Here is a 113,132-nt window from a genome sequence, read left to right on the forward strand (position 1 = left end):
TGGCCCCACCACCGCATTCGCGGGTACACCCGTTCCCACAGAGCCTCCTCAAACCTGGCGATGTGAGCATCAAGCGCTCTGGCGCGCGTGTTCCGCAAGCCGGTCGATGGCCCGGTCCAGTTCGTCCAGCGCCACTTGCGCCTGGGGGCTGTCCTGCTTGAGCAGGGTCTCGCTGCGCTGGCAGGCTGCGCGCAACTGCGGCACGCCGCAATAGCGCGAGGCGCCATTGAGGCGGTGCACGCGTTCGATCATCGCGGTGCGGTCGGCTGCCTCGCGGGCCGCGCGGATGGCGTCGCGGTCCGACTCCAGCGACGCCAGCAGCATGGTCAGCATGTCCGCCGCCAGGTCCGGCTTGCCGGCGGCCAGGCGCAGGCCTTCCTCCGGGTCGAGCACTTTCAGTTCCGTGCTGTCGGCCGGGCGTTCGCTGGTACGCTCCGGTGGCGGCGCGCCCAGGCTCAGGCCGGTCCACTTCATGACCACCTGGGCCAGCTGCCGCTCGCTGATCGGCTTGGTCAGGTAGTCGTCCATGCCGCTGTGCAGCAGGGCGCGCTTTTCATTGGCCATGGCGTGGGCGGTGAGGGCGACAATCGGCAGCGGCTGGCCACGCTGGCTGCTTTCCCATTGGCGGATCTGTTCGGTGCAGGCACGGCCATCCATGCCGGGCATCTGCACGTCCATCAGCACCAGGTCGAAGGGCTCGTCCTGCACCGCCTGCACTGCCGCATAGCCGTTGTCCACCGCCAGCACTTCGGCGCCCATGCCTTCGAGCAAGGTCTGCACCAGCAGCAGGTTGGCGGGGTTATCGTCGACGCAGAGGATCTTTGGTACGCGCTGGCCGTTGCTGGGGCGTTGCTCGCCGGCGGGGCGACGTGGTTGGATCAGCTCGACCAGCAGCCGGCGCAGCTTGCGGGTGCAGGTCGGTTTGGCCAGCAACTGGCCGTGGGCGTTGGGCAGGTAGGGGTGGTAGAGCGGCTGTTCGGTGGTGGGGCAGAGCACCACGCATTGGCAACCCAGGCGCTCGAGCTGCTGGTGATACTGGCCGAGCTGTTCTGGCGCCAGGCTGCCCAGGTTGGCGCCGAGCACGGCGAACTCGAACGGCTGCCCGGCCTGTGCGGCGGCTTGCACGCCCTGCAGCATCTGGTCGTATGAGGCGAACAGGCTGACCGTCAGGCCGCAATCTTCGAGTTGGTGCTCCAGGGCCTGGCGGGCCAGGTCGTGGCCATCGACGATGGCCACACGGCGCCCCACCAGCACTTGCACAGGCTGCTCTTCGGCGTCGTCATGCGCCCGGGGCAGGTTGAGGCTGATCCAGAATTGCGAGCCCTCGCCGGGAGTGCTGTCGACCCCGATCTCGCCGCCCATCTGCTCGATCAGGCGCTTGGAGATCACCAGCCCCAGGCCAGTGCCGCCCGGCTGGCGCGACAGCGAGTTGTCGGCCTGGCTGAAGGCCTGGAACAGGGTGCGCACATCCTGGGGCGAGAGGCCGATGCCGGTGTCCTGCACGCTGATGCGCAGTTGCACGGTGTCTTCCTGGTCGTCCTCGAGCATGGCGCGCACGACGATGGTGCCTTCGCGGGTGAACTTGATGGCGTTGCTCACCAGGTTGGTGAGGATCTGCTTGAGCCGCAGCGGGTCGCCGACCAGCGACAGCGGGGTGTCGCGGTACACCAGGCTGAGCAGTTCCAGCTGTTTGGCGTGGGCGGCCGGGGCGAGGATGGTCAGGGTGTCCTGGATCAGGTCGCGCAGGTTGAACGGGATGCTGTCGAGCACCAGCTTGCCGGCCTCGATCTTGGAGAAGTCGAGGATTTCGTTGATGATCCCCAGCAGGTTGTCGGCGGACTTCTCGATGGTGCCGAGGTAGTCGAGCTGGCGAGGTGTGAGCTCGCTCTTCTGCAGCAGGTGGGTGAACCCAAGGATGCCGTTCAACGGCGTGCGGATCTCATGGCTCATGTTGGCCAGGAACTCGGACTTGATCCGGCTGGCCTCCAGGGCTTCCTTGCGCGCCATGTCCAGCTCGATGTTCTGGATTTCGATGGTCTCCAGGTTCTGGCGCACGTCCTCGGTGGCCTGGTCGATGCTGTGCTGCAGCTCTTCGTGGGCGCTGTGCAGGGTTTCGGCCATGCGGTTGATGCCGGCGGCCAGTTCGTCGAGCTCGTGGCTGCCCATGGCGGGCAGGCGTTCTTCCAGGTGGCCGTCCTTGAGCTGGTTGACCGTGTGCTTGATGCGGTTGATCGGGCCGTTGATGGTGCGGCTCATGCGCACGGCGAGCAGCGCCGTCAGGCTCAGGCAGACGATGATCAGCAGCAGGCTGGTGAACAGGTTGCGGTAGCCGCGCAGCAAGGTGCCGTCGTGGGACAGTTCGATCTCGACCCAGCCCAGCAGGCGTTCGGCTTCTGCCGGGACGGCGTCGGTGGCCAGGTCGCGGTGGTGGCCGAATACTGGCATCAGGTAGCGGGTGGCATCGTTGCCAGTGCGTTGCAGCAGTTGCGTGCCGGTGCCGCCGCTGGGCGGCTGGTTGAGCATGCTCGGGCCGGCGTGGGCCAGGCGTGCGCGGTCGGCGGCGAGGAAGGCCACGGCGCGCACATCGGTCTGCTCCAGCGCCTGGGCGGCGATGCGCTCCAGTTGCGCGGGCGCCTGGCGGGCCAGGGCCGGGGCGGCCAGTGGCGCCAGCTGTTCGGCGATCATCTTGCCGCGTTGCAGCAGTTGCGTGCGCAGTTCGTTCTGCTGCAGCCAGGTGAAATAGCTGCCGAGCACCAAGGCCATCAAGCTGGCGGGCAGCAGGGCGAGCAACAGCACGCGGCTGCGGATTCCCAAACGGTCGAGCACACCTATCTCCTGTCATGTGCTTAATGCGCTGTTGCGCTTCAGCGGGGAACGTTACTCCGCGCTTGATGGCAATGCACTTATTTGTATCTGTTTTTGTTTTCGGCGGCACTCGCCGTTTCCGTAGGCGCCAGCTTGCTGGCGAACCAATGCCCTGCATATTCAAGGAGGATGCCTTGCATCGTCAGCAAGCATGCGCCTGAAGGAGAAGTTGAATGCACTGGTCGTGGCCCGGTTGCCTTGGCCGGGTGGCATGCTCAATAATCGCGCAACTGAGAATAAATGACAGTTGCCAATGAATCCCGTAGCTATTCATGCCGCCAGTATCCTCGCCATAGAAGACGACCCTGTGCTCGGTGCCTACCTGCACGAGGAGCTGCAACGGGGCGGTTTCCAGGTGACCTGGTGCCGTAATGGTCTCGAAGGGCTGGAGGCAGCAGGGCGACAAGTGTTCGACCTGGTGCTGATGGATATTCTGCTGCCGGGGCTCAACGGTCTCGATGCGCTGGCCCGCCTGCGTCGGTACAGTGCCACGCCGGTCATCCTGATGTCGGCGCTGGGCGCGGAGGCGGACCGGATCTCCGGTTTCCAGCGTGGCGCCGATGATTACCTGCCCAAGCCTTTCAGCTTTACCGAGCTACGTGTGCGTATCGAGGCGATCCTGCGGCGGGTGGCCATCGAGCGCCGTCATCACGCGCCGCGCGAGTGCAACAGCGACACGCTGCATTTCGATGAGCAGCTCACCGACGTCAGCCTGGCCGGCGCCACGGCGGGGTTGACGCCCAGTGAGTTCCGCCTGCTCGAGCTGTTCCACCGCAGCCAGGACGAAGTGCTGAGCAAGCCCTTCCTCTATCAACAGGTACTGCAGCGCGGCTACTCGCGCCATGACCGCAGCCTGGACATGCATGTCAGCCAGATCCGTCGCAAGCTCAAGGCCATCGGCTACCATGAGCGGCAGATCCGCACGGTGTGGGGCAAAGGCTATGTGTTCGGCGCGGGCGAGGTGGACTGACGCGTGCTCGACCGCCATTCGCTGTTCTGGAAGCTGGCCATCCTGCTGGTGGGTTTCTGCCTGTTGATGATCGGCCTGAGCTACACCTGGGGGCGGCACATGGAAACCCAGAACGCCTTTCTCTCCGAACCCGCCCGGCACGTGTTGCGTGGCTATGCCGCCGAGGCCGAGCAGGCCTGGCGCACAGGTGGTCGCGAGGGCGTGGACCGCTGGCTGGCGGGCATGCGTCAGCGCGAGACCACCTGGCTGGGCGTGCTCGACGGCGATCTCCAGCCGTTGGGCAGTGCGGCACTGATGGGCGGCGAAGTGCAGCACCTGACCCGCCTGCGAGGGGTCGACTGGCCCATGAGCCGACGCACCATCGGCCAGCCTTGGCTGCGCTTGCCGTTCCCCCAGGCGCCGGAGCAAGGGATGCTGGTGATCGAGCTGCCCGAGCGCTTCAGCCCGGGGCAGTACCGTCTGTTCTGGCGGGTAATCACCAATGGCATCATTCCCGGGCTGTTCACCTTGCTGCTGTGTGTGGGCCTCTACCGCATGCTGATCGTGCCGCTCAACCAACTGCGCGAGCAGGCCAACGCCTGGCGCGCCGACCAGCTTTCGGCACGCCTCGACCCCCGTACCACCCAGCGCCAGGACGAGCTTGGCGAGCTGGCGCGGGCCTTCGACCAGATGGCTGAACGCCTGCAGGGGACCGTGGCGCTGCAACAGCAACTGCTGCGCGACATCTCCCACGAAATGCGCACTCCGCTCAGCCGGCTGCGCGTGGCCTGTGACGGCGAGACCGACCTGCAACGCCTGCGCGAGCGCTTGCACCGCGAGGTGGATGGCATGCAGCAACTGGTCGAGGACACCCTGCAACTGGCCTGGCAGGATGCCGAGCGGGCGCCGATGAACCTGGAGCCGATCCAGCTCCAGGCGTTGTGGGAGATGCTCAGCGAGAACGCCTGTTACGAAAGCGGCTGGGCGCGGGAGCGGTTGCGCTGTGAGTTGCCGGACGATTGCTGGGTGCAGGGCAACCTCAATCACCTGGCCCAGGCGTTGGAGAACATGTTGCGCAATGCCATCCGTCATTCGCCAGCCGGTGGCGAGGTGCGCTTGAGTGGGCGGCGTGAAGGCAGCTACTGGCGGCTCGACCTGGAAGATGAAGGTGGTGGCGTGGCCGAAGACGATCTGGAACGCATCTTCGCGCCGTTTTCACGGCTGGAGGGTTCCAGGCCCGGCGATGGTGGCTTCGGCCTGGGGTTGAGCATCGCCCGCAGCGCCATCCAGCGCCAGGGCGGCAGGGTGTGGGCGGTCAATGGCGAGCGCGGGTTGCGGGTGTGCATGCGCCTGGCGGCCGTGATGTAACGCGCAGACTGTAGGAGCGGCTTCAGCCGCGATGCAGGCAACGCGGTGCCAGGCACCCGCTTTGCGGGTGATCGCGGCTGAAGCCGCTCCTACAGGTGCCTCGGCGATATTGCTTATAGCCTCTCGCTATATCCTCCAACAATTGCGTGATATGGCCACGCAGGGTTTGCCGGTATGATAGTCACCCCTGCCGTCCGGATTGCGAAAACGCCCATGACCCTGCAGTACCCAACCATCGCCGACTGCGTCGGCCACACGCCTCTGGTTCGCCTGCAGCGCATGGCCGGGGCCACCAGCAACACCTTGCTGCTCAAGCTCGAAGGCAACAACCCGGCCGGCTCCGTCAAGGACCGCCCGGCGCTGTCGATGATCACCCGCGCCGAACTGCGCGGGCAGATCAAGCCTGGCGACACACTGATCGAAGCCACCTCCGGCAACACTGGCATTGCCCTGGCGATGGCGGCGGCGATCAAGGGCTACCAGATGATCCTGATCATGCCCGACAACTCCACCGCCGAACGCAAGGCGGCCATGACCGCCTACGGTGCCGAGCTGATCCTGGTCACGAAGGAAGAGGGCATGGAGGGCGCACGCGACCTGGCTGAAAAAATGCAGGCCGAAGGCCGCGGCCTGGTGCTCGATCAGTTCGCCAACGGCGACAACCCGATCGCCCACTACAACAGCACCGGCCCGGAAATCTGGCAGCAGACCCAGGGCACCATCACCCACTTCGTCAGCTCCATGGGCACCACCGGTACCATCATGGGGTGCTCGCAGTACTTGAAAGAGCAGAATCCGGCGGTGCAGATCGTCGGCCTGCAACCCATGGAAGGCTCGGCGATCCCGGGTATCCGCCGCTGGCCCCATGAATACCTGCCGAAGATCTTCGACGCGGCGCGTGTCGACCGCGTGATGGACATGTCCCAGCAGGAAGCCGAGGAAACCACTCGCCGCCTGGCCCGTGAAGAGGGCATCTTCTGCGGCGTGTCGTCCGGCGGTGCGGTGGCGGCGATGCTGCGCCTGTCCCGTGAAGTCGAGAACGCGGTGATGGTCGCCATCATCTGCGACCGCGGCGATCGCTACCTGTCCACCGGCCTGTTCGACCCGACCTGATGTCCAGAAAGAAAAGCAACGGCGGCCTGCGTTTCCAGCCGGCCGGTGGTAACCGCGCCACACAAATTCCGGTAGGCAAGAAGCAGCGCCTGCTGATCGAGCGCGTGGCCGGTGATGGTCGCGGCATCGCCTTCATCGAGGGGCGCACCTGGTTCGTCAGCGGCGCGCTGGGCGGCGAAGAGGTCGAGGCGCGGGTGCTGGGTGCCCGTGGCAAGGTGGTCGAAGCGCGCCTGGAGCGGGTGTTCCAGGCCAGCCCCGAGCGGCGCGAAGCGCCGTGCCGGCACTACGCGCGCTGCGGTGGCTGCAACCTCCAGCACCTGCCCCATGACGGCCAACTGGCGCTCAAGCAGCGTCTGCTCGCCGAACAGCTGCAGCGCGTTGCCGGCGTGCAGCCGGACGAATGGGCCGCGCCGCTGTGTGGGCCGGAGTTCGGTTACCGGCGGCGGGCGCGGGTGGCGGTGCGCTGGGATGTGAAACAACGTCGGCTTGACGTGGGTTTTCGTGCCGAAGCCAGCCAGGACATCGTCGCCATAGACGACTGCCCGGTACTGGTACAACCCTTGCAGGCAATCATGCGCCACCTGCCGACCGTGCTGCGCAGCTTGAGCAAGCCGCAGGCACTGGGGCATGTGGAGTTGTTCAGCGGCACTGCTGAAGCGGTACTGGTCCGGCACGTGGCAGCATTACCTGCTGAAGACCTGGCTCGCCTCGAGGCATTCTGTCGGGAAGCTGGTGCCCAGTTGTGGTTGCAGGGTGAAGGCGAGCCGGCGCCGGTGGATGCCGCGCAGACACTGGGTTTTGCCCTGGAGCCCTGGGGGATGGAGCTGGCCTGGCGGCCGGGCGACTTCGTCCAGGTCAATGCCCAGGTCAACACCTTGATGATCCAGCAAGCCCTGGCCTGGCTGGCGCCACAGGCCCACGAGCGGGTTCTGGACCTGTTCTGCGGTCTGGGCAACTTCGCCCTGCCGCTGGCCCGGCAGGCACGCGAAGTGGTGGCGGTGGAAGGCGTGCAGGCGATGGTCGAGCGTGCCGAAGCCAATGCCCACGGCAACAATGTGCATAACGCACGTTTTTTTCAGGCCGATTTATCGCAGCCTTTGGCGGGTGCCGGATGGGTCGCCGAAGGCTTTTCTGCGGTACTCTTGGATCCACCGCGCGACGGGGCCTACGAGGTGGTGCAAGGCATCGCCCGGCTCGGCGCGAAGCGGCTGGTCTATGTATCGTGCAACCCGGCCACGCTGGCGCGAGACACGCAGGTGCTGGTCGGGCAGGGGTACCGGTTAAAAAGGGCCGGGATTCTCGACATGTTTCCTCAGACGGCGCATGTCGAGGCCATGGCGTTATTCGAGGCGGGCTAGCCAGGCTGGCCCTCTTGGTGCCGCGTCCAGGGAGTGGAGGCGGCACAGGTGAAAGCCAGCGCACCTGCGTGGTGCGCTGTATGGGAAGGTAAAGCAAAGATGGTACAGGTGAGAGTGCACCAGCCGGTCAACAACGACGGCAGTATCAATCTCGAAGCATGGCTCGATCATGTGGTGAGCGTCGATTCGCAGCTCGATCGCGCGGCACTGAAGGGCGCCTGCGAATTCGCCCATGAGGTCGAGAAAAAGGGCAACCCGGCCAAGCATTCCTGGGCGGACGGGACGTCCAGTTTCCAGGCGGGCCTGGAGATCGCCGAGATCCTCGCGGACCTCAAGCTCGACCAGGACTCGCTGGTGGCCGCGGTCATCTACCGCTCGGTGCGCGAAGGCAAGGTGACCCTCGCCGAAGTCGGCCAGCGTTTCGGGCCAGTTGTCTCCAAGCTGATCGACGGCGTGCTGCGCATGGCCGCCATCAGTGCCAGCCTCAGCCCGCGCCAGTCACTGGTGCTGGGCTCCCAGGCGCAGGTCGAGAACCTGCGCAAGATGCTGGTGGCGATGGTGGACGACGTGCGCGTTGCGCTGATCAAGCTCGCCGAACGCACCTGCGCCATTCGTGCGGTGAAGGCCGCCGATGACGAGAAGCGCCTGCGCGTGGCTCGCGAAGTCTTCGATATCTATGCGCCGCTGGCACACCGATTGGGTATCGGCCATATCAAGTGGGAACTCGAGGACCTGTCGTTCCGCTACCTCGAGCCCGACCAGTACAAGCAGATCGCCAAGCTGCTGCACGAACGGCGGCTGGACCGCGAGCGCTTCATCAGCGATGTGATGAACCAATTGCAGAACGAGCTGCTGGCCACCGGCGTCAATGCCGACATCAGCGGCCGGGCGAAACACATCTATTCGATCTGGCGCAAGATGCAGCGCAAGGGCCTGGAATTCAGCCAGATCTACGACGTGCGCGCGGTGCGCGTGCTGGTACCGGAGGTGCGCGACTGTTACACCGCGCTGGGCATCGTGCACACCCTCTGGCGGCACATCCCCAAGGAATTCGACGACTACATCGCCAACCCCAAGGAGAACGGCTACCGCTCGCTGCACACCGCAGTGATCGGCCCCGAGGGCAAGGTGCTGGAGGTGCAGATTCGCACCCACTCGATGCACGAGGAAGCCGAGCTGGGCGTCTGCGCCCACTGGCGTTACAAGGGCACCGACGTCAAGCCCAGCTCCAACCACTACGAGGAGAAAATCTCCTGGTTGCGCCAGGTGCTCGAGTGGCATGAAGAGTTGGGCGATATTGGCGGCTTGGCTGAACAATTGCGGGTCGATATCGAACCGGACCGGGTCTATGTGTTCACCCCGGACGGCCATGCCATCGACCTGCCCAAAGGCGCCACGCCGCTGGACTTCGCCTACCGCGTGCACACCGAGATCGGCCACAACTGCCGTGGCGCCAAGATCAACGGGCGCATCGTGCCGCTCAACTACAGCCTGCAAACTGGCGAGCAGGTGGAGATCATCACCAGCAAGCACGGCAGCCCGAGCCGCGACTGGCTGAACTCCAACCTCGGTTATGTCACCACCTCGCGGGCGCGAGCCAAGATCGTTCACTGGTTCAAGTTGCAGGCCCGCGACCAGAACGTCGCCGCCGGCAAGACCCTGATCGAGCGCGAGCTGAGCCGCCTGGGCCTGCCCCAGGTGGACTTCGAGCGCCTGGCGGAGAAGGCCAACGTCAAGACCGCCGAGGACATGTTCGCCGCCCTGGGCGCGGGCGACCTGCGTCTGGCGCACATGGTCAATGCCGCCCAGCAGTTGCTCGAGCCCGAGCGCATCGAGCCGGTCGAGCTGATTCCGCGCCAGGCCCGGGGCATCCGCGCCGGCAAGCGCAGTGATATCCAGATCCAGGGTGTCGGCAATCTTCTCACGCAGATGGCCGGCTGCTGCCAGCCGCTGCCGGGCGACGCCATCGTCGGTTATATCACCCAAGGCCGTGGCGTGAGCATTCACCGCCAGGACTGCGCCTCGGTGCTGCAACTGGCGGGCAAGGAGCCGGAGCGGATGATCCAGGTCAGCTGGGGACCGATCCCGGTGCAAACGTATCCGGTGGATATCGTCATCCGTGCCTACGATCGCCCGGGGCTGCTGCGCGACGTGTCGCAGGTGCTGCTCAACGAGAAGATCAACGTGCTGGCGGTCAACACCCGCTCGAACAAGGAAGACAACACTGCGCTGATGTCCCTGACCATCGAGATCCCCGGTCTGGATGCCCTTGGGCGTTTGCTGGGGCGGATCTCGCAGTTGCCGAACATCATCGAGACACGGCGTAACCGCACCCCTTGATACCGAGGTGGCCTCTTCGCGGGTAAACCCGCTCCTACAGGATTGCGCGGTATTTGTAGGAGCGGGTTTACCCGCGAAGAGGCCTCTGCCGAAGGACCTGCCCAACAATGACCTACACCCTTGAAGACCTGCTGCACCTCATGGCCCGCCTGCGCGACCCGCAGCACGGCTGCCCATGGGACTTGAAGCAGGACTACGCCAGCATCGTCCAGCACACTATCGAAGAAGCCTACGAAGTTGCCGACACCATCGAACGCGGCGATTTCGAGCATTTGCAGGGTGAGCTGGGCGACTTGCTGTTTCAGGTGGTCTACTACAGCCAGCTGGCCCGGGAAGAGGGGCGTTTCGAGTTCACCGGCGTGGTCGATGCGATCACCCGCAAGCTGATCCGCCGCCACCCCCATGTCTTCCCCACGGGCGATCTCTACGCGCCCCTGGACACCCCCGCGCTGAGCGAGGCCCAGGTCAAGTCGCGCTGGGAAGAAATCAAGGCCGAGGAGCGCGCCGAGAAGAGCGAACCCGAGCAGTTGTCGCTGCTCGATGATGTTCCCGCCGCGCTGCCGGCCCTGTCTCGCGCCGCCAAGTTGCAGAAGCGCGCGGCCACGGTCGGTTTCGACTGGCCCGAGGCGCTGCCGGTGCTGGACAAGGTGCGTGAAGAACTTGATGAAGTCTTGCAAGCCATGGCCGATGGCGACAGCGACGCGCTGGAGGACGAGCTGGGCGACCTGCTGTTCGCCACCGTCAACCTCGCCCGGCACCTCAAGCACGACCCGGAAAACGCCCTGCGTCGAGCCAATCGCAAGTTCGAGCGGCGTTTGCGTTTTATCGAACAGGCATTGCGCGAGCAGGGCCTGTCCATCCAAGATCGTACCCTCGACGAGCTGGACGCCCTCTGGGGCGAGGCCAAGCGTCAGGAAAAGAACCTGCCCAGCTGCGGCTGAGCTGATGCATAAGTGAGTGAACACCGATGAGCCTTTCCCTTCGCGACCAATTGCTCAAAGCCGGTCTGGTCAACCAGAAACAGGTTTCTCAGACCAACAAGGCTGAGAAGAAACAGAAACGCCTGGAGCACAAAGGCCAGGTCGAGGTGGACGACAGCCAGCAGCGCTTGGCCAAGGAAGCCATGGCCGAGAAAGCTAAAAAGGATCAGGAATTGAACCGCCAGGTCCAGGAAAAGGCCGAGCAGAAGGCCCGTGCCGCGCAGATCAAGCAATTGATCGAAGCGACCCGCCTGCCCAAGCTGACCACCGAGGACTACTACAACTTCGTCGATGACAAGAAGGTCAAGCGCATCGCCGTCAACGCCCTGATGCGCAGCAAGCTGAGCAATGGCGCGCTGGCGATCGTCGCCCATGGCGGCGGCTACGAGGTGATTCCGCGCGAGGCGGCGGTGAAGATCCAGGAGCGCGACCCTAACCGCATCCTGCTGCTCAACACCCACGTTGAGGAAGCGGACGAAGATGATCCGTACGCCGCCTACAAGATCCCTGACGATCTGATGTGGTAAGCACGAAAAACCCCGCCTTGGCGGGGTTTTTCATTTCAAGACGGGATCATGGCGAAGGGCGTTGGTTCTCGAGGTGCTCGAGCTCCATACGGTACTGGTGAGCCTGTTGTTCGTTGTGGAACATCCCGACCAGTTGGCCTTGCTGATGCACGTCCCAGATCCGCAGGCCAGCGGCCTGGCCTTCGTGGGACATTTTCGATTCGTCGCGTTCGGTTACTTGGACTGTCATCGTCAAACTCCACTGCTTGGTTGGCTGCGGCACTCTGTCGCAGGCCTTCTTTATAGAATTTGTTAGCAGGCTAAGTAAATAAAACGGCGATGAAACAAGTTTCATGTAGGAGCGGCTTCAGCCGCGATGCAGGCGCTGCGGTGGGTGGCACCCGCTTTGCGGGTGATCGCGGCTGAAGCCGCTCCTACAGGCGGTGGCGTTGGCCTGAAAAAAGAAACCCCGCACAAGGCGGGGCTTCGGGTATTGCCGGCGGCGGTATCAGTTGCCCTTGACCGCCTTGCCATCGACCGTGCCATCCTGCAGCACGATCACGTACTCCTTGCCATCGGTCTCGACCTGGCGCAGTTGCACCAGCAGGTAGTCCCAGTCCTTGGCGAACCACAGCTCGGTGATGCGCTTGCTCTGGCTCGGGTCGCGCACGCGCTCGACCTTGATCGCCTCGACCTGGCCAGCCTTGGTGGCGACTTTTTCGCTGCCCAGGACGCGGAAGTCATAGGTGTCGATCTCGTCACCGTCGACCACCTGATAGGTCATGCTCTTCTTGCCCGCTGCTACATCGTGCTGCAGGGCCAGTTGATACGACGACTTGTCCAGCACGCCACGGTTGAGCGGCAGGCTGATGGCATCGCCGCGGTCGCTGCCGGTGACTTTCTTGCCGGTCCAGTCAAAGCTCAGGTCGACTTTCTTCGCCTTGCCCAGGCCACCGCGCTCGAAGTGATACTTCTGCGGCAGCAGGGTGTCGTTGTCGAGCTTCAGCGTGCTTTGCTCGGTCAGGCTGGCAATCATCATGGAGGCCTTGAAGTTCAGGTCCCATGTACCGTTGGCGTTCTTGACCAGGCTGCGTTCGGCGGTACCGCTCATGGGCAGTTGCTTCCAGTCGGCGGTGTAGCTGGCCGCGAACGGCTTCAGGTCAGCTGCCTGGAGCGGCAGGGCAAGCACGGCGAGAGCCAAGAGCAGGGCGCGACGCATAAGTTCTCCTAATTTCGAATCAAGTGACCGCTGGCCGCCAGCGGCTGGCCATCCAGTAATGCACCCTGTTCGCCCAGACGCAAGCGTCCTTCGGCGAACCAGCGCACCGCCAGCGGGTAGATCAGGTGTTCCTGCACATGTACCCGCTGGGCCAGCGTCTGCGGCGTGTCGCCCGCAACCACCGGAACCACAGCCTGTACGACCAGAGGCCCGCCATCGAGTTCCTCGGTGACGAAGTGCACGCTGCAGCCGTGTTCCCGGTCGCCAGCCTCCAGCGCGCGCTGGTGGGTGTGCAGGCCTTTGTACAACGGCAGCAATGACGGATGTATGTTGAGCAGGCGGCCGTGATAGTGACGCACGAAACCGCCGCTGAGAATGCGCATGAAGCCGGCCAGCACCACCAGGTCGGGGGCGAAGCCGTCGATCAGCGCCATCAGCGCCGTGTCGAAGGCCTCGCGGCCGTCGAAGCCGGTGTGTTCGAGCACGGCCGTGTCGATGCCGGCAGCCTTCGAGCGCTCGAGGCCGTAGGCATCGGCGCGGTTGGAGATCACCGCGCGGATGCACGCCGGGCTGTCACTGGCGCTGGTACTGTCGATCAGCGCCTGCAGGTTGCTGCCGGAACCCGACAGCAACACCACCACGTTACAGGTCTTGCCCGGCATCAGTGTGCCTTGAGGTTGTGCAGCTCGACCTGGGCGGCGCCTTCGGCGGCCACGTCGATACGGCCGATCACCCAAGGCTGCTCGCCTTCGGCGCGCAGCACGTTCAGGGCGTTTTCGACCTGGTCCTGGGCCACGCAGATGACCATGCCCACGCCGCAGTTCAGCACGCGGTGCATTTCATGCTCGTCGACGTTGCCTTTTTCCTGCAGGAAGTCGAACACCACCGGGCGCTGCCAGCTGGCCACGTCGACCACGGCCTGGGCGTTTTTCGGGAGCACGCGCGGGATGTTGTCCAGCAGGCCGCCACCGGTGATGTGGGCCATGGCCTTCACCGCGCCGGTCTGCTTGATCAGTTGCAGCAGCGGCTTGACGTAGATGCGGGTCGGGGCCATCAGCAGGTCGGCCAGCGGCTTGCCATTGAGCTGGGTGTTGTCGATGTCGGTGCCGGAGACTTCGAGGATCTTGCGGATCAACGAGTAGCCGTTGGAGTGCGGGCCGGAGGATGGCAGGGCGATCAGGGCGTCGCCGGTGACCACTTTCGAGCCGTCGATGATGTCGGCCTTTTCCACCACGCCGACGCAGAAGCCGGCCAGGTCGTAATCCTCGCCTTCGTACATGCCTGGCATTTCAGCGGTTTCACCACCGACCAGCGAGCAGCCGGCCAGTTCGCAACCGGCGCCGATACCGGTGACCACGGTGGCGGCCACGTCGACGTTGAGCTTGCCGGTGGCGTAGTAGTCGAGGAAGAACAGCGGCTCTGCGCCGCACACCACCAGGTCGTTGACGCACATGGCGACCAGGTCCTGGCCGATGCTGTCGTGCTTGTTCAGGTTTAATGCCAGGCGCAGTTTGGTGCCGACGCCGTCGGTGCCGGAGACCAGCACCGGCTGTTTGTAGCCGGCCGGGATCTCGCAGAGGGCGCCGAAGCCGCCCAGGCCACCCATGACTTCAGGGCGTGCGGTGCGCTTGGCGACGCCCTTGATGCGTTCGACCAGTGCTTCGCCGGCGTCGATGTCTACACCGGCGTCCTTGTAGCTCAGGGAGGGTTGCTTGCTCATTGATCCAGGCCTTTAAGAGGGAGGGATTCGTGGAAAACGACCGGGACGGCCAAGGCCGGCTGCAAGGTGCGGCGGCTGCCTGTTCGTCACTGGTCTGCGAAGGCGCGCGATTTTATCAGGGTTGCCCCTCAGCGGCCATCCTCAGGCCGACGGACTGGCCGGAAAATGTCGGCGGAATCAGTGTTTCAAAGTGTGCGACTGGTTGCCGCGCCTATGCCTGTATAAGGTATACCCATGGCGACGGGCGCCAATGGCCGGGTTCGTGAAGCATTTTCCGGCCCGACGCGGTCACAGTCGTGCGACTGGCGCGTGTCGCCCCATGGTTATCTGGACAGGAATCCTCAATGCGTCTTCTCAACTACTTCGCTGCGGGTTGCCTGGCTTTCGTCGCTGCCGCGGCGCAAGCCGATACCGTTTCCGGCCTTTACCAGGTGCGTGAACCGCTCGAAGGGCAGGGCGGCGAGGCGCGCGCCCAGGCCACCAGCAAAGCCCTGGACACGCTGGTGCTGCGCCTGACCGGCGACCCCAAGGCACCGCAGAATCCTGCACTGGCTGCCTTGCGCAAGGATCCGCAGCAGATCATCAACCAGGTCGGCACCGAGGCCGGGCCGCCCGAGTCGGTGCTGGTCGAGTTCGATCCGGGCAGTACCGAGCGCGCCTTGCGCCAGGCGGGCCTGGCCTTGTGGGGCAACAACCGGCCATCGATTCTGGTCTGGTGGCTGAACGACAACGTCGAGGGCAGCAACCTTATCGGTGATGGCCAGAGCAGCGCCGAGCCCCTGCGCCGCGCCGCGCAGCACCGTGGCCTGCCACTGCGCCTGCCGTTGGCCGATCTGCAGGAGCAGTTGGTTGCCAACGCCAAGCAGCTTGAGGGCAGCGACCCGGCGCCCTTGCGCGAAGCATCCGAGCGCTATGGCGCCAATGCCCTGCTGGCGGTGCATGCCCACGAGGCCGAAGGCAAGTGGCAGGGTAAATGGCAACTGTGGCTGGGCGACCAGCGCGAGCAGGGCAGCGCTGAAGGCGCCGACCAGGCAGCCCTGGCGGACGCATTGATGCTGGCGGTGAGCAATCGACTGGCGCCGCGTTACGTCACCCGCCCGGGTGCCAGCAGTGACCTGCAGATCCAGGTGCAAGGCATGAACCTGCAACGCTACGCCGAGCTTGCCCGTGTGCTCGAGCCCTATGGTCCGCGGCTGCAGATGATCGAGGGCGCGACCTTGACCTACGCCGTCACCGGCAATCGTGATCAATTGCGCGCTCAGTTGAGCCTGGCCAGGTTGCAGGAACTGCCTGCCGATCAGGTGCCTGCAACGCCGCCGGCGGCGTCTCAGGCTGAGCCTGGCGTGGCGTTGCCCACGCCACCCAGGCCGTTCGACGGCCTGCGTTTTCGCTGGTAAGGAGTAACCTGCATGATCGAACTGCGTCGCTGGATCTGGCTGGGCGCTGCCCTGCTGGTCGCCGTGTTGCTGTATTTGCTGCACAACATTCTTTCACCGTTCCTGGTGGGCATTCTTCTCGCCTACCTGGCAGATCCACTGGTCGACCGCCTGGAGCGGGCAGGGCTGTCGCGAACCTGGGGCGTGGTGGTGGTGTTCAGCCTGTTCACCCTGATCTTCCTGGCCCTGCTGCTGGTGCTGATCCCCATGCTGGCCAAGCAGCTGCTGCGCCTGTACGAACTGGCGCCACAGATGCTCGACTGGCTGCAGCACGTGGCCTTGCCCTGGGTGCAGAGCCGGCTGGGCCTGGCCGACGGCTTCTGGAAATTCGACAAGATCAAGGCCGCCATCGGCGAACACATGGGCCAGACCACCGATATCGTCGGTGTGCTGCTGTCCCAGGCCACCGCCTCCAGCCTGGCGCTGATCGGTTGGCTGGCCAACCTGGTGCTGATCCCGGTGGTGGGCTTCTACCTGTTGCGTGACTGGGACCTGATGATGGCCAAGCTGCGCAGCCTGTTGCCGCGCCAGCGCGAGTCGCAGGTGGTGGGGCTGGCAGGGGAGTGCCATGAGGTGCTCGGGGCGTTCGTGCGTGGCCAACTGCTGGTGATGCTCGCCCTGGGCGTCATCTATTCCACCGGCCTGATGCTGGTGGGCCTGGAACTTGGCCTGCTGATCGGCATGCTGGCAGGGCTGGCGGCGATCGTGCCTTACATGGGTTTCATCATCGGCATCGGCGCGGCGCTGGTGGCCGGATTGTTCCAGTTCGGTGGCGAGCTGTACCCGATGCTGGGTATCGTCGCGGTGTTCATGGTCGGGCAGGCGCTCGAGGGGATGGTGCTGACGCCGCTGCTGGTGGGGGACCGCATCGGCCTGCACCCGGTGGCGGTGATCTTCGCCATCCTGGCCGGTGGCGAGCTGTTCGGCTTCACTGGCGTGTTGCTGGCCTTGCCGGTGGCGGCGGTGATCATGGTGCTGCTGCGGCATGTGCACGACCTGTACAAAGAGTCGGACATGTATGCCGGGGAGATTGACCCGGACCTATAGCGATTGTTCGCCGGCAAGCCGGCCCCTGCCTGGATCTCCTGTAGGGGCCGGCTTGCCGGCGATGGGCTGCTGGGCAGCCTCGATATGGTGAAAAGCCATGCAACTTATTGATTTTACATATGCTATTCCCCTCTCCGATTGTGCCGCCCGCGTTGCGGGTATAGACTTTGCACACTGTTCACCAAAGGCCCCCTGCGGTCCCCGCGACCGCCCGCGAGCATGAAACCGATCCAGTTGCCCCTGGGTGTGCGTCTGCGCGATGACGCCACCTTCATCAACTACTACCCGGGCGCCAATGCCGCGGCATTGGGCTACGTCGAGCGGTTGTGCGAAGCCGACGCCGGCTGGACCGAGAGCCTCATCTATCTATGGGGCAAGCAGGGCGTTGGTCGCACCCACCTGCTGCAGGCCGCCACCCACCGTTTCCAGCAGTTGGGCGAGCCCGCTGTCTATCTGCCGCTCGCGCAATTGCTCGACCGTGGCGTCGAGTTGCTCGACCATCTCGAGCAGTACGAACTGGTGTGCATTGACGACCTGCATGTGATCGCAGGCAAGGCGGACTGGGAAGAGGCCATGTTCCACCTGTTCAACCGCCTGCGTGACAGCGGTCGACGCCTGCTGCTGGCCGCGTCCAGCTCGCCCCGCGAACTGCCGATCAAGCTGGCGGACCTCAAGTCCCGGCTTACCCTCGCGTTGATTTTCCAGATGCGCGGCATGTCAGACGAAGACAAGCTGCGCGCCTTGCAGTTGCGCGCTTCGCGCCGCGGCCTGCACCTGACCGATGAGGTCGGCCACTTCATCCTGACCCGCGGCACGCGCAGCATGAGCGCCCTGTTCGACTTGCTCGAGCGCCTCGACCAGGCTTCGCTGCAGGCCCAGCGCAAGCTGACCATCCCGTTCCTCAAGGAAACCCTGGGCTGGTAAGCCCTTCAAGCCGGGGCTTGCAGCCTCGAAACAGAAAAGTCACATGTTTTTCGATAAAATTTGCAAATGGTCCCGATAGAAGGCATAGTTTCCCCCTTCTAAAGGATTACAGACACGGTCGTGCCCATGCTGAAGCGCTTCGCACCCCTCGTGCCACTTGCACTTGTGACCCTGTTGTTCGGTTGCGCCTCCCAAGGCCCGGTCTCGCAGCAGCAGGATCAACACCACATCGCCGCCCAGTCGATCAATTCGAAGGCCTCCGCTTCTTCCGTATTCGGTGAGGAAGAACTGGCCACCGAAGAAGACATGGACGCATTCTCCAGCAATGGCAAGCCCTACCAGCTGCCTGTGCTGGCCGACAGCATTCTCGAGCGCGGCATGTCGTTGATCGGCACCCGCTACCGCTTTGGCGGCACCTCGGAGCAGTCGGGCTTCGATTGCAGCGGTTTCATCGGCTATCTCTTCCGCGAGGAAGCGGGCATGAACCTGCCGCGCTCGACCCGCGAGATGATCAACGTCGACGCCCCCAAGGTTGCACGCAACAAGCTCAAGCCTGGCGACCTGCTGTTCTTCAGCACCAACGGCCGTGGCCGCGTGAGCCACGCCGGCATCTACCTGGGTGACAACCAGTTCATCCACTCCAGCAGCCGCCGCAGCGGTGGCGTGCGTATCGACAGCCTGGGCGATCGCTACTGGAGCAAAACCTTCATCGAGGCCAAACGCGCGCTCGCCATGGCGCCGACCACGATCTCGCGCAATTGATTTGATATCAAAATGCTGTACTCTCGCACGGCGGCGTAGCTGAAAAAGCTCGCCGCCGTGCGCATTTACAGAAAGCGTCTAATCTAATTTCTCAACTCTTTTGGCTTCGGCTGCGGCCGGACGGTCTTCGACAGGACGTTACCATCATGGCGATGTTGGCGCGCTTCGCACTCCTTTCCCTCGCGGCACTGCTCGCCGCCTGTTCGAGCCGCGCCCCGGCGCCTGCGCCGACGTCCAAGCCCCAGGTATCGTTCAGTCAGCAGCCGGCCTCCTCGCCAGCCGCGGACGATGTGCTGTTCCGCGCCATCGGCTTGGTGGGCACGCCCTACCGTTGGGGTGGCAACACGCCGGACTCCGGCTTCGATTGCAGCGGCCTGATCGGCTACGTCTACCGTGATGCCGCCGGCATCAGCCTACCGCGCACCACCCGCGACATGATCGTGATGCGTGCGCCGAACGTGGATATCAACGCCCTGCAGTCAGGCGACCTGGTGTTCTTCGCCACCGGTGGTGGTTCGCAGGTCAGCCATGCCGGAATCTACGTGGGCGAGGGCCGCTTCGTGCATGCGCCGTCCACCGGCGGCACCGTGCGCCTGGACTACCTGTCCAGCAATTACTGGTCCCGCGCCTACCTGCAGGCCAAGCGCGTGCTGCCGCCTGGCCACTTGGCGCAGAACCCTTGACCAGGTGGGCGTGCCCTTGATCGGGACCGCCCCGCACTATTCTTCTACCGCTACTCCCTGCGCTTTGCCGATCAGGATGTCTGTCCCATAACGACATCCCTGGAGCGGTTCATGAGCACCATCAAGGAACGGGTCGAGCGCAGCCTCGCCGCACTGGACGCCGGGCGGCCGCTGGCGGCCCTGGTGGAGGAGATCATCCGCGAGTACCCCGACCCCTACCTATTGGCGTACCGGGAGGCGGCTCGCCTTCTGGTCAAGCACACCGGCAAGGCGATGGACCCGCGCTTTGTCTGGTGGCATCAATTCGACAGGGGGAGCAGCAGCACGCTTACCTTCAATGGCTGGAAGCATTCCGGGGCACCGGCCAAGTCGATGCGGCTGGTCGAGTTGGTGATCCAGCGCTTCGATGTGCAGTTTCAGGATGCACCTGACCAACTGGATCAGATCGGAGGCTTCTACCGGCAGGGCGCTCGGGTTGGCCAGTTCGATGAGCGCAATGAAGTGCGCTTGTTGGGCCGCGAGGTTCAAAAGGACCTGTGGGCGCTGGATTTCGCTGAGGTCTACCGGGCTGCGATCGAGCGTTTCTGGTCGGAGTATGGTCTGCATTTCCGGGTTGTCGCCAAGGTCAGCCTGCTTGGGCAAGCCGCCAAGGCCCTGGACAGCGGTCTGATCAGCCAGCTCGACTGGCTGCGCCTGCGAGCGGTGGCGGCGGATGGCCTGACGACGGGGGTACTGCCGACCCTGGCGTTGTTGCAGCAGGACGCGACCCGCTCGCCGTTGACCGTCAGCCGCTATGTCTTTGGCGAAGCCGACCGTGGCAGCTTGTACCGGCTGACGGCTGCAGATGGTCGCGTCGTATTGTATATGCCGTGGTCGGATGAGGCTGTGCGTGGGTTCGATTCCGAACTGAGCATGGCGCGCTGGCTGCGTCAGCACCTGCAATCGGCCCAGGCGCTGCAGGCATTTGTCGAAGGGGCGCACGCCAATCCGCGAGATGACACCGGCAGGCGACTGATCAAGGTACACCTGCAAGGCGTTGCCGACAGTCGTTCCGACGAGATGGCCGTGGTGGCGCTTTCGCTGTTCAAGCGTGAGCCGGGCAAGACGTTGTTCGAGGTGCTGGTCGATCAGGTTTCGATCGAGATGCAGCAGACTGCCGAGGTCATTCAGAGCAATGCCGACCTGCGCAAGGCGATGTGGCGGGGTTACCTGTCGGCATTCCTCAAGGTGTTCGGTGGTTTCGCTCCCTTAGGCTGGCCCATGAGCCTGACACTGTTGGGGGCCGGCGTTGGCAAGGTGGGACTGGATGTGGACGCCGCAGCCGATGCCGTGGACGCGCAGGCTCGTCACAGTGCGCTACGGGACGCCATGCTCGACAGCCTGTATACGGCCTTGAACATGGTCGATATCAGTTTCACCTCAAGCTTCGCCTTGCTGGCTTACGAAGCACCGCCCCACGAGTTCAGGGCGTCACTGGGGCTGTGGCATGAGGTGCGCAGTGCCACTTTGCCGGTCGAAGGTCTGGAGGCCAACACGCTGGTGGCCAGCGAGCTGGTGCAAAGTGGTCGTTTGCGTGGCGTGCGCGTAGGGAATGATGGCAGTTGCTGGATCACCCTGAACGGCTTGATCTATCGGGTGCGCTATAGCCATGAGTTGTCTGTCTGGCTGATAGTGCCGCCGGATAGCCCCTTCGCCTTTACGGCGCTGCACCCCGTGCGCCTGAGTGACGAGGGCCAATGGGAACTGCTGGAGCCACCGCGGCTGCTGGCTGGTGCCCCTCCGGCACCAGCGGAGCTGCCCAGCCTGCGCGCGGAGCTTTGGGATACCTATTGCCGGATAGACCAGCAGGAGAGCGCCAGGCTGTCGACCAAGGCTATCGTGCGGCAGAAGGATGTGCTGATCAGTGCGGGCGTTGTCGAGATTCCGCCCGGCCAGGTGTATGACCTGGATAGCCTTGGCCTGCCGTGTGTGCTGGTCGCAGGCAAGCCTGTGTACTCCTATCGCGAGGGGCGGCAGTTTTCCAATGCGTTGATCGAGGATTACACCCACCATGCCTCCAAGGTCAACGATGTGTTTCGCTATGGCACCTATGCGCATCCGGACATGGATGACTATATCAGCCGTCTTGCCGACACCTTGGAGGCGTTGCCCAAGAACAATGCCGTCACGCTGTATCGTGGTGGTAACGCCGAGCGGGGCACGGGGGGCGCGGGTTACCGCAGTGGCCGCTTGCAAGTGGGCGATATCCTGGTCAATACCGACCTGAGTTCCTTCACCGAGAACCCCTACAAGGCCAGCGAGTTCGCGTCGACCGGCAGTGGCGAAGAGGAAGGTGGCGCGATGCGCACATTCGATGATAGTTCGGTGATCTTCGAGTTGCCCGCGCAGCGTTATCAAGGCGGTACACCGATCAGCCCATTCTCGGTTTACCCGATGGAAGCTGAAACCCTGTTCTTGCCGGGGCATTACTTCCGGATAGAGGGGCTGCAGCAGGTATACGGGGAGGGCTATCGCTTCATTCATGTACAGCTGGTTCGGGTGGCCGAGCCCGGCACGGCGATCGTGCATGACCTGCGGACCGGCCAGCCGTTCAACCTGGAAGCCTACCGCGGGCGCTTCAGGAACCAGGCGGTGGTGGATCGGTTTTTCCCGCCGGCATTGGCCGATGCTGAGGCGTAGCCACTCGTGGCGGTGTGTCCTCAGGCCTGTTTGAGCAGTAGTGCCACACCGGGGAAATACTGCCCCAATTCGTTATGCAGCTTGCGGTAGGCGTAGGGGAAGTACCAGGCCAGCGCGCAGGCCGTGTGCTTCTGCAGGTCGTCGACCAGGTCCTGCAGTTCCTCGGGGCTGGCGTGCTGGCCTGCCTTCCACGGCGTGACGAACAAGGCGCCAGCCTTGAGCTGGCTGGCGTAGGCAATCGGCTTGGCCTGTGTGGCGGTCTCCTGCAAGGCCGCCGCCAGATCCAGGCGGGCGATGCGCGGCCAGCGTTGGCTGGCATGCAGGTGTACGGTCGCCTCGGCGCTGCTGATCGACAGGTCGCAGCGCCCCTCGCGTTCACCCTCGTCGCGCTGTTTCTTGCTCGTGTATTGTTCCAGTGCTACCAGCTCACCTTGCCAGGCGGCCGCCGCAAGCACGCCGACGTTGGCGGCCGCGCCATGCCAGTAGGGCGCTTCGTTGTCGCCCTGGATCTGGTTGAAGCGGTCGATGCAGTCGACCCAGCGTTCGAGGGCCGGGCGCAGGAACTCCAGGCTCGGGTTGTTGATGATCAGGCCTTGCATGCTGCGCTCTCCTTGTCATTGTGATCGAGGTCAGCCGAAATGATGGCTATGTGATATCACTGTCTTGAGTGTGGCACAAGCTGGCGGATCGGCCATTGATCCAGGCCAGATCGGCCCTCGTTCGATTGACGCTCCCAGTACAACCCTCTAACCTTCGCCGCGTGTTTCAGGTGCCCTGCGAACTCAGGTTTGGCAGGGTGAAACTGGGAAGCCGGTGGGCGCCAGCAAGGCGCGATTCCGGCGCTGCCCCCGCAACGGTAGATGAGTGGACGGCTGCGCAAGGCCACTGGATTTCGTGATCCGGGAAGGCGTGCGGCCCGGGCATGGCCCCGCTCATGAGCCCGGAGACCGGCCTGTCACTGCCAACGGCATCACGGAGGGTGATGCGCGGAGCGATGTGGCCTGCGCCACGGTCCCTGCGCGTTCTCCGTCTGCCCGCCTATTACCTGTCACCCGCCAGTGGCAGCCTGCGGAGAACCCTGATGAGCGAATCCACCGAACGCGACGAACGCCACCTGGCGCGCATGCAGCGCAAGAAGGCGATCATCGACGAGCGCATCGCCAATTCCCCCAACGAGTGCGGCCTTTTGCTGGTGCTGACCGGCAACGGCAAGGGCAAGAGCAGCTCGGCCTTCGGCATGCTCGCCCGCGCCCTGGGCCATGGGATGCAGTGCGGCGTGGTGCAGTTCATCAAGGGGCGCAACAGTACCGGTGAGGAACTGTTCTTCCGCCGTTTCCCGGAGCAAGTGCGCTACCACGTGATGGGCGAGGGCTTCACCTGGGAGACCCAGGACCGCCAGCGCGACATCGCTGCCGCCGAGGCCGCCTGGGCTGTCTCGCGCCAGTTGCTGCAGGATCCTTCCATCCAGTTCGTCGTGCTCGACGAGCTGAATATCGCGCTCAAGCACGGTTACCTCGACCTCGACCAGGTACTTTCGGACATCCAGGCCCGTCCGCCGATGCAGCACGTGATCGTCACTGGCCGCGCGGCCAAGCCCGAGATGATCGAGCTGGCTGACACCGTAACCGAGATGGGCATGCTCAAGCATGCGTTCCAGGCCGGTATCCGCGCGCAGAAGGGCGTCGAACTGTGAGTGACGCTCGCCACTGCCCGGCGGTACTGATTGCCGCACCGGCCTCCGGCCAGGGCAAGACCACGGTCACCGCCGCCCTGGCCCGCCTGCACCGCAACCTTGGGCGCAAGGTGCGGGTGTTCAAGTGCGGGCCGGACTTCCTCGACCCGATGATCCTCGAACGCGCCAGCGGCGCGCCGGTCTACCAGCTGGATCTGTGGATGATCGGCGCCGATGAGAGTCGCCGCTTGCTGTGGGAGGCGGCCGGCGAGGCCGACCTTATCCTGATCGAAGGCGTGATGGGGCTGTTCGACGGCACCCCGTCGAGCGCCGACCTGGCGCGCCACTTCGGTGTGCCGGTGTTGGCGGTGATCGACGGTACGGCGATGGCCCAGACCTTCGGTGCCCTGGCCCTGGGGCTGGCGCGCTATCAGTCTGACCTGCCGTTCGCTGGCGTGCTGGCCAACCGGGTTGGCAGCCTGCGTCATGCGCAACTGCTGGAAGGCAGCCTGACCGAGGGGCTGCGCTGGTACGGCGGGCTGTCCCGCGAGCGCGGCATCGAATTACCCAGCCGTCATCTCGGGTTGGTGCAGGCCAACGAGCTGAATGACCTGGATGCCCGCCTGGATGCCGCCGCCGAGGCACTGGGTGCCAGTTGCGATGCGGCTTTGCCGCCACCGGTGGCGTTTGCCGCGCCGGAGCAGGCAGGTACCGAGGCTTCACTGGCCGGGGTGCGCGTTGGCGTGGCCCGCGACGAAGCCTTCGCTTTCACCTATGGCGCCAACCTTGAATTGCTGCGCGATCTCGGCGCACAAATCGAATTCTTCTCGCCGCTGCATGACCGTGAGCTGCCAGTGGTCGACAGCCTGTACCTGCCAGGCGGCTACCCGGAGCTGCATCATCATGCGCTGGCGGCCAATGCGCCCATGCTTGAGGCGATCCGCAGCCACCATACCCAAGGCAAGCCCTTGCTGGCCGAATGCGGTGGCATGCTTTACCTGCTCGACGCGCTGACCGATGTGGCTGGCGAGCGCGCCACGCTGCTCGGCCTGCTGCCGGGTGAGGCGACCATGCAGAAGCGCCTGGCGGCGCTGGCATTGCAGGCGGTCGAGCTGCCGGAAGGCACCCTGCGCGGTCACACCTACCACCACTCGTTGACCGAGACGGCGCTCGAGCCTATTGCCCGTGGTCTGAGCCCCAATGGTGGGCGTGGCAACGAAGCCGTCTACCGCCTGGGCCGCCTGACCGCGTCCTATGTGCATTTCTACTTCCCTTCCAACCCCGATGCGGCGGCGGCGTTGCTGCGACCATGAACGAACTTGCCTACAGCGAGGCCGAGCGCGCGGCCATCTACCGAGCCATTGGCGAACGTCGCGACATGCGCCATTTCGCCGGTGGCGAAGTCGCGCCGGAACTGCTCGGCCGGTTGCTGGCCGCCGCGCATCAGGCCCCCAGCGTGGGGTTGATGCAACCGTGGCGCTTCATCCGCATCAGCCAGCGTGAGCTGCGTGCGCGCATCCAGGCGCTGGTGGAGGATGAGCGGGTACGTACCGCCGAGGCGCTGGGTGAACGTTCCGATGCATTCATGAAGCTCAAGGTCGAAGGCATCGATGGCTGCGCCGAGGTGCTGGTCGCCGCGCTGATGGACAACCGTGAACCGCATATTTTCGGGCGTCGTACATTGCCCGAGATGGACCTGGCCTCGCTGGCCTGCGCCATCCAGAACCTGTGGCTGGCGGCCCGCGCCGAAGGGCTGGGCATGGGCTGGGTGTCGTTGTTCGATCCACAGGCCCTGGGCGCGCTGCTGGGCATGCCGGCAGGCGCAAAGCCGGTGGCGGTGCTGTGCCTGGGGCCTGTGACCGAATTTTATCCCGCACCAATGCTGGTGCTGGAAGACTGGGCCGAGCAACGGCCGTTGCATGAAATGCTCTACGAGAACCAATGGGGAGAGCGGCCATGAGTGTGGCCCTGCTGACTGTCGCGGGGGTGGCCCTGGACGCCTTGCTTGGCGAGCCGAAACGGCGGCATCCGCTGGTGGGCTTCGGCAACCTGGCCAAGAGCCTGGAGCGGCGTTTCAATGCCGGCGGTCGCGGCTGGCGCAGCCACGGTGTCAGTGCCTGGTTCCTGGCCGTGGTGCCACTGACCCTGGTGGCGTTGATCCTGTCCTGGCTGCCCTATATCGGCTGGATCGTCGATGTGCTGGCGCTGTACTGCGCCCTTGGCCTGCGCAGCCTGGGCGAGCATGTGCTGCCGGTGGCCCAGGCATTGCGCCAGGGCGACCTGGAAGAGGCGCGGCGGCGGGTCGGATACCTGGTCAGCCGGGAAACCCGCGAGCTGGACGAGCCCGCCGTGGCCCGGGCGGCTACCGAATCGGTGCTGGAGAACGGCAGCGATGCCGTGTTCGCCGCGTTGTTCTGGTTTGTCGTTGCCGGGGCACCTGGGGTGGTGCTCTATCGCCTGAGCAACACCCTGGATGCCATGTGGGGCTATCGCAATGAGCGCTTCGAGCGCTTCGGTTGGTGTGCGGCGCGTATCGACGATGGGCTCAACTACATACCTGCCCGGTTGGTGGCGCTGACCTACGCGCTGCTGGGCAAGACTCGACTGGCCATGAACTGCTGGCGCCGGCAGGGGCCGCAATGGGATAGTCCCAATGCCGGCCCGGTCATGGCTGCCGGCGCGGGGGCGCTGGGCGTGGAGCTAGGTGGCTCGGCGATTTATCACGGCCAGTTGCATGAGCGTCCACGCCTGGGTGACGGGCCGATGGCCGACGCCGACGCCATCGAGCGTGGCTGGAGCCTGGTGCAGCGCGGTGTGTGGCTGTGGCTGCTGGTGATCGGCGTGGGAGGCTACTTGAATGCTTGAGCACGGTGGGCGCCTGCTGCGCGCAGTAAAACACTACGGGATAGCCCGTGAACACTGGCTCGACCTGTCCAGCGGCATCGCGCCTTGGAGCTACCGGATTCCCACGATCCCACAGGATGCCTGGGCGCGCCTGCCGGAAACCGAGGACGGCCTGGAAGAGGCGGCGCGGCAGTACTATGGCGTGCACCAGTTGCTGGCGGTAGCCGGCTCCCAGGCGGCGCTCCAGGCGTTGCCGCATTTACGTGCGCCAGGCCGGGTCGGTGTGTTGTCGCCGTGTTATGCCGAGCATCCGTATGCCTGGCAGCGCGCCGGGCATACGCTCGTCGAGCTGGACGAATACCAGGTGGAGGGCGCGCTCGACAGCCTCGATGTGCTGCTGCTGGTCAACCCCAACAACCCCACCGGGCGTCGTTTCAGCCGCGATCAATTGCTGGCCTGGCACGCGCGACTGGCCACGCGGGGCGGCTGGCTGCTGGTCGATGAAGCGTTCATGGACAACACGCCTGAACACAGCATCGTCGACTGCGCCGAGTGCCCTGGGCTGATCGTGCTGCGCTCGTTCGGCAAGTTTTTCGGGCTCGCTGGCGTGAGGCTTGGCTTCGTGGCCGCCGAAACGGCACTGTTGCAACAGCTGGCCGACCTGCTGGGGCCCTGGACGGTCAGCGGCCCGACACGGATGATCGGCCAGGCCTGCTTCGCCGACATCGTCGCGCATCAAGGGCAGATCGAACGTTGTGCGCGGGCCAGCCAGCGCCTGGCCGCCATGCTGCAAAGCGCCGGCCTGGCGCCGAGCGGTGGCTGCGACCTGTTCCAATACGTGCGCAGCGAACGCGCCGCGCATCTGCATGATTTTCTCGCCCGGCGTGGCATCCTCGTCCGCTTGTTCGAGCAACCGCTCGCCGTGCGCCTGGGCCTGCCTCCCAGCGCGGCGGACGAACAACGCCTGGCCCAGGCCCTGGCGGACTACCAGAAGGATTCGGCATGACCACCCTCATGGTGCAGGGCACCACCTCCGATGCCGGCAAGAGCACGCTGGTCACCGCCCTGTGCCGCTGGCTGTTGCGCCAGGGTGTCGCCGTGGTGCCGTTCAAGCCGCAGAACATGGCGCTCAACAGCGCGGTAACCGCCGATGGCGGCGAGATCGGCCGGGCCCAGGCGGTGCAGGCCCAGGCCTGCCGGCTGGCGCCGCACACCGACATGAACCCGGTGCTGCTCAAGCCCAACAGCGACACCGGCGCCCAGGTGATCGTGCACGGGCGCGCGGTTACCAGCATGAACGCCGTGGCCTATCACGACTACAAGGCCATCGCCATGCAGGCGGTGCTGGCTTCCCATGAACGCCTGCGCCAGGCCTATCCGGTGGTGATGGTGGAGGGGGCCGGCTCGCCCGCCGAAATCAACCTGCGCGCCGGCGATATCGCCAACATGGGTTTCGCCGAGGCTGTCGACTGCCCGGTGATCCTGGTCGCCGACATCAACCGGGGGGGCGTGTTCGCCCACCTGGTCGGCACCCTGGAGCTGCTGTCGCCGAGCGAGCAGGCACGGGTCAAGGGCTTTGTCATCAATCGTTTCCGGGGCGACATCGCCTTGCTGCAACCGGGCCTGGACTGGCTGGAGCAGCGCACCGGCAAGCCGGTGCTGGGCGTGCTGCCCTATGTCACCGACCTGCACCTGGAGGCCGAGGATGCCATCGACGTGCGCCAGGCGGTCAAGGGCGAGCGCGTGCTCAAGGTGATCGTCCCGGTGTTGCCGCGCATCAGCAACCACACCGACTTCGATCCCTTGCGCCTGCACCCGCAGGTGGACCTGCAGTTCATCGGCCCGGGCCAGCCGATCCCGCCCGCCGACCTGATCATCCTGCCTGGCTCCAAGAGCGTGCGCGCCGATCTTTTGCAGTTGCGCGAGCGGGGTTGGGAGCGAGCCATTGCCCGGCACCTGCGCTATGGCGGCAAGGTGATCGGTATCTGCGGCGGCTTGCAGATGCTCGGCCATGAAGTACACGACCCGCTGGGCCTGGAAGGGGCGGCGGGTTCCAGTGCCGGCCTCGGGTTGCTGGACTACAGCACCGTGCTGGAAGCGCAAAAGCAGCTGCGCAATGTTGCCGGTACCCTCGAACTGGAGCAGGCAGCGGTGTCCGGCTATGAGATCCATGCCGGTGTGACCCATGGCCCGGGCCTGGAGCATCCGGCCGTCCAGCTGGACGATGGCCGCAACGATGGCGCCATCAGCGCCGACGGCCAGATCCTCGCCACCTACTTGCACGGGCTGTTCGAAGGCAGCCAGTCGTGCGCCGCGCTGCTGCGCTGGGCCGGGCTCGCGGACGCCCAGGCCATCGACTACGAGGCCCTGCGCGAGCGCGATATCGAGCGCCTCGCCGACCTGGTGGAGCAGCACCTGGATACCGAACGCCTGCGCCAACTGTGCGGTGTGGCCGCCGATGCGTAGCCTGATCCTCGGCGGCGCCCGCTCCGGCAAGAGCCGTCTGGCCGAACAGTTGGCCACGGACAGCCGCTTGCCGGTGACCTATATCGCCACCAGTGAACCCCAGGACGGCGAGATGAGCGAGCGTGTGCGCCTGCACCGCGAACGCCGCCCGACCGACTGGGGGCTGATCGAGGAGCCCCTGGCCCTGGCCACCGTGCTGCGCGCCGAGGCCGCTGAAGGGCGCTGCCTGCTGGTGGATTGCCTCACCTTGTGGCTGACCAACCTGTTGATGCTCGAAGATGACCAGCGCCTGGCCCGGGAGCGCGATGCGCTGCTCGACTGCCTGGAGCAACTGCCTGGCACGATCATCCTGGTCAGCAATGAAACCGGCCTGGGCGTGGTGCCCATGGGCGAACTGACCCGGCGCTACGTCGACCTTTCCGGCCTGCTGCACCAGGCCGTGGCCGCACGCTGCCAGCGTGTGGTGCTCACCGTGGCCGGCCTCCCTCTCATGCTCAAAGGACCTGCTCTATGACCCAGACGTGGTGGCGCGACGCCTGCCAACCCCTCGATACCGCCGCCATGGACCAGGCCCGTGCCCGTCAGCAGCAACTGACCAAACCCACTGGTTCCCTCGGCCAGCTCGAAGGCCTGGCGATTCGCCTGGCCGGGTTGCAAGGGCGGGAGCGCCCCACCTTGGAACAGGTGGCAATCACGATATTCGCCGGTGACCATGGTGTGGTGGAGGAGGGCATTTCTGCCTATCCGCAGGCCGTAACCGGGCAGATGCTGCGCAACTTCGTCTCGGGCGGTGCGGCGATCAGCGTGTTGGCGCGACAGCTGGAGGCGAGCCTGGAAGTGGTCGACCTCGGCACGGTCGACCCGTCGCTGGACCTGCCCGGCGTGCGCCATCTGCGCCTGGGCGCGGGTACTGGCAACTTTGCCCGCCAGGCGGCGATGACCGACATCCAGCTGGCGGCTGCGTTGCAGGCCGGCCGCGACAGCGCCCTGCGCGCGCTCGAACAGGGTGCCCAGCTGTTCATCGGCGGCGAAATGGGCATCGGTAACACCACGGCCGCCGCCGCCCTGGCCTGCACGCTGATGGGCTGTCCGGCGCGTGAGCTGAGCGGGCCAGGTACCGGCCTGGACAGCGCCGGTGTGCGGCACAAGGCCGAGGTCATCGAGCGTGCCCTGGTGCTGCATGGGCTGCGTGCCGACGAGCCGCTACGTGCTTTGGGTCATGTCGGCGGTTTCGAGATCGCCGCACTGGTGGGGGCCTACCTGGCCTGTGCCCAGCACGGGCTGCCGGTGCTGGTCGATGGATTCATCTGCAGCGTCGCCGCCCTGGTGGCGGTGCGCCTCAATCCGCAGTGCCAGCCGTGGCTGCTGTTCGCCCATCAGGGCGCGGAACCTGGGCACAAGGCCTTGCTTGCCGCCCTGCAAGCCGAGCCGCTGCTGGCCCTGGGGTTGCGCCTCGGCGAGGGCAGTGGCGCGGCCCTGGCCGTGCCGCTGATTCGCCTGGCTTGCGCCCTGCACGGGCAGATGGCGACCTTCGCCGAAGCGGCGGTGGCGGATCGCCCGGCATGATCCTCGACCTGCTGCGCCACGGCGAGACCGTGCTCGGTGGTGGCCTGCGTGGCAGCCTGGACGATGCCCTGACACCGCTTGGCTGGACGCAGATGCGCCAGGCGGTGGCCGGGGCCGGCCCTTGGGATGTGCTGGTCAGCTCGCCGCTGCAACGCTGCGGGCTGTTCGCTGATGAGCTGGGCGCACGCCTGGGGCTGGCGGTGCAGCGTGAGGCGGATGTGCGCGAACTGCATTTCGGTGACTGGGAAGGGCGCAGTGCGGCGCAGATCATGCAGACCGAAGCCGATGCCCTTGGGCTGTTCTGGAATGACCCCTACGCGTTCACGCCACCCGGCGGCGAAGCGGTGCTGGCATTTGCCGAGCGTGTACAAGCGGCAGTCACCAGGCTGGCGTGCCAGTACGCGGGCAAGCGTGTGTTGCTGGTCACCCATGGCGGTGTGATGCGCCTTCTGCTGGCGCAGGCCCGTGGTTTGCCACGAGAGCAACTGCTGCAAGTCGAAGTCGGGCATGGCGCATTGAAGCGGCTGGTCTGCGAAGGCGACCTGCTGCACGAGGTGGATTGAGATGCTGCCGTTCTGGATCGCCTTGCAGTTTCTCGGCAGCTTGCCGGTACGCCTGCCGGGCATGCCGACACCGAACGAGATGGGCCGCTCGCTGCTGTTCTATCCCCTGGTCGGGCTGCTATTCGGCCTGCTGCTGTGGCTGGCCAGCCATCTGCTTCAGGGGGCGCCGGCGCCATTGCATGCGGCATTGCTGCTGGCGCTGTGGGTGCTGCTCAGTGGCGCCTTGCACCTGGATGGCTTGGCCGACAGCGCCGATGCCTGGCTGGGTGGATTCGGTGATCGTGAGCGCACCTTGCAGATCATGAAGGACCCGCGCAGCGGGCCGATTGCCGTGGTCGTCCTGGTGCTGGTGCTGTTGCTGAAGTTCTGTGCGCTGTGGGTGCTGGTCGAGCGTGGCGTGGGGGGCTGGCTGGTGCTGGCGCCTGTGGTCGGGCGGGCGGCGATGTTGTGTTTGTTCATGGGCACGCCCTATGTGCGCCAGGGTGGATTGGGGGCGGCCTTGGCCGAGCACCTGCCGCGCCGGGCGGCTGGGTGGGTGCTGCTGGGCAGCGTGCTGGTTTGCGTTGTGCTGGCGGGCTTGCCCGGGCTTTGGATGCTGCTGCTGTCGCTTGGGGTGTTCTTGTGGCTGCGGCGGCTGATGTGCAAGCGGTTGGGCGGTACCACCGGTGACACGGCCGGGGCGATGCTGGAGTTGCTGGAGCTGGCGGTGGTGGTGGGCTTGGCGTTGATGGTTTGAGCTTGGTGGGGCATTACCGGCGCAAGCCGGCTCCTACAGGTAATGTGCACTTGCCTGCGAATGGGGCGCTGCCTACTGATGCTTCGGAGGTTTCCGTGGGTAACCTGGCTTATCCTCGGGCATCTCTTCTCATTGCCTGGAGCACTCCATGCGCCACTGGATCTTCGCTTGCCTGCTGGCCTTCGGGGCGTCCCCGCTGAATGCCGCAGACCTCATCGACTTCTGGAGCACGCCACGCCACGGCGGTAACAGCTTCAATCGCCTGCCGCCCGAACAAGCCTATTTCGATGCGCTCAAAGGTTATGGCGCCAGTTGGGTGCGGCTCTCCTACGACAAGTGGCGCCCGGCACGGCGTGATTTTCTGCTGGGCGATGCCGACGATTACCAGGGGCTGGTCGAGGCCGACCTGAAGCAACTGGTTGCCGTGCTCGACCGCGCCCATGCCGCCGGCCTCAAGGTCGTGATCACACCGCTGTCGCTGCCCGGCATGCGCTGGGCGCAGAACAACCACGGCCAGTTCGACGATCGCCTGTGGCAGGACAAGCGTTTCTGGGCTCAGTCCGCGCGCTTCTGGCATGACCTGGCCCAGGCATTGAAAGACCATCCAGCCATCGCTGGCTACAACCTGGTCAACGAGCCGGCACCGGAAAAGCAGGGTGGCCTGGCCGAGCATGCCGAGCCCGGCCAGATGAAGCAGTGGTATGCCCGCCAGCAGGGTGGCGCACGTGACCTGCCGGCCTTGTACAGGCAACTGCTGGCGGCGGTGCGTGAAGCCGACAGCGAGACCCCGGTGATGCTCGATGCGGGCTGGTACGCCGCCGCCGATGCTCTCGGTTACTGGCCTGAAGCCCTGGACGATCCTCGTGTGCTGTACAGCGTGCACATGTACGAGCCCTATGCCGCGACCAGTGCGCCGAACCTGGCCCGTGAACACCCCTATGCGTATCCCGGGGCGGTACCCTTTGCCGGACAGACGCAGCAATGGGGGGCGAAACGGGTCGCGGACTATCTGCGCCAACCCCTGGCCTGGGCGGACGAGGTCAAGCTGCCGCGCTCACGGTTGGTGGTCGGCGAGTTCGGTTGCATGAGGCGGCTCCCCGGTTGCAGGCAGTACCTGGAGGATGTGCTCACGGTGCTTGACCGTGAACAGTTGCACTGGGCGTTCTACAGCTTCCGTGAGGACAGCTGGGATGGCATGGACTATGAATTGGGCACGGCCAAGGTACCGTGGCGCTATTGGCAGGCCGTTGACCAGGGCACTCCAGACCCCGTTGAGCGAACGGCCACAACGGCATTCGAGCCAATTGCTCGACGCTTGCGGCCTTGAATGTCACCTTGAAACTTCTTGCAACATCCATATCGCGGGTATATACACGTATCTATGTTGACCAGTGAATGCATCTGTACCCACCTGCGTCGTGCCGCCCGTGGGGTGAGCCGCCACTATGACGAAGCCCTTGCCGACTTCGGTATCAACGTTGCCCAGTTTTCGCTGCTGCGACACCTGCAGCGGCTCGATCGTCCCAGTATCACCAGCCTGGCCGAGGCCATGGGCCTGGAGCGCAGTACGCTCGGGCGCAACGTGCGGGTGCTCCAGGCCGATGGCCTGGTACAACTGGCAGACGGTGACGACCAGCGCAACCGTGTGGTCCTGCTCAGCGAAGCGGGCAGGGCGCGGTTGGAGGCAGCGCACCCGGCGTGGATGAAGGCCCAGGCACAGCTTGTCGAGCAACTGGGCGAAGGGCAGCGTGACGCGTTGGTGCGGATGCTGGAGCACCTGGCGTGATTCGGTATGACTAAAAGCGGGTATATACCCGTATAAACCTTGCGATGTGCTGGAGAGGACGACAATGACTTCCGTGTGGCGGACCAGCGGGTGGGTGTTACTGGGGGCGGCGCTGATCCTGGCGTTGTCATTGGGTGTGCGGCATGGATTTGGCTTGTTTCTCGCGCCGATGAGCGCCGACTTCGGCTGGGGGCGCGGGGTATTCGCTTTCGCCATCGCCCTGCAGAACTTGATCTGGGGTCTTGCACAGCCGTTCTCCGGTGCCCTTGCCGACCGCCTTGGCGCGGCGAGGGTGGTGATCATCGGTGGCATTCTCTACGCCGCTGGGCTGCTACTGATGGCCGTGTCCGACTCGCCCTGGTCGCTGTCTTTGAGTGCGGGCCTGTTGATCGGTATTGGCCTGTCCGGCACTTCGTTCTCGGTGATTCTCGGTGTGGTGGGGCGCGCGGTGGCACCGGAAAAGCGCAGCATGGCCATGGGGATCGCCAGCGCGGCGGGGTCGTTCGGCCAGTTCGCCATGTTGCCGGGCACCCAGGGGTTGATTCAGTGGTTGGGCTGGTCGGCGGCCCTGCTGGTGCTGGGCTTGCTGGTGGCATTGATCGTGCCGTTCGTCAGCCTGCTGCGTGATCGTCCGCTGCCCAGCCATGGCGCCGAGCAGACCCTTGCCCAGGCGCTGCGCGAGGCTTGCACGCACTCCGGTTTCTGGTTGCTAGCCCTGGGTTTCTTTGTCTGTGGTTTCCAGGTGGTGTTCATCGGGGTGCACCTGCCGGCCTACCTGGTCGACCAGCACCTGGCGGCGACCACTGGTACCACGGTGCTGGCGCTGGTGGGGTTGTTCAATATCGTCGGTACCTACACGGCGGGCTGGCTCGGCGGGCGCATGTCCAAGCCGCGCCTGCTGACAGGGCTCTATTTGCTGCGTGCGGTGGTGATCGTGCTGTTCCTCTGGGCACCGGTCACACAGTTCAGCGCCTACCTGTTCGGTATCGCCATGGGCCTGCTGTGGTTGTCCACGGTGCCGTTGACCAATGGCACCGTGGCCACGCTTTTTGGCGTGCGCAACCTGTCCATGCTGGGTGGCATCGTGTTCCTGTTTCACCAGTTGGGCGCGTTCCTGGGCGGTTGGTTGGGGGGTGTGGTGTATGACCGGACCGGCAACTATGACCTGGTCTGGCAGATCTCGATCTTGCTCAGTTTGCTGGCGGCCGCGCTCAACTGGCCGGTGCGCGAGCGTCCGGTGGCGCGTTTGCAGGCCCAGGCGATATGAATCGCGTGGTGGGGCGGGCGCTGTTGGCTATTGCCGGGCTATTGGTGCTGGCACTGGCGTGGTGGGGCTGGCAGAAGGGCGGACTGGCGTTGATGCAGTTGGGCATGAGCCTGTGTTAGGCGCTACCCTGCACCTTCAGGGAATGTCTTGCAGGAGAACTTCATGATGCGTGCAAGCTGGCTGACGATACCCGTGTTGACTCTGCTGGCCGCCACCTCGAGTTGGGCGGCGGATTGCCCGGCACTGCTGCAGGGCAGCCTGCCGGAGTTGCGCGGCAAGGGGCAGATCGACCTGTGCGAGCGCTTTGCCGGCAAGCCGCTGGTGGTGATCAACACCGCCAGCTACTGCGGCTTTGCCCCGCAGTTCGAGGGGCTCGAGGCGACGTACAAGGATTACCACGGCAAAGGGCTGGAAATGCTCGGGGTGCCGTCCAACGATTTCAAGCAGGAAGATGCCGATAGCGACAAGACGGCCAAGGTTTGTTACGCCAATTACGGTGTGACCTTCACCATGACCAAGGCGCAGCCGGTGCGGGGCAAGGATGCGATTCCGTTGTTCGTCGAGCTGGCTCGCCAGAGCAGTGCGCCGAAGTGGAATTTCTACAAGTATGTGGTGGATCGGCGGGGGAAGGTGATTGGGAGTTTTTCCAGTTTGACCAAGCCTGATGATCCGGCGTTCAGGGCGGCCATCGACAAGGCGATCGCTTCGCCGCTTTGATTGTTTGGTTGTTTGGGTTTTGGGCTTTTTGAGCATATCCATTGGCGATGGAGACGCTGATTCACCTTTCCGCCCTTACGGCGGGTTACTTTTGGTCTTGGCCAAAAGTAACCAAAAGCCGCTCGCTCCATCATACGGCCCTACGCTGCGCTCCGGGTCCCTTCGCTCCGGCGCCTTCCGGGCCCGCGCGGCCTACGACTTGCTGCGCAAGTCTACATCTCGCGCCTTCGGCTAACGCCGAAGGGTGCTGCGCACCTGGCCCTCCAGACGCCTGCGCTCAGCCTCCTGAAGTCGCGAAGTTACGGGCGGCGCCTAGGCAGGCGCAGCTGTCGCTCGTTGTTTTTTCTTGGCCTCTAGTGCGCATTCGCCGGCAAAGCCGGCTCCTACCGAATGGTGTACGCCGCTCCATTGTAGAAGCCGGCTTTGCCGGCGAACCGATCGCACAAGCGACACGTCCATCACGAGATTACATAACTATAAAACTTTCCGCTCTTTGCTCTTTGCTCTTTGCTCTTTGCTCTTTGCTCTTTGCTCTTTGCTCTTTGCTTCCGCGAGCGCGCAGCGCTTCGCCCGGCTTTTGATCTTGATGCGCGATAGTCCAGGCGCCGCCAAATGCGACTTCAGGAGGCCGAGCGGAGTTCTTACGTAGTGGGGCGACGGCCATGGATGGCCGTCGAGCGCTGCGCCCCAGGATGGGGCGTTCAGCGCGGTACCCACGGGAGCAACAAAGGCATGAGGGGATCCCGCTGTGAGCGGGACGGATGATGGAGCGAACGGCTTTGGTTACTTTGGCCAAGACCAAAGTAACCCGCCGTAAGGGCGGAAAGGTGAATCAGGGGACTGTCAGATTTTTTGTGTGCGGGCCGGTAACGGCCTGCCGTCAGGCAGGCCCTGATTCTCACCAGGTCGGCCTGATGAACCGATCTCCGTACAGAATCGCAAATTGATTCATCGCGCTTTTCCAATCATGGGCCGGTTTTCCCCAATTGGCTGTTATGTTGCGCAATCCCAGCCAAATCAGTTTGGTCGCTGCGTCATCATTCGGGAAATGCCCGCGAGTCTTGATGACCTTGCGTAGCTGGGCGTTGATGCTCTCGATGGCGTTGGTGGTGTAAATCACCTTTCTGATGGCCGGTGGGAAGACGAAAAATGGAATCACTCGATCCCAGGCGCGTCTCCAGGCAGCCACCACCGTTGGATATTTCTCGCCCCACGGCCCGTTCTCAAACTCATCGAGTGCTTGCTCAGCCGCTTCAGCATTAATGGCTTGGTAAATCGGCTTCAGCTCCTTGGCCAGAGCCCGCCGCTTGTCCCAGGCCGCGAAGTCGAGGCTGTTGCGGATCAGGTGCACGATGCACGTTTGCAACGTCGTCTCTGGAAACACGGCACTGAGAGCCTCTGGCATACCTTTGAGGCCATCGGTCACGGCAATCAGCACATCTTCGACACCGCGCGTCTTGAGATCGTTAAAGACCTTCATCCAAAACTTCGCGCCCTCGGTGTTCTCGATCCAGATGCCCAGGATATCCCGCGTCCCGTCGGGGAGGACGCCCAGGGCCAGGTAAATGGCCTTGTTGCGCACCAGGCCCTCTTCGCGGATCTTCACCCGCAGTGCATCGAAGAAAATGACCGGGTACATCGGCTCCAGTGGCCGCTGTTGCCACGCGCCAATCTCGTCCATGACCTCGTCTGTCACAGAGCTGATGAAGTCGGGTGAGACCTCTGTTCCATACTGCTCGGACAAAAAGGCTCGGATCTCTCTGACCGTCATTCCACGGGCGTACATGGCGATGATCTTGTCATCGAAACCGGTGTACCGCCGCTCGTGCTTGGGGATCAGAATGGGCGAAAAACTGCCGTCTCGATCGCGAGGAATTTCCAGCCGCAGTGGGCCATCCCCCGTTAAAACCGTCTTGCCACTCTTGCCGTTACGCTGGTTGGTTTCATCCTCTGGGCGCTGCGCGCCCGGCGGATAGCCCAGGTGGTGGCCAAGCTCGGCATGCAGAGCGCGTTCGATCAGGGCCTTCTTGAACGCCGCAGAGGCATCCTCGATAGCTTCTGCGGTCATCAGGCCCTCACCGAACTGCTCCAGCAGCTCTTTGGGGATTTTGGGCAGGTCACGCAAGGGTTTCTTTTTGGTTGGCATACATGCACCTCTTACTCATGTTATGCCCGAACACAAAATTTCTGACACCCTCTGAATCAGCGTCCCCATCGCCCATGGATATGCTCAAAACATCCAAAACCCACACTCTGAAAGCCGATCCCACTCAGCGCAAATCCACCGTCAACGCCACCAACCGAACCACCACCGGCCGCACCACCAGCACACAGACAAACGCCACCGGCATCGCCAACTGATAAGCCTTGAGCACACTCCCCAGATAATCGCCACCGACCCCGCCGTTGGCCGCCGTGATCACAAAGCACATCAGCATCGCCATGATCGCCGACATGTAGAAGGCGAAGACATAGGGCATGGCCCCCGGCCGCAGTTTGCGCCGGCTACGTGGTGCAGACAGTTCGTTCATGGAATCCCCCGTTCGAATGAGTGGAGGCGCAGGTTAGCAATGGCCGCCCGGCCTGCTGTAGACCTCGTTCGATGAGTTCTTTATAAAGAAAATCTTATGAATACGCAGGGAACATCGATGGACCTGCTCAACGCTATCCGCAGCTACATCAAGGTGGTCGAGGCCGGCAGCATCGCAGGCGGTGCCCGTGCGCTCGGGATCAGCCCGGCGGCAGTCAGCCAGACCCTGGCCCGGCTCGAGGCGCACCTGCAGGTCCGTCTGCTGTCGCGCACCACCCGCAGCATGGCCTTGACCGCCGCTGGCAGTCTCTACTACGAGCGCGTCCGTGAGATCGATCGCGACCTCGCAAGGGCCGAACAGGCATTGAGCACGCCCGATAGCGAACCCCAGGGGCGCCTGTGCATCGCCTCGACCTCGGCTTTCGGTCGGCACATACTGGCGCCAATGATTCCGGCCTTTGCCGCGCGCTATCCGCAGCTTTCAATAGAGTTGGTAACGACTGATCGCAAGGTCAACCACGCCCGCGAGGATATCGATGTCAGCCTGCGCATCACGCCGCAGCTAGAGGATAACCTGCTGGCCCGGCACATCGCGCGCATCCCCTTCATCTGCTGCGCATCGCCCGGCTACCTGGCCAGCGCCGGTTGGCCGGACAGCCCCGAGGCCCTGCGCGATCATCGGTGCCTGGTGTTCCGCTACCCGGTGGACGGGCGGTTCCTGCCCTGGGGCTTCGTACGCGATGGGCTGCGCTTCGAAGCCCCCTTCGGCCCGGTGCTGATCAGCGATGACATCGATGCCTTGACCCAGATGGCCTTGAACGATGGCGGTATCACCCGCCTGGCCGAGTTCATCGTTCGCCCGCACCTGGATGCCGGTCGCCTGGTGCCATTGTTCGAATTCAGTGCTCACGGCCAGCAGGCCTATGCCCAGACCGAACCCATGGATGTGTACCTGTGCCTGGTCGATCGCTTCGCGATGACGACCAAGGTCCGGGCGTTCATGACGTATCTGGAAGAACAGCTCGGCGACACCTGGCGCGTGCAGGCATGAAAAAACCGCCCGAAGGCGGTTTTTTCATGCAGCGCGAGCGAATCAGAAGCGGTAGGTGAGGGAAGCACCGAGGCCGTGAGCGCTGTTTTCGTACTTGGCCTGGTAAGTACCCTTGGTCGGGCTTGCCAGGTTGACCTTGGTGTCTTCTTCCCACAGGTAGGAGTATGCCACGTCGATGGTCATATCGTCGTTCGGGCTCCAGCCGGCACCCAGGCTGAAGATCTTGCGATCGCCAGTAGGGATGCGTGGTGAACGGTCGTGGTTGTTGGTCGGCGACTGGTCGACAGAGAAACCAGTGCGCAGGGTCCACTCCTTGTTCACCTTGTACGAGGCGCCGATGGCGCCGGCCCAGGTGTCGTGCCAGTTCTGCTCTTCGGTGATGGTGCCGAACTGCGCGCGCAACGCTGCCGGAACATCGTTGTTCACCGTGATGTCCTTCAGGCGGCTCCAGCGCGTCCAGGTGGTGCCTGCGTACAGGGTCCACTGGTCGTCGAGCTCGTGGGTGACCGAGAAGTCCACCGACTCAGGGGTCTTGATCTTCAGGTCGGCATCGAACTTGCTGCCGCTGTAGGGACCGATGAGTGCGTTGTTGATCTTGGTCTTGCCTTCGAGCTTGTAGTCCACCATCGAGTGGTAGGTCAGGCCGAGGCGGGTGTGATCGGTGGCCTGGACCAGGATGCCGATGTTGTAGCCGACCGCAGTGTCGTCACCCTTGATCTTCACTTCACCATCGTTGCGACCCGGGGTGCGCGGGTTGATGGTGTTCGAGCCCAGCTCGCCCTTGATGCGGTTGATGGTCGGACCGAAGCCGATCGAAACCTTGTCGTTGAAGGCGTAGCTGACGGTGGGCTGGAAGGTTACCACTTCGACGTGGCTCTTCTTGCCCCAGTAGCGTGCGGCGTCTCCACTGCCGTAATCGGTCACCAGGCCGAATGGAACGTACACACCGAAGCCAACGCTCCAGTTGTTGTCCAGCGGCTTGACGTAGTAGCCCATTGGCACACCGACGAACGGCACCATGTCACCATCGGTTTCCCCCCCGAGGTTGCTTCCACGGCCCGAAATATCGGATTTGGCAATGACGGCTGCGCCACCCACGGTAATTTGCTCGCGCTTCAGGCGCGACATGCCCGCCGGGTTTCCAAAGACCGTGCTGGCATCTTCGGCAGATGAAGAACGACCCGCGAAACCTGTCCCCATGCCGCTGACACTTTGTTCGTTCAGCGCGAAACCGCTGGCGAGCAAGTGGCTGGAAGCGAGGGCAACGGCAATACCGAGGGAGGTTTTGAGCATTGCTTTTTTCATTATTAGAAACTCCTTGGGATCTCCGGGGCGAAAAGCTACCAACAAATCTCGCTCCACGCTATAGCCTGTATCGCAGGAGATAGAGCTGTTTTGTAGGACAATCCTACCAAAATTCCTTTTTTTCCGGTCTTCCAGGGAGATGGCGCTCAGGAAGTCTGGGCCAGCATCGGGGTGATGCAGTGGTGCCAGGCGAGGGTGAAATCGCGTAGCCGCCCTTGAGGGTTGAAGGTCTGTCGCCAGATTCTCGCCAACCCCAACAAGTCGTCGGCGGGCGGCAAGGGGGAGGCCTGTTCTTCGATCAGCATCCAGGCGATAGCCGTGGCGTAGCGCAGATTGACGGTCAGTTCCAGGTGCGGGCCGCCGAGGAAGGCGTGCTGGCTTGCCAGGCCTCGGACCAGGCTGGCGAGTTCGGGGTCGCGGGCGAGAAAATCGTCCCACACCGATTGATGGCGTTGTTCACCGATGCGGTACAGGCCATGGCCGCGGCGATCATGCAGTGCCGAGCCCAGCGCCGACTGGCTTGCGGCAACGCCCAGTAACAAAGCTTCGGCGCTTTCAGAGTGGCGGTTCAGGTAGATCAGGGTTGGCCGGATCACATATCGGCTCAACTCGGTCGCAGCGATGCCCATGATGCCCTCGCCCAGGATGCCCTTGTTATGGAAAGGGCCGACGGGCGCTGGAGCTTGGCAGCTGGTGAGTGGTCAGGCCCGCCGGAAGCGACCGCAGCCGCTCGAGTTGAAGTGTAGTGTGATAATCGTGGTGTAAAGGGCTGTTTTTAAATCGATTGCTGCCTGAGGGTGCGGGGTATATGCCCGCAGGCAATTAAGCCGGGTCCCTTCAGGCTGCTTGATGGGGCATGCATTCATGGTGTGAATCTGCCGCCATTCGTTCATGCGGTCAGCGATTGGCGGGTGCGATCGATCACGGCCTGGAGCGGTTCAGCACGGGTGTACTGGTCCGGGTAGAGGCGCTCGGAGTGGCAGGCGATGCCATGTTCGTCGACCAGGGTGAAGCTGAAACTGCCCTTGCGTGGGGCAACGATAAGGCACTTCAGCGGAGCGAAGGCTTTGGAAAGGGTGCCGAAGGCAACCTGGATCTGTTGATGGTTACTCATAGTGTTGGATGTTCCTGCGTAAGACACGGCTTTTGATCCGTGCACAATAGAAACGTTCCAGTGACATCTTTATTAAGGAGATGCAGAACCTGACTGGAACAGGGCAGCCAGAGGGGCGCATGCAATAGGTGGCGCTGGGCTGACTGGTAGGTACGACAGAAGGCAGGCAGCACACCGGGGCCAGGGTTCGAGGCGCCGGGGAAGATCCTGATCAATCTGAAACGTGATTCGTGCTTGAGCAGCGTGAGCCGCCGAGTGAATCATCGAATGGGCCGGTCCTGATGGGGCAGCGCTGGGCTGCAAGGACTGAGTGGCCAGAATTGACTTTCAGCTGGGTACTAACAGGGCGCAACCCTACACGAATGATTCGGGGGTTGCAAGTTTTTGATGTTTGTTGCGCGAAGCCGACCATTATGTCGCTTCCAGAGGCTGCTGTGAAGAGGGGCGAATACCCCGGTAATCCCTCGAATGTACCGATTTCGTGCATGGACGTGCCGTTTGATGGTGCACTTGTACACATTCGGGCGACGACTTGTAACCCCCTTGCAACAGGTTGTGGATGACTCGCCAATGCCTTGACTGGGGGCTTAAGTCAATGAAAAAAAACACTAATTTTTGCTGGTGAAAAAATCGACAGTTTGACTGAAAGCCCCATTTCACAGGGGTTTGCGGGCTGTGTAGAGTGGTTGTCCACCGAGTTATCCACAGCTTCTGTGGATTGTCCCGTGCGCTTGCTCTAGGACGGGCGTGCCAGCAGTTTCATGAACTGTCCGACAATCGGGTTCCAGGCTGGAAGTCACACGTGGGCAGCTGTGAAACGTCAAGAAAAAAACATTGAAGATTTTTTTGCGTGGCCAAAAGTCGAGCACGTCACGAACACGAAAAAGGAGTAGAGTTGCGCGCCTCTCGAGTCACCATCGCTGTCGGTCATGAAGCTTCGCGGTAAACACCTCGCCAGTCCTGTTGCATCCTCTGTGCTGTCATCCCCAAGACGTTTTTCCCTGAAAGTGGCCCTGTGGCTGCTCGACAACCCGCGCCTAGGTGACAAGCCCAGCGTCAAGCACCTGGCCGGGCGCCTGCTCAAGCAGCCGGCGCGCCAGGGCGTGGTGGTGGCCCAGAGCCGTCTGGGCCAGATGCTTTGCCATGACTGCGGCAACGCTCGGGACCGGCGTATCGGCCATGAACTGTTGCGCCAGGCCGCACGTGCCGGTGACCGCCGTGCGCAACTGGAATACGGCCGGTTGTGCCAGGCGCAGGAGCCGGAGCAGGCCCGTTACTGGCTGGAACTGGCGGCGGGGCAGGGATCGCAGGAGGCCCGGCGGTTGTTGCTGTAGGAGCGGATTCATCCGCGATGCGCCGCTTGGGCGGCGCTCGATTGCACACGCTCAACACCTCTGCCGGCGAGCACCTTACGGCCCTGACAGTTCGCAATCTTGGGTGGTAGTCCTAGGCGCCCGCCGAGGGTGTGATGGGACCATCGGGACCGAGCGCCGCCACGCGGCGCATCGCGGATGAATCCGCTCCTACACACAGCCATGCCTGGTAACAGGCAGCTTCGCAGCCAGGCTGATAAGCTGCGCAGCAATCGTCAACGTTAGATCGGGGTAAGCATGACAGTGGATCTGACCAGCATTCTGCTGGGCTTGGTGGCCGGCGCGGTGCCCTGCCTGGGTTGGGTCATGCAGGTGCAGCGTGGTCAGGGCGCGCGCAGGGCCGAGCAGGCGCTGCTCGAGGAGCGCCTGAACGCCGCGCAGATGGCCCAGGCCGGGTTGCAGGCGCAACTGGAGGCCGGGCGCGACGAGATCAGCGACCTCAGTGAGGCCAACACCGTCAAGCAGACCCAGCTCGCCGCCCAGGGCCGTGAGCTCGAATTGCTGCAGATCGACCGTGACAACGCTCGCGACGCCGCCCACGCCTGGAGCCTGGAGCGCGCCAACCGTGAAGCCGAGCTGCGTCGCCTGGAGGCGCAAGCCGCGCGTCTTGAAGCCGAATTGCGCGAGCAGCAGGAGAGTCACCAGCAACGCCTTGAAGACCTGCAGCAGGCGCGTGACACCCTGCGTGCCCAGTTCGCCGAGATGGCGACGAAGATCTTCGACGAGCGCGAGCAGCGATTCGCCCAGACCAGCCAGCAGCACCTGGGGCAATTGCTCGATCCGCTAAAGGAGCGTATCCAGGCGTTCGAAAAGCGCGTCGAGGAAAGCTACCAGCAGGAGGCCCGCGAGCGCTTTTCCCTGGGCAAGGAGCTCGAACGCCTGCAGCAACTCAACCTGCGCCTCTGCGACGAAGCCACCAACCTCACCCAGGCGCTCAAGGGCCAGAAGACCCAGGGCAACTGGGGCGAGCTGATCCTCGAGCGGGTGCTGGAGCATGCTGGCCTGGAAAAGGGCCGCGAGTACCAGACACAAGTCAGCCTCAAGAGCGCCGATGGCGAGCGCTTCCAGCCCGATGTGTTGATCATGCTGCCCGGTGACAAGCAGGTGGTGGTCGACGCCAAGGTGAGCCTCACCGCCTACCAGCAGTTCGTCGGTAGCAACGACGAGACTGCGCTCAAGCAGCACGTGCAGTCCCTGCGCAACCATGTCAAAGGCTTGTCGAGCAAGGACTACAACCGCCTGGACGGGTTGCACAGCCTGGACTTCGTCTTGCTCTTCGTGCCGATCGAGGCAGCCTTCTCGGCGGCCCTGCAGGCCGAGCCCAACCTGTTCCAGGAAGCCTTCGACCGGCAGATCGTGATCGTCAGCCCGACCACCCTGCTGGCCACCCTGCGGGTCATCGACAGCCTGTGGAAGCAGGAACGCCAGAGCCAGAACGCCCGCGAGATCGCCGAGCGTGCCGGCTGGCTGTATGACAAGTTCGTGCTGTTCATCCAGGACCTGGACGAACTGGGTGCGCGCCTCACCCAGGTGGACAAGGCCTACGCCGCGGCGCGCAACAAACTCTGCGAAGGGCGCGGCAACCTGGTCAGCCGCAGCGAACAGCTCAAGCTGCTCGGTGCCCGCGCCAGCAAGAGCCTGCCCAGCGAGCTGATCGAACGGGCGCTGGCGGACGAAGCGGTTACTGAACCAGGCTCAGATGCCGATTGAGCAGGGCGCGCAAGGCGGCCGGCTTGACCGGTTTGGCGAGGTAGTCGAGGCCGGCGGCGTGGACCATGGCGATGGTTTCGTTGCGCCCGTCGGCACTGATCACCACGCCCGGCACAGGCTCACCCAGGCGCGCGCGTAGCCAACCCATCAAGCCAGTCCCGGTCTCGCCGTCGTCCAGGTGGTAGTCCACCAAAGCCAGGTGCGGGCGCAGGCCGTCGGCCAACAGCGCCTCGCATTCAGCCTGGTTGCGCGCGGTCCACACTTTGCAGCCCCAGCGACCGAGCAGGCTGTTCATGCCGATCAGGATGCTGTCTTCGTTGTCGACACACAGCACCTGCAACCCGGCCAGGGGCTGGCCGGCCTGCTCCACGGGGGGCACGGCGGCGGGCGCCGGGCTGCGGGCGATCGGCACGCTGACGCGGAACACGCTGCCTTTGCCTGGCCATGAGCGCACTTCCAGCTGATGCCCCAGTACCCGGCACAGGCCATCGGCAATCGCCAGGCCCAGGCCCAGGCCTTTTTCGGCGCGGGTCTGGTGGCTGTCCAGGCGCTTGAACTCCTGGAAGATCACCTGCAGCTTGTCGTCGGCGATGCCCGGGCCGCGGTCCCACACCTCCAGCCACAGGTGCTCGCCCTGGCGCCGCACGCCAAGCAGCAGCGGGCTCTTGCCGTAGCGCAGGGCGTTTGTGAGGAAGTTCTGCAGGATCCGGCGCAGCAGTTTCATGTCGCTGTCGACCCGCAGCCGACTGCCGCGCAGGCGGAACTCCAGGCCTTTCTCGGCGGCCAGCACCTTGAACTCGGCGCCCAGGGTGTCGAACAGCTCGTTGAGGGCGAAGGGCTTGACGTCCGGGGTGACCTTGCCGTTTTCCAGGCGCGAGATGTCCAGCAGGTCGCTGATCAGCTCTTCGGCCGAGCGCAGCGAGCTGTCCATGTGCTGCACCAGTTGCTGGGCTTCATCGTTCATGCCTTCGGCCTGCTGCGACAGGGCCGCGGAGAACAGCCGCGCGGCATTGAGCGGTTGCATCAGGTCATGGCTGACGGCGGCGAGGAAGCGGGTCTTCGACTGGCTGACCGCCTCGGCGCGGCTCTTGGCTTCGGACAGCGCCTGGTTGAGCTGCGACAGTTCGTGGGTACGCTCGGCGACCCGCTGTTCCAGGCTTTCGTTGGAGTCGCGCAGCGCTTGTTCGGCTTCGCGGAACGGGGTGATGTCGGTGAAGCTCATGACGAAGCCGCCACCGGGCATCGGGTTGCCGATCAGTTCGATCACCCGGCCATTGGGGAACAGCCGTTCGGAGGAGTGGGCGCGGCCTTGGCGCATCCAGTGCAGGCGCCGGGCCACATGGACCTGGGCCTCGCCCGGGCCGCACAGGCCGCGCTCGGCGTTGTAGCGGATGATGTCGGCGATCGGCCGGCCGACGCTGATCAGGCCGTCGGGGTAGTTGAACAGCTCCAGGTAGCGGCGGTTCCAGGCCACCAGGCGCAGGTTCTGATCCACCACGCTGATGCCCTGGTTGATGTTCTCGATGGCGCCTTGCAGCAGGGCGCGGTTGAACTGCAGCACCTCGCTGGCCTCGTCGGCGATGCGCACCACGTCCTCGAGCTGCATCTCGCGGCCTTCGATGGCCGCCTTGACCACTGCGCGGGTGGAGGAGGTGCCGAGCACCCCGGCGAGCAGGCGCTCGGTGTGTTCGATCCAGTCGCCGTCGGCGTTCTGGTTGGGGTTGAAGCCCTTGCCCTGGCGGTAGGCGAAGCGGATGAAACTCTGCCGTGCGCGCTCTTCGCCGACGAAGCGCGCGGCGAGCTTGAGCAGGTCGTCGATCTGTACCGCCAGCAGCGGTTTGCTGGAGGGGCGGGCGCTGGTCTGCTGGCCGATGAAGCGGCCGGCCTGCCAGTGCTCGGAGACCCGCGTGCGCGACAGGATCGACACCCAGGCGAACAGCGTGAAGTTGCCCGCCAGCGACAGCACCACGCCTTGGGTGAGCGGTGTGATCGGTAGGTTCAGCGGGTTGCCGTGCAGCCAGGCCAGGCCTGGGAACAGCGACAGCGACCAGCCCAGGCTGTGGGCGGTGATGGGCAGGACCAGGGTGTAGAACCACAGGAAGATGCCGGTGGCGAGGCCGGCGAACACGCCGCGGCGGTTGGCCTGTTTCCAGTACAGCGCGCCGAGCATCGCGGGGGTCAGCTGGGTGACCGCGGCGAAGGCGATCTGGCCGATGGTCGCCAGGCTTGCGGTGGAGCCCAGCAGGCGGTAGCTGACGTAGGCCAGCAACAGGATCACCACGATGGTCACCCGGCGCACCGAGAGCATCCAGTGGCGGAACGCCTCGAACGGCCGCTCGGCGTTGTTGCGCCGCAACAGCCAGGGCAGCAGCATGTCGTTGGAGACCATGGTCGACAGCGCCACCGCCTCGACGATGACCATGCCGGTGGCCGCCGAGGCGCCGCCGATGAAGGCCAGCAGCGCCAGGCTCGGATGCGCTTCGGCCAGCGGCAGGCTGATCACGAACGAGTCGGAGATCACCGTGCCCGGCAGCAGCATCTGCCCGGCCAGGGCAATGGGCACCACGAACAGCGCGGCCAGCGCCAGGTACAGCGGGAACACCCAGCGCGCCAGACGCATGTCCTGGGGCTCGATGTTCTCCACCACGGTGACGTGGAACTGCCGTGGCAGGCAGATGATCGCCATCATCGCCACGGCGGTCTGCACCACCATCGACGGCCAGTTGATGGTCTCCTGCCAGTAGCTTTCCAGGTGCACCGACTGGCGCGCCTGGGTGAACAGGTCGTCGAAGCCGTCATACAGGTTGAACACCACGAAGGCGCCCACGGCGAGAAACGCCAGCAGCTTGACCAGCGACTCGAAGGCGATGGCCAGGACCATGCCGCGGTGGTGCTCGGTAACGTCCAGGCTGCGGGTACCGAAGACGATGGCGAACAGCGCCAGCACCAGCGAGATCACCAACGCGGTGTCCTGCACCCGGCTGCCGGTGGCGTCGGCATTGGCGCCGATCAGCAGGTTCACCCCCAGCACGATGCCCTTGAGCTGCAGGGCGATGTAGGGCAGCACGCCGACCAGGCAGATCAGCGCCACCACCACAGCCAGCGTCTGCGACTTGCCATAGCGCGCGGCGATGAAGTCGGCGATGGAGGTGATGTTCTGCTGCTTGCTGATCAGCACCATCTTCTGCACCACCCAGGGTGCGAAGATCAGCAACAGCATCGGCCCGAGATAGATGGGCAGGAACGCCCACAACTGCTCGGCGGCCTGGCCGACCGCGCCGAAGAAGGTCCAGCTGGTGCAGTACACCGCCAGCGACAGGCTGTACACCCAGGCGCGCAGGCGCGGCGGCAGCGGGGTGCTGCGGCGGTCGCCGTAGAAGGCGATGGCGAACATGATGGCCATATAGGCCAGGGCGACCACGGCGATCAGCCCGCTGGACAACGACATGCAAACTCCGGAGCAAAAAATAGAACGCGGTCCCGATCAATCAGTCTGGCACGCGAGGACAGGTTCGTCAGCGCAGACCATGGTCGCAGTGGCAGGACGTCGCAGGGGAGGGCATGGCACACCCTGTAGGAGCGGGTTTACCCGCGATCACCGGCGGAGCCGGTGCCATGCCCTGTGCTGGCTGCATCGCGGGCAAACCCGCTCCTACAATCGTTACCGCCTATTGCACCACGCTTCGCGTACCCAACCAATAGAACACCGCCGCCAGGATCACCGACCCGATCAACAGGTAGAACACCGCCCCTGGTACCAGGTACCCCAGCGCCGCGCCCACCAGCACCGGCCCCAGCGCCGCGCCAAGGTTGCCCAGGTTCTGCGCCCCGTAATAGACACCCCGCAGGTGCTCCGGCGCAATCAGGTCGATGAACATGTATTCGGCCGGGATGACGATGATCTCGCCCAGGGTGAACACCAGCATGGCGATGCACCAAGCCAGTACCGAACCGGCCAGGGAGAAGCCCAGCAAGCCCGCGACGAACATCGCCATGCCGGCCATCAGCCAGGGCATCAGGCGGCGCCGATTGATGCGCCGGCCGATCAGGTACTGCAGGGCGATCACCGTCACGGCGTTGGTGGTCACCAGGTACCCGACCAGCCGCGCCGCCTCCTCGGGGCTGCTGGTGACTACTAGGTATTGCGACAGGTAGGCGGTGAACTGGCCGAACACCACCGCGCTGAGCACACCACCCAAGGTGAAGCACACCAGGCGTCGGTCGCGGGCCAGGCCCAAAGCCACCTGGGCGAAGCCGGCGCTGGGTTGTGTTTCGGCGCGGGCCTCCAGGCCACGGGCGCCCAGGCGTTGGTACGCCAGGCACATGCCCAGGCCGATCAGCGCGGACGCCACGAACGGCAGGTGGCCGTCCACTTCGATCATGGCCACCCCAAGCATCGGGCCGACGGCATAGCCAATATTGCTCAGGGTGTACTTGATCGCGAACACCTCCGCGCGCGCGTCCACCGGCAGCAGGGCGCAGAAGCCCGCCTTGGCGGCGATGTCGACCATGGCCAGGGTCAGGTTGATCAGCACCAGGCAGAGGAAGAACAGCGCCGCCGATGGGCTGGCGATGGCGCCGGCGAAGGCCAGCGCGAAGATCAACAGGCTGGCGATGACCAGCGTATGGTTGCGCACGGTATCGACCAGGTGCCCGCCGTACAGGCTCAGTAGCGAAGCGACGATCAGCGCGCCGCCGATCAGCAGGCCGATGCGGCCGACCGTGAGCTGGAAATTGTCGGCCAGGTAGACCACCAGGTAGGGCAGGGTGATGGCTCGGGCGACGGTCAGGGTGAAGGTGGTGAGCAACAGCAGGCGTACCGGCTTCGGGTAACCTCTGAGAGCAGCAAGCATTGCGACGTCCTGGTCTGGGTGGGGCAGTCGCCAAGCATATTCCAAGGGCCACAGAGTGCGCTATATCTGCAAAATAGATAACAGATAGAGAAATTACCCGTTATATGGATATTCTTTGCGAGCATAAGATAATTCCACCTTACACAAGGCCAGGAGACATCCCATGCCATGCACCCAGACTCGCGCACCGTCGTGGCGCCCCTTCAGCCAGTTGGCCCATCCCCGCGAAGTGATCCGCCAGTTCACCCCCAACTGGTTCGCCGCGACCATGGGGACTGGCGTGCTGGCGCTGGCCCTGCATCAAGTCCAGGTGCCACTGCTCGATGCCGTGGCCGAGGGCCTGTGGTGGTCGACCATCGGCCTGTTCGTCCTGTTCTGTGTTCTGTATGGCGCACGCTGGCTGCTGTTCTTCGACGAGGCACGACGGATCTTCGCCCACTCCACCGTGTCGATGTTCTTCGGCACCATCCCCATGGGCCTCGCCACCCTCCTCAACGGTGCGCTGGTGTTTGGTCTGGCACGCTGGGGCGAGGCCGTGGTGCCGTGGGTCGAAATGCTCTGGTGGCTGGACGTGGGCCTGGCGCTGCTGTGCGGCGTGGCCATTCCGTACCTGATGTTCACCCGCCAGGAACACAGCATCGACCAGATGACGGCGGTGTGGCTGTTGCCGGTGGTGGCGGCCGAAGTGGCCGCGGCCAGTGGCGGGTTGCTGGCACCGCACCTGCTGGACGCGCACCGGCAGTTCCTGGTGGTGATCACCAGCTACGTGATGTGGGCGGTATCGTTGCCGGTGGCCTTCAGCATCCTCACCATTCTCATGCTGCGCATGGCCTTGCACAAACTGCCACCGGCCAACATGGCGGCCTCCAGCTGGCTGGCGCTGGGGCCGATCGGCACTGGCGCGCTGGGCATGCTGGTGCTGGGGGGCGATGCGCCGGCGGTGTTCGCCGCCAATGGCCTGGGCAGCCTGGGAGAAGTGGCTCGGGGCCTTGGCCTGGTGGCCGGCATCGTGCTCTGGGGGGCCGGTTTGTGGTGGCTGCTGACGGCGGTGTTGATCACCCTGCGCTACATGCGCCAGGGCATGCCGTTCAACCTGGGCTGGTGGGGGTTCACCTTCCCGCTGGGCGTGTACTGCCTGGCCACCCTGAAGCTGGCGGCCTGGCTGGGGCTTGGGTTCTTCACTGTGTTCGGCCAGGTGCTGGTGGTGGCGTTGGCGCTGCTGTGGCTGCTGGTGGCCAGCCGGACTGTGCGTGGGGCTTGGCGCGGCGAGCTGTTTGTGTCGCCGTGCATCGCGCAGTCGTGATGGTGTTTCGGTAGTAGATCGCTCAGGAAGCAGAGTCGCCAGCACAACCTGCGTGGGATCAACGGTCTAGCAGTTTACGTTTGCCTTTGTGGGAGCGGCCTTGTGTCGCGAAAGGGCCGCAAAGCGGCCCCAACGATCATTGCATCGACAATGAGATACCGGGGCCGCTACGCAGCCCATTCGCGACACAAGGCCGCTCCCACAAGGATCGCGCAAGGCTTGAGGTGGGCAAGCCCGCTCCCAAAGTGCCTTGTGCCAGCGGGCATTCCCGTGCAGATTTGTGGCTTCGCGCGCCCGGCGTGCCTCCAATGACAAAGCCCAACCAGGTACAAGGACGATGAGTCACCCCTCGCAATTCACCCTGCTCGGCAAGCGGCGCTTCCTGCCGTTCTTCATCACCCAGTCGCTGGGCGCCTTCAACGACAACCTGTTCAAGCAGTCGCTGATCCTGGCCATCCTCTACAAGCTGAGCCTGGAAGGCGACCGCTCGATCTGGGTCAACCTCTGCGCGCTGCTGTTCATCCTGCCGTTCTTCCTGTTCTCGGCGCTGGCCGGGCAGTTTGGCGAGAAATTCGCCAAGGACCGCTTGATCCGCGCGATCAAGCTGGCCGAGATCGTCATCATGGCCATCGGTGCGACCGGTTTCGTCACCCACCATCTGGAACTGATGCTGGTGGCCCTGTTCGCCATGGGCACCCACTCGGCGCTGTTCGGCCCGGTCAAGTATTCGATCCTGCCCCAGGCCCTGCGTGAAGAGGAGCTGGTGGGGGGCAACGGCCTGGTGGAGATGGGCACCTTCCTGGCGATCCTGGCCGGTACCATCGGCGCCGGGGTCTTGATGTCCTCCAGTCAGTACGCAGTATTAGCCGCCGCCGGGGTGGTGGGCACCGCGGTGCTCGGTTACCTGGCCAGCCGCTGGATCCCCCGCGCCGCTGCCGCCGCGCCGCAGATGAAGCTGGACTGGAACATCTTCCGCCAGTCGTGGGCCACCCTGCGCATGGGCCTGGGGCAGACCCCGGCGGTGTCGCGCTCGATCGTCGGCAACTCGTGGTTCTGGTTCGTCGGCGCCATCTACCTCACGCAGATCCCGGCCTATGCCAAGGACTGGCTGCACGGTGACGAAACCGTCGTCACCCTGGTGCTGACCTTGTTTTCGGTAGGCATCGCCATCGGCTCGCTGCTGTGCGAGCGCTTGAGTGGCCGCAAGGTGGAGATCGGCCTGGTGCCCTTCGGCTCCTTCGGCCTGACCCTGTTCGGTTTGCTCTGGTGGTGGCATTCGGGCGATGTACCGGCCGGCGCCGTGCCCCATGACTGGCTGGCGTTGCTGGGCATGAGCCAGGCCTGGTGGATCATGCTGTCCATCGTCGGGCTGGGCATCTTCGGGGGCTTCTACATCGTGCCGCTGTACGCGCTGATCCAGGCGCGTACCCCGGAAGACCAGCGGGCCCGGGTGATCGCCGCCAACAACATCCTCAACGCCTTGTTCATGGTGGTTTCGGCGATCGTCACCATCGTCTTGCTGAGCGTTGCAAAGCTGAGCATCCCGCAGTTGTTCCTGGTGGTGTCGCTGCTCAACATCGCGGTGAACGCCTATATCTTCAGGATCGTGCCCGAGTTCACCATGCGCTTCCTGATCTGGCTGCTCAGCCATTCGATGTATCGGGTCGAGCACCGCGAGCTCGAGCGCATCCCCGACGAGGGCGCGGCCTTGCTGGTGTGCAACCACGTGTCGTTCGTCGATGCGCTGCTGATCGGCGGCGCCATTCGCCGGCCGGTGCGCTTCGTCATGTACTACAAGATCTACAACCTGCCAGTGCTCAACTTCGTGTTCCGCACCGCTGGCGCGATCCCCATCGCCGGGCGCGGTGAAGACCAGGCCACCTACGAGCGTGCCTTCGCCCGAATTGCCCGGTACCTGGCCGATGGCGAGCTGGTGTGCATCTTCCCCGAAGGCAAGCTCAGTGCCGACGGTGAGATCGATGTGTTCAAGGGTGGAGTGAATCGCATCCTGCAGGAGACGCCGGTGCCGGTGATTCCGCTGGCGTTGCAGGGGTTGTGGGGCAGTTTCTTCAGTCGCGACCCGAACAAGGGCTTCTTCAAGCGCCTGTGGTCGCGGGTAACCATCGTGGCCGGCGCCGCCATCCCGGTGGAGGCGGCGCAGCCCGAGGCGCTGCGCGAGCAGGTCAGCCTGCTGCGTGGCGATATGCGTTGAAGGGGAGGGAAGTGGAGGTCAGCTGGCGCTGACCTTCAGGCCGACCAGGCCGGTGATGATCAGTGCAACGCTGGCCAGGCGCACCAGGGCCATCGATTCGCCGAACAGGATGATCCCGGCGATCACTGTGCCGACCGCGCCGACGCCGGTCCAGATGGCATAGGCGGTACCCAGCGGCAGCTCTTTCATGGCCAGGCCCAGCAGGCCGAGGCTGATGACCATGGCGCCGACGGTGAGAATGGTGGGGAGTGGGCGAGTGAAGCCGTCGGTGTACTTGAGGCCGACAGCCCAGCCGACTTCGAACAGGCCGGCGAAGAACAGGATGATCCAGGACATGGTGAGTCTCCATCATTATCAAAGATGGGGCCGTCCCCGGAGCGATCACGCACTGCGTCGTGAGGTCGTCCTCACAGTGCGCACTATAGTGCACATTTTTCGGTGGTGCGGCAAGCCTGAGGGATCAGCGGTGCCTTTGCCGACCTCTTCGCGGGTAAACCCGCTCCCACAGGTCATTGGCCATCAGTGGGAGCGGGTTTACCCGCGAATGGGCCGGTGCAGGCACCTTCAAAGGTCAGGCCGGCACCGGTTTGTCATGCGCCTCAGACCCCCTGCGGAATCTCCTCGCCCCCCAGCGCCTCGAACAGCGCCGGCAGGAACTCGGTGAAGGTCATCATCATCAGGGTGAAGCTGGCGTCGAATTGTTGCTGGGCTTCATCGCCGCCGTCCTGCTCGGCTTGCTCCTGCAGCAGTTCCTCGAACTTCAGGCGCTTGATCACGGTCTTGTCGTCGAGCACGAACGACAGCTTGTCCTGCCAGGCCAGGGCCAGCTGCGTGACCACCTTGCCGGTGCTCAGGTGCAGCTGGATCTCTTCACCGGTCAGGTCCTGGCGCTTGCAGCGCACGATGCCGCCGTCTTCGCCGGTGTCGCGCAGTTCGCACTCGTCCAGCACATAGAAGCCTTCGGCGGCTTGCTGCGACTTGACCCAGTCGGTCATGGTCGCGGCCGGGGCGATCTTCACGGTCACCGGACGCACCGGCAGCGAACCCATGACTTCGCGCAGGGTCGACAGCAGGTCCTCGGCGCGCTTGGCGCTGGCCGAGTTGACCAGGATCAGGCCCAGGCGCGGGGCGATGGCGGCGAAGATCATCGAGCGGCGGATGAACGCGCGCGGCAGGAAGGCCTGGATGATCTCGTCCTTGATCTGGTCGCGTTCCTTCTTGTAGACCTTGCGCATCTGCTCGGTCTCGATTTCCTCGACCTTCTCCTTGACCGCGTCGTTGACCACGCTGCTGGGCAGGATGCGTTCTTCTTTACGCGCGGCGATCAGCAGGAATTCACCGCTGACGTGCACCAGGGGAGCGTCGGCGCCCTTGCCGAACGGGGCGACGAAACCGTAGGTGGTCAGCTCCTGGCTGGCGCAGGGGCGGGCCGGCTTGCTGGCCAGGGCGGCTTCCAGCGCTTCAGGCTCGAACGGGACATCCTGGGTCAGGCGGTAGGTCAGCAGGTTCTTGAACCACATGAGGGGGAATCTCTCCTTAATGCATAAGGCGGGCATTATTCTCCGAGCGGTGGTTCGAGGCCAGCCCTGTCAGAGGGCCAGCAGGCATATATAAGGAGGGAAATGCCCGGCGCAGCTAGGTCTTTGAAAGGCCTGGCATTTTTTTTTGAAATTTTTGAAAAAAGTGCTTGCCAGGGTACTGGGTCCTCCGTAGAATGCGCGCCACACCGAGACGAAGGGTGATTAGCTCAGCCGGGAGAGCATCTGCCTTACAAGCAGAGGGTCGGCGGTTCGATCCCGTCATCACCCACCACTCGATGTATAGCGCGGCGGTAGTTCAGTCGGTTAGAATACCGGCCTGTCACGCCGGGGGTCGCGGGTTCGAGTCCCGTCCGCCGCGCCATATTCAGCTTCAAGGGCCCACTGAACACCCTGAAGCTACAGAAAAAGCGACCTTAGGGTCGCTTTTTTTGTTTCTGGCATTGCGCCAGAATGCCCCCTGTCCGCCGCATGTGGCCAGCAGGCCCTGCGCCGGTTCTTATCGCAAGCAAGAGACCGACCATGCAGGATGCCAGCCTCTCTCCTTCCTCCACGCAATCCGCCCCGCTGCTGGGCATCGACCTGGGTACCACCAACAGCCTGATCGCAGTCTGGCAGGATGGCGAAGCGCGTCTGATCGCCAATGCCCTGGGCGAAGTGCTGACCCCTTCGGTGGTCAGTGTCGATGACGACGGCAGTATCCTGGTCGGGCAGGCCGCCCGAGCTCGGTTGACCACCCACCCGCAACACACGGCGGGCGCGTTCAAGCGGTTCATGGGCAGTGACAAGCAGTACCTGTTGGGGGAGCACCGATTCACCCCCGAAGAGCTGTCGGCCTTGGTGCTGGGCGCGTTGAAGCAGGACGCCGAGGCCCACCTGGGTTGCCCGGTGAGCGAGGCGGTGATTTCGGTGCCCGCCTATTTCAGTGACGAGCAGCGCAAGCGCACGGTGTTCGCCGCCGAGCTGGCCGGGCTGAAGGTGCAGCGGCTGATCAACGAGCCCACCGCGGCGGCCATGGCCTATGGTCTGCACGAACAGAAGTTCGAGCGCACCCTGGTCTTCGACCTGGGCGGCGGCACCTTCGACGTCACGGTGCTCGAATACGCCCTGCCGCTGATCGAGGTGCATGCCTCCACCGGTGACAACTACCTGGGCGGCGAAGACTTCACCGACGCATTGCTGCAAGCCTGCCTGCACGACTGGCGCCTCAAGGTCGAAGACCTCGAGCCCCAGGCCCTGGCCAGCCTTCACGATGCCGTCGAGCAGCTCAAGCGCGAGGCCGGCGAGGGTAGTCGCACGTTGAACTGGAATGGCGATGGCCAGGCCCGTGAGTGGGTGCTGGACGACCTGAAGCTGCAAGCGATCTGGGCGCCGTTGCTGGCACGGGTGCGCACACCCATCGAACAGGCCCTGCGCGATGCCCGGCTCAGCCCGCGCGAGCTGGACAGCCTGGTGCTGGTCGGCGGCGCCACGCGCATGCCGCAGGTGCAGCACCTGGTGGCCAAACTGTTCGGCCGCTTGCCGTACCGGCACCTGGACCCGGACACCATCGTCGCCCTGGGCGCCGCCAGCCAGGCAGCCTGCAAGGCGCGCGACGCGGCCATCGACGAGCTGATCCTGACCGATGTCTGCCCCTACACCCTGGGTATTGCCTGCTCGCGCGGCGAAGAGGTCACCGGGGCCTTCTCGCCGATCATCGAGCGCAACACGGTGATCCCCACCTCGAAGGTCCAGCGCTTCCACAGCACCCATCCCGAACAGCAGTTCGTGCGCATTGCCGTGTACCAGGGCGAACGCCCCTGGGTGCGTGACAATATCCTGATCGACAGTTTCGAGATTCCCTTGCAGCAGACCGGCGAGGTGCAGTCGCTGGACGTGCGCTTCAGCTACGACATCAACGGCCTGTTGGAAGTGGATGTGACCTTCCTCGAAAGCGGCCAGAAACACAGCCACAGCATTGACCGCAGCCCCACCGGGCTGGATGCCGAGGCGCGCCGGGCCAGCCAGGAGCGCCTGGCGCGGCTGAAGATCCATCCACGCGACACCCTGCCCAATCGCACCCTGCTGGCCCGCCTGGAGCGGGCCTGGATGCAGAGCCTGGGCGATGAGCGCGAGCAGATCGGCAGTTGGCTGGATGCATTCAACGCGGTGTTGGCCAGGCAGCAGGCCGCTGAGATCAGCCGCGAGCGCCTGGCGTTGAGCCAGGCGCTCGACGAACTGCGCTACTGACCGTTCAAACGCCGCAAGGTGGCCTGCAGGCCGCCTTCCATCGGCATGGCCTTGCCTGGCGGCGGCCCGTACTGGTTTGGCAGCTTGTTGCCGGGCATGCCCAGCAGCACCAGGGTTGTGAATGGCAGCACACGGCTGACCAGCATTAGCAGCAGCAGGGTCGGCACGCCACGGCCGAGGTCGCGCAAGCGGCGCAGGCTGGCGCTGATCATCAGCACCGCGACCACCGCGATCAGTGCCGGGAACTTCAGGGCCATGGCGCTGCATGGCACGGCGGCCACCAGATGCAGGGCGAAGCCGGTGCGGTTCAGACGACTGTTGAGCTTCCAGAATGCCCAGAAGGGGGCGGGCGGCTGGTTCAGGTCGTTGCCCAGCATGCGCTCTGCCCAGGACAGCACGGCCATGCTTGCGCAGCGCAGGCCGGGGTGCTGCCGGGTATCGTCCTTGATTTTCTGCAGGGCGCACAGCGCCCGGGGCTTGGGTGGCGTGCAGTCGTTGAGCAGGCTGTTCAGCGCGTCCAGCACATCCTTGAACGCGTGGCTGTCGATGCCCTGGCTACGCAGAACTTCGGCCGGCGGCCGTCCGGCCTTGCCGTTCACCAGCCCGCGACGCAGCGGCTCGAACCAGGCGCCGTGCAGCGCCATGGTTTCAAGACGGTTGCGCAGGCGCGTGCGCTGTTCCTCGCCCAGTGAGCGGTCGTGGTACAGCACCGCGCAGAACAGCAGGTAGCTCAGCGGGCTCTCGTCGAGCAGGCGGTCATCCTCTTTGTCCAGGCAGGCCGCCAGCTGCGCGGCGCTGGGCAGGCGCGCGCTGTCGAGGGCCTGCTGCAGGGTCTGCGGGGGCGCGGAGAAGGTGAGCGCTGGCAGGCTGTTGCCGCCTTCGGGGGCATCGAGCGCCTGCAGGAGCTGCGCGTGCTGCTCGGCGAAGGGGTGGTCGGCGGGGTACTGCATCTGCCCGGGCAATGCCGGGTCGATCAGCGCCAACCAACGTGACTGCTGCTCCATCAGGGCGAGCATGAACAGCTGCTGGCGATGCCAGCCCCACAAGGCCTCGCCGTCAGGCATCGCTGGCAGCAGCACGCCGTCCTCGGCCAGGCGGCCCTGTAATGGCAGGGCGAATGGCGTGGTGAACAGGCGGTTCATCTCGAACTGGTTGTTGAGTGCGATCAGGGCCTGGGCTGAATAGACGCGCATGCGCCGCAGCCATTCGCGACATACCGGGCGAATGGCATCCTCGGTCAGTGCATCGGGCAGCTCGAGCGCAGGGTCTTCGCTGGCGCAGAATTGCACCAGGGCCTGCACCACAGGCGATTGCTCGAGCCAGCGCAGGTGTTGCGCGGCCTGACGTTGGAAGCCTTCCAGGATCAGTGCGTCGAGCGGGTCCTCGCCGGGCTGGCGTGACAGGATCTGGCGTAACAGGCCTGCTTCGCCGCGTTGCAGGGCCCAGGCTTGCCAGTACAGGTGATGCAGTGCGCGGTCGGGCTGCTCGTGCAGCAACCAGGCCAGCAGTGGCAGCTCGTCGTCACCGTCCAGGCGCCAATCGACAAAGGTGCCAGCCATCCCGCCAAGCCCCAGGCGCGCGGCTTCGGCCCAGCGTGCCAAGGTCTGTGGCGTCTGCGCCGGGCTGCCCCAGGCCTGGGCCGGATCGGCCAGGTCGGTGGGCCAGGAGGCGGGCATGTGCAACTGGTCGAAGGCCTGGATCAACAACGGCAGGCGCTGCGGTTGATGGCGTGCGCACAGGTCGATCAGCCAACGCTCGGCCTGGGGGTGCTGGTGTTCGCGGTACAGTCGCAGCCAGCAGTCCAGGGCTTGCTGTTCGGCGTCCAGGGCATGGGCCTGGCGCGCCATCAGGTAGAGCAGGTCGACGTCGTTGGGCGCCTGCTGCAGGCGCTCCTGCAGTTGGCCGTGGAAGGCGCGGCTGCCGATGCCCGCCTGGCTGAACTGCACCAGCAGGCGCTGCATCAGGGCGGGGTCGTCGGGGATGGCCAGGCAGGTGTGCACGTTGACGAACTGCTTGTATTCGAACAGCGGGTGCTGCTGGTAGCAGTATTCCAGGCTGCGGAAATACCACAGGCTTTCCAGCTGGGCGCTGGGCGGCCAATCGCGCATCAGTGCGGTGTCGTAGGGGTCGGGCTCTGCCAGGCGGTCGAGGAAGGCTTCCACCTCATGAGGGTTTTCCAGGCGCAGCAACTGTTGCGCCCAACCCAGGCGCTGGGCCAGCAGGCTGGCGCAGCGATGCGAAAGCGGGCCGGCGTCGCGAAGGGTGGCGAGCAGGTGCCAGCTCAGGTCCTCCAGTTCGTCCAGTGGCAGTGTGTCCAGGTCGTCGATGTAGCGCTGCCAGGCGGGCGGATCGAAACGGGTAGCCGGCGCTTCGAGCAGGCTGTGGAAGGCTTGCAGCGCAGGATGCACGGTGGTGTGCTCGGCCGCGGGTTCCAGGTCGTCGGGCGCTGGCGCGGCGCGTTCGCGGGCCAGGCGCTGGGCTTGCTCGTAGGCTTCGCGCAGAGCCTTGAAACCTTCCGGGTCGGTCTCGGGGTGGTGCGAGGGCAGCCGGCTGCGATAAGCCAGGCGGATGGCATCGAGGTCCTGGGTCGGTTCGATCCCCAGACGAATCCAGCAACTCATGACCAGCAGTCCTCTTCCAGCGTTGTGGGGCGTTGTGGCTCGGGCAGGGGCAGGTCCCAGGGCAGCTCGGCGAACAAGTCGTGGGCACCATGACGCAGGTTGAGCACGATGCAGCGGTTCCAGTGCTCGCTGCCCTGGCGCTCGAGGTTGGCGGCCAGGGTGTCGTCGCTGCTGCCGCTGGCGTTCCACAGTGCCTTGCCGAACAGGTAGCCGGCCAGGTAGCTGTCCCAGCGGTTGTAGTAGTGGCGGGCGCGCAAGGCCAGACGGTAGTGCAGATAGAGGCTTTCCTCGCGGCTGACCAAGCCTTTCTTGACCCCGGCACGGAGCAGGTAGCTCATGCGGCCCAGGTCCCAGGCGCGGGTGCCGCCGGGGCCGCAGTCGGGGAAGGTGCGCGCGGCGTACTGATGGCGGATGCGTTCACGTGGGGACAGGGTGTCGAGCAGGGCCTGCCATTGGCTGGGCAGGCAGCGCTGGTACTGCCAGTAGGCTTCGCTCAGTTCGGTGGCGTGGCCGTTGTCGGCCATGCTCAGCATGTCGAGCAACTGGGCGCGGGTGCTGATGCCCCACCAGCGTTCCAGGTCGGCCTGGTCTTCGCCTTCGAAGTAGTCGGGGGCGGTGTAGCTGGCGCCGTTCAGGGCGGCCATGGGGGCGGAGAGGGCATGCAGCCAGTGCTGGGCGGGTTCGTCCATGAGGGGTCCTGAGGGGGCTTTGGGCTGGCGCGGATTGTAATGCAATAGTCTTGCTGCGCGCTTGAGATCGAGCGCCGCCCGCGCGACGCATCGCGGATGAATCCGCTCCTACGTTTGTTTCGGGTAGGAGCGGATTCATCCGCGATGCGCCGAACCGGCGGCGCTTGATCTCCCTGGCGCCACATCTCTCATAGCGACCCCTGAAAGGGCTGGTAAAGGTGTTCGAATGCCAATCCGTCAGCGCCGAACCTCCTCCCCCCGAAGCGTCAGCACCTCGTACCCACGCTCGGTCACCGCCACGGTATGCTCCCACTGCGCCGACAACGTGTGATCCCGCGTGATCACCGTCCAACCATCGCGCAGCCCGCGGGTCCCGCGGCCGCCCTGGTTGATCATCGGCTCGATGGTGAACACCATCCCCGGCTGCAGTTTCATGCCCATCCCACGCTGGCCGTAATGCAGCACCTCGGGCGCCTCGTGCATCTGCGTGCCGATACCATGCCCGCAGTACTCGCGCACCACGCTGTAGCCGGCGGCTTCAGCGTGCACCTGGATGGCGTGGCCGATATCGCCGAGGGTGGCGCCGGGTCGTACCTGCTCGATGCCCTTCCACAACGCGTCGTAGGTGGTGTCCACCAGTCGCCGGGCCTCTGCGCTGATCTGCCCGATGCAGTACATCTTCGACGAGTCGGCGAGATAACCACCCTGCTCCAGTGTGATGTCGACGTTGACGATCGAGCCTTCGTTCAGCACTTCACCCACCTTGGGCATGCCATGGCACACCACATGGTCCACAGAAGTGTTCAGCGAGTAGGGGAAGCCGTACTGGCCCTTGCTCGCCGGGCGCGACTTGAGCGTCTCGACGATGAAGGCTTCGGCGCGGTCGTTGATCTGCATCGTCGTCACGCCCGGGCGGATGAAGCCGTCGAGGTGGGCGAACACCTGGGCCAGCAGTTGCCCGGCGCGGCGCATCAGTGCCAGCTGGGCGGCATCCTTGAGAATGACCTGGCTCATTGCAGCAGTTCCTTGAGATTGGCCTGTTCCTGGCGCAGCAACTGGCGCAGCAGGTCCTGGTAGGTGGCTTGCGGATGCAGCTCGGCGAGCATGCCGAGGCGGATCCAGTGTTCGGCCTGGGCGTTGATCGAGCGCGACAGCGCGGCGCTGGCCACGCGCAGGTCTTCGTGGAGGTCGTCGGAGATCTTGACGATGCCCATGGTGGGGTACCCGTATATATGAAACGTATACGAAGCATATCGCTTGGCCAGGCCTGAACGCCACCCAATGGTGCGACAGGCCCAAGACGGTGCGCCAAAGGAAACTGTGGGAGCGGGTTTACCCGCGATCAAGGGCGAAGCCCTTGCCCTTTGCCACGGTGGATTCTTCGCGGGTAAACCCGCTCCCACAGGGGGATCAGAGCGCCAGCACTATCCATAGGGAAGCATGGCCCGGCTTTTGCTGTCGCTCATTCATCAGGCCATCAACGTCGATGGCCGACTTTCATCACGACGAAGGCGCCGTGTTGCCCCGCTTGCCAGTGCAGGCCGGGGCAGCCGGCGCCTTTGTCGTTTCATCAGCAGGAGATCGCCGATGAGCAGCAGCGAGGTCCGCAGCGTTTGCCCCTACTGTGGCGTGGGGTGCGGCATCGTCATGAGCGTGGCCGACGGCAAGGTGGTCAAGGTCAGTGGCGACAAGCAGCACCCGAGCAACTTCGGCCGCCTGTGCACCAAGGGCCTGACCGCGCACATCCCCCTGACCACCGGGCGCATGGCCTACGCCTGGCTGCGCCGCCAGCGCGACCAGGAACCGGTGCGCGGCGCTCTGGACGAGGCCATCGCCGAAACCGCGTCGCGCCTGCGCGCGATCATCGACCGGCACGGGGCGGACGCCGTGGCCTTGTACGTCTCGGGGCAGATGTCGCTGGAGGCCCAGTACCTGGCCAACAAGCTGGCCAAAGGGTACATCCGCACCCGCCATATCGAGTCCAACTCGCGCCTGTGCATGGCCAGCGCCGGCAGTGGCTACAAGCAATCGCTGGGCGCCGATGGGCCGCCTGGCAGCTACCAGGATTTCGAGCATGCCGAGGTGTTCCTGGTGATCGGCGCGAACATGGCCGACTGCCACCCGATCCTCTTCCTGCGCTTGCTCGACCGGGTCAAGGCCGGGGCCCGGCTGATCGTCGTCGACCCCCGGCGCACGGCCACCGCCGACAAGGCCGACCTGTTCCTGCAAGTGCGCCCGGGCACCGACCTGGCGTTGCTCAATGGCCTGTTGCACCTGCTGCACGCCAACGGCCATACCGACCCCGACTTCATTGCCCAGTACACCGAAGGCTGGGAGGCGCTGCCGGCCTTTCTCGCCGACTACACCCCTGAACGCGTTGCCGCCATCACCGGCCTGGCCGAGGCCGATATTCGCCAGGCCGCGACCTGGATCGGCAAGTCCACAAACTGGATGAGCTGCTGGACCATGGGCCTGAACCAGAGCATCCACGGCACTTGGCACAGCAATGCGCTGTGCAACCTGCACCTGGCCACCGGCGCCATCTGCCGCCTGGGCAGCGGGCCGTTTTCCCTGACCGGCCAGCCCAACGCCATGGGCGGGCGCGAGATGGGCTACATGGGGCCGGGCCTGCCGGGCCAGCGCTCGGCGCAGGTCGAGGCCGACCGTGATTTCGTCGAGCGGCAGTGGCAACTGGCACCGGGCACGCTGCGCAGCGACGGCGGCGAAGGCACGGTGGCGCTGTTCGAGCAGATGAAGCAGGGCGAGGTGAAGGCTTGCTGGATCATCTGCAGCAACCCGGTGGCCAGCGTCGCCAACCGCCAGCAGGTGATCGACGGCCTGCGCCATGCCGAATTGGTGATCTGCCAGGACGCCTTTCTCGACACCGAGACCAACCGCCATGCCGACATTCTCCTGCCCGCTGCACTGTGGGCCGAAGGCGAGGGGGTGATGATCAACAGCGAGCGCAACCTCACCCTGATGCCGCGTGCGGTGGAGCCGCCCGGTGAAAGCCTGGAGGATTGGCGCCTCATCGCCCGGGTGGCCTGCGCCATGGGCTATGGGCAAGCCTTCAACTACCCCGATGCCGAGGCGGTGTACGAAGAGATCCGCCGCTTCTGGAACCCCGCCAGCGGTTACGACCTGCGTGGCATCGGCTACCCCGAACTGCGTGAGCGCCCGCGGCAGTGGCCCTGTGCGCCGGGTCGGGAAGACGCCCGCAGCCCGTTGCGCTACCTCAACGACGGTATCAGCCAGCCACTGTTGCACGATGGGCAGGCATTGACCTTTCCCACGCCCAGCGGCAAAGCGCGGTTCCTGGCGCGGCCCTGGCTACCCGCAGCCGAGCAGGCGGACGAAGCGTATCCCTTCGTGCTTAACACCGGGCGTGTGCAGCACCAGTGGCACACCCTGACCAAGACCGGCCAGGTGCCCAGCCTGAACAAGCTGGAGCCGGGTCCCTTCGTCGAAATCAACCCTGAGGATGCCCAGCGCCTGGGGATTGGTGACCGGGACACGGTGGCGATCCGCTCGCGGCGTGGCCTGGCGCAGTTGCCCGCGCGGATCAGTGATCGCGTGTTGCCCGGCGGTTGCTTCGCGCCGTTCCACTGGAACGACCTGTACGGCGAGCAACTGGCGATCAATGCCGTGACCTGCGACGCGGTCGACCCGACTTCTCTGCAACCCGCTTTCAAGTATTGCGCCGTGGCCCTGGAGCGGGTCGCGGGCGAGCGTATCGAAGCCCTCGACCTTGTTTCGGAGCCCACCCGCATGCCCACCACCACCTTGTCTCGCCTGCTTGGCCTGGATGTCCTGCCAGCACCGGAGCTGGCAGAAGACGAGCGCCATTACCTGCAAGGCTTCCTGTTCGGCCTGGGCCAGGCCCGTGCCGAAGGGGTTCCGCGCTTGCCGGTCGAGGCACCCCTGGCTCCTGCCCGGCGTCTGTTCGTCGATGGATTGCTGGCAGCCTTGTTCACCCAGCCGATACCTGTCAGTGAAATCCCCAGTCATCACGTGTTGTGGGCCTCGCAGACCGGCAACAGCGAAGCCCTGGCCGAACGTTGTGCGCAGCACCTTCGCGCAGCAGGGTTGGCGGTGCGCCTGAGTTGCATGGATACGCTCGGCCCGGCGCAGTTGCAGGGGGCTGCCAGTGTGCTGCTGATCGCCAGCACCTTCGGCGACGGTGACGCCCCGGATTGCGCCACGGCGTTCTGGCAGGCCCTGCAAGGCGAGGAGGGCGGGCACTGCGCCACCTTGCCCTACGCGGTATTGGCCCTGGGTGATTCGAGCTATGACCAGTTCTGTGGCTTCGGGCGCAAGCTCGACCAGCGCCTGGCTGAACTGGGGGCTCGGCGCCTGCTGGCGCGGGTCGATTGCGAAGGGGATGTCGACGAGGCCTTCAGCGGCTGGCTGGGCGCCTTGCTGGAACAGTTGGGCAGTGCCAGGCCGACACCCGCCGAGCCCAAGCCGGTCGCGGGCTATGGCAAGCAGCAACCGTGGCGTGCGGCGGTGCTGGAAAACCGCCTGCTCAATACACCCGGGTCGGCCAAGGAAACCCGTCAGCTGGTGTTTGACCTGCGCGGTAGCGGCTTCACCTATCAACCGGGCGATGCGTTGGGTGTGTGGCCACGCAATTGCGCGGCGCTGGTCGAGGAGTTGTTGCAACTGATGCAACTCGATGGGCAGGCCACGGTCGAGCTCAAGGGGCATGCGCCAATGCCGCTCTCGGTCGCGCTGGAACATCACCTGGATATCACCCGGGTCACCCCGCAGCAACTCGAGCGGTTCAGCCAAGGCAGCGACGACCTGCGCCGTCTGCTGCAACCTGAGCGCAAGGCCGAAATGAAGGCCTGGCTGTGGGGGCGGCAACTGGCCGATGTGTTGAGCGCCTTTCCACAGCGCTTGTCGCTGACGGACTGGTTGGGCTTGCTCAAGCCCTTGCAGCCACGCCTTTACTCGATCAGCTCCAGCCCCAATGCGCATCCCGACCAGGTACACCTGACCGTCTCGACCGTGCGCTACGGGGAGCGCAAAGGTGTCTGTTCAAGCTTTCTCGCCGACCGTGCCGGCGCGTTGGAGGTGGCGATCTTCCCGCAGCCGTCGAAGCACTTCCGCCTGCCCGAGGATGACGCCACGCCGATCATCATGATTGGCCCTGGCACCGGTATCGCGCCGTTTCGCGCCTTTCTGGAGGAGCGTGAAGTGCGCGGGGCGAGCGGGCGCAACTGGCTGTTCTTCGGCGAGCAGCATGCGGCCAGCGATTTCTATTACCGCGAGCAGTTGCTGGCGTGGGAAGGCAGTGGGCACTTGCGGTTGAGTACCGCCTTCTCCCGCGACCAGCCAGAGAAAATCTATGTGCAGCAGCGCTTGCTGGAGCACGGCGCCGAGCTGTGGCAATGGCTGGAGGAGGGCGCCTTCATCTATGTCTGCGGCGATGCCCAGTGCATGGCCAGGGATGTGGATGCGGCGCTGCGCCAGGTGGTGGCGGTGCAGGGCGGGATGAATGAAGACGCGGCGGCTGCCTGGGTCGAGGCGCTGGGCAAGGCTGGGCGCTATCGGCGGGATGTGTACTGAGCGCCCCGTGATGGTGACCCCTGCACCCAAGCGGTGCATGTAGACGGGCACGATCTCTGTAGGAGCGGCTTCAGCCGCGATCATCCGCGAAGCGGATGCCAGGCACCGCGCCGCCCGTTTCGCGGCTGAAGCCGCTCCTACAGGCACATTGGCACATTCCCTGCTTCGAAAATTGCACAAATGCCCCGCTGGTCAACGGCGATCATCCAGGGGCCTCACACTGATGAGTACAGGCAAAGGCGCCTGGAGCTTCGGCTCCAGGCGCCTTTTTGTTTTCCGTGATCGAGGATCGGCTATGAAGGCAACAGCGAACGGCGCACCACGTGCGCGACTGGTCATCGTCGGCAATGGCATGGTCGGCCACCACTGTGTCGAGCAACTGCTCGAGCGAGGTGCCCAGGACCGTTTCGAGCTGCATGTGTTCGGCGAGGAACGCCAGCGCGCCTACGACCGGGTGCACCTGTCCGAGTACTTCACCGGTAGCTGTGCCGAGACCCTGGCCCTGTGCGAGCAGGACTTCTACACGCGCCATGGGGTGCACCTGCACCTGGGCGAAGCGGTGCTGGAGATCGACCGCGAGCGCTGCGAGGTGGTCACCGGCGAAGGCCGCTACGGCTATGACCAACTGATCCTGGCCACCGGTTCCTATCCCTTCGTGCCGCCGATCGAAGGTTCCAGCGGCAATGCCCGGCTGGTCTACCGCACGCTCGATGACCTCGACGCCATCCGCAATGCGGCCGTCGACGCCCGCCGTGGCGTGGTGGTGGGCGGCGGCCTGCTGGGCCTGGAGGCCGCCAATGCGCTCAAATCGCTGGGCCTTGAAGCGCATGTAGTGGAGTTCGCCCCGCGGCTGATGCCGGTGCAGCTCGACGCTGAAGGCGGCGCGGCCCTCAAGGCGCAGATCGAAGCCCTCGGCGTGGGCGTGCACCTGTCCCGCGCCACCCAGTCGATCGGCGCGGGCGAAGACTATCGCTACCGCATGCAGTTCGACGGTGGCGAGTACCTGGAGACCGACCTGATCGTGTTCTCCGCCGGCATCCGCCCCCAGGACGCCCTGGGCCGTGGCTGTGGCCTGGACATCGCCGCGCGCGGTGGCGTGGTGATCGACAACGAATGCCGCAGCAGCGACCCGCGGATTTTCGCCATTGGTGAATGCGCCTCGTGGAACGGCAGTGTGTTCGGCCTGGTCGCGCCAGGTTATGCCATGGCACGCAACCTCGCGGCGCTGCTGGTCGGCGATACGGCGGGCGCGTTCACCGGCGCCGACATGTCGACCAAGCTCAAGCTGCTGGGTGTCGATGTCGGCTCCATCGGTGACGCCCATGGCGCCACGCCTGGCTCGCGCAGCTACCGCTTCATCGACGAGGCCAACGCGGCCTACCGCCGCCTGGTGGTGGATGCCAGCGGCAAGCACGTGCTCGGCGCGGTGCTGGTCGGCGACAACAGCTACTACGACACCCTGCTGCAATACGCCCAGAACGGTATCGCGCTGCCGGCCGACCCGGCCGCGCTGATCCTGCCGCAAAGCGGCGGCGCACCGGCCCTGGGCGCCGATGCATTGCCCGACAGCGCGACCATCTGCTCCTGCCACAACGTCAGCAAGGGGGCGGTATGCGCGGCCATCGACAGCGGCTGTGGCGACCTTGCCGCCGTGAAGGGCTGCACCAAGGCGGCCAGCGGCTGCGGGGGCTGCGCGGCGCTGCTCAAGCAGGTGTTCGAGCACGAGCTGACCGCCCGTGGCGTGACCGTGGACAAAAGCCTGTGCGAACACTTCGCCTACACCCGCCAGGAGCTCTACGCCCTGGTGCGGGTCGAGGGCATCCGCAGCTTCGAAGAATTGCTGGCGCGCCATGGTCGTGGCCATGTCGGTTGCGACATCTGCAAGCCGACGGTGGGCTCGATCCTCGCTTCGTGCTGGAACCAGCCGATCATGGACCCCTCGCTGGTGCCCCTGCAGGACACCAACGACACCTTCATGGCCAACATGCAGAAGAACGGCACCTACTCGGTGGTGCCGCGCATCCCCGGTGGCGAGATCACCCCGGACAAGCTGATCGTGATCGGCCAGGTGGCGAAGAAATACGACCTCTACACCAAGATCACCGGTGGCCAGCGCATCGACCTGTTCGGTGCCCAGCTGCACGAACTGCCGCTGATCTGGGGCGAGCTGATCGAGGCTGGCTTCGAGACCGGGCACGCCTACGGCAAGTCGACGCGCACGGTGAAGTCCTGCGTGGGCAGCACCTGGTGCCGCTATGGCGTGCAGGACAGCGTGGCCATGGCCTTGCGCCTGGAGGACCGCTACAAGGGCCTGCGCTCACCGCACAAGCTCAAGTTCGCGGTATCCGGCTGCACCCGCGAGTGCGCCGAGGCGCAGAGCAAGGATATCGGCGTGATTGCCACCGACAAGGGTTGGAACCTGTACGTCTGTGGTAATGGCGGCATGCGCCCGCGCCATGCCGAACTGTTCGCCACCGACCTGGATGACGAAACCCTGGTGCGCCTGATCGACCGGGTGCTGATGTTCTACATCCGCACCGCCGACAAGCTGCAGCGCACCTCGGTGTGGCGCGAAAGCCTGGAAGGCGGGCTGGATTACCTCAAGGCGGTGATCCTTGACGACAGCCTGGGCCTTGGTCACGAGTTGGAGACGCAGATGCAGCAGGTGGTCGACCGCTACGAATGCGAATGGGCCAATGCCCTGAAAGATCCGGAAAAGCTCAAGCGCTTCCGCACCTTCGTCAACGACCAGCGCCCTGACCCCGATGTGCATTTCGTTCGCGAGCGCGAACAGCGCCGACCCGCCGCGCCGCTGCACCTGATCCCCACCATTACCGAGGAGGCTGTCTGATGAACCATTCCAATATTGCCGTGACACAACTTTTGCACTGGCAGGCGGTGTGCCAGGTCCGCGACCTGGTGGCCGATTCGGGCGTGGTGGCCTGGCTCGACGGCGAGCAGGTGGCGCTGTTCTACCTGCCGGGGCGCGAGCAGGCGCTGTATGCCGTCGACAACCGTGATCCGCGGTCGGGGGCCAATGTCATCGGCCGCGGCCTGGTGGGCAGCCTGGGCGGCGAGCTGGTGGTGGCGGCGCCGTTGTACAAGCAGCATTTCAGCTTGCAGGACGGGCGCTGCCTGGAGGACCCGGCGCAGCGGCTGCGGGTGTGGCCGGTGCGGGTGAAGGGGGAGCACGTTGAGATCGCCCAGCACTGACTTAGCACGAACTTTGCAGGAGCGGCTTCAGCCGCGATCACCCGCGAAGCGGGTGCCAGGCACCGCGTCGCCTGCATCGCGGCTGAAGCCGCTCCTACAGAGGCGTCAGGGTTTCCCCCATGGCCGAACCGCCCCCGCCTTAGTATCATTTCACCCTCACGGACCACCCGGGACCCCGCGTCCCCGGCCTAGGAAGGCCCTTTCACGATGTCTGCCGCACCCGCCGATGCCGCGCTCACCACGCGCGAAATCCAGATCGCCATTGCCCCTCTCGACACCCTCCTCAGCGAAGACCTCGGCGCCGCCGCCGCTTCCGTTGACCACTGGCTGCAGGAAATCAGCTACGGCCTGGTCGATTTGCAACTGCTGCGCCAGGCCGCCGAAACCGTACCCGCCATGTCCAACGCCCTGGCCTGCGTGGACGCCCTGATCGATATCCTCGAACTGGTCGAAAACCCTTCTCCCGACCCACTGCTGTGGGTCAGCCTGGGCATCAACCTGATCGGCATCGTCCCCTATCCACCCGGCCTGTCCCGTGCCCGCACGGTGCTGCGCCCGGTGCTGCAGCTGACCCGCCAGACCCTGCGCCGCCGCCCCGGCGCGCACATCGGCGCGGTGATCCTGGAAATCATCGACGGCCACCTGCATGCCAATATCCGCGGTGCCCTGGAGCACTACGTGCGCGAGGCCCTGGCCCAGTTGCCGGCCATGCTCAGCGCCGCCGCGGAGACCGCGCGCCTGCTGTTCACCTCGTTGGCCAAGACCATTGCCGCCGCCGCCCGTGGCAAGCTGGATGCCGCCAGCAGCCACCGCCTGGCCCGCGCACAAATGGCCCAGGTGGCGCTGTACGATTCGGCCCTCGAAACCGATGCCTGGCGCCTGGCCCTCTCGGCCCTGGCCAATGCCACCGAAGGCAGCCTCAAGGACGGCTACAACAGCGTCGCCCGTCACTTCAGCGGCGAGCTGGACAGCCTGCTCGGGCCGTTGATCCGCACCCTCGAAGACCTGGCCAAGGTCGTGCCCCAGCGCCTGCAGGCCCTGGGCAGCGCCGGTATGGAAAACAGCATCGCCTGGTTGCTGACCCGCCTGCTCGCGACCGTGCTGGCCAACCCGCGCCGCCCGGGCATGGCCGTCGCCATCCGCCCCGGCGTCACCCACCAGGCCCGGCATGTCCACGCCGAAGGGCCGACCGAGGTGGTGCGCAGCCAAGTCCGGGCGAGCAAGCAGCCCAAGCCTGCGAAGAACGGACCCTGTGCCTGCACCGGGTTCAGCATCGGCCATGTGCTCGGCGACGAAACGCTGGCCCATCAGGATTTCAGCCTGTCCGGGCCGTTCCCGGTCAACTGGACGCGCACTTACAACTCCCGGCTGGCCAAGCTGGACGACGGCAGCCTCGGTGCCCGCTGGATCACCGAGTTCACCACCTGCCTCGATGTCGTGGACAAGGGCGTGGTGTTCCACGACAGCGACGGCCGCAGCCACGACTACCCGCTGCCCAAGGTCGGCAAACCGCACTACGACCCGATCGAGTACGTCAGCCTGGTGCGTACTGCCGAGCAGCAACTGGTGTTGCTGCGTGGCCTGGACCGCCGTGAAACCTATGCCCGCCAGGGTGACCGCTTTTACCTGACGCATATCCAGCTGCGCAGCGGCGCCGGGGCAATGCTGCACTACGAGCACCAGTACAACGGCCGGCCGGTGCTGTCGGACATCAACACCTATTCCGACAACGACCCCGAAAAAGTCCACCTGCAACTGGGCACCTTGCTCGATGACCATGGGCATATCCAGGGCCTGTGGCAGGTGGTCGATGGCACGCCGCTGCGGCAGCTGTGCGGCTACCACTACGACGCCCACGGCGACCTGATCGCCGCCCAGGACGAACACGGTGCCGCCTGGCAGTACCAGTACCGCCAGCACCTGATCACCCGCTACACCGACCGCACCGGGCGCGGCATCAACCTGGAATGGGACGGCAGCGGCCCACAGGCCAAGGCCATCCACGAGTGGGCCGACGACGGCAGCTTCGAGACCCGCCTGGCCTGGGACCCGAACATCCGCCTGACCTATGTCACCGACGCCCACGGCCAGGAGACCTGGCACTACTACGACGCCCTGGGCTACACCTACCGCCTGATCCACCCGGACGGCCGCGAGGAGTGGCTGTTCCGCGATCAGCGCAAGAATGTCATCCGCCACGTCCACCCCGACGGCAGCCAGGACCGCTACACCTACGATGAGCGCAGCAACCTGTTGCAGCACATCCGCGCCGACCACAGCACGGTGCATTACGCCTACGACGATCACGACCAGCCGATCAAGCTGCGCGATGCCGAAGGTGGCTTGTGGCTACGCGACTACGACGAACGCGGCAACCTGGTCGAAAGTGTCGACCCGTTGGGCCACAAGACCGAGTTCGCCTACACCCCGACTGGGCTGGTCAAGGCGATCAAGGATGCGCTGGGCAACGAAAAGACGCTCGCCTACAACGATGCCGGACAGTTGCTTGCCTACACCGACTGCTCCGGCAAGAGCAGCCAGTGGACGTACAACGCCTTCGGCCAGTTGACCGACTTCACCGATGCGGCCGGCAGCACAACCGCCTACGAGTACCAGGCCGGGCAACTGGCCAAGATCACCCATCCCGACAAGACCGAGGAGCGTTTCAACTACGACGCCGAAGGGCGTCTGCTGGCGCATGTCGATGCCCTTGATCGCTGTACCACCTGGACCTACAACGCGGTCGGCCTGCTGAGCGAGCGCGTCGACGCCAACGAACACACCCTGCGTTATCGCTGGGACAAGCTCGGCCGCTTGATCGGGCTGGAAAACGAGAACACCAGCAAGGCCACCTTCCTCTATGACCCGATCGGCCGGCTGCTGCAAGAAACTGGCTTCGATGGCCTGGTCACCCGCTACCAGTACGACCCGTACAGCGGTCGCCTCGCGAGCACCCAGGTTGGCCAACGCCGGATCGAGCTGACCTTCGACCCGATGGGCCGATTGCGTGAGCGTACAGCCCGTCTGGGCAACCAAAGCCAAAGCGAGAGTTTCGCCTACGATGGCAACGGCCAGCTGATCCAGGCCGTCAACGCCGCCAGCAAGCTGCAATGGTTCCACGACGAAGCCGGCAACCTGACCCGCGAGCACCAACACTACCTGGCCACCGGCACGCCGATGGTCGCGGTGTGGCAGCACGAGTACGACGCGCTCAATCAACGCACCGCAACGATTCGCCCGGATGGCCACAAGGTCAGCTGGCTGACCTACGGCAGCGGCCACCTGCTCGGCATGACCCTCGACCAGCACGAAATGCTGGCCTATGAGCGGGATGACCTGCACCGCGAAATCGTGCGCCATCAGGGCAATCAGCTGATGCAAACCCAAGCCTGGGACCCGGCCGGGCGTTTGCAGGAGCAACTGCTGGGCAGCCATGACGGCCAGTCCACGCTGCTCAAGCGTCAGTACCGCTATGACGCCGCTGGCCAGCTGAGCAACATCCACGACAGCCGTCGCGGCCCGTTGGAGTACCAGTACGATCCCGTCGGCCGCCTGCTCAAGGCCACCAGCCGCCTGGGCGTGGAAACCTTTGCCTTCGACCCGGCCGGTAACCTGCTGGACCAGAAAACCCAGGAACTGAACCGCCCGCTGGAAGCCGACCCACGGCGCAACAAGCTGATGGACAACCTGCTGCGCGAGTATGCCGGTACCCATTACCGCTACGACGAACGCGGCAACCTGGTGCACCGCCTGCACAACGGTGCCCACGCGCATTTCACCTGGGACCTGTTCGACCGGCTGGCCAGTTACAACGACGACAAGCTCAAGGTCGATTACAGCTACGACGCCCTGGGCCGACGCTTGCACAAGCATTCGGTGGCGCACTTCTGGGATCGCCCGGAAGCGGGGACCGGCTGGAACCAGCTGCAACGGGCCAAGCGCCAACGCGAGCTCGGTTGTGGCTTCACCCTGTTTGGCTGGGACGGCGACACCCTGGCCTGGGAAAGCTCACCGCCACGCGATGAAGGCGACACCGGCCGCACCGTGCACTACCTGTACGAACCGGGCAGCTTCGTGCCGGTCGCCCAGGCCCTGCGCAAGAGCCCGATCCGCCTGCACAAGCAACCGGATTGGAGCCAGCGCGAATACGACTTCGATCAGGATCCGCTGTGGCATACCGAGGTGAAGCCACAGCCGTTCGAGGCGATTGCCTGGTACCAGTGCGACCATCTCGGTACACCGATGGAGCTGACCGATGAGCAAGGCGATATCGCCTGGGCCGGCCAGTACAAGGCCTGGGGCGAAGTCCGCGTGGAGCGCTCGGACTGGGCCAAGCAGCAGGGCCTGAGCAACCCGATTCGCTTCCAGGGTCAGTACCACGACCATGAGACGGGGCTACATTACAACCGCCATCGATACTACGACCCAAATAGCGGCAGGTATACCTCAAACGATCCGATCGGTTGGCTCGGTGGATTGAATATGCATCAGTACGCGCCTAACTCGACTGCATGGACTGATCCACTCGGTTTGGCGCGCTCGAAATCTGCAGCCCCCAAACCAAGTGGTACCAATAATGCTGGCGGCACGCCGGGCTCCAAGCAGCGTTGTCACTGCCCATGTCCGGCAGGGGGTAGCAACGTCATGTATCATTACACCAGCAAAGCCGGTATGGCTGGCATCCTGGCAAGTCAACAGTTGAATCCGTCTTTGAGAGCAAACAATCCGAATGATGCAAGGTACGGCGACGGGCAATATCTGACTGACATTAAGCCTGGGGAAAAATCCAACAATCAATTATCGCGCCAATTCTATGGAGTGGGTTATCTCGGAAAAAGAACGAGTAACTACGTGGCAATTGACACAACGGGTCTTGATGTGCAGAAAGGCCGAGATGGTGTGTTTTTGGTACCTAATGATAAGCCGCTTGATTTGCGCGGGCGGATAGTCGGGTTTGGGGAAAATGAGGGGTGCCGTTCATGAGGTTTCTTAAGGTTAAGTGGAATCATGCACATCTTGATGAGCCGCATCTGATATACCAAGAGGTTGATAATGAATCTTGGGAGGTCAGAAAGGTAGAGCTTTTTGGAGATGGCACCTTGTGTGGTTATGCGTCTAAGTCGGGCGAGTTTGGTGATTCGATATTGAGTGATCAAAAAATTCCGAGCATTGATGAAATTAATGAGTCTGAAGAGTTTTATGCAGAGATAATTACGCAGGGCGAGTTTGAGCGGATCTGGGTGTGGGCAATGAATGCGAGCGGGCTACATAATTAAGTGCTTGCTGATGGCTCCAGTCTGTGCGGTCTGGAGCCTACGGGTAAAAATTTTTTAACAAGTCAGCGCAGTCTATCAGGGATGTGTTGAATTTACCGAGGCGGAAAGGGGATGGATTTATTTTTTCATTATTGGTGCTGCCCACGCTGACGTGCCAACACCCCGCGTACTAGAGCATGGTAGGAATACTTTGCCAAATGGGGTAGCCAGAGTAAACTCTCCATCCTAAAAATTTTCGCCGCGCCCAGAACTGCAGAGAAAATACCATGAGAAAACTTCATTCTACTTCGGGCCTTGGAAAGCTGGAAAAGTATGAGTCATGGCGAGAGCAGTGGGAAACCCCATCAGATCTCAACCTTTTCTCATACCTCCGTAGTGAGTGCCATCCTGAGGGTACCTTGATCGTCAGCAAATTATTGTTGCCCGATATGCTATGTGTCGATGACGGTGTATTTCTTGATCTCTCATTTAATGAATCCACCTATCTATCGCTTAAAAAAGAGAATGCACTTCAAGCATAGAGTGAAGCATGAATCACACATTGCTCTATGATATGTATGATGGGTGTCCAGGCAATGTGTCTGATGAAGTGTTTGTAAGGCTGTTGGTGCTACTAAAGTACTCTTGGGGTTTGGTTTTGCGTGATGGATTCCCTGAAAAGCAGTTCACCATAACTATCGAAAACAATATTGAAGGCTATGGTCCGTCATTAACTTTCTGCCAGTTTTAAACATAAGGTAAGGCATCTATCAAGATCTAAGTGCTAGCTCATGTCGCAGCCTGTTTGAAGCCACGAAACCTGCAATTATTCTTCGCGCGACAACGGTAGAGAGCTTGGGCTAATTCAAGCGACACCCGACCTAGGAAAGCTTGCAGAGAAAATAAATCTGTCCCGAATGGCACTTGCTCTTATGCCTGAGTATTTTGAGATTGTTTTTCAGCAAGTTGCAAAAAGCGACTTGCGTGCATTGCTGGAATGCATAGAGATGGGATCTCAAGCCCTCTCTGGCTTAGCTGTTTCTGAAGAATTTGGAGGGGACGTCTCGGCGGGAATTAACAAAAATTTGATTGATGCGTTTTTTGCCCATCAGGGAGATGTGTGCCTGATGGAGCATTTGCATGAGTTTAATGCTTCAGGAACCATACGTCTTCCTCTGGTTTTTTTGAGAGTCATTAAGTATAAGGGCGAAGTGGATGTTGAGCTGTCTTTCAATGACGCCCCGTCGTTTGATATTGACCGCGTAATGCTTGCTATGCAGGGGTATGCCGATGAACTATCAAAGAAATTTCATATAAAGGAGTTCTACGGCGGGCTTGAACCTGCAGCGGATATTGATACTAGATATTTTACTGGTAATACTTTAGGGTCTTTGGGCTGAAAGGCTAGGGCAGGGCCTGAGTTGAATATTTTTTGCACGCTCACTGGTCCAGGCACCAGACTTGCAACTGGTTGCAGTTAAAGCTTGAGAAATCATCTGCTGCAAAGAAATAGAAGACATGGGATTCTGAAAAATCAAAATGTTTATTGAAACAGCCGACAGCTCTGAGTGGCTCGTCTGGACGCGCGATGCCCCATTGTATGAGCGCATTCGGGGGCAGCTTGACGATTAAGTCCATTAGCTGATCTAGATGGGCGTAGCCACTCTGTTAGTTTGCCTTGCTGTTAATAAAGCTTTTCAGGTGAATGGCATGCTTGACATTGATGTCTCTGGTAGAAATGGAAAAGTTAAATTCAATGACTTTTGTTTTGATGAGCGTCAATCCCTCGATTTATGCTTGGACGATTTAAAAGAAGACATGCTGCAAATCAAGTTTCCCGGAGATTTGATTTTAGACGTAGGGTGGCGACCGTCCTTTGACATCCGCGGTGGCTTTCACATCTTGCTGATCAAAAATTACGATTGGGAAAAGCCGATTTATCACGGTTTTTCCAGAACAACTGAAACACTCAAGGCCAAAATTTCTGAGGCGCTTCTACTGATATGAAGCACACACCCAAACCTTGAGGCCTAGGTTGCTGGGTCTACGCGTCTGGCGTCAGTTGCAACAGAACAAGTAACACGGCAGTGGGGGGCGACGCCTGCCGCCCCGTGAGGTATCGCGTCGCAGCATGTAACCGTTTCGGCCTCAATGCCTCATCCCCAGCTCCGCATCATCCATCAGCGCCTTGGCCAGCGCGCTCAGGTAATACGACGCCCAGAGCAGTTGCGGTTTTTCTTCCATGACCCCGGCAATGGTCAGGTCGCGCACGCAGCCCATCAGTTCCGAGGCTTGTTCGCGGGCGTGCTGGCAGGGGATACCGGGTTCGATGCAGAACAGCGGGGCGGTCTGGCCTTCGCCTTGGTAGAACTTGGTTTTGCCTGCGGTGGTGTTGGGGGTGGTGTCGTCTGTGGTCATTGTTTTTCTCCCTGAAGTTGTTGGTGCCTGGGCGGGCCCTTTCGCCAGCAAGGCTGGCTCCTACAGGTGAAACGCAGCCCCGGTAGGAGCCGGCTTGCCGGCGAACAGGGCCGGGCGCGGGCTAGTGCAGCGCCTGTGGAGCTTTGGGCATCTGCACCTGGATCAACGCCGACTCGAGCAGCACGCGCAGCGATTCGACTTCATGCATCGACGCCATCATCAGGATCGTGGCCGGGGACCTGGGCTGGGCATGCACGGCCTGATGGGCCACGGTCAATGCGCACAGGGCGTACTCGGTGGCCTGGATGAGGGTGTCTTCGAGGGAATGAGGATGGGGTGGGTCGGGGACGATCTTTAACATGACTACCTCTTGCTGATGAGTGGGACCACCACCGTCTGCTGTCAAACAAGAGGGTGGCAGCTGTACATGGGTTGACAGACCGGTCAGCAAGAGCAAAACCCCGGCGCACACGAAGTGCCCCACATACAGCCGCCATGAAAAGCGAAGCCGTTGAAGTTGCTCTTGGAAGTCGGCCTGTCAAAGCCGGTCGCTGATTCAAGCGACCCGCCGAGACTAGAGCCGTGCCAGAACGACCGCAACGGAAAAAGGGCGGCGGGAGTATGTTTGGGAAATGGACTACAAGGAAGGGGTTAAATCTGATTTCAGAGCCTGAAATGCAACCCCATCGAGGCGTGTCATATCCCTGGCTCCACACTAACCTCAAGCCTTGCGCGATCCTTGTGGGAGCGGCCTTGTGTCGCGAAAGGGCCGCAAAGCGGCCCCAGCGATCATTGCATCGACACTGAGATCCTGGGGCTGCTATGCAGCCCTTTCGCGACACAAGGCCGCTCCAACAGGGCTTGCCGTTTTACGGATACACTGCCGGGCATGAACCTCGACACCCGCATCAAGTACCGCCACCTGCTGTGCTTCCTGGAAATTGCCCGGCAGGGCAGCCTGGCCAGGGCCGCCGACGTGCTCGCCATCAGCCAGCCGGCGATCTCCAAGACCCTCAAGGAGCTGGAAGACCTGCTCGAGGCGCGCCTGTTCGAGCGCTCGCGCAATGGCGTCGCGCTGACCCCGGCCGGCACCCGCTTCATGCGCTACGCCGGCCCCAGCGTGCAGGCCCTGCGCGAGGGCGTGGGCAGCGTGCGCGGCGAGGCGCGCACGCCGTCGCAGGTGCGCATCGGCGTGCTGTCCACCGTCGAGGGGCTGTTGATGCCGGAGGTGCTCTGCCGCCTGCACCAACGCCACGAGGCACTGGTGATCAGTGTGGTGACCGGGGTGAGCGCGCAACTGCTCGGGCAGTTGCACCTGGGCGAGCTGGAACTGGTGGTCGGGCGCATGACCGACAGCCCGCAGATCCAGGGCCTGTCGTTCGAGCACCTGTACAGCGAATCGATGGCCCTGGTGGTGCGCCCGGGCCATCCGCTGCTGGCCAGCACGCCGGTGGAGCGGGCCCAGGTGGGGCGCTATCCGCTGGTGCTGCCGCCCCAGGGCACCACCATTCGCCAGCACGCCGACAGCCTGTTCGTGCAGTGCGGCATCCCGATGCCGGCGCAGCGCCTGGAAACCTTGTCGCTGGCCTTGAGCCGTCGCTACCTGCTGGGCAGCGACGCGCTATGGGTGGCGCCGCGCGACGCCGTGCTGCTCGACCTGCGGCACAACGAACTCGCCGAACTCGACCTGGGCGTGCGCGAACCGGGTGGCTCGGTGGGCATCTGCCGCAACGCCGCGGTGCCGCAGAGCCTGCCGGCCCAGTGGATGTGCGAGGTACTGCGCGAGGTGGCCGGGCAGTACCGGGACGGCGATTACCCCTGAGCCGGGCGGGTGAGCAGGGCGCTGAGGCGCTTGAGGTTGTCGTCGCCCAGGCTGCCGCTGGCGGCCATCAGGCGCAGCTGGGCCTGGAGAATGGCGTAGCGCTGGCGGGCCAGCTGCAGGGTGGTGCGGGTGACCTGCTGTTCGGCATCCACCACGTCGCTGCTGATCCGCGCGCCGGCTTCGAAGGCGTGGGTGGTGATCTGCAGGTTGCTCTGGCTGGAACGTAGCGCCTGCTGCAAGGCCTGGTACTGGCTGAGCCCGCCGGTCAGGTTGAGGTAGGCCTGGCGGGCCATGAAGTCGGCCTCGCGGCGGGCATCTTCCAGTTCATCCTCGGCGGCGCCATGCAGGGCGCGCGCCTCGCGGGTGCGGCTCTGGGTGCCGCCACCGGCGTACAGCGGTACGCTCAGTTGCACGCCGACCACGGTCTGGGTGTACTTCTCCTCGGGCACGGTGACGTCGTAGAGGCTGCCGCCGACCGAGGCGAAGCGCCCGTGGGCGGCGACCAGGTCGAGGGTCGGCAGGTGGCCGGCCTGTTGTTTCTCCACTTCCTGCTCGGCGATCAGCCGGCGCACTTCGGCGGCCTGCACCTTGAGGTTCTGCGCCCGGGCCTGTTCGGTCCAGGCCTCCATGCGCGCCGGTTGCGGGCCGGCGAAGGCCACTTGGTCATCCAGCCGCGCCAGTTCGCCGGGGTCGTTGCCGATCAGTCGCGCCATGGCCTGTTGTTGCAGGCGCAGGGCATTGCCCGCAGCGATCTGCTCGGCCTGGGCCAGGTCGTAGCTGGCCTGGATGCGCTGTACTTCGTTCTCGGTGCCCGAGCCTTCGCGGCGGAAGCGTTGCGCCTTGTCCAACTGTTGGCCGAGGCTGCGCACCTGCTGGCGGCTGGTGTGCAACTGGTCTTCGGCCAGCAGCAGTTCGAAGTAGGTGTCGGCCACGCGCAGCATCAGGTCCTGGCGCGCCGCCAGCAGGTCGATTTCGCCAGCGGTGGCCTGGGCTTTGCCCTGGGCATGGTCGATGACGTTCTGCCAGCGCAGCAGCGGCTGGACCAGCACCAGCGCGTAGGCGTTGGAGTTATCCTTGTCGCGCTGTGCGCCACCGCTGTGCTCGCGGTCGACCCAGGCCGCGCCGCCTTCCAGCGACAGGTGCGGCAACAGCGTGGCCAGCCCCTGGGGGGCCTTTTCTGCCGCGGCCTGCTGGCGTTGCTGGGCGGCGGCGTAGGTCATGTCGTGATCCACGGCCTTGAGGTAGGTCTGGTACAGGTCGCTGGCCTGGCCAGGGTTGCTGCACAGCGCCAGCAGCGCCAGCGCGGCTACGCGGATTCGGGGGCGGTGTCCGGGCATGTCGCAGATTCCTTTGCGGGTTGAGGCTTGGGGGTCCTGGGGTTGCGCATCATCAGCACCATGGGCACGCCGACCAGCATGACCGCGCCGAGCAGGCCGAAGAGCATGCTGAAGCCGAGCATCTGCGCCTGGTCGCGGGCTTCGAGGAAGGCCAGCAGGGTGTTGGCCTGGCCGGGGTCGAGCAGGTCGGTGGACAGGCGCCTGGGGTCGAGGTTGGCGACCTCCCAGCCGCCGGCGAGCAGGCGGGTTTCGTCGACGTGCTCGGACAACTGCCGGTAGCGCGACCAGGAGAAGCGCGTGAGCAGGGTGGCGGCGATGGCGATGCCGACGCTGCCGCCGAGCTGGCGCATCAGGTTGAGCACGCCGGAGCCGACCGAGATCAGCCCTTGCGGCAGTTGGCGCATGGCCAGGTTGGTCAGTGGCACGAAGATCATGCCCAGGCCGAAGCCGCGGATGACCAGCGGCCAGAACAGCGTGTCCGGGTTGCTTTGCAGGGTGAACTGGGTGTGCAGGTACATGGCGTAGCCGTAGATCAGGATGCCCAGGCAGATGAACACTCGCTCGTCGATACGGTTCTCCTGGGACAGCTTGCCGATCACCAGGGTGCTGACGGCGCTGGCCAGGGCGCCGGGGAAGATCACCAGGCCACTTTGGTAGGCGCTCTGCTCAAGCAAGGTCTGCAACAACAGCGGCACCATGAACAGGGTGCTGTACAGGCCGAAGCCCACGCAGAACGCGCAGATCGAGCCGAGCAGGAACTCGCGGTTGGCGAACAGCGACAGGTTGACGATCGGGTTGGCGACCCGTCGCTCCCAGTAGCAGAACCCAACCAAGCCGAGCGCCGACAGCACCAGGCACAGCACGGTGAGGTCCGATTCCAGCCAGTCCCAGTGCTCGCCGCGCTCCAGCAGGATCTGCAAGCTGCCCACCCCGAGGGCGAGCAGGGTGAAACCAAGGTAGTCGATGCTCTGCGGGCGTCGCTCGTGGCGTGAGTCGTCCACGCACAGCCAGGCCAGCAGCAGTGCTACCGCGCCGATCGGCAGGTTGATCAGGAAAATCCAGTGCCAGGAAAACGCATCGATCAGGTAGCCGCCCACCGACGGCCCCAGGGTCGGCCCCATCATCACCCCGACGCCGTACACCGCCATGCCGGCGCTGACCTTCTCCTTGGGGAACACGTCGTAGATGATCGCCTGGGAGATCCCCAGCAGGCCGCCACCGGCCAGGCCCTGGACCACCCGGCACAGCACCATCTGCCACAGCTCCACCGACAGCGCGCAGCCCAGCGAGGCGACCACGAACACGGCGGACGACACCAGGTAATAGGCGCGCCGGCCGAACCAGGCCGACAGCCAGCCACTGGCCGGCAGGATCACCACGTTGGCGACGATGTAGCCGGTCGACACCCAGGAGATCTCGTCCACCGACGCCCCGTAGCTGCCCATCAGGCTGGGGATCGCGACGTTGACGATGGTCACGTCGAGCAGTTCCATCATCGAGATCAGGGTGACCGTCAAGGCCACCAGCCAGGGCGATTTCATAGGGTCTGGCCCTTGTCGTCACGGGTGTCGACCTCGACGAACACGCTCATGCCCTGGCTGATGGCATCCTTCATCCCAGCGGGCAGGTCCTTGAACTCGATGCGTGTCTGCACCCGTTGCACCACCTTGGTGAAGTTACCCGTGGCGTTCTCCTGGGGCAGCAACGAGAAGCGTGCGCCCGTGGCCGGCACCAGGCTGTGCACCACGCCTTCGAAGGTCTGGCCGGGGAAGGCGTCGACGCTGATCCGCGCCGGCTGGCCGACCCGCACGCGGCCGATCTGGGTCTCCTTGAAGTTGGCCACCACCCAGACGTGCTCGGTGCTCACCAGGCTCAGCAGTTTTTGCCCGGCCACCACGAACTGCCCGGGCTGCACGTCCTTGTGCACGATGAAGCCGGCCCGCGGCGAGGTCTGCCGGGTGTCCTGCAGGTTGATGCGCGCCAAGGCCAGTTCGGACTCGGCGGCCTTGATCCGGTACTCCTCCACCTTGAGCGCCGCCTGGTTGGCCAGGGTGCCCTCGCGGGCGGCGTTGGAGTTGTCGCGTGCGCCCTGCAACTGGTGGTTCAGGGCGCTGTAGCGGGCGCGCGCGGCTTCCAGGTCCTGGGTGCTGACCACCCCCTGTTCGGCCAGGCGCTGGGTGCGCCGGTAGTCGCTGGCGGCCTGTTCGACGTTGGCCACCAGTTGGCCGATCATGGCCTTGGCGGCCTGGCTGCGGGCGACGGCGCCGCGCACCTGGCTGTCCACCAGCCCGGGCATGCCGCCCTGGCCGGTCGCCACCAGGGCGCCCAGGTAGTTGGCCTCGGCCCGTTCGACCCGCTGGTGGTACTCGTCCTCGCGCACCTGGAACAGCAGGTCGCCTTTGCCCACCTGGGTGTTCTCGCGCACCGGCACCCGGACCACCACACCGCTCAGCTTGGCGCGGATCGGGATGATGATCCCTTCCACTTCGGCGTTGTCGGTGCTGACGTACTGCCGCGCATACTGCCAGCGCTGCCAGCCCAGCAGCGCCAGGCCCGCGAGCACCGCCGCGCAGACCGCCAACTTGGCATGCTTGCCTTTCAACATGTCATACACCCTCGTTCGTGTTGCAAGGGGACAGGGACCCTTGCCCGCCGCATCGACGGGCAAGGGCATGGGCTCAGACGGCGGCGGCGACGCTGGCCTGACGGGCTTTGTGCACCGCGCGCTGGTCGAGCTGTTCGAGCACGCCCTGCCACAGCAGCGTACGGGCGACCAGGGCATCGCGCGCGCTGTGCACCAGTTCCTGCTGCTGCTCCGGCTGGTCGACGATCTCGGCGATGATCCGCTTGGCGGCCGGGCCGTGGTCGTCGCCGTCCATCTCGATGTGGCGCTTGAGGTAGTAGGTCAGCATCGGCACGTTGGACTCGTCGATCGCCCATTGCTCGAGCAGGCGGCCGAACATGTCGGGGATGATGTCTTCGCGGCCGAAGAAGAAATACGCCAGCACCTGCACGGTCGAGCCATTCAGGGCCACATCGAGGGTCTTGCTGACGAACACCCGGGCCGGTGCTGGAATGTCGGCGCTGTCCAGGGCATGGGCCAGGGAGGTGCCGGCTTGCAGCAGGGCCTGGAAGTGGCGGAACGGCCCGGTGTCGGCGCCGATCTCGTCCATGGCCTGCAGGTACAGCTCCAGGTGGCTGATGAAGCCGCCGCCCGGGCGCTCGTCGGTTTCCTCGCCGGTGACGATCTCGTTGATCAGGCGCGCGGCCAGGGTGTGGCGCGGTGGCAGCCAGGGCAGGTCGACGCAGGTCAGGTCGCGCTGGATGCGCTTGAGCAGGGTCATGAAGTCCCAGACGGCGAACACGTGGTTCTCCATCAGCAGGCGGACATCCTCCACCGTGCTGATGCGGGCGAACAAGGGGTGTTCCAGCAGGGTGCGGCGTTCGTGCTGGATCAGGTTATCGACTTCGAAGGACATACTCGGCTCCATGAGTGTGATTGTTGTGTGTTGGGGCATTTCAGTGTTCTTGTGGGGCCTGCTCGGCAACCGTCTGCCAGGTGCCGGAGTAGGGGAAGCGCGCCTGGCAATAGCGCAAGGCGCCGAAAAAGCGGGGCTCGAGCAGCGCCCGGCGGCCGTCGTACCAACCGCTGGCCAACAACTGCCGGTGCAGCCGCGGCAGGCGCCAGCACGGCACCCGCGGGTACAGGTGATGCTCCAGGTGGAAGTTCGAGCCCAGGTGCAGCAGGGTGCTCAGCAAATCGGTGCGCGAACGGGCGACCGGCTGCTCGACACCGACGTCGAAGGCGTGCTCCTGATAGGCGTTGAGCGCCGACACCAGCAAGGCAACCAGCAGGCAGGCCAGCAGCGCCGGCAACAGCACCGGCCAGCGCATCACCAGCCACAGCCAGAACAGCGGCCACAGCACCTGGCAGGCGAGGTTGAACCTGGCCAGCAGGCGGATCTGCCCGGCCGGCAGCGGCAGCGTGCCTTCGACCTCGGCGCCGGGCAGGGCCAGGCGCAGGGTCTGCAGCAGATAGCGCGCGGTGGCATGCAGGCGCGACACCAGCAGCCGGGTCACGGCCAGCCGGTAGCGACGCAGCAGACGCCAGTCCGGGTCGTCGGGGCCACCGTTGTGGCGGTGATGCTGCCAGTGGTCGACGAAGTAGCCGGTGGCGCAGAAACCGCACAGCAGCGAGCTCAGCAGCACCGCCAGCAGGCAACTGAGCAGGCGGTTGTGGCTGAGGTTGAAGTGCAACCCCTCGTGCCCGAGGATGCCTTGCACGAACAGGCCGTAGCCGGCCGGCAACAGCAGCGGCCAGGCCAGCAGCCACGCCCAGGGCGCCTGTTCGGCGGCCACCACGAACAAGGCCAGGGGCACGCCGAACAGCAGCAGTGCGTAGCCGATCACCAACGCCGATTCCAGTGCCGATGGCGTGAGCAAGCGGCGGTCCGGGCGCAAGGCGGGCTTGTCCAGCGGCAGGTGCTTCATCGCCCGGGCCTCAGTCGATCAGTTCAGGCTTGAGCGCCAGTTGCCCGGCCTTGCTCAGGCTGCGCAGGCGCAGGCCGATGAAGGCGTCGACCAGGCTCGGCAACCAGCGCGCGGTGTACATCGCCACGCTACCGAGGAAGGTCAGGCCACGGTTGCGCAGGCCGCGCTTGACGCAGGCCCGCAGCAGCCCGTTGCTGGCGTCGTCGAGCTTTTCCTCCAGCGACAGCAGCACGCGGTCGCCGCGCTTGAAGCTGACCAGGCGCTTGACCGACAAGCCCACCCGTTCGGCCGGGTCGTGGATGGCGGTGTCGATGAAGCCGGGGAACACCGTGACCACGTCCAGCTGCCCCGGGTACTGCATGCGCAGCACGTCGGAGTAGGCGCTCATGGCGCGCTTGCTGGTGGCATAGGCGGCCACATAGGGCGCGTTGACCAGGGCGAACAGCGAGGACACGTTGACCACCTTGCCGCGGGTGCGCAGCAGCGCCGGCAGGAACCGCGCGGTCAACTGCCAGGGCGCCAGCAGGTTGATCTCCAGGGCACGGCGCACGTCATCGTTGACCCCGGTCTCGCCGCGCTCGAGGGTGAGCACGCCGGCGTTGTTCACCAGGATGTCGATGTCGCCGAAACGGTCCTGGATCGCGTCGACCGTCTCGTTCACCCGGGCCTGGTCGCACAGGTCGAGCTGGTAGTAGGCGTCGAAGTCGACGGCGGCCTGGGGTTCGAGGCGATCGATGCCGATCACCGTGGCGCCCTGGCGCTTGAGTTTGCGCGCTGTGTGCAGGCCGAGGCCGCGTGCCGCGCCGGTCATGACGACGATCTTGTTGTGCAGGTTCACGCGTTGGCTCCCTTGGCGATGCTGAAGGTGGCGGTGTGCAGGTAGTGGTCGAGGTTGGCCGACATGCTGAAGCGCCCCGGCGGGTGGAATTGCAGGCCACGGGTGCTGTTCAGCCAGTTGCTGGTGTCGTTGCTGCGGATGAACGCCAGGCCTCCCAGCATCTGCTGGGCCAGGTCCGAGGCCCGGGCCAGCTGTTGCTCGATGCCGTAGCGGGTCAGCAGCAGGCGCGCCAGCAGGTCGTCCGCACCGTCGTCCAGGTGCTCGACTTCATGGGCCAGGCCCTCGACGGCGCTCAGGCACAGTTGCAGCTGGCTGGCCAGTTCGACACGCTGCAGGTCGTTCCAGCGTCGCTCGCCGACCACGGTCTCGGCCATCCCCAGGCAAGCGCCCAGGTAGGTGGCGCAGATCAGCAGCTCGAACCAGACGAAGCCGATGGTCTGCACTTCGCCCAGCTGCGCCTTGAGCCCGGCCGAGAAGATCATCTTGTCGCTGACATAGACGTCCTCCAGGCGCAGCTCCAGGCTCTGGGCCCCGGCCAGCGCGCTGTTGGCCCAGAACGGGTGACGGCTCATGCCCGGTGCCGCTGCTGGAATCAAGGCGATCATCAGCTCTTCGCCCTGTTCGGTGTCACGGCTGAAGCTGGCGGTCAGCAGGTCCATGGAGCTGGCCAGGCTGCAGGGTTGCTTGCTGCCGTTGAGGCGCACGCCGTCGGCCAGGCGCACCGCTTCCATGCCGGCGTCGAGGATGCCGCCCCCCGGCACGCCCTCGGCGAAGCCTGAGGCTACCAGCAGGCGCTGCTGGGCGATGGCCGACAACAGCAAGCCTTCGGCGCCCGCGCCCTTGGCCGCCACGGCGACCAGGCTGGCGACGGAGAACTGGTGCATGGTGCTGGCGATCGCCAGCGAGGGCGACAGGGCGCCGATGGCCACCTGCACCTGTACCGCCTCGAGCGCCGTGGCACCCAGGCCGCCAGCCGCCTTGGGCACCAGCAGGCCCACCGGGCCGGTGCGCTTGAACCAGTCCACGACCGGACTGCCATGGGCTTCGCGCTGGTCGAAGGGCAGCTCCGCCAGCAAGCGGGCGAAGCCGGGGGCGAAGTGTTCCAGGGTCTGCCTGGAGCGCTGTAGCAATGACAAGGGCATTACATCAATCCTTGATCTGACTGTTCGGGAACAGGCCATTGATGATGGCGCTGATGTTGTCGCGGATCGCCTGGCGGGCCACCGGGTCGAGCATGTCGGCGAGCATCGGCATGCCCAGGTCGAAGCAGGAGTGGAAGGCGATGCTGGCGCCCTCGGGTGCTTCGCTGACCTGCCAGTACCCCGAGAAGTGGTCGATGTCGCCGGCGGTCTGGCGGAAGTGGATATGCAGGTTGGCGGGGTCGAAGACATCGCGCTCCTGCCACTTGAGAATGCCGCTGTGGAAGTTCACCTCCCAATTGCTGAGCACCTGGTTGTCGTCGATCGATTCGATCTCGATGTTGCGCACCGACTCGCACAGTTGCGGGTACAGGCTGAAGTTGCTGATGGCGGCATACACCTGTTCGGCGCTCTGGCTGGGAACGTAGGCGTTAAGGCTGACTTCTTTCATGTCGCTCTCCTTATTGGGTGAAAGTGCGGGCGAGGGCGGTGGCGAGGCCGTCCAGCAGCCAGGCCACATCGCTGTCGCTGTACAGCGCGGGTGGCGTGAGGCGGATCACCCGGTGATCGTTGAGCGAGTGATTGACGACGATGCGCTGGTCGATCAGGTGCATGACCATGTTGGCGGCCAGCCCCGCGTCGGCGAACTCCAGCCCCAGCAGCAGGCCGGCGCAGCGCAAGCGCACCTGGTCGGCGCGGGGTTGTTCGCGCAGCACGGCTTGCAGGCCGCTTTGCACCTGCTGGCCCAGGGCTTCGGCCCGTTCCACCAGGCCGTCGCGCTGCATGACCTGCAGCGTGGCCAGCACCGCGGCCATGGCCAGTGGGTTGGCGCCGAAGGTGGTGGTGTGCATCAACGGGTTGCGGTTGAGCGGCGCCTGGATGTCGGGGGTGCAGACCATGGCGCTGACCGGCACGCAGCCGCCGGACAGGCTCTTGCCCACCAGCAGGATGTCGGGCACCACGCCTTCGTGGTCGCAGGCCCACCAGCGCCCGGTGCGGCCCAGGCCCGACTGGATCTCGTCGGCGATCAGCACCGCGTTGTGGCGGTCGCACAGCTCGCGCACCTGGCGCAGGTAACCGGGCGGCGGCAGGATCACACCGGCTTCGGCCTGCACCGGCTCGAGGATCACGCAGGCCCGATCTGGCAGGGCTTCGAGGGTGTGGCGCAGCGCCTCGATATCGCCGAACGGCACGAACTGGCTCTCGCCAAGACGGTTGGCGAACGGCGAGCGATAGAGCTCCCGGCCGGTCACCGCCAGCGCGCCCAAGGTCTTGCCGTGGTAGCCGCCGACGGTCGAGACCACGTGCTTGCAGTCGTTGAGCCAGGCCAGCTTGAGCGCCGCCTCGGTGGCCTCGGTGCCGGAGCTGCAGAAATACACGTACTGCAAGTCGCCGGGGCAGACCGCGGCCAGTGCCGCGGCGGCCTGGGCCTGGTAGGGGTTGAGCAGCAGCTTGCTGGCCAGCGGATGGCTGTGCAGCTGGTGGCTGACCCGTTCGAGTACGTCGGGGTGCCCATGGCCCAGCAGGAACACGCCATAGCCACCGGCGTCCAGGTAACGATTGCCCTGGCTGTCGAACAGGTACACCCCGGCGCTCGAGGCCTCGATCGGCAGGTTCATCATCGAGGCCAGGCGGGCGTAGCCGGCGTTGACGTGGTCACGGTACTGCTGCTGGATCAGCGCCGTGTCGAAGACATCGGGCATTGTGCTGAAGCTGTTCATCGTGCTCAGGCCTCCAGGGCGACGTCGGCGCGGCGTTGCGCCGGGGTGGGCACTTTCAGCATGCGTTGCATGGCCGAGAGCTTGGGCGACAGGCGGGCGAGGGTGAGCGCCAGCTCTTCGCGCGGCGAGCGTTGCGCCAGGCGCCTGGCCGGCAGCAGCTCTGCCAGTGAGCTGGGCAGTGGCTGCAGCAGGCTGGCGTAGCGGCATAGCTGGGTGGCCCGGCCGAGGGCCGCGCGGATGTTTTCCTCAAGCGCAGGCAGGAACACCGGGCGTACCAGGCGCTCGTAGATGTCGGGGTTCATGCAGCGCGGGCGCTGGAACGGCTTGCCTTGCTGGTCCATCTCCAGGCACATCAGGTCCAGCAGCGTGCGGATGTCCAGTGCCTGCGGGCCGTTGCTGAGGAAGTAGTCGTCGCCGATCAGGCGCTGGTCCAGCGCGCTGACGATGGCCGCGGCGGCGACGTCGCGGGCGATCACGTCGACCCGACCATTCTCGGGGCACGGGATGATCGGCAGGTAGCCCGACATCATCAGCCCCATGGTCAGGTGGAACCCTTGCAGGATCGGCATGTGGCCGGTCTGGCTGTCGCCGATGATGATCGATGGGCGGAAGATCGACACCGGGACACCGGCTTCGCGCACCAGGGTCTCGGCCTGGCGCTTGACGATCTCGTAGGGCGTCGAGGGCATCACGCCGGCGTGGTAGTCGCATGGGTGGGTGAACGCGGTGCTGATGTGGTAGAGCGGCACCTGGGCGTCGCGCACCAACTGCAGCACCTGCTCGGTACCCTGGTAGTTGACCGAGAACACGGCTTCGGCGTGGCCGTCCAGGCGGGTGATGGCGGCGCTGTGGATCACCCAGTCGATGCGTGGCAGCAGGGCCAGGTAGTCGGCGGCGCTCAGGCCCAGGCGTGGCTGGCAGATATCGCCGCGCAGGGTTTCGACGCCGGGGTGGCGAATCGCGCTGCGCCGGGTCAGGCAAATCAGGTCGTAGCGCTCGGCCAGTTGGTCAATCAAGGTATCGCCCAGTACGCCGGCACCGCCGGTAAGGAAAACAGTCATCCGTGAGGGGCCGGACATGTGCTTGCACTCCTTGCTCGCAGAAAGTGGGTGAAATGGCAGTTTTCATGGGCGGCCGCTTGCACGCCTGTGCAAGCGACCACGTGATCGAAACGAAGAAAAAAGCCGGCCTGGGCCGGCGGCAATGCCTGCGCTAGGAAGTGGAGATCCCGGTCAGCGGAGGTCGGAAGGGATGATGGCGTTTCACTACTGCTGATTCTTGAACGAATCGCTCGTATTGCGCAGCACCATGGCGACGCGGCTGGGCGACATCCCGACCATGCGCCGCATCATGCGGGTGAGGTGGGCCTGGTCGGCGAAACCGCCGGCCATGGCCGCGTCAGTGAGGCTGGCATCGTGGGCGAGGGCGTGGCAGGCACGTTCGAGCTTGCGCCAGATGATCCATTGCGAGAGCGGCACGCCCATATGGCGGGTGGCGAAGAAGCGCAGGCGCGGGCTGGAAAGGCCGACGGCACTGGCCGCGCGGGAGATCGCGCCGATCCCCGCGCAATCGTCGCGCAACAGGTGCAGGGCATTGGAGAGCCGAGGGTCGAAGGCATCGTCGGTCACCAGCAGGCGCTCCAGGGTTTCGACCACCTCCTGGAAGCTGTCGGCTTGGCGGATGCAGTTGACGATCTCGGCGCTGGCCACTGCCGTGCCGCTGGTGTCGACCAGGGCATTCAGCGCCCGGCCCAGCGGGGCGTCGGGATAGAGGTAGAGGAATGCGATGCGGTCGGGGCTGGGCAGCGAGCGGTGGTCGACGAAGGGGCCGATGATCACCCCGGCGCCGGTCAGCGCGCGGTCGGCGAGCTCCACGGTGATATCACCGCGCAGGCCGATACAGAGCTGGATGGCGACGTGGGCATGGGCGCTGGTCTGGTCGGCCGTGCCGGTATAGCCCAGCCAGTAGTCACCGAAAGTCACCTCGCCATCCCATCTCATCGCACGTCCCTGAAGCCCGTCCCTGACAGGCTGGCCGTCCCTCGGCCAGCCGCTGAATCGCCGGCCATGATAACGGTCTGATATATGTCGGTCGATACAATTCGCAACATATAATCATTTGCACTGACGCCAGCCGTTTCAGTACTTGAACTTCTAGGACTTTTGTCGCTCTCATGCCGGTAGCCATTGGTCGTGGCCGCCTGATAAGCTCGCGGCTTTACCCTGATTGCCCCTATGGCGCATGAACAAGGAAATAGCATGAAACAGCATCGTTTGGCGGCTGCGGTTGCCCTGGTAGGCCTGGTCCTGGCCGGTTGCGACGCCCAGACCAGCAGCGTCGAGCTGAAGACTCCGGCACAGAAAGCCTCCTACGGTATCGGCCTGAACATGGGCAAGAGCCTGGCTCAGGAAGGCATGGACGACCTGGACTCCAAAGCCGTCGCCCAAGGTATCGAAGACGCTGTCGGCAAGAAAGAACAGCGCCTGAAAGATGAAGAGCTGGTCGAGGCCTTCAGCGCCCTGCAGAAGCGCGCCGAAGAGCGCCTGGCCAAGGCCAGCGAGGAAGCGGCCGCCAGCGGCAAGAAATTCCTCGAGGAAAACGCCAAGAAACCAGGTGTGGTCACCACCGCTTCCGGCCTGCAGTACGAAGTGGTCAAGAAGGCCGACGGCCCGCAGCCCAAACCAACCGACGTGGTCACTGTCCACTACGAAGGCAAGCTGATCGATGGCAAGGTGTTCGACAGCTCCGTCGAGCGCGGCAGCCCGATCGACCTGCCGGTCAGCGGCGTGATCCCGGGCTGGGTCGAAGGCCTGCAACTGATGCACGTCGGCGAGAAGTACAAGCTGTACATCCCGGCTGAACTGGCTTATGGCGCCCAGAGCCCGAGCCCGCTGATCCCGGCCAACTCGGTCCTGGTATTCGACCTGGAACTGCTGGGCATCAAGGACCTGAGCAAGGCTGAAGTCGAAGAAGCGCCCGCCAAGTAAACCCTGGCTTGCTTCCCCCTGGCGCCCCGTTTCGACGGGGCGTCGTCGTTTTCAGGGGCGCTTGACGCGAACGGATGGCCTGCGCCACTGTCGCAACCTATGCTGGCGCGCGAACACGGGTGTGGTTGTCGCAAAACGTTTGCGTCATTGAAACGACTGTGTAAAAAACGCCCGATTCGTGCCCGGCCCTTGGCTGACGGGCACCTTGTGCCGTGAAGGCGACCCTGTTCACAAGGTTATCCACAATTTTTGTGGATAACCTTCCTGGCTCCTCTGGAGGTATCATGAGCGCACCCTGGAATTTTGCCCGCTTCCTGCCCTTGGCCGAGCGCCTGCTCAGCCGCGGGCGCTTGCCGGCGCTGCTGTTCGCCGTGGCCCGCAAGGGCCCCAAGCTGGGGCAACTGCGTGAGGATGTGCGGCTGATGCAGGCGCTGTGCCTGGCCTGGTGGCGTGGCGAGTACCGTGCGGTGAGCCCCAAGGCGCTGGTCACCATCGTCGCCGGGCTGTTGTACTTCGTCAGCCCGCTGGACGCGATCCCCGACTGGTTGCTCGGTGTCGGTCTGCTCGACGACATCGCCGTGCTGGGCTGGGTGCTCAAGACCGTCGCCGACGAGCTGGGCCGCTTCAAGGCCTGGCGCGACAGCCAGGCCCCGGAGAAACTGCGTGTGGTCGAGCGCCTGCCGGATACCCCTGAAGCCCTGCGCCTGGAACGACCTGGCAACTGAGTTCACCGGATCCCCGAGGTTGGTAATATAATTGGCATAAGCGTTATGCCTACGGATTACATGCCGTGATCCAACGTCAAGGGGGTTGTTATGGGTATTCAGGTCATCAGCCGGGACGGTCAGCCCGAGTACGCCGTCGTGCCCTGGGAGCAATACCAGGCGCTGCTCGCGGCCGCAGGCCAGGCACCTGCCAACGCATCAAGCTCCACCGACAACATCGAAAGCACACCTCAAAACGCCAGCTTGTCTTCATTGGACCAGCTGGCGTCGTTGCGTCAGGCCAAAGGCCTGGCACCAGAACAGCTGGCGCGCACGGTCGGCATCAGCCCGGCTTATCTGGCCATGATCGAGGCCGGCGAGCGTCGCCCGGATGCGGCGATCCTGCGCAGCCTGGCCTGGCACCTGGGCGTGGCGGGCTGGAGCGAACCGTCATGAGCCAGGTCAGGATCAGCCGTCAGCAATGGGAGAACCTGTTGACCGAGCTCGACCTGGCCCGCCGTCAACGCCACCTGCTCACCTACCGGGCGCTGCTTGAGCGTCTGCAGTTACCCAGCCCGGCCATGCAGACCCTGACCGCCGCCCTGGAGTATCTCGCCGTGCTCGATGCCCGCGCCGAGCAGCCCTTGCGCAGCTCGCTGGTGATCAGCCAGGGCGCCAGCCGCCTGCCGCGTACCGGGTTCTTCGAGTGCGTCGAGCGGCTGGGGCGGTTCTCGGGGCCGGTGGATGGCATGGAGGCGGCGTCCTGGCATGCCTCGGAAGTGGTGCGGGTGTTCGAGTACCGCTATCCGGAAGCCGAACGGGCCTGATGTTCATACCAACACACCACTGTAGGAGCGGCTTCAGCCGCGATGCAGGCAACGCGTTACCTGGCACCCGTTTCGCGGGTGATCGCGGCTAAAGCCGCTCCTGCAGTGTGGTATCAATCAGGCTCAGGCTCGACCCGAGGGTATCCTTGGCCTGGCGCTTGGCCTGGGAGGCCAGTTCCGCCAATTGCCCGGCATCCAGTTCAAGGCTGCTCCCGGCCGCCAGCCACACCACCCCGATCGAGAGCGACAGCAACGCAAAGGTCTCGCGCTGGCCCTGGCGGTTGTGCGAGGTGAAACACCCCGCCTCCAGGTGCTCGCTGCGGTAGAAGCGCCGACACTGCCGGGCAAAGGCTTCCAGCAGCAGTTGCAGGCGCGTGCGCCAGTCGCTGGACCCCAGCACCAGCATGAAATCGTCCCCGCCGATATGCCCGACGAAGTCGCGGCTCGGATCCACGCAATCGTTCAGGCACTGGGCCAGGCACAGCAGCACTTCATCGCCCCGGGCGTAGCCGTAGATGTCGTTGAACGGTTTGAAACTGTCGATATCGACGTAGCACACCGCCGCCTCGCGCCGCTGTTCCAGCAGGCGGGCCAGGCACTGCTGGATCGGCACGTTGCCCGGCAGGAGGGTCAGCGGGTTGGCATGCCGGGCCTGCTGGAGCTTCTGCTCGGTGATCAGTTTGAGTACGTCGATCACCCGCCCCAGCCCCTGGTAACGGCCGCTCTGGGTGATGATGAAATCTTCCTCGATACGCTGGCGGGCTCGGCTGGTGAGCAGTCGGCTGACCTGTTGCAGCGATTGGCCGCGCTCGACGGCCAGGTAGTCCTGGCTCATCAGCCGGCTGATCGGCTTGCGCGCGAACAGGTCGGTGCCGAAGGGCTTGAGCAGGGCATCGGCCAGCGAATGGCGATGCACGATGCCACACGGTTTGCCGCGCTCGTCCAGCACCGCCAGGGAGTTCAGGTTGGCTTGCCGGCGAAAGGCTTCGAGCACGTGCTGCGTGGCGGTGTCGAGGGTCACCGCCGGTTGCTCGATGAGCAGGGCGCTGAGGTCGTGGCTGTCTTCGCCCAGGGCCACGCCGGTACCCGGCGCCTGGGGCAGCAGGGTGAGGGTATCGCGGTGTGGAAACTCCTGGGGACGGCCAAGCAGGTAGCCCTGCACCAGGTCGACGCCCATCTCGCCGAGTACCGCCAGTTCATCTTTCAGCTCGATACCTTCGGCGATCACCTGGGCGCGGGAAGCGCGGGCGATCTGCAGGATGGAGCCGACGAACTCGCGCTTGAGCGGGTCCAGGTGAATACCGTCGATGAAATGGCGGTCGATCTTCACGTAGTCGGGGCGCAGTTCCGACCACAGGCGCAGGCTCGAATAGCCCGCTCCAAGGTCGTCCAGGGCAATGGAAAAACCCATGTCACGGTAGTGGTGCAGGGCGTTGTACAGCAACTGGAAGTCTTCGGTGGGGGTCTGTTCGGTCAGCTCGATGACCACGCGGCTGGGCGGCAGGCCGACCTGTTCGAGCATCTTCAGGGTGCGCCCGGACGGGTGGTGGGGTTCGAGCAGCGATTCCGGCGAGATGTTGAGGAACAGCTTGCCTTCCAGGCCCTGCTCGCTGAAACGGCGGCAGGCGCTTTCCCGGCACAGCACTTCCAGCTCGCTCAGGCGCCCGGCCTGGCGGGCGATGGCGAACAGGTTCAACGGTGAGTGCAACGGGCTGTTGGACGGGCCGCGGCTGAGGGCCTCGTAACCGAGGATGCGGCGTTCGGACAGGCAGACGATGGGTTGGAACAGGCTGTGGACGCTGCGTTGAGCCAGGATGGCGCTCAATGCGCTGAGCTGTTCGGTGACGGTCATGGACTGCTTCCTGAATGAAAAAAGGCCGGACGCTTGCACGTCCGGCCCTTCTATTTCACGACAGCCCGATGACTGTTTGATGACAGGTCACATTATTTTGCCATCACTTCAGTGCTTGGCCACCGAAGTGCTCAGGCCCAGGTAGTCGAGCAGGATGCGGCCTGTCTCGGAGAGGTAGGCGTCGTCCTCGGGCTTGGTGTCTTCCGGCTCGGCCGGCAGCGCATCCTCGTCTTCCTTCTTCAGCTCCTTGAGCGGCTCCTCGCCCTTGGCCTTGCGACGAATGTTCTCAAGGGCCAACTGCTTGGCCTCGATCTCGTCGTGGCGGGCGCGACGCTCCTGCTCGTTGAGGCTGACGGTCTTCTCGTTCATCAGCTTCTGGGTCAATGCCAGGCGGTCGCGGATGTAGACGAACTCGGCGTCCTTGTCGCTGCGTGCGTCATGCTGCGCCTTGAGCTGGGCCAGGAACGGCTTGAACGGGTCAGAGGCCGGCTTGACCACCGGGCGAATAGTGTCCCAGGGCATGGCTTCAGGCAGCGCGCTTTCGCCGATTTCCTTCGTATCGATGATCGATGGGTAGGCGATGTCCGGCAGCACGCCCTGGTGCTGGGTGCTCTGCCCGGAAACCCGGTAGAACTTGGCCAGGGTGAGCTTGAGCTCGCCGTGGTTGAGCGGCTGGATGGTTTGCACGGTGCCCTTGCCGAAGGTCTGGCCACCGATGATCAGCGCGCGGTGGTAGTCCTGCATGGCACCGGCGAAGATCTCCGAGGCGGACGCCGAGAGGCGGTTGACCAGCAGCGCCAGCGGGCCTTTGTAGAAGGCGCCGGGGTTCTCGTCCTCGAGCACGTCGACACGGCCGTCAGCATTGCGCACCAGCACGGTCGGGCCTTTCTCGATGAACAGGCTGGTCAGTTCGGTGGCTTCCTGCAGCGAGCCGCCACCGTTGTTGCGCAGGTCGATGACCACGCCGTCGACTTTTTCCTTCTGCAGTTCGGTCAGCAGTTTCTTCACGTCGCGGGTGGTGCTCTTGTAGTCCGGGTCACCCGCGCGGTAGGCCTTGAAGTCCAGGTAGAAGGCCGGGATCTCGATGATCCCCAGCTTGTAGTCGCGGCCGTCCTGCTTGAGCTTGAGCACCGACTTTTTCGCCGCCTGCTCCTCGAGCTTCACGGCTTCGCGGGTGATTGCGACGATCTTGCTGGTCTGGTCGTTCGGTGCGTTGCTGGCCGGGATGACCTCCAGGCGCACCACCGAACCTTTCGGGCCGCGGATCAGCTTGACCACTTCGTCCAGGCGCCAGCCGACCACGTCTACCATTTCCTTGTTGCCCTGGGCGACGCCGATGATCTTGTCGGCGGGGGCGACCTGTTTGGTTTTCGCCGCCGGGCCAGCCGGCACCAGGCGCACGATCTTGACCTGGTCGTTGTCGCTTTGCAGCACCGCGCCGATGCCTTCGAGCGACAGGCTCATGTTGATGTCGAAGTTCTCGGCGTTGTCCGGCGACAGGTAGTTGGTGTGCGGGTCGTAGGATTGGGCGAAGGTGTTGATGTAGGCCTGGAAGATGTCTTCGGCACGGGTCTGGTCCAGGCGCGACAGCTGGTTCTTGTAGCGCTTGGTGAGGGTTTCCTGGACCTGCTTGAGCTCCTTGCCGGAGATCTTCTGGCGCAGTACCTCGTCCTTGACGCGTTTGCGCCACAGGTCGTCGAGCTCGGCCTGGTTCTTCATCCACGGGGCGTCCTTGCGGTCGACCAGCAGGTCTTCCTTCACCGTGAAGTCGATCTTGTCGACGCCTTTGTTCAGTTCGTTGAGGGCGAAGTCCAGACGCTGCTTCACGCGGTCCAGGTAGCGCTTGTAGATGGTGAAGCCGGGGTCGAGGTTGCCGCTCTTGAGGAAGTCGTCGAACTGGGTCTTCCACTTGTCGAATTCGGCGATATCCGCAGCGGTGAAGTAGCTGCGCGAAGGGTCGAGCAGCTTGATGTAGCTGTCATAGATGATGACCGAACGGGCGTCGTCCAGTGGCGGCTTGCTGTAGTGGTGGCGCTTGAGCAGTTCGACGATGTTGAGGCTGGCGACGACCTCGTCGCGGTCCGGCTGCAGGCTGTCCCACTTGTTGGCGGCGGCCGCATTGCCACCGAGCGCGAGGCTGCCGAGCCCGATCACCAGGGCGAGGGCGGTGCTGGGGAGGAAATGCTTCATGCTGATTCGACGTGGAGGCAATTGATCACGCATAGTAGGCCGTCTTTTCCGTTCGCCGGTTCCATGAAACCGGACGCATACTGCAAAAAGCCTGGGACGTGCTCGCCCAGGCTCAGTCATATGATTCAACTATGGAGGCACTGTGAAGGCATTGCAAGGCGTTGACGGACATGTGGCCTGGGTCGAGGCCGATCGTCCGGCCTGTGACGCGGGGCAGGTGCGTATTCGCGTGGCTGCCGCGGGGCTGAACCGCGCCGACCTGTTGCAGATGAAGGGGCTGTATCCGCCACCGCCAGGCGCCAGTCCGTACATGGGCCTGGAATGCGCCGGCGTGGTCGAGGAAGTCGGTGCCGGCGCTGACTGGCGCGTGGGTGACCGGGTGTGCGCGCTGCTGGCCAGCGGGGCCATGGCCGAGGAAGTGGTGGTCGATGCCCGCCATGTGCTGCCGGTGCCCGAGGGCCTGAGCCTGCACGAAGCGGCGGCGTTGCCCGAGGTGTATGCCACGGCCTGGTTGAACATCTTCCAGCTCGGTGGCCTGAAGGCCGGCGAGAAGGTGCTGGTGCATGCCGGGGCCAGTGGCGTGGGTTCGGCAGCGATCCAGCTGTGCAAGGCTTTCGGTAGCCCGGTGTGGGTCAGCGTGGGTTCGCCGGAGCGCCTGGCCTACTGCCAGGGCCTGGGCGCGGCGGGTGGCGTGGTGCGCAACGCCAACCTCGATGAACTGGAGCAACTCGGGCCGTTCGATGTGATCCTCGATCCGGTGGGTGCCGGTTACGGGCAGTTGAACCTCAAGGTGCTGGCCCGCGACGGGCGCTGGGTGATCATTGGTTTGATGGGCGGACGCAAGTTCGAGCTGGACCTGGCGCTGGTGCTGGGCAAGCGCCTGGAGATCACCGGGTCGACCCTGCGCAATCGGGACGACGGGTTCAAGGCCGAGTTGCTGCGCGAGCTGCAGCAGCAGGTGTGGCCATTGTTCAGTGAAGGGCGGTTGTCACCGCAGTTGGTCGATACCTATCCGGTTGAGTTCGCCCAGGCGGCGTATGCCGAGCTTGAGAGCAACCAGGTGTCGGGCAAGTTGGTCATGGTGATCGATCCGAGCCTGGCGTAAACAGGTCCGGCCTCTTCGCGGGCTTGCCCGCGAAAGGGCCGGAACTGGTGCAACAGATCTCAGGTCCAGCTCAGAATCGGCCAGCCATTGATTTCGGCATGTTCACGCAACACAGAATCCGGATTGACCACGTTCGGATAATCCACCTTCAGCAATAACGGCAAGTCGTTCCTTGAGTCGGAATAGAAACTCGCCCCCTCCAGGTTCTCCTGCTCCTGGTCCAGCCACGCCAGCAACCGAGTGATCTTGCCTTCACGGTAGGTCAACACACCGTGGGTCTTGCCGGTAAACACTCCGTTCACCGCCTCCAGTTCGATCGCCAGGTATTCATCCACGCCCAGGCGTGCCGCGATCGGCCCCACCAGGTGCGCGCCGCTCGCCGAGATGATCAGGATCCGGTCGCCACGCTTGCGGTGCTCGGCGATGCAGCGGCAGGCATCGCCATAGATGATCGGCTCGATCACATCCTCCACCCACGGCTCGACCAGGTGCTCGACCTCTTCCAGGGTGCGCCCGGCGATGGGCTCCAGGCTGAAGGCCATGTAGTCCTCCATGGCCAGGTGGCCCTTGCCGTAGGCCTCCATCAGCTCATGGTCGCGCTTGAGGAACGCCTTGCCGTCGACCCAGCCCAGCCGGGCCATCTGCGCGCTCCACAGCGACGCGCAGTCGCCATGGATGAGGGTTTCGTCCAGATCGAAAATTGCCAGTGCCATGCGTTGATGCTCCTTAGGCTACTTCCCGTAGCGCCGTGGGGTCGATCGACAAGGATACCCGCTGGCCGTCGGCGTGCAGGTCTGCCGCCGAACGGTTGAGCACGTCCACCACCAGCTCCACATCGCGTACCTTCACCCGATAGCGGATGACGTTGCCCAGCAGGCTGTGGCTGCGTACCTCGCCGTCCAGTTCACCGTTCAAACTCAAGGTGATGGACTCCGGGCGGATGGCCAGGCGGCTGGCCACCGGGCGTTGCAGCAGGCGGCTGGCGCTTTCGGCGTCGAGCAGGTTGTAGTTGCCGATGAAGCCCGCGGCGAACAGGTCGACAGGGGCGGTGTAGAGGGTCTCGGCGTCGCCGCTCTGGACGATGCGCCCCTGGTTCATCAGGACGATGCGGTCCGACATGGTCAGCGCTTCTTCCTGGTCGTGGGTGACGAAGATGGTGGTCAGCCCCAGCTCGCGCTGGATCGCGCGGATCTGCTCGCGCAGGTGCTTGCGGATGCGCGCATCCAGTGCCGACAGCGGCTCGTCGAGCAGCAGCAGGCGCGGGCGGGTGACCAGTGAACGGGCAAGAGCGACGCGCTGGCATTGGCCACCGGACAGTTGATGCGGGTAGCGGCCGGCAAAGCTGCCCAGCTCCACCAGGTCGAGCACCTCACGCACCCGGGCCTGGCTTTCGTCGGCCTTGACCTTCTGCATGCGCAGGCCGAAGGCGACGTTCTGCTCCACGGTCATGTTGGGGAACAGCGCGTAGCTCTGGAACACCATGCCGATGCCGCGCTTCTGCGGGCTGAGCGGGACGATGTCCTGGCCATCGAGCAGGATTCGCCCGTGGTCCACCGGTGTCAGCCCGGCGATGCAGCGCAGCAGGGTGGACTTGCCGCAGCCGGAGGGGCCGAGCAGGGTGACGAACTCGCCGCGTTCGATCTGGCAGTCGATGTTCTCGAACACCGGGCTGCCGGCGTAGCTTTTTTGCAGTTTCTGTACGCTGACGAAGCTCATGTCAGGTCTTGTCCTTGTTCAAGCGGTTGGCGACCCAGGTCAGCACCAGCACGAAGGCGAAGTAGGAGATCACCAGGGCGCTGTTGAAGTGGCCGCTGCTGTTGCGCATGTTGTTCAGGTACACCTGCAGGGTTTCGTAGCGGGTGCCCACCAGCAGGTTGGCGAACACGAATTCGCCGAACAGGAACGAGAACGACAGCAGCAGCGCCACCATCAGGCCCTTGCGCAGGTTGGGCAGCACCACCAGGAAGGCGGCCTGCCAGGTGCTGGCGCCCAGCAGTTGGGCGGCGTCCATCAGGTCGCGCAGGTTGATGGCCTGCAGGTTGTTGGTGATGGCCCGGTACATGAACGGCAGGGCGATGGTGAAGTAGCAGCCGATCAGGATCCAGGGTGTGCCGACCATGGCCATCGGCCCGCTGCCGTACAGCTGCAGCAGGCCCACCGACGACACCACCGGCGGCACCGCGAACGGCAGCAGGATCAGCACGTTCATCAGCGCGTCGAGTTTCGGGAAGTGGTAATGCACCACGAACAACAGCGGCAGGATCAGCACCACCGACAACAGCAACGCGCCCACGCACACCAGCAGCGACTGGCCGAAGGCGGCGAGGAAGCGCGGCTCGCTCCACAGCGCGAGGTACCACTTGAAGGTCAGGCCACTGGGCAGCAGGGTCGCCGACCAGCTGGTGGCCAGCGAGTAGAGCAGGGTGCCGGCCAGCGGCAGCAGCAGGATCAGGAACAGCAGGTAGACCACCACCCGGTGGTAGAGCCCGCCTGCGTTGTGTTCAGCGCGCATGGTAGCTCCTCTTGAGCAGCCATTGATGGACCACCGTGACCACGGTCATCAACCCCACCAGCACCATCGCCAGGGCACTGGCCAGGTTCGGGTCGAGGCTGATGTCGCCGGCCACCAGCCCGGCGATGCGGATCGGTAGCACGTTGAAGTTGCCGGTGGTCAGGGCATAGACGGTGGCATAGGCGCCCAGGGCGTTGGCCAGCAGGATGACGAAGGTGCCCAGCAGTGCCGGGGTGAGCACCGGCAGGCCGATATGCCGCCAGAACTGCCAATGGCTGGCGCCCAGCAGCGCGGCGGACTCGCGCCAGTCTTCGCGCAGGGCGTCGAAGGCGGGGTAGAGCAGCAGCACGCCCAGGGGGATCTGGAAGTAGGTGTAGACCAGGATCAGGCCGGTCTTGGAATAGATGCTGAAATCACCGAGCAGGCCCATCTGCTTGAGCAGCAGCGTCAGTGCGCCGTTGAAACCCAGCAGGATGATGAAGGCGAACGCCAGCGGCACGCCGGCGAAGTTGCTGGTCATGTTGGCGAAGGCGCTGACGAAGTCGCGCAGTTTAGAGTCGACCCGGCGCAACGAATAGGCGCCCAGCGTGGCGATGACGATGCCGAACAGGCTCGACCAGAAGCTGATCTCCAGGCTGCGCTGCAGCGCCTGCAGGTAGAACTTCGAGGCGAAGACCTTGCTGAAGTTGGCCAGGCCCCAGCCGCTTTCGCTCTGCAGGCTGTTGAGGGCGACCCAGGCCAGCGGCGCGACCTGGAAAATGATGAAGAACACGGCGAACGGCAGCAGGCAGAGCAGGGCCAGGTAGCGGCCGCGATGGCTTGCATTCACTTGAGCAGCTCCCGGCAGACCGGCTTGTCGTGGGGCGCGCCGAGCAGTTCGCAGATCGTGCCGCACAGTTCGGTCTGCAATGGCTTGGCCGCGGGGTCGAGGCTGAACGCGTCGCCGAAGACGAACAGCGGCACTTCGCGTTCCTCGGCCAGCAGGCCGTTGTGCGAGCGGTCGTTGTTCATGCCGTGGTCGGCGGTGACCAGCACCTGATAGCCCTCTTCCAGCCAGCGTGGCAGGTAGTCGGCCAGCAGGATGTCGGCGCTGCGCGCGGCGTTGCGGTACTGGCTGCTGTCCAGGCCGTGGCGGTGGCCGGCGTCGTCGATGTTCATCGGGTGCACCAGCAGGAAGTTGGGGGCGTGGCGGCGGCGCAGGTACTCGGCGTCGGCCAGCAGGTGCGAATCGGGGTAGTGGTCGGCGTAATAGAACAGGCCGTGCTGGATGGGTAGCTTCGGTGCGTGGGTGTGGCGGTCGCGCAGCGGGTCGAAGGGCGAGCGGTTGTACAGTTCGCTCATCCAGTGGTAGGCCGCCGCCGCGGTGCCCAGGCCCGCCTCGCGGGCGTAGTGGAACACGCTGCGTTGGTTGGACAGGCGGTTGACGTTGTTGTGCACGATGCCGCTGTCGATGGGCGGCACGCCGGTGAGGATGCATTCGTACAGCGGCCGCGACAGCGACGGCAGTTCGCATTCGACGCGATACAGCGCGGCGCGGTCGGCCTCGACGTAGGCGTGCAGGTGGCCCATGGCGTGGTGCGCGACCTGGTGGTTGAGGCCGTCGAGCAGGACCAGGATGACGTTGTGTTGCATGGTGGCTCCAGTCATGTACCGCGTTGCCTTCTTCGCGGGTAAACCCGCTCCCACAGGGAGTGATGCTGTCCTCAAGGTCAGCACGGCACCTGTGGGAGCGGGTTTACCCGCGAAAGGGCCGGTTCAGGCGCTAGTCAACTCGCCCCTTACTCCATCTCGATGATCACCTGCTCCTGCCACTTCTGTGGCAGGGCCTTGGAGGTCGCTTCCCAGGCTTCGGCGTTCTTGATCGGTTGGGCCGCCTTGTACTGCTCGTTGGGCAGCAGCTTGGCCTGCACGTCCGCCGGCAGCTTCAGGTGCTCGGCGCGGATCGGCCGGGCGTGGCCGATGGCCAGGTTGGTCTGGCCGGCATCGCTGAAGATGTACTCGCGGGCAAGCTTCGCCGCGTTCGGGTGCTTGGCGTACTTGTTGATGATGGTGGTGTAGCCGGAGGTGACCGAACCATCCGACGGGATCAGCACTTCAAAGCGCTTCGGGTCGATCTGGTCGCGGTAGCTCAGGCCGTTGAAGTCCCACACCACACCGACTTCCACCTCGCCCTTCTCGAGGGTCTGGATGGTCGGGTTGGCCAGCGACAGGCGTTTCTGCTGGGCCAGCTTGGTGAACAGCTGCAAGCCCGGCTCGATGTTGCTCTCGTCGCCCTTGTAGGCGATGGCGGCGGCAAGCACGCCATTGGCGGCCTGGGCGGCGGTACCGACGTCACCGATGGCGACCTTGTACTTGCCCTTCTCCAGGTCGTGCCAGCTGGCGGGGCGCTCGCCTTCCTTGACCAGGTCCTTGTTGATGATGAAGGCGATGGTGCCGGTATAGGCCAGGGCCCAGTGGCCGTCCTTGTCCTTGGCCCACGCAGGTACCTGTTCCCAGGTGCTGGGTTTGTACGGCTGGGTCACGCCCTTGGTGGCGGCGATCGGGCCGAAGGCGGCGCCGACGTCGCCGATGTCGGCGCTGGCGTTGTCCTTCTCCGCGTCGAACTTGGCGATTTCCTGAGCCGAGCTCATGTCGGTGTCGCTGTGCTTGAGGCCGTACTTTTTCGCCAGGTCTTCCCAGGTGCCTTTCCAGTTGGCCCAGGCATCGGGCATGCCCACGCTGTTGACCGTGCCTTCCTTGCGGGCGGCGTCTTCAAGGGCCTTGAGGTCATCGGCCATGGCCGTGGTGCAAAAAGCGATGGCCGAACCGAGCAGTGACGCCATGAACAACTTTTTCATCCGAAGCTCCTTTGGTGGGTGCCTTGCATTCGTTGTTATGAATGGACCTGCGCTTGCGAACCGTTGGTCTAGGTCAGCAAACCTTGAGCCAAGGTAGGCCTGTTGCGTGACAGTTTGATGTAAGGCGGGCGCCCCCAAGGGCGGCGACGGCCCTGGAAATACAGCGTAGACCACATCGCAAGGCCAGGATTTACGGGGGCTGGCCCGAATCTGGCAGGTGTGGATCAGGGCTTTGTCACAGGATGTTCATCAGCTGTGCCTAGGCTTGCACTAATCTCCGAATGCCCTGTTATGGGGCTGGACTAGTCCAGATAGGTAACCTTTGATGCAAGCGACGCCACCGCGCGCGGTAACAGCCATCTGCCAGGCCCTGCAGGAGCAGATCGAACATGGTCTGCTGGCGCCGGGCGGCAAGCTGCCGGCCGAACGCAAGCTCAGCGAGGTGTTCGACACCACGCGCATCACCCTGCGCGAGGCGCTGGTGCAGCTGGAAGCGCAGGGCCTGATCTACCGCGAGGAGCGGCGTGGCTGGTTCGTCGCACCCGAGCGGCTGACTTACGACCTGATCCAGCGTAGCCATTTCCATGCAATGGTCCGTGACCAGGGGCGCGAGCCGCGCACCGAGTTGCTCTCGGCGCGGCTGCAGCCGGCCCCTGCGGCGATCTGCGCGCGCCTGCATCTGCCGGCGCTGTCCAGCGTGGTGTGCATCTGCCGGCTGCGGCGCATCGATGGGCGGGCGGTGCTGTATGCCGAGCACTACCTCAATCCGCGTTACTTTCCGGGGATCCTCGAGCTGGACCTGGCGCGGTCGCTGACCGAGATCTATGCGCGCGAGTATGGGATTGAGTATGGGCAGGTGTGCTTCGAGATCCTGCCGACGGCGTTGCCGGTGGCGGCGGCCGGTGCGCTGAAGATGTCGGCGGGGAGTCCGGGGTTGCATATCACCCGGGTCAACAGTGACCAGCATGGGCATCTGATCGACTGTGACCTGGAGTATTGGCGGCACGATGCGATCCGCATCCGCGCCGAGGCCGGTTAAGACGGTCCTTTTTTGTAGGAGCGGCTTCAGCCGCGATGCAGGCGACGCGGTTGCCGGCACCCGCTTTGCGGGTGATCGCGGCTGAAGCCGCTCCTACACTTACTTCGTTTCGCCCATGGCGCCACCGCCAGCGGTCACCACCTGCACCGACAACCGCGGCGTCGCCAGGTCCAGCCCGGCTTCATCCAGCTGGCGCTTCAACGCCAGGTTGAACGCCCGCGACACCTCCCACTGCTTGATCGGCGCGGTCTTGAACCGCGCCCGCAGGATCGCCGAGCCCGACTCGAAGCTCTCCACCCCCTGCAATTCCAGCGGCGACCAGATATTGCGACGCATCAGCGGGTCGTTGCGCAGCTTCTGCCCCACTTCGCGGATCAGCGTGATGGCCTGGTCGATGTTCATGCTGTGGGGGATGGCCACGCGGAAGATCGCGTAGCCGAACTCCCGCGAGTAGTTCTTGATGCTCTTGATCTCGCTGAACGGGATGGTGTGGACGATGCCGTCGATATCGCGCAGGCGCACGGTGCGGATGGTCAGGCCCTCCACCGTGCCCAGGTGGCCGCCGACGTCGACATAGTCGTCGATGGCCAGCGAGTCCTCGATGATGATGAACAGCCCGGTGATCAGGTCGGCCACCAGCGACTGGGCGCCGAAACCGATGGCCAGGCCGATGACACCGGCACCGGCCAGCAGCGGGGTGACGTTCATGCCCATGTTGGCCAGGGCGACGATCACCGCGATGATGAAGATCACCACGAACATCACGTTGCGGATCAGCGGCATCATGGTTTGCGCCCGGGCGTTGGCCAGGCCGCGGCGCGAGCGCACCAGGGCGTGGTGCACGGCGGTGTCGGCGAGGATCCACACCAGCCAGGCGACGATCAGCGTGCCGGCCAGGCCCAGCAGGCGCAGGCTCACTTCATGGCCGTCGCCCTCGGCGAAGCTGATCATCGAGCGGCCCCACACGCGCAGGCCCAGTTCGATGAACGCCAGCCAGATGAACAGGTGTACCAGCACATAACCAAAGTTGCGCAGGCGCTCGGTGTAGACCGCCTGGCGCTTGTTGGCGCGCTTGGGGTTGGCGGCGTGGCGGCGCACCAGGCCGTTGAGCACCATGCACACCACCACCAGCACGGTGCACATCAGCGACTGGCGCAGGGCGGTGCTGGTGTCGCCGGCGGAAACGAAGGTGGCGAACAGCGAGATCGCCACCAGGATCAGGGCCGGGATGTACCAGAAGCTGCCGAGGATCTCGATGGTGTCGCTCAGGGTGCGTCGGGTCAGGCGCCGGGCCAGCGGCTGGTTGCGGATCAGGTGGGCGATCGGGCGGCGGAAACGCAGGATGAACAGCCCCGTGCACACCGCGGCGATGACGTTGGCGAGGGTGGCCAGTGCATGGGCCAGGTGGCTGCCCAGGGCGGTGGTCAGGCGCGGGTCGCTCATCGCCTCGCCGAACGCGGCGAAGCTGCCGATCATCCACAGCGGGCGAAACGCCTGGTGGCGCAGGATGTGCAGCGCGCGGCGGCGGTGCGGACCGTCGAGCAGGGAGAAGGCGATCACGCAGATGGCCGAGAACAGCGTGCCGACCACCAGGGCGTAGGCCAGGACCATGGCCATGGATTTACCCAAGGAGGAGGGCAGGGCAAAGCTCAGGTAGACGGTGAAGATGAGGGCCACCAGCCAGGGGCCGAGCTTGCGCAGGGCGAAGCGCACCAGGTCCCAGGTGCGCGGGTGCTGGGGCAGTTCCTCGCTCAGGCCGAAGCGTACCCGTACCTGGTGGCCGACCCAGTTGAAGGCATAGGCCAGCAGGCTCCACACCGCGATGATCGCGGCGAAACCGAACAGCATCGCCGGCCATTGGTGCACCGGCACTACCAACGCGGTCAGTTCGTCACGGGCCTGGCTGATCTCCAGCGACCAGCGCTTGAACGGGCTGGCCTCGCCGCTGAACTGTTGCTCGAAGTCATGCAGGGCGCCGCCGATCAACCCCAGCACACCTTGTTCGACGGTGGGTTGCGATTGCTTGCTGGCATCGCGCAGTTTCTTCAGGTCGCTCAACAGCTTGGCTCGCTGCTGGTCGTTCTCCAGGTTCTTGATCACTTCGTCCAGGGATTTGCCCAGGGGTTCGCTGGCCTCGGGCTGGCTGGGCGCGCTCGAACCGAGCAGGCCCGGCAGGCCGGCGGCGTGCACGGGGGTGACGAACAGGAACAACAGAAGGGTCAGGCAGCGCAGGAATGCAGGCACCGGGAAATCTACCTCAGGTCAAACGATTGCCCGAGTGTAGAGCTTTATGTGGGGAGTTTCTCGAGGATCTTCCAGCAGGTGAGGCCGAAGATGCCCAGGGTGCCGATCCACATCATCAGCACGCCGATGTTGCGCTCGCGCAGGCTGAAACCGATGGTCAGCAGCATCAGGAACAGGAAGACGGGCACGAACAGGGAGAGGAAGGGTGATGACATGGGCAGCGATCCTTTTGTTTCGGGGCATGCCCTAAGCATAGCGGGTTGCAGCGGTGGGGCGTTGACCCGGGGCATGTTCGCTGTAGGAGCGGCTTCAGCCGCGATGCAGGCAACGCGGTGGCTGGCACCCGCTTCGCCGGTGATCGCGGCTAAAGCCGCTCCCACAGAGGTCATGCCGAATCAATGGGGTGTGGTTTGTGGCCTCAAGGCAGTTCGCGACTGCGGTAGAACGCGGTGAGTACCTTCACCAGGTGCGCCAGGTCATGGCTGCCGCACAGCTCGCGGATCGAGTGCATGGCGAAGGTCGGCAGGCCGATATCGACGGTGCGCACGCCCAGGTGGCTGGCGGTGATCGGGCCGATGGTCGAGCCGCAACCCATGTCGCTGCGCACCACGAAGCTCTGCACCGGCACCTCTTCGGCCATGCACAGGTGGCGGAAGAAGCCGGCGGTTTCGCTGTTGGTGGCGTAGCGCTGGTTGTTGTTGACCTTGATCACGGGGCCGGCGTTGAGCTTGGGCCCGTGGTTGCCGTCGTGCTTGTCGGCGTAGTTGGGGTGCACGCCATGGGCGTTGTCGGCCGAAACCATCAGCGAGCGCTGGATGGCGCGCACGTAGTCGTCGCCGTCCGGCAGCAGGCGCTGCAGGGTCTGTTCGAGCATCGGGCCGTCGGCGCCGCAGGCCGAGCAGGAGCCGACCTCTTCGTGGTCGTTGCACACCAGCACGCAGGTTTCGTCGCTGTCGGCGGCGAGCAGTGCCTGCAGGCCGGCATAGCACGACAGCAGGTTGTCCAGGCGGGCGGCGGCGATGAAGTCGCCGTTCAGGCCGATCAGCGCGGCGTCTTGCGTGTCGTAGAAGCTCAGCTCGTAATCGAGCACCACGTCGGCGTTGAGGTCGTGCTCGCGGGCCAGTTGCTCGGTGAGCAGGGCGCGGAAGTCGACACGTTCGTCGCCGGCCACTTGCGCCAGGATCGGCGGCAGCTCGGTCTGCGGGTTGATCTGCCAGCCTTCGTTGGCGGTGCGGTTGAGGTGGATCGCCAGGTTCGGGATCACCGCGATCGGCAGCTTGAAGTCGATCAGCTGGCTTTCCACCTTGCCGTCACGGCGGAAGGTGACCCGGCCGGCCAGCGACAGGTCGCGGTCGAACCAGGGGGCGAGCAGGGCGCCGCCGTACACTTCGACGCCCAGTTGCAGGAAGCCCTGGCGCTGCAGCTCGGGTTGCGGCTTGACCCGCAGGCAGGGGCTGTCGGTGTGGGCGCCGACCATACGGATCCCGCCCAGCAGCGGCGAGAGCTTGCCCAGCTTGATGGCGATGATCGAGGAATCGTTGCGGGTCACGTAGTAGCGACCGCCAGGCACCGTGGCCCAGCTGTCGCGCTCGTCCAGGCGCTGGTAACCGGCGGCCTCGAGGCGTTGCACGAGGCTGGCGGTGGCGTGGAAGGGCGTCGGGGAGGCCTTGAGGAATTCGATCAGGCCGGCATTCAGGGCGTCGCGCATAAGTCACTCCAGACAGCAGTGGCGCGAGTTTAGCGCAGTTGGGCGGGAAATTGTGCCAGCCTCTTTCGCGGGCAAGCCCGCTCCCACAGGGACCGCACCGCCTGGAAGGCCAGCGCAGTACCTGTGGGAGCGGGCTTGCCCGCGAAGAGGCCGGTACAGCCCCAGAACACTCAGAACGGTGCCGGGCACTCGAATTTCAGGCGTTCGCCCGTCACCGGATGGGTGAAGCCCAGCATCGACGCATGCAGGCACAGACGCTCATGGGCTGCCAGCGCCTCGGGGTTGGCGTACAGCCGATCCCCCAGCAGTGGATGACCGATCGACAGCATGTGCACACGCAATTGGTGCGAACGCCCGGTGATCGGCGTCAGTTCGACACGGCAATAGTCGCCGCAGCGCTCGACGATGCGCCAGAAGGTCAAAGCATGCTTGCCCTGCTCATGGTCGACCACATGCCGTGGCTTGGTCGGCGGGTCGTAGCGCAGTGGCAGGTCGATGCTGCCGCTGTCCAGCGCCGGCTGGCCCCAGCACAGCGCGGTGTAGGCCTTTTCCGTCTCGCGGTCGTGGAACTGGCGTGACAGCTCGCGGTGGCTGTCGGCGTCGCGGGCCAGCAGGATGATCCCCGAGGTTTCCCAGTCCAGGCGATGGACGATCAGGGCATCGGGGTAGCCGTTTTCCTGCAGGCGGGTGATCAGGCAGTCCTTGTTGTCCTCGGCGCGGCCTGGCACCGACAACAGCAGGGTCGGCTTGTTGATCACCAGGATGGCGGCGTCTTCGTGAAGGATCTGGATGTTCGACAGCGGCATTGCAGGTTCTCTATAGACAGTTGGGGCCGCTTTGCGGCCCTTTCGCGGCACAAGGCCGCTCCTACAGGGATCGTGAAACCTCTGTAGGAGCGGCCTTGTGCCGCGAAAGGGCTGCGAAGCAGCCCCAAAGTTGGCCCGAAGGCGCTGGATCAGCGCTCAGGCAGGGTGATGTTCAGCTCGAGGATCGAGCAGCTGCCCTGGTTCTCCAGCGCCACCTGCACATCGTCGTTGCCGATGTTGACGTACTTGCGGATCACCTCGACCAGCTCTTTCTGCAGAGCCGGCAGGTAGTCCGGGGTGCTGCGCTGGCCGCGCTCGTGCGCCACGATGATCTGTAGACGCTCTTTCGCTACCGACGCGCTGGTCTGTTTCTGCCTGCCACGAAAGAAGTCAAAAAGGTTCATGGTTTACTTGCCTCCAAACAGACGCGCAAAGAATCCTTGCTTCTGCACGTCGATGAACCGCAGGGGCTTCTCTTTGCCCAGCAGACGGTCGACGGTGTCACTGTACGCCTGGCCGGCATCGCTCTGGTCGTCAAGGATGACCGGGATGCCTTGGTTGGAGGCCTTGAGAACGGCTTGCGACTCGGGAATCACACCCTTGAGCTTGATCGCCAGGATCTCTTCGACGTCGGCGATGCTGAGCATCTCGCCCTTTTCGACGCGCTCGGGGTGGTAACGGGTGATCAGCAGGTGTTCCTTGATTGGTTCCTCGCCGTTCTCGGAACGGCGCGACTTGCTCGACAGGATGCCCAGCATGCGGTCGGAGTCACGGACCGACGACACTTCGGGGTTGGTCACGACGATGGCTTCGTCGGCGAAGTACATCGCCAGGTGCGCGCCTTTCTCGATACCGGCCGGCGAGTCGCAGATGACGTAGTCGAACTGCTCCTTGAGCTCCATCAGGACCTTCTCGACGCCTTCTTGCGTCAGGGCGTCCTTGTCGCGGGTCTGGCTGGCGGCCAGCACGAACAGGTTCTCCAGGCGCTTGTCCTTGATCAGGGCCTGCTGCAGGTTGGCTTCGCCGTTGACCACGTTGACGAAGTCGTACACCACGCGGCGCTCGCAGCCCATGATCAGGTCGAGGTTACGCAGGCCGACGTCGAAGTCGACGATGACCGTCTTGTAGCCGCGCAGTGCGAGGCCGGTACCAATGGCGGCGCTGGTGGTGGTCTTGCCCACACCCCCCTTGCCGGAAGTGACGACGAGAATCTTGGCCAAGGTGTTTCACCCCTAAATAAACGGGACGCAGGTCCCTGCAAATACGAAAAACGGCAACGTGAAAAAAGTTGCGCTAAAAATGCCGGCAAGTATCCGTTAAAGACGGGTGATGTTCAACACATCGCCGGACAGGCTGACTTGTACGCCCGAGCCCCACAGCGGGTCGCGGCGCAGGTCTTCGCAGACCTTGTACTGGCCGGCGATGGAGACCATTTCCGCGGTCATCTGCTGGCAGAAGATGCGCGCCTTGGTGTTGCCCTTGATCCCCGCCAGGGCGCGGCCGCGCATGGCGCCGTACACATGGATGTTGCCGTCGGCGAGAAGTTCCGCGCCCGGGCTGACGGAGCCGGTGACCACCAGGTCGCCGCCCTGGGCGTAGATCTGCTGGCCGCCGCGCACGGGCGAGGTGATGATGCGCGTCGGGCGCACCTCGGGTTCGGCCGGCGCTGGTGGCGGGGCAGGCTCTGGCTCGGGCTTCTTCACCTCAGGCTCTGGCTCCAGCGGGCGCTCGCGGGCACCCGACGGCGGCAGCACCGGCAGGTCGATGGCAATCGCTGCGGCGATGTCTTCGATGCGGCTGGCGCGGATTGCCAGGGTGCGCAGGCCATGGTGACGGCAGATGCGCATCAAACCGGGCAGGTCGATGGCGCCTTCGTCAGCCGGCAGCTTGTCCAGGGCCAGCACCAGCGGGGTGTTGCTGAAGAAATTCGGCGCCTGCGCCACTTTCGCCGCCAGCTGGCGGTCGAGGGATTCGAGGTCGTTGCGCGCCAGTTCCAGCACGGTGATGGCAAGCATGCTGCCCTTGAGCTGGAACACGGGGGCGTTGTCGGGTGTCTGGTTGGGGCTCATGGTCTGCATAGACGGCTTGTTGCGAGAAAAGTGCCCTGACTTATAGCGATAAGACCGTTTGCCCGCAACCGATGTAGAATGCCGGGCTCATGTCTTGCCGGAAGCTTCAATGGAACGCCCGCGTTTTCGATCCTCTTTCCTTCACCCACGATTCTGGGGCCTGTGGCTGGGCCTGGGCCTGCTGTGGCTGGTCGCCCAGCTCCCGTACCGCGCCCTGCTGGCGCTGGGGCGTGCCCTGGGCGCGGTGATGTACCGGGTGGCCGGCGAGCGCCGGCGCATCGCCGCGCGCAATCTCGAACTGTGTTTCCCGGAACTGTCCGGCGACGAACGGCAGCGCCTGCTCAAGGAAAACTTCGCCTCCACCGGTATCGCCTTCTTCGAAATGGCCATGAGCTGGTGGTGGCCAAAGGCCCGGTTGGCGCGCCTGGCCCATATCGAGGGCATCGAGCACCTGCAGGCCGCCCAGCGTGAAGGAGAGGGCGCCATTCTCATGGCCGTGCATTTCACCACCCTGGAGATCGGCGCCGCGTTGCTGGGGCAGGTCCACACCATCGACGGCATGTACCGCGAGCACGGTAATGCGGTGTTCGACTTCATCCAGCGCCGTGGCCGCGAGCGCCACAACCTCGACTCGCTGGCGGTGGAGCGCGACGACGTGCGCGGCATGCTCAAGTTGCTGCGCAAGGGCCGGGCGATCTGGTATGCCCCGGACCAGGACTACGGCATCAAGCAGAGCATCTTCGTGCCGCTGTTCGGCATCCCGGCCGCCACTGTCACCGCGACCACCAAGTTCGCCCGCCTGGGCAAGGCCCGGGTGATTCCGTTCACCCAGAAGCGCCTGGACGATGGCAGCGGCTATCGTCTGGTGGTGCATCCGCCGCTCGAGGGCTTCCCGGGTGAGACCGAAGAAGCCGATTGCCTGCGTATCAACCAGTGGGTCGAGGGTGTGTTGCGTGAGTGCCCTGAGCAGTACCTGTGGGCGCACCGGCGCTTCAAGTCGCGGCCCGAGGGCGAGCCGCGGTTGTACGACAAGAAACGCTGACTTTTTATTGGTGTTGACCTTTTCGCGGGCAAGCCCGCTCCCACAGGGGGGGGCGATACCTGTGGGAGCGGGCTTGCCCGCGAAAGGGCCGGCCTGTTCTCCATCCTTTCCAGGGAAGAATCGATGACCCCCACCACAGGCCTGATCCTCTCTGGCGGCGGCGCCCGCGCCGCCTACCAGGTCGGCGTGCTCGCGGGCATCGCCGAGCTGCTGCCGCCCGGCGCACCCAACCCGTTTCCGGTGATCGTCGGTACGTCGGCGGGCGCCATCAATGCCGTCAAGCTGGCCAGCGGTGCTACTCGCTTCGCCGAGTCGGTGCAGCACCTGACGGCCTTCTGGCAGCACTTTCGCAGCCATCAGGTGGTACGCAGCGACTGGCCGGGGGTCATCCACCAGGCCAGCCGCTTCGTCGGGCACAGCCTGCTGGGGCTGGGGCGCCATGTGCCGGTGGCGCTGCTCGACAGCCGTCCGCTGCGCGCCCTTTTGCACAAGCACCTCGACCTCGATGGCATCGGCCACTCCCTGGCGGCCAACCAATTACGCGCCGTCGCCATCACCGCTTTTGGCTACGAGTCGGGCCAGGCCGTGACCTTCTACCAAGGCCGCGACACCATCGAACCCTGGCTGCGCCACCGCCGCATCGGCATGCCCACCCCGCTGACCATCGACCATCTGCTGGCCAGCTCGGCGATTCCGCTGCTGTTCGCCCCGGTGCGGTTGGGCGAGGAGTACTTCGGCGATGGCGCGGTGCGCCAGTCGGCGCCGATCAGCCCGGCGTTGCACCTGGGCGCCAGCCGTGTGCTGGTGGTGGGGGTCAGCGGCAACCCCCAGCGGCCCGCGCCGCCATTGCCGACCCAGCGCGTGTTCAGCGGCCAGCAGCCGAGCCTGGCGCAGATCGGCGGGCACATGCTCAACAGCACCTTCATCGACAGCCTCGAGGATGATATCGAGCTGCTGCAGCGTCTCAACCACCTCAGCCACCTGCTGCCAGCGCACCTGGATACCCGGCGCCTGGGCCTGGCGCCGATCGAGGTGCTGGTGGTGGCGCCCAGCCAGCCGCTGGACGAGATTGCCGCCCGGCACCGGCGCGAGTTGCCGGCGGCGTTGCGCCTGTTCCTGCGCGGGCCGGGGGCGACCAAAACCAGTGGGGCAGGGGTGTTGAGCTATCTATTGTTCGAGGCGAGCTATTGCAGCGAGCTGATTGAACTGGGGCGCAAGGATGCACTGGCGAAGAAGCGCGAGCTGACTCAGTTTCTGGGATTGGCGGGGTGACCGGGTCGCCTGGGTAGGAGCGGCTTCAGCCGCGATCAC

At 64.6% G+C, this 113,132-nt stretch carries 98 protein-coding genes, 2 tRNA genes and 1 riboswitch; of the genes, 53 read left to right on the forward strand and 47 right to left on the reverse strand.

What is annotated here, in order from left to right:
* Window positions 1-69 precede the first annotated feature (69 nt).
* On the reverse strand, window positions 70-2,826 hold the full coding sequence (locus tag JYG34_RS06380; RefSeq protein ID WP_213659936.1) for a response regulator: 2,757 nt from the start codon (window positions 2,824-2,826) through the stop codon (window positions 70-72).
* Between the two features lie 292 nt (window positions 2,827-3,118).
* Between JYG34_RS06380 and JYG34_RS06385 the strand changes: the two genes are divergently transcribed.
* The 7 genes from JYG34_RS06385 to JYG34_RS06415 all read left to right on the forward strand — a co-directional run bounded on the left by JYG34_RS06385 (window position 3,119) and on the right by JYG34_RS06415 (window position 11,500).
* On the forward strand, window positions 3,119-3,835 hold the full coding sequence (locus tag JYG34_RS06385; protein ID WP_213659937.1) for a response regulator transcription factor: 717 nt from the start codon (window positions 3,119-3,121) through the stop codon (window positions 3,833-3,835).
* A gap of 3 nt (window positions 3,836-3,838) precedes the next feature.
* The gene (locus JYG34_RS06390; protein ID WP_213659938.1) at window positions 3,839-5,182 is read left to right on the forward strand and encodes a sensor histidine kinase; all 1,344 of its coding nucleotides are present in this window, start codon (window positions 3,839-3,841) and stop codon (window positions 5,180-5,182) included.
* Between the two features lie 213 nt (window positions 5,183-5,395).
* Complete coding sequence (cysM, locus tag JYG34_RS06395; protein WP_011532655.1) at window positions 5,396-6,295, forward strand: cysteine synthase CysM; 900 nt, start codon at window positions 5,396-5,398, stop codon at window positions 6,293-6,295.
* A complete protein-coding gene (gene rlmD, locus JYG34_RS06400) occupies window positions 6,295-7,653 on the forward strand; it encodes a 23S rRNA (uracil(1939)-C(5))-methyltransferase RlmD (protein ID WP_213659939.1) in 1,359 nt (452 codons plus the stop codon). Before cysM ends, rlmD begins: the two co-directional genes overlap by 1 nt.
* A 99-nt stretch (window positions 7,654-7,752) precedes the next feature.
* On the forward strand, window positions 7,753-9,993 hold the full coding sequence (gene relA, locus JYG34_RS06405) for a GTP diphosphokinase (RefSeq protein ID WP_213659940.1): 2,241 nt from the start codon (window positions 7,753-7,755) through the stop codon (window positions 9,991-9,993).
* Between the two features lie 107 nt (window positions 9,994-10,100).
* Window positions 10,101-10,934 (forward strand): nucleoside triphosphate pyrophosphohydrolase, encoded by an 834-nt coding sequence (gene mazG, locus JYG34_RS06410; RefSeq protein WP_213659941.1) that lies wholly within the window; start codon window positions 10,101-10,103, stop codon window positions 10,932-10,934.
* A 26-nt stretch (window positions 10,935-10,960) separates the two neighbouring features.
* Entirely contained in the window at window positions 10,961-11,500 is a 540-nt protein-coding gene (locus JYG34_RS06415; RefSeq protein WP_213659942.1) for a DUF2058 domain-containing protein, read from the forward strand.
* A 46-nt stretch (window positions 11,501-11,546) separates the two neighbouring features.
* Here the strand turns inward: JYG34_RS06415 and JYG34_RS06420 are convergent, their stop codons facing one another.
* From JYG34_RS06420 to purM, 4 genes are all read right to left on the reverse strand, one after another.
* Window positions 11,547-11,729, reverse strand: coding sequence for a hypothetical protein (locus JYG34_RS06420; protein WP_213659943.1), 183 nt, complete (start codon window positions 11,727-11,729; stop codon window positions 11,547-11,549).
* Window positions 11,730-11,987: 258 nt separating this feature from the next.
* Window positions 11,988-12,698: a DUF3108 domain-containing protein gene (locus JYG34_RS06425; protein ID WP_213659944.1), complete on the reverse strand. Its 711-nt coding sequence runs from the start codon at window positions 12,696-12,698 to the stop codon at window positions 11,988-11,990.
* Window positions 12,699-12,706: 8 nt separating this feature from the next.
* Window positions 12,707-13,360 (reverse strand): phosphoribosylglycinamide formyltransferase, encoded by a 654-nt coding sequence (gene purN, locus JYG34_RS06430; protein ID WP_213659945.1) that lies wholly within the window; start codon window positions 13,358-13,360, stop codon window positions 12,707-12,709.
* Window positions 13,360-14,418 (reverse strand): phosphoribosylformylglycinamidine cyclo-ligase, encoded by a 1,059-nt coding sequence (purM, locus tag JYG34_RS06435; RefSeq protein ID WP_213659946.1) that lies wholly within the window; start codon window positions 14,416-14,418, stop codon window positions 13,360-13,362. Before purM ends, purN begins: the two co-directional genes overlap by 1 nt.
* Window positions 14,419-14,762: 344 nt before the next feature.
* On the opposite strand from purM, the gene JYG34_RS06440 reads away from it, so the two are divergent.
* The 6 genes from JYG34_RS06440 to JYG34_RS06465 all read left to right on the forward strand — a co-directional run bounded on the left by JYG34_RS06440 (window position 14,763) and on the right by JYG34_RS06465 (window position 21,949).
* Entirely contained in the window at window positions 14,763-15,815 is a 1,053-nt protein-coding gene (locus JYG34_RS06440) for a DUF2066 domain-containing protein (RefSeq protein WP_213659947.1), read from the forward strand.
* A 12-nt stretch (window positions 15,816-15,827) separates the two neighbouring features.
* The gene (locus JYG34_RS06445) at window positions 15,828-16,901 is read left to right on the forward strand and encodes an AI-2E family transporter (RefSeq protein WP_213659948.1); all 1,074 of its coding nucleotides are present in this window, start codon (window positions 15,828-15,830) and stop codon (window positions 16,899-16,901) included.
* A 219-nt stretch (window positions 16,902-17,120) separates the two neighbouring features.
* The gene (gene hda / locus JYG34_RS06450; protein ID WP_133331767.1) at window positions 17,121-17,825 is read left to right on the forward strand and encodes a DnaA regulatory inactivator Hda; all 705 of its coding nucleotides are present in this window, start codon (window positions 17,121-17,123) and stop codon (window positions 17,823-17,825) included.
* 126 nt (window positions 17,826-17,951) lie between these two features.
* Complete coding sequence (locus JYG34_RS06455) at window positions 17,952-18,587, forward strand: C40 family peptidase (protein WP_213659949.1); 636 nt, start codon at window positions 17,952-17,954, stop codon at window positions 18,585-18,587.
* 146 nt (window positions 18,588-18,733) lie between these two features.
* Window positions 18,734-19,270 carry a C40 family peptidase gene (locus JYG34_RS06460; RefSeq protein ID WP_213659950.1) on the forward strand — a complete coding sequence of 179 codons (537 nt, stop codon included), beginning with the start codon at window positions 18,734-18,736 and terminating at the stop codon, window positions 19,268-19,270.
* Between the two features lie 111 nt (window positions 19,271-19,381).
* The gene (locus tag JYG34_RS06465) at window positions 19,382-21,949 is read left to right on the forward strand and encodes a dermonecrotic toxin domain-containing protein (protein ID WP_213659951.1); all 2,568 of its coding nucleotides are present in this window, start codon (window positions 19,382-19,384) and stop codon (window positions 21,947-21,949) included.
* A gap of 20 nt (window positions 21,950-21,969) precedes the next feature.
* On the opposite strand, the gene JYG34_RS06470 is transcribed toward JYG34_RS06465, so the two are convergent.
* The gene (locus tag JYG34_RS06470; protein ID WP_213659952.1) at window positions 21,970-22,548 is read right to left on the reverse strand and encodes a hypothetical protein; all 579 of its coding nucleotides are present in this window, start codon (window positions 22,546-22,548) and stop codon (window positions 21,970-21,972) included.
* A 151-nt stretch (window positions 22,549-22,699) separates the two neighbouring features.
* A riboswitch (cobalamin riboswitch) is annotated at window positions 22,700-22,919 on the forward strand.
* Between the two features lie 111 nt (window positions 22,920-23,030).
* On the opposite strand from JYG34_RS06470, the gene cobO reads away from it, so the two are divergent.
* From cobO to JYG34_RS06540, 15 genes are all read left to right on the forward strand, one after another.
* Window positions 23,031-23,642 (forward strand): cob(I)yrinic acid a,c-diamide adenosyltransferase, encoded by a 612-nt coding sequence (gene cobO / locus JYG34_RS06475; RefSeq protein WP_134691854.1) that lies wholly within the window; start codon window positions 23,031-23,033, stop codon window positions 23,640-23,642.
* The gene (locus JYG34_RS06480) at window positions 23,639-24,934 is read left to right on the forward strand and encodes a cobyrinate a,c-diamide synthase (protein WP_213659953.1); all 1,296 of its coding nucleotides are present in this window, start codon (window positions 23,639-23,641) and stop codon (window positions 24,932-24,934) included. The genes cobO and JYG34_RS06480 overlap by 4 nt, the downstream gene beginning before the upstream one ends.
* The gene (bluB, locus tag JYG34_RS06485) at window positions 24,931-25,581 is read left to right on the forward strand and encodes a 5,6-dimethylbenzimidazole synthase (protein WP_213659954.1); all 651 of its coding nucleotides are present in this window, start codon (window positions 24,931-24,933) and stop codon (window positions 25,579-25,581) included. Before JYG34_RS06480 ends, bluB begins: the two co-directional genes overlap by 4 nt.
* Entirely contained in the window at window positions 25,578-26,486 is a 909-nt protein-coding gene (cbiB, locus tag JYG34_RS06490; protein WP_213659955.1) for an adenosylcobinamide-phosphate synthase CbiB, read from the forward strand. Before bluB ends, cbiB begins: the two co-directional genes overlap by 4 nt.
* On the forward strand, window positions 26,479-27,471 hold the full coding sequence (gene cobD, locus JYG34_RS06495; protein ID WP_213659956.1) for a threonine-phosphate decarboxylase CobD: 993 nt from the start codon (window positions 26,479-26,481) through the stop codon (window positions 27,469-27,471). Before cbiB ends, cobD begins: the two co-directional genes overlap by 8 nt.
* Window positions 27,468-28,931 carry a cobyric acid synthase gene (locus tag JYG34_RS06500; protein ID WP_213659957.1) on the forward strand — a complete coding sequence of 488 codons (1,464 nt, stop codon included), beginning with the start codon at window positions 27,468-27,470 and terminating at the stop codon, window positions 28,929-28,931. Before cobD ends, JYG34_RS06500 begins: the two co-directional genes overlap by 4 nt.
* A complete protein-coding gene (gene cobU, locus JYG34_RS06505) occupies window positions 28,924-29,445 on the forward strand; it encodes a bifunctional adenosylcobinamide kinase/adenosylcobinamide-phosphate guanylyltransferase (protein ID WP_213659958.1) in 522 nt (173 codons plus the stop codon). Before JYG34_RS06500 ends, cobU begins: the two co-directional genes overlap by 8 nt.
* Complete coding sequence (gene cobT / locus JYG34_RS06510; RefSeq protein ID WP_213659959.1) at window positions 29,442-30,497, forward strand: nicotinate-nucleotide--dimethylbenzimidazole phosphoribosyltransferase; 1,056 nt, start codon at window positions 29,442-29,444, stop codon at window positions 30,495-30,497. Before cobU ends, cobT begins: the two co-directional genes overlap by 4 nt.
* Window positions 30,494-31,060, forward strand: a complete 567-nt coding sequence (locus tag JYG34_RS06515) for a histidine phosphatase family protein (RefSeq protein ID WP_213659960.1) — start codon at window positions 30,494-30,496, stop codon at window positions 31,058-31,060. Before cobT ends, JYG34_RS06515 begins: the two co-directional genes overlap by 4 nt.
* Before the next feature lies 1 nt (window position 31,061).
* A complete protein-coding gene (locus JYG34_RS06520; protein ID WP_213659961.1) occupies window positions 31,062-31,796 on the forward strand; it encodes an adenosylcobinamide-GDP ribazoletransferase in 735 nt (244 codons plus the stop codon).
* A gap of 148 nt (window positions 31,797-31,944) precedes the next feature.
* The gene (locus JYG34_RS06525) at window positions 31,945-33,123 is read left to right on the forward strand and encodes a glycoside hydrolase family 5 protein (RefSeq protein WP_213659962.1); all 1,179 of its coding nucleotides are present in this window, start codon (window positions 31,945-31,947) and stop codon (window positions 33,121-33,123) included.
* A gap of 54 nt (window positions 33,124-33,177) precedes the next feature.
* Window positions 33,178-33,582, forward strand: coding sequence for a MarR family winged helix-turn-helix transcriptional regulator (locus JYG34_RS06530; RefSeq protein WP_213659963.1), 405 nt, complete (start codon window positions 33,178-33,180; stop codon window positions 33,580-33,582).
* A gap of 64 nt (window positions 33,583-33,646) precedes the next feature.
* Window positions 33,647-34,849, forward strand: coding sequence for an MFS transporter (locus tag JYG34_RS06535; RefSeq protein WP_434011217.1), 1,203 nt, complete (start codon window positions 33,647-33,649; stop codon window positions 34,847-34,849).
* Window positions 34,846-34,968 carry a hypothetical protein gene (locus JYG34_RS26430; RefSeq protein ID WP_283811803.1) on the forward strand — a complete coding sequence of 41 codons (123 nt, stop codon included), beginning with the start codon at window positions 34,846-34,848 and terminating at the stop codon, window positions 34,966-34,968. The genes JYG34_RS06535 and JYG34_RS26430 overlap by 4 nt, the downstream gene beginning before the upstream one ends.
* A gap of 46 nt (window positions 34,969-35,014) precedes the next feature.
* On the forward strand, window positions 35,015-35,566 hold the full coding sequence (locus tag JYG34_RS06540) for a glutathione peroxidase (RefSeq protein WP_213661122.1): 552 nt from the start codon (window positions 35,015-35,017) through the stop codon (window positions 35,564-35,566).
* 898 nt (window positions 35,567-36,464) lie between these two features.
* Here the strand turns inward: JYG34_RS06540 and JYG34_RS06545 are convergent.
* Entirely contained in the window at window positions 36,465-37,712 is a 1,248-nt protein-coding gene (locus tag JYG34_RS06545) for an IS256 family transposase (RefSeq protein WP_213657248.1), read from the reverse strand.
* Between the two features lie 124 nt (window positions 37,713-37,836).
* Window positions 37,837-38,097: a DUF2798 domain-containing protein gene (locus JYG34_RS06550; RefSeq protein ID WP_213659964.1), complete on the reverse strand. Its 261-nt coding sequence runs from the start codon at window positions 38,095-38,097 to the stop codon at window positions 37,837-37,839.
* Between the two features lie 117 nt (window positions 38,098-38,214).
* Between JYG34_RS06550 and JYG34_RS06555 the strand changes: the two genes are divergently transcribed.
* Window positions 38,215-39,147: a LysR family transcriptional regulator gene (locus JYG34_RS06555; RefSeq protein WP_213659965.1), complete on the forward strand. Its 933-nt coding sequence runs from the start codon at window positions 38,215-38,217 to the stop codon at window positions 39,145-39,147.
* 42 nt (window positions 39,148-39,189) lie between these two features.
* Here JYG34_RS06555 and JYG34_RS06560 read toward each other — a convergent pair whose 3' ends face one another.
* The 3 genes from JYG34_RS06560 to JYG34_RS06570 all read right to left on the reverse strand — a co-directional run bounded on the left by JYG34_RS06560 (window position 39,190) and on the right by JYG34_RS06570 (window position 41,566).
* Complete coding sequence (locus JYG34_RS06560) at window positions 39,190-40,452, reverse strand: OmpP1/FadL family transporter (protein ID WP_213659966.1); 1,263 nt, start codon at window positions 40,450-40,452, stop codon at window positions 39,190-39,192.
* Window positions 40,453-40,598: 146 nt separating this feature from the next.
* A complete protein-coding gene (locus JYG34_RS06565; protein ID WP_213659967.1) occupies window positions 40,599-41,081 on the reverse strand; it encodes a hypothetical protein in 483 nt (160 codons plus the stop codon).
* Window positions 41,082-41,341: 260 nt separating this feature from the next.
* Window positions 41,342-41,566 carry a hypothetical protein gene (locus JYG34_RS06570; protein ID WP_213659968.1) on the reverse strand — a complete coding sequence of 75 codons (225 nt, stop codon included), beginning with the start codon at window positions 41,564-41,566 and terminating at the stop codon, window positions 41,342-41,344.
* A gap of 929 nt (window positions 41,567-42,495) precedes the next feature.
* Between JYG34_RS06570 and JYG34_RS06575 the strand changes: the two genes are divergently transcribed.
* Both JYG34_RS06575 and rmuC read left to right on the forward strand, forming a co-directional pair.
* Complete coding sequence (locus JYG34_RS06575) at window positions 42,496-42,900, forward strand: tetratricopeptide repeat protein (protein WP_213659969.1); 405 nt, start codon at window positions 42,496-42,498, stop codon at window positions 42,898-42,900.
* 390 nt (window positions 42,901-43,290) lie between these two features.
* The gene (rmuC, locus tag JYG34_RS06580) at window positions 43,291-44,649 is read left to right on the forward strand and encodes a DNA recombination protein RmuC (protein WP_213661123.1); all 1,359 of its coding nucleotides are present in this window, start codon (window positions 43,291-43,293) and stop codon (window positions 44,647-44,649) included.
* Here the strand turns inward: rmuC and JYG34_RS06585 are convergent.
* Together JYG34_RS06585 and JYG34_RS06590 are read right to left on the reverse strand one after the other, a co-directional pair.
* Window positions 44,621-48,097, reverse strand: a complete 3,477-nt coding sequence (locus JYG34_RS06585; RefSeq protein ID WP_213659970.1) for a hybrid sensor histidine kinase/response regulator — start codon at window positions 48,095-48,097, stop codon at window positions 44,621-44,623. The two genes, rmuC and JYG34_RS06585, sit on opposite strands and share 29 nt — an antisense overlap.
* A gap of 220 nt (window positions 48,098-48,317) precedes the next feature.
* Complete coding sequence (locus tag JYG34_RS06590) at window positions 48,318-49,502, reverse strand: MFS transporter (protein ID WP_213659971.1); 1,185 nt, start codon at window positions 49,500-49,502, stop codon at window positions 48,318-48,320.
* 163 nt (window positions 49,503-49,665) lie between these two features.
* Between JYG34_RS06590 and JYG34_RS06595 the strand changes: the two genes are divergently transcribed.
* Together JYG34_RS06595 and JYG34_RS06600 are read left to right on the forward strand one after the other, a co-directional pair.
* A complete protein-coding gene (locus JYG34_RS06595) occupies window positions 49,666-50,805 on the forward strand; it encodes a TDT family transporter (protein WP_213659972.1) in 1,140 nt (379 codons plus the stop codon).
* Between the two features lie 337 nt (window positions 50,806-51,142).
* Complete coding sequence (locus JYG34_RS06600; protein ID WP_213659973.1) at window positions 51,143-53,017, forward strand: MFS transporter; 1,875 nt, start codon at window positions 51,143-51,145, stop codon at window positions 53,015-53,017.
* Window positions 53,018-53,035: 18 nt separating this feature from the next.
* Here the strand turns inward: JYG34_RS06600 and sugE are convergent, their stop codons facing one another.
* Both sugE and rdgC read right to left on the reverse strand, forming a co-directional pair.
* The gene (sugE, locus tag JYG34_RS06605) at window positions 53,036-53,353 is read right to left on the reverse strand and encodes a quaternary ammonium compound efflux SMR transporter SugE (protein ID WP_011532697.1); all 318 of its coding nucleotides are present in this window, start codon (window positions 53,351-53,353) and stop codon (window positions 53,036-53,038) included.
* 263 nt (window positions 53,354-53,616) lie between these two features.
* Window positions 53,617-54,537 (reverse strand): recombination-associated protein RdgC, encoded by a 921-nt coding sequence (rdgC, locus tag JYG34_RS06610; RefSeq protein ID WP_213659974.1) that lies wholly within the window; start codon window positions 54,535-54,537, stop codon window positions 53,617-53,619.
* Between the two features lie 216 nt (window positions 54,538-54,753).
* Here rdgC and JYG34_RS06615 point away from each other — a divergent pair.
* The 3 genes from JYG34_RS06615 to JYG34_RS06625 all read left to right on the forward strand — a co-directional run bounded on the left by JYG34_RS06615 (window position 54,754) and on the right by JYG34_RS06625 (window position 56,784).
* Window positions 54,754-54,829: transfer RNA gene (locus tag JYG34_RS06615), tRNA-Val, on the forward strand.
* 13 nt (window positions 54,830-54,842) lie between these two features.
* A tRNA-Asp gene (locus JYG34_RS06620) sits at window positions 54,843-54,919 on the forward strand.
* Between the two features lie 158 nt (window positions 54,920-55,077).
* Entirely contained in the window at window positions 55,078-56,784 is a 1,707-nt protein-coding gene (locus tag JYG34_RS06625) for a molecular chaperone HscC (RefSeq protein ID WP_213659975.1), read from the forward strand.
* Here JYG34_RS06625 and JYG34_RS06630 read toward each other — a convergent pair.
* The 4 genes from JYG34_RS06630 to JYG34_RS06645 all read right to left on the reverse strand — a co-directional run bounded on the left by JYG34_RS06630 (window position 56,778) and on the right by JYG34_RS06645 (window position 61,308).
* Entirely contained in the window at window positions 56,778-59,405 is a 2,628-nt protein-coding gene (locus tag JYG34_RS06630) for a DUF805 domain-containing protein (RefSeq protein ID WP_213659976.1), read from the reverse strand. The genes JYG34_RS06625 and JYG34_RS06630 overlap by 7 nt on opposite strands.
* Complete coding sequence (locus JYG34_RS06635) at window positions 59,402-60,094, reverse strand: DUF1266 domain-containing protein (protein WP_213659977.1); 693 nt, start codon at window positions 60,092-60,094, stop codon at window positions 59,402-59,404. The genes JYG34_RS06630 and JYG34_RS06635 overlap by 4 nt, the downstream gene beginning before the upstream one ends.
* A gap of 237 nt (window positions 60,095-60,331) precedes the next feature.
* Window positions 60,332-61,108 (reverse strand): type I methionyl aminopeptidase, encoded by a 777-nt coding sequence (map, locus tag JYG34_RS06640; RefSeq protein WP_213659978.1) that lies wholly within the window; start codon window positions 61,106-61,108, stop codon window positions 60,332-60,334.
* A complete protein-coding gene (locus JYG34_RS06645) occupies window positions 61,105-61,308 on the reverse strand; it encodes a ParD-like family protein (protein WP_011532704.1) in 204 nt (67 codons plus the stop codon). The genes map and JYG34_RS06645 overlap by 4 nt, the downstream gene beginning before the upstream one ends.
* Before the next feature lie 373 nt (window positions 61,309-61,681).
* Between JYG34_RS06645 and JYG34_RS06650 the strand changes: the two genes are divergently transcribed.
* The 8 genes from JYG34_RS06650 (at window position 61,682) to JYG34_RS06685 (ending at window position 76,140) form a co-directional block, all read left to right on the forward strand.
* Window positions 61,682-65,665 (forward strand): bifunctional nitrate reductase/sulfite reductase flavoprotein subunit alpha, encoded by a 3,984-nt coding sequence (locus JYG34_RS06650; RefSeq protein WP_213659979.1) that lies wholly within the window; start codon window positions 61,682-61,684, stop codon window positions 65,663-65,665.
* Between the two features lie 295 nt (window positions 65,666-65,960).
* The gene (gene nirB, locus JYG34_RS06655) at window positions 65,961-68,516 is read left to right on the forward strand and encodes a nitrite reductase large subunit NirB (RefSeq protein ID WP_213659980.1); all 2,556 of its coding nucleotides are present in this window, start codon (window positions 65,961-65,963) and stop codon (window positions 68,514-68,516) included.
* A complete protein-coding gene (gene nirD, locus JYG34_RS06660) occupies window positions 68,516-68,878 on the forward strand; it encodes a nitrite reductase small subunit NirD (RefSeq protein ID WP_213659981.1) in 363 nt (120 codons plus the stop codon). The genes nirB and nirD overlap by 1 nt, the downstream gene beginning before the upstream one ends.
* Window positions 68,879-69,085: 207 nt before the next feature.
* Complete coding sequence (locus tag JYG34_RS06665) at window positions 69,086-73,861, forward strand: RHS repeat-associated core domain-containing protein (RefSeq protein WP_213659982.1); 4,776 nt, start codon at window positions 69,086-69,088, stop codon at window positions 73,859-73,861.
* Complete coding sequence (locus JYG34_RS06670) at window positions 73,858-74,154, forward strand: DUF6881 domain-containing protein (protein ID WP_213659983.1); 297 nt, start codon at window positions 73,858-73,860, stop codon at window positions 74,152-74,154. The genes JYG34_RS06665 and JYG34_RS06670 overlap by 4 nt, the downstream gene beginning before the upstream one ends.
* A gap of 266 nt (window positions 74,155-74,420) precedes the next feature.
* On the forward strand, window positions 74,421-74,675 hold the full coding sequence (locus JYG34_RS06675; protein ID WP_213659984.1) for a hypothetical protein: 255 nt from the start codon (window positions 74,421-74,423) through the stop codon (window positions 74,673-74,675).
* Between the two features lie 375 nt (window positions 74,676-75,050).
* On the forward strand, window positions 75,051-75,533 hold the full coding sequence (locus JYG34_RS06680; RefSeq protein ID WP_213659985.1) for a hypothetical protein: 483 nt from the start codon (window positions 75,051-75,053) through the stop codon (window positions 75,531-75,533).
* Between the two features lie 310 nt (window positions 75,534-75,843).
* On the forward strand, window positions 75,844-76,140 hold the full coding sequence (locus JYG34_RS06685) for a hypothetical protein (protein WP_213659986.1): 297 nt from the start codon (window positions 75,844-75,846) through the stop codon (window positions 76,138-76,140).
* A 141-nt stretch (window positions 76,141-76,281) separates the two neighbouring features.
* On the opposite strand, the gene JYG34_RS06690 is transcribed toward JYG34_RS06685, so the two are convergent.
* Window positions 76,282-76,551: a DUF3077 domain-containing protein gene (locus JYG34_RS06690; protein ID WP_213659987.1), complete on the reverse strand. Its 270-nt coding sequence runs from the start codon at window positions 76,549-76,551 to the stop codon at window positions 76,282-76,284.
* A 121-nt stretch (window positions 76,552-76,672) separates the two neighbouring features.
* Complete coding sequence (locus tag JYG34_RS06695; RefSeq protein WP_213659988.1) at window positions 76,673-76,912, reverse strand: hypothetical protein; 240 nt, start codon at window positions 76,910-76,912, stop codon at window positions 76,673-76,675.
* Window positions 76,913-77,440: 528 nt separating this feature from the next.
* On the opposite strand from JYG34_RS06695, the gene pcaQ reads away from it, so the two are divergent.
* On the forward strand, window positions 77,441-78,373 hold the full coding sequence (pcaQ, locus tag JYG34_RS06700) for a pca operon transcription factor PcaQ (protein ID WP_213659989.1): 933 nt from the start codon (window positions 77,441-77,443) through the stop codon (window positions 78,371-78,373).
* On the opposite strand, the gene JYG34_RS06705 is transcribed toward pcaQ, so the two are convergent.
* From JYG34_RS06705 to JYG34_RS06755, 11 genes are all read right to left on the reverse strand, one after another.
* Window positions 78,364-79,710, reverse strand: a complete 1,347-nt coding sequence (locus JYG34_RS06705) for a TolC family outer membrane protein (RefSeq protein WP_213659990.1) — start codon at window positions 79,708-79,710, stop codon at window positions 78,364-78,366. The genes pcaQ and JYG34_RS06705 overlap by 10 nt on opposite strands.
* On the reverse strand, window positions 79,680-81,251 hold the full coding sequence (locus tag JYG34_RS06710) for a DHA2 family efflux MFS transporter permease subunit (RefSeq protein WP_213659991.1): 1,572 nt from the start codon (window positions 81,249-81,251) through the stop codon (window positions 79,680-79,682). The genes JYG34_RS06705 and JYG34_RS06710 overlap by 31 nt, the downstream gene beginning before the upstream one ends.
* Window positions 81,248-82,315, reverse strand: a complete 1,068-nt coding sequence (locus tag JYG34_RS06715) for an HlyD family secretion protein (protein WP_213659992.1) — start codon at window positions 82,313-82,315, stop codon at window positions 81,248-81,250. The genes JYG34_RS06710 and JYG34_RS06715 overlap by 4 nt, the downstream gene beginning before the upstream one ends.
* Window positions 82,316-82,388: 73 nt before the next feature.
* Window positions 82,389-83,189, reverse strand: a complete 801-nt coding sequence (locus JYG34_RS06720; RefSeq protein WP_213659993.1) for a DUF3050 domain-containing protein — start codon at window positions 83,187-83,189, stop codon at window positions 82,389-82,391.
* Window positions 83,190-83,229: 40 nt separating this feature from the next.
* Window positions 83,230-84,201, reverse strand: a complete 972-nt coding sequence (locus JYG34_RS06725; RefSeq protein ID WP_213659994.1) for a fatty acid desaturase — start codon at window positions 84,199-84,201, stop codon at window positions 83,230-83,232.
* A 10-nt stretch (window positions 84,202-84,211) separates the two neighbouring features.
* Complete coding sequence (locus JYG34_RS06730) at window positions 84,212-85,039, reverse strand: SDR family NAD(P)-dependent oxidoreductase (protein ID WP_213659995.1); 828 nt, start codon at window positions 85,037-85,039, stop codon at window positions 84,212-84,214.
* A complete protein-coding gene (locus JYG34_RS06735) occupies window positions 85,036-86,181 on the reverse strand; it encodes an acyl-CoA dehydrogenase family protein (protein ID WP_213659996.1) in 1,146 nt (381 codons plus the stop codon). The genes JYG34_RS06730 and JYG34_RS06735 overlap by 4 nt, the downstream gene beginning before the upstream one ends.
* Before the next feature lie 4 nt (window positions 86,182-86,185).
* Window positions 86,186-86,629 (reverse strand): type II toxin-antitoxin system RatA family toxin, encoded by a 444-nt coding sequence (locus JYG34_RS06740; RefSeq protein WP_213659997.1) that lies wholly within the window; start codon window positions 86,627-86,629, stop codon window positions 86,186-86,188.
* A 10-nt stretch (window positions 86,630-86,639) separates the two neighbouring features.
* Window positions 86,640-87,899 (reverse strand): aspartate aminotransferase family protein, encoded by a 1,260-nt coding sequence (locus tag JYG34_RS06745; protein WP_249746222.1) that lies wholly within the window; start codon window positions 87,897-87,899, stop codon window positions 86,640-86,642.
* A gap of 5 nt (window positions 87,900-87,904) precedes the next feature.
* On the reverse strand, window positions 87,905-88,960 hold the full coding sequence (locus JYG34_RS06750; RefSeq protein WP_249746223.1) for an SDR family oxidoreductase: 1,056 nt from the start codon (window positions 88,958-88,960) through the stop codon (window positions 87,905-87,907).
* A gap of 204 nt (window positions 88,961-89,164) precedes the next feature.
* The gene (locus JYG34_RS06755) at window positions 89,165-89,899 is read right to left on the reverse strand and encodes an AraC family transcriptional regulator (protein WP_213659999.1); all 735 of its coding nucleotides are present in this window, start codon (window positions 89,897-89,899) and stop codon (window positions 89,165-89,167) included.
* Window positions 89,900-90,157: 258 nt separating this feature from the next.
* Here JYG34_RS06755 and JYG34_RS06760 point away from each other — a divergent pair, with 258 nt between their 5' ends.
* The 4 genes from JYG34_RS06760 to JYG34_RS06775 all read left to right on the forward strand — a co-directional run bounded on the left by JYG34_RS06760 (window position 90,158) and on the right by JYG34_RS06775 (window position 92,417).
* Complete coding sequence (locus JYG34_RS06760; protein ID WP_011532713.1) at window positions 90,158-90,886, forward strand: FKBP-type peptidyl-prolyl cis-trans isomerase; 729 nt, start codon at window positions 90,158-90,160, stop codon at window positions 90,884-90,886.
* 284 nt (window positions 90,887-91,170) lie between these two features.
* On the forward strand, window positions 91,171-91,611 hold the full coding sequence (locus JYG34_RS06765; RefSeq protein WP_011532714.1) for a YkvA family protein: 441 nt from the start codon (window positions 91,171-91,173) through the stop codon (window positions 91,609-91,611).
* 90 nt (window positions 91,612-91,701) lie between these two features.
* A complete protein-coding gene (locus JYG34_RS06770) occupies window positions 91,702-92,046 on the forward strand; it encodes a helix-turn-helix domain-containing protein (protein WP_213660000.1) in 345 nt (114 codons plus the stop codon).
* Window positions 92,043-92,417, forward strand: a complete 375-nt coding sequence (locus JYG34_RS06775) for a hypothetical protein (protein WP_011532716.1) — start codon at window positions 92,043-92,045, stop codon at window positions 92,415-92,417. The genes JYG34_RS06770 and JYG34_RS06775 overlap by 4 nt, the downstream gene beginning before the upstream one ends.
* Before the next feature lie 88 nt (window positions 92,418-92,505).
* Here the strand turns inward: JYG34_RS06775 and JYG34_RS06780 are convergent, their stop codons facing one another.
* Both JYG34_RS06780 and JYG34_RS06785 read right to left on the reverse strand, forming a co-directional pair.
* The gene (locus tag JYG34_RS06780; RefSeq protein WP_213660001.1) at window positions 92,506-94,269 is read right to left on the reverse strand and encodes a bifunctional diguanylate cyclase/phosphodiesterase; all 1,764 of its coding nucleotides are present in this window, start codon (window positions 94,267-94,269) and stop codon (window positions 92,506-92,508) included.
* A gap of 108 nt (window positions 94,270-94,377) precedes the next feature.
* Window positions 94,378-96,459, reverse strand: coding sequence for a carboxy terminal-processing peptidase (locus JYG34_RS06785; RefSeq protein ID WP_213660002.1), 2,082 nt, complete (start codon window positions 96,457-96,459; stop codon window positions 94,378-94,380).
* A gap of 142 nt (window positions 96,460-96,601) precedes the next feature.
* Here JYG34_RS06785 and JYG34_RS06790 point away from each other — a divergent pair, with 142 nt between their 5' ends.
* Entirely contained in the window at window positions 96,602-97,564 is a 963-nt protein-coding gene (locus JYG34_RS06790; protein WP_213660003.1) for an NAD(P)H-quinone oxidoreductase, read from the forward strand.
* Between the two features lie 59 nt (window positions 97,565-97,623).
* Here JYG34_RS06790 and JYG34_RS06795 read toward each other — a convergent pair whose 3' ends face one another.
* The 6 genes from JYG34_RS06795 to JYG34_RS06820 all read right to left on the reverse strand — a co-directional run bounded on the left by JYG34_RS06795 (window position 97,624) and on the right by JYG34_RS06820 (window position 102,913).
* Entirely contained in the window at window positions 97,624-98,277 is a 654-nt protein-coding gene (locus JYG34_RS06795) for an HAD family hydrolase (protein WP_213660004.1), read from the reverse strand.
* A gap of 13 nt (window positions 98,278-98,290) precedes the next feature.
* Window positions 98,291-99,280, reverse strand: coding sequence for an ABC transporter ATP-binding protein (locus JYG34_RS06800; RefSeq protein ID WP_213660005.1), 990 nt, complete (start codon window positions 99,278-99,280; stop codon window positions 98,291-98,293).
* Between the two features lies 1 nt (window position 99,281).
* Complete coding sequence (locus JYG34_RS06805; RefSeq protein ID WP_213660006.1) at window positions 99,282-100,076, reverse strand: ABC transporter permease; 795 nt, start codon at window positions 100,074-100,076, stop codon at window positions 99,282-99,284.
* On the reverse strand, window positions 100,066-100,905 hold the full coding sequence (locus JYG34_RS06810) for an ABC transporter permease (RefSeq protein ID WP_213660007.1): 840 nt from the start codon (window positions 100,903-100,905) through the stop codon (window positions 100,066-100,068). Before JYG34_RS06810 ends, JYG34_RS06805 begins: the two co-directional genes overlap by 11 nt.
* On the reverse strand, window positions 100,902-101,708 hold the full coding sequence (locus JYG34_RS06815; RefSeq protein WP_213660008.1) for an alkaline phosphatase family protein: 807 nt from the start codon (window positions 101,706-101,708) through the stop codon (window positions 100,902-100,904). The genes JYG34_RS06810 and JYG34_RS06815 overlap by 4 nt, the downstream gene beginning before the upstream one ends.
* 146 nt (window positions 101,709-101,854) lie before the next feature.
* Window positions 101,855-102,913: an ABC transporter substrate-binding protein gene (locus JYG34_RS06820; protein WP_213660009.1), complete on the reverse strand. Its 1,059-nt coding sequence runs from the start codon at window positions 102,911-102,913 to the stop codon at window positions 101,855-101,857.
* Between the two features lie 325 nt (window positions 102,914-103,238).
* On the opposite strand from JYG34_RS06820, the gene phnR reads away from it, so the two are divergent.
* Window positions 103,239-103,952 (forward strand): phosphonate utilization transcriptional regulator PhnR, encoded by a 714-nt coding sequence (gene phnR, locus JYG34_RS06825; RefSeq protein ID WP_213660010.1) that lies wholly within the window; start codon window positions 103,239-103,241, stop codon window positions 103,950-103,952.
* A 99-nt stretch (window positions 103,953-104,051) separates the two neighbouring features.
* Here phnR and JYG34_RS06830 read toward each other — a convergent pair whose 3' ends face one another.
* The 7 genes from JYG34_RS06830 to minC form a co-directional block, all read right to left on the reverse strand.
* On the reverse strand, window positions 104,052-106,196 hold the full coding sequence (locus JYG34_RS06830) for a mechanosensitive ion channel family protein (RefSeq protein ID WP_213660011.1): 2,145 nt from the start codon (window positions 106,194-106,196) through the stop codon (window positions 104,052-104,054).
* A gap of 44 nt (window positions 106,197-106,240) precedes the next feature.
* A complete protein-coding gene (locus JYG34_RS06835; RefSeq protein ID WP_213660012.1) occupies window positions 106,241-106,411 on the reverse strand; it encodes a hypothetical protein in 171 nt (56 codons plus the stop codon).
* 203 nt (window positions 106,412-106,614) lie between these two features.
* A complete protein-coding gene (locus JYG34_RS06840; RefSeq protein ID WP_213660013.1) occupies window positions 106,615-107,904 on the reverse strand; it encodes a M18 family aminopeptidase in 1,290 nt (429 codons plus the stop codon).
* A gap of 170 nt (window positions 107,905-108,074) precedes the next feature.
* A complete protein-coding gene (locus JYG34_RS06845; protein WP_213660014.1) occupies window positions 108,075-108,710 on the reverse strand; it encodes an RluA family pseudouridine synthase in 636 nt (211 codons plus the stop codon).
* Window positions 108,711-108,859: 149 nt separating this feature from the next.
* Complete coding sequence (minE, locus tag JYG34_RS06850; RefSeq protein ID WP_011532731.1) at window positions 108,860-109,114, reverse strand: cell division topological specificity factor MinE; 255 nt, start codon at window positions 109,112-109,114, stop codon at window positions 108,860-108,862.
* A 3-nt stretch (window positions 109,115-109,117) separates the two neighbouring features.
* Complete coding sequence (minD, locus tag JYG34_RS06855; RefSeq protein ID WP_050704578.1) at window positions 109,118-109,930, reverse strand: septum site-determining protein MinD; 813 nt, start codon at window positions 109,928-109,930, stop codon at window positions 109,118-109,120.
* A 96-nt stretch (window positions 109,931-110,026) separates the two neighbouring features.
* A complete protein-coding gene (gene minC, locus JYG34_RS06860; protein ID WP_213660015.1) occupies window positions 110,027-110,788 on the reverse strand; it encodes a septum site-determining protein MinC in 762 nt (253 codons plus the stop codon).
* Window positions 110,789-110,888: 100 nt separating this feature from the next.
* Between minC and JYG34_RS06865 the strand changes: the two genes are divergently transcribed.
* Together JYG34_RS06865 and JYG34_RS06870 are read left to right on the forward strand one after the other, a co-directional pair.
* Complete coding sequence (locus JYG34_RS06865) at window positions 110,889-111,821, forward strand: lipid A biosynthesis lauroyl acyltransferase (protein ID WP_213660016.1); 933 nt, start codon at window positions 110,889-110,891, stop codon at window positions 111,819-111,821.
* A gap of 123 nt (window positions 111,822-111,944) precedes the next feature.
* On the forward strand, window positions 111,945-113,093 hold the full coding sequence (locus tag JYG34_RS06870) for a patatin-like phospholipase family protein (protein ID WP_213660017.1): 1,149 nt from the start codon (window positions 111,945-111,947) through the stop codon (window positions 113,091-113,093).
* The last annotated feature ends 39 nt before the right edge of the window (window positions 113,094-113,132 follow it).

Source organism: Pseudomonas entomophila, assembly GCF_018417595.1.
Classification (GTDB): Bacteria; Pseudomonadota; Gammaproteobacteria; order Pseudomonadales; family Pseudomonadaceae; genus Aquipseudomonas; species Aquipseudomonas entomophila_C.

Excerpts from the sequence above, each read along its gene's own strand:
- nirB (WP_213659980.1), top strand. The coding sequence starts at position 65,961 with ATGAAGGCAACAGCGAACGGCGCACCACGTGCGCGACTGGTCATCGTC.
- purN (WP_213659945.1), bottom strand. The coding sequence starts at position 13,360 with ATGCCGGGCAAGACCTGTAACGTGGTGGTGTTGCTGTCGGGTTCCGGC.
- JYG34_RS06800 (WP_213660005.1), bottom strand. The coding sequence starts at position 99,280 with ATGAGCTTCGTCAGCGTACAGAAACTGCAAAAAAGCTACGCCGGCAGC.
- JYG34_RS06695 (WP_213659988.1), bottom strand. The coding sequence starts at position 76,912 with ATGTTAAAGATCGTCCCCGACCCACCCCATCCTCATTCCCTCGAAGAC.
- minC (WP_213660015.1), bottom strand. The coding sequence starts at position 110,788 with ATGCAGACCATGAGCCCCAACCAGACACCCGACAACGCCCCCGTGTTC.
- JYG34_RS06525 (WP_213659962.1), top strand. The coding sequence starts at position 31,945 with ATGCGCCACTGGATCTTCGCTTGCCTGCTGGCCTTCGGGGCGTCCCCG.
- JYG34_RS06805 (WP_213660006.1), bottom strand. The coding sequence starts at position 100,076 with ATGCGCGCTGAACACAACGCAGGCGGGCTCTACCACCGGGTGGTGGTC.
- cobD (WP_213659956.1), top strand. The coding sequence starts at position 26,479 with ATGCTTGAGCACGGTGGGCGCCTGCTGCGCGCAGTAAAACACTACGGG.
- JYG34_RS06775 (WP_011532716.1), top strand. The coding sequence starts at position 92,043 with ATGAGCCAGGTCAGGATCAGCCGTCAGCAATGGGAGAACCTGTTGACC.
- JYG34_RS06835 (WP_213660012.1), bottom strand. The coding sequence starts at position 106,411 with ATGTCATCACCCTTCCTCTCCCTGTTCGTGCCCGTCTTCCTGTTCCTG.
- JYG34_RS06795 (WP_213660004.1), bottom strand. The coding sequence starts at position 98,277 with ATGGCACTGGCAATTTTCGATCTGGACGAAACCCTCATCCATGGCGAC.
- JYG34_RS06415 (WP_213659942.1), top strand. The coding sequence starts at position 10,961 with ATGAGCCTTTCCCTTCGCGACCAATTGCTCAAAGCCGGTCTGGTCAAC.
- JYG34_RS06725 (WP_213659994.1), bottom strand. The coding sequence starts at position 84,201 with ATGAAGCACCTGCCGCTGGACAAGCCCGCCTTGCGCCCGGACCGCCGC.
- JYG34_RS06755 (WP_213659999.1), bottom strand. The coding sequence starts at position 89,899 with ATGAGATGGGATGGCGAGGTGACTTTCGGTGACTACTGGCTGGGCTAT.
- JYG34_RS06585 (WP_213659970.1), bottom strand. The coding sequence starts at position 48,097 with ATGTCGTTGTCCAGCGGGCTGATCGCCGTGGTCGCCCTGGCCTATATG.
- JYG34_RS06570 (WP_213659968.1), bottom strand. The coding sequence starts at position 41,566 with ATGAGTAACCATCAACAGATCCAGGTTGCCTTCGGCACCCTTTCCAAA.
- hda (WP_133331767.1), top strand. The coding sequence starts at position 17,121 with ATGAAACCGATCCAGTTGCCCCTGGGTGTGCGTCTGCGCGATGACGCC.
- nirD (WP_213659981.1), top strand. The coding sequence starts at position 68,516 with ATGAACCATTCCAATATTGCCGTGACACAACTTTTGCACTGGCAGGCG.
- JYG34_RS06530 (WP_213659963.1), top strand. The coding sequence starts at position 33,178 with ATGTTGACCAGTGAATGCATCTGTACCCACCTGCGTCGTGCCGCCCGT.
- cobT (WP_213659959.1), top strand. The coding sequence starts at position 29,442 with ATGACCCAGACGTGGTGGCGCGACGCCTGCCAACCCCTCGATACCGCC.
- pcaQ (WP_213659989.1), top strand. The coding sequence starts at position 77,441 with ATGAACCTCGACACCCGCATCAAGTACCGCCACCTGCTGTGCTTCCTG.
- JYG34_RS06575 (WP_213659969.1), top strand. The coding sequence starts at position 42,496 with ATGAAGCTTCGCGGTAAACACCTCGCCAGTCCTGTTGCATCCTCTGTG.
- JYG34_RS06780 (WP_213660001.1), bottom strand. The coding sequence starts at position 94,269 with ATGACCGTCACCGAACAGCTCAGCGCATTGAGCGCCATCCTGGCTCAA.
- JYG34_RS06590 (WP_213659971.1), bottom strand. The coding sequence starts at position 49,502 with ATGCTTGCTGCTCTCAGAGGTTACCCGAAGCCGGTACGCCTGCTGTTG.
- JYG34_RS06685 (WP_213659986.1), top strand. The coding sequence starts at position 75,844 with ATGCTTGACATTGATGTCTCTGGTAGAAATGGAAAAGTTAAATTCAAT.
- JYG34_RS06870 (WP_213660017.1), top strand. The coding sequence starts at position 111,945 with ATGACCCCCACCACAGGCCTGATCCTCTCTGGCGGCGGCGCCCGCGCC.
- JYG34_RS06645 (WP_011532704.1), bottom strand. The coding sequence starts at position 61,308 with ATGGGCATCGTCAAGATCTCCGACGACCTCCACGAAGACCTGCGCGTG.
- JYG34_RS06455 (WP_213659949.1), top strand. The coding sequence starts at position 17,952 with ATGCTGAAGCGCTTCGCACCCCTCGTGCCACTTGCACTTGTGACCCTG.
- JYG34_RS06720 (WP_213659993.1), bottom strand. The coding sequence starts at position 83,189 with ATGTCCTTCGAAGTCGATAACCTGATCCAGCACGAACGCCGCACCCTG.
- JYG34_RS06745 (WP_249746222.1), bottom strand. The coding sequence starts at position 87,899 with ATGAACAGCTTCAGCACAATGCCCGATGTCTTCGACACGGCGCTGATC.
- JYG34_RS06420 (WP_213659943.1), bottom strand. The coding sequence starts at position 11,729 with ATGACAGTCCAAGTAACCGAACGCGACGAATCGAAAATGTCCCACGAA.
- cysM (WP_011532655.1), top strand. The coding sequence starts at position 5,396 with ATGACCCTGCAGTACCCAACCATCGCCGACTGCGTCGGCCACACGCCT.
- JYG34_RS06750 (WP_249746223.1), bottom strand. The coding sequence starts at position 88,960 with ATGACTGTTTTCCTTACCGGCGGTGCCGGCGTACTGGGCGATACCTTG.
- rdgC (WP_213659974.1), bottom strand. The coding sequence starts at position 54,537 with ATGTGGTTCAAGAACCTGCTGACCTACCGCCTGACCCAGGATGTCCCG.
- JYG34_RS06705 (WP_213659990.1), bottom strand. The coding sequence starts at position 79,710 with ATGCCCGGACACCGCCCCCGAATCCGCGTAGCCGCGCTGGCGCTGCTG.
- JYG34_RS06675 (WP_213659984.1), top strand. The coding sequence starts at position 74,421 with ATGAGAAAACTTCATTCTACTTCGGGCCTTGGAAAGCTGGAAAAGTAT.
- JYG34_RS06670 (WP_213659983.1), top strand. The coding sequence starts at position 73,858 with ATGAGGTTTCTTAAGGTTAAGTGGAATCATGCACATCTTGATGAGCCG.
- JYG34_RS06470 (WP_213659952.1), bottom strand. The coding sequence starts at position 22,548 with ATGCAAGGCCTGATCATCAACAACCCGAGCCTGGAGTTCCTGCGCCCG.
- JYG34_RS06520 (WP_213659961.1), top strand. The coding sequence starts at position 31,062 with ATGCTGCCGTTCTGGATCGCCTTGCAGTTTCTCGGCAGCTTGCCGGTA.
- JYG34_RS06840 (WP_213660013.1), bottom strand. The coding sequence starts at position 107,904 with ATGCGCGACGCCCTGAATGCCGGCCTGATCGAATTCCTCAAGGCCTCC.
- JYG34_RS06785 (WP_213660002.1), bottom strand. The coding sequence starts at position 96,459 with ATGAAGCATTTCCTCCCCAGCACCGCCCTCGCCCTGGTGATCGGGCTC.
- JYG34_RS06385 (WP_213659937.1), top strand. The coding sequence starts at position 3,119 with ATGAATCCCGTAGCTATTCATGCCGCCAGTATCCTCGCCATAGAAGAC.
- JYG34_RS06765 (WP_011532714.1), top strand. The coding sequence starts at position 91,171 with ATGAGCGCACCCTGGAATTTTGCCCGCTTCCTGCCCTTGGCCGAGCGC.
- JYG34_RS06715 (WP_213659992.1), bottom strand. The coding sequence starts at position 82,315 with ATGTTGAAAGGCAAGCATGCCAAGTTGGCGGTCTGCGCGGCGGTGCTC.
- JYG34_RS06445 (WP_213659948.1), top strand. The coding sequence starts at position 15,828 with ATGATCGAACTGCGTCGCTGGATCTGGCTGGGCGCTGCCCTGCTGGTC.
- JYG34_RS06595 (WP_213659972.1), top strand. The coding sequence starts at position 49,666 with ATGCCATGCACCCAGACTCGCGCACCGTCGTGGCGCCCCTTCAGCCAG.
- JYG34_RS06425 (WP_213659944.1), bottom strand. The coding sequence starts at position 12,698 with ATGCGTCGCGCCCTGCTCTTGGCTCTCGCCGTGCTTGCCCTGCCGCTC.
- cbiB (WP_213659955.1), top strand. The coding sequence starts at position 25,578 with ATGAGTGTGGCCCTGCTGACTGTCGCGGGGGTGGCCCTGGACGCCTTG.
- minE (WP_011532731.1), bottom strand. The coding sequence starts at position 109,114 with ATGAACCTTTTTGACTTCTTTCGTGGCAGGCAGAAACAGACCAGCGCG.
- JYG34_RS06630 (WP_213659976.1), bottom strand. The coding sequence starts at position 59,405 with ATGAGTTGCTGGATTCGTCTGGGGATCGAACCGACCCAGGACCTCGAT.
- JYG34_RS06865 (WP_213660016.1), top strand. The coding sequence starts at position 110,889 with ATGGAACGCCCGCGTTTTCGATCCTCTTTCCTTCACCCACGATTCTGG.
- JYG34_RS06535 (WP_434011217.1), top strand. The coding sequence starts at position 33,647 with ATGACTTCCGTGTGGCGGACCAGCGGGTGGGTGTTACTGGGGGCGGCG.
- JYG34_RS06600 (WP_213659973.1), top strand. The coding sequence starts at position 51,143 with ATGAGTCACCCCTCGCAATTCACCCTGCTCGGCAAGCGGCGCTTCCTG.
- JYG34_RS06635 (WP_213659977.1), bottom strand. The coding sequence starts at position 60,094 with ATGGACGAACCCGCCCAGCACTGGCTGCATGCCCTCTCCGCCCCCATG.
- rlmD (WP_213659939.1), top strand. The coding sequence starts at position 6,295 with ATGTCCAGAAAGAAAAGCAACGGCGGCCTGCGTTTCCAGCCGGCCGGT.
- JYG34_RS06650 (WP_213659979.1), top strand. The coding sequence starts at position 61,682 with ATGAGCAGCAGCGAGGTCCGCAGCGTTTGCCCCTACTGTGGCGTGGGG.
- JYG34_RS06815 (WP_213660008.1), bottom strand. The coding sequence starts at position 101,708 with ATGCAACACAACGTCATCCTGGTCCTGCTCGACGGCCTCAACCACCAG.
- JYG34_RS06735 (WP_213659996.1), bottom strand. The coding sequence starts at position 86,181 with ATGCCCTTGTCATTGCTACAGCGCTCCAGGCAGACCCTGGAACACTTC.
- JYG34_RS06760 (WP_011532713.1), top strand. The coding sequence starts at position 90,158 with ATGAAACAGCATCGTTTGGCGGCTGCGGTTGCCCTGGTAGGCCTGGTC.
- JYG34_RS06680 (WP_213659985.1), top strand. The coding sequence starts at position 75,051 with ATGGCACTTGCTCTTATGCCTGAGTATTTTGAGATTGTTTTTCAGCAA.
- JYG34_RS06710 (WP_213659991.1), bottom strand. The coding sequence starts at position 81,251 with ATGAAATCGCCCTGGCTGGTGGCCTTGACGGTCACCCTGATCTCGATG.
- JYG34_RS06665 (WP_213659982.1), top strand. The coding sequence starts at position 69,086 with ATGTCTGCCGCACCCGCCGATGCCGCGCTCACCACGCGCGAAATCCAG.
- JYG34_RS06540 (WP_213661122.1), top strand. The coding sequence starts at position 35,015 with ATGCGTGCAAGCTGGCTGACGATACCCGTGTTGACTCTGCTGGCCGCC.
- cobO (WP_134691854.1), top strand. The coding sequence starts at position 23,031 with ATGAGCGAATCCACCGAACGCGACGAACGCCACCTGGCGCGCATGCAG.
- JYG34_RS06545 (WP_213657248.1), bottom strand. The coding sequence starts at position 37,712 with ATGCCAACCAAAAAGAAACCCTTGCGTGACCTGCCCAAAATCCCCAAA.
- JYG34_RS26430 (WP_283811803.1), top strand. The coding sequence starts at position 34,846 with ATGAATCGCGTGGTGGGGCGGGCGCTGTTGGCTATTGCCGGGCTATTG.
- map (WP_213659978.1), bottom strand. The coding sequence starts at position 61,108 with ATGAGCCAGGTCATTCTCAAGGATGCCGCCCAGCTGGCACTGATGCGC.
- JYG34_RS06500 (WP_213659957.1), top strand. The coding sequence starts at position 27,468 with ATGACCACCCTCATGGTGCAGGGCACCACCTCCGATGCCGGCAAGAGC.
- sugE (WP_011532697.1), bottom strand. The coding sequence starts at position 53,353 with ATGTCCTGGATCATCCTGTTCTTCGCCGGCCTGTTCGAAGTCGGCTGG.
- JYG34_RS06560 (WP_213659966.1), bottom strand. The coding sequence starts at position 40,452 with ATGAAAAAAGCAATGCTCAAAACCTCCCTCGGTATTGCCGTTGCCCTC.
- JYG34_RS06550 (WP_213659964.1), bottom strand. The coding sequence starts at position 38,097 with ATGAACGAACTGTCTGCACCACGTAGCCGGCGCAAACTGCGGCCGGGG.
- JYG34_RS06515 (WP_213659960.1), top strand. The coding sequence starts at position 30,494 with ATGATCCTCGACCTGCTGCGCCACGGCGAGACCGTGCTCGGTGGTGGC.
- JYG34_RS06845 (WP_213660014.1), bottom strand. The coding sequence starts at position 108,710 with ATGCCGCTGTCGAACATCCAGATCCTTCACGAAGACGCCGCCATCCTG.
- cobU (WP_213659958.1), top strand. The coding sequence starts at position 28,924 with ATGCGTAGCCTGATCCTCGGCGGCGCCCGCTCCGGCAAGAGCCGTCTG.
- JYG34_RS06465 (WP_213659951.1), top strand. The coding sequence starts at position 19,382 with ATGAGCACCATCAAGGAACGGGTCGAGCGCAGCCTCGCCGCACTGGAC.
- phnR (WP_213660010.1), top strand. The coding sequence starts at position 103,239 with ATGCAAGCGACGCCACCGCGCGCGGTAACAGCCATCTGCCAGGCCCTG.
- JYG34_RS06690 (WP_213659987.1), bottom strand. The coding sequence starts at position 76,551 with ATGACCACAGACGACACCACCCCCAACACCACCGCAGGCAAAACCAAG.
- JYG34_RS06740 (WP_213659997.1), bottom strand. The coding sequence starts at position 86,629 with ATGAAAGAAGTCAGCCTTAACGCCTACGTTCCCAGCCAGAGCGCCGAA.
- JYG34_RS06460 (WP_213659950.1), top strand. The coding sequence starts at position 18,734 with ATGGCGATGTTGGCGCGCTTCGCACTCCTTTCCCTCGCGGCACTGCTC.
- bluB (WP_213659954.1), top strand. The coding sequence starts at position 24,931 with ATGAACGAACTTGCCTACAGCGAGGCCGAGCGCGCGGCCATCTACCGA.
- relA (WP_213659940.1), top strand. The coding sequence starts at position 7,753 with ATGGTACAGGTGAGAGTGCACCAGCCGGTCAACAACGACGGCAGTATC.
- purM (WP_213659946.1), bottom strand. The coding sequence starts at position 14,418 with ATGAGCAAGCAACCCTCCCTGAGCTACAAGGACGCCGGTGTAGACATC.
- JYG34_RS06565 (WP_213659967.1), bottom strand. The coding sequence starts at position 41,081 with ATGGGCATCGCTGCGACCGAGTTGAGCCGATATGTGATCCGGCCAACC.
- JYG34_RS06440 (WP_213659947.1), top strand. The coding sequence starts at position 14,763 with ATGCGTCTTCTCAACTACTTCGCTGCGGGTTGCCTGGCTTTCGTCGCT.
- JYG34_RS06625 (WP_213659975.1), top strand. The coding sequence starts at position 55,078 with ATGCAGGATGCCAGCCTCTCTCCTTCCTCCACGCAATCCGCCCCGCTG.
- JYG34_RS06770 (WP_213660000.1), top strand. The coding sequence starts at position 91,702 with ATGGGTATTCAGGTCATCAGCCGGGACGGTCAGCCCGAGTACGCCGTC.
- JYG34_RS06555 (WP_213659965.1), top strand. The coding sequence starts at position 38,215 with ATGGACCTGCTCAACGCTATCCGCAGCTACATCAAGGTGGTCGAGGCC.
- JYG34_RS06820 (WP_213660009.1), bottom strand. The coding sequence starts at position 102,913 with ATGAAAAAGTTGTTCATGGCGTCACTGCTCGGTTCGGCCATCGCTTTT.
- mazG (WP_213659941.1), top strand. The coding sequence starts at position 10,101 with ATGACCTACACCCTTGAAGACCTGCTGCACCTCATGGCCCGCCTGCGC.